The organism is Streptomyces sp. CB01881, from assembly GCF_002953255.1.
Classification (GTDB): Bacteria; Actinomycetota; Actinomycetes; order Streptomycetales; family Streptomycetaceae; genus Kitasatospora.
Map to the genome: position 1 here is coordinate 5,729,867 of NZ_CP026498.1, position 81,948 is coordinate 5,811,814.

General features: G+C 72.1%; 65 protein-coding genes and 1 pseudogene. 24 read left to right on the top strand and 42 right to left on the bottom strand.

Features of this window, described 5'->3' with window-relative positions:
• The 23 genes from C2142_RS39815 to C2142_RS14890 all read right to left on the bottom strand — a co-directional run.
• Nucleotides 1-250: ABC transporter ATP-binding protein (locus tag C2142_RS39815; protein WP_241002585.1), on the bottom strand; the 250-nt coding region annotated here is incomplete at its 3' end.
• Nucleotides 243-1,334 carry an ABC transporter ATP-binding protein gene (locus C2142_RS14785; protein WP_148643068.1) on the bottom strand — a complete coding sequence of 364 codons (1,092 nt, stop codon included), beginning with the start codon at nt 1,332-1,334 and terminating at the stop codon, nt 243-245. The genes C2142_RS39815 and C2142_RS14785, both read right to left, overlap by 8 nt.
• 15 nt (nt 1,335-1,349) lie before the next feature.
• The gene (locus C2142_RS14790; RefSeq protein WP_148643069.1) at nt 1,350-2,357 is read right to left on the bottom strand and encodes an ABC transporter permease; all 1,008 of its coding nucleotides are present in this window, start codon (nt 2,355-2,357) and stop codon (nt 1,350-1,352) included.
• Nucleotides 2,350-3,294: an ABC transporter permease gene (locus C2142_RS14795; protein ID WP_148643070.1), complete on the bottom strand. Its 945-nt coding sequence runs from the start codon at nt 3,292-3,294 to the stop codon at nt 2,350-2,352. Before C2142_RS14795 ends, C2142_RS14790 begins: the two co-directional genes overlap by 8 nt.
• A gap of 93 nt (nt 3,295-3,387) precedes the next feature.
• Nucleotides 3,388-5,031 (bottom strand): ABC transporter substrate-binding protein, encoded by a 1,644-nt coding sequence (locus C2142_RS14800; protein ID WP_148643071.1) that lies wholly within the window; start codon nt 5,029-5,031, stop codon nt 3,388-3,390.
• 410 nt (nt 5,032-5,441) lie between these two features.
• Nucleotides 5,442-6,692, bottom strand: a complete 1,251-nt coding sequence (locus C2142_RS14805; RefSeq protein WP_241002586.1) for a dipeptide ABC transporter ATP-binding protein — start codon at nt 6,690-6,692, stop codon at nt 5,442-5,444.
• On the bottom strand, nt 6,682-7,734 hold the full coding sequence (locus tag C2142_RS14810) for an ABC transporter ATP-binding protein (RefSeq protein ID WP_148643072.1): 1,053 nt from the start codon (nt 7,732-7,734) through the stop codon (nt 6,682-6,684). Before C2142_RS14810 ends, C2142_RS14805 begins: the two co-directional genes overlap by 11 nt.
• Nucleotides 7,735-7,749: 15 nt before the next feature.
• Complete coding sequence (locus C2142_RS14815; RefSeq protein ID WP_241003199.1) at nt 7,750-8,664, bottom strand: ABC transporter permease; 915 nt, start codon at nt 8,662-8,664, stop codon at nt 7,750-7,752.
• Nucleotides 8,665-8,740: 76 nt separating this feature from the next.
• On the bottom strand, nt 8,741-9,667 hold the full coding sequence (locus tag C2142_RS14820; RefSeq protein WP_148643074.1) for an ABC transporter permease: 927 nt from the start codon (nt 9,665-9,667) through the stop codon (nt 8,741-8,743).
• A 147-nt stretch (nt 9,668-9,814) separates the two neighbouring features.
• On the bottom strand, nt 9,815-11,434 hold the full coding sequence (locus C2142_RS14825; protein WP_148643075.1) for an ABC transporter substrate-binding protein: 1,620 nt from the start codon (nt 11,432-11,434) through the stop codon (nt 9,815-9,817).
• Nucleotides 11,435-11,622: 188 nt separating this feature from the next.
• Nucleotides 11,623-12,642, bottom strand: a complete 1,020-nt coding sequence (locus C2142_RS14830) for a dipeptide ABC transporter ATP-binding protein (protein ID WP_148643076.1) — start codon at nt 12,640-12,642, stop codon at nt 11,623-11,625.
• Nucleotides 12,635-13,684, bottom strand: a complete 1,050-nt coding sequence (locus C2142_RS14835) for an ABC transporter ATP-binding protein (protein ID WP_148643077.1) — start codon at nt 13,682-13,684, stop codon at nt 12,635-12,637. Before C2142_RS14835 ends, C2142_RS14830 begins: the two co-directional genes overlap by 8 nt.
• A gap of 19 nt (nt 13,685-13,703) precedes the next feature.
• Nucleotides 13,704-14,645, bottom strand: coding sequence for an ABC transporter permease (locus C2142_RS14840; RefSeq protein ID WP_148643078.1), 942 nt, complete (start codon nt 14,643-14,645; stop codon nt 13,704-13,706).
• On the bottom strand, nt 14,638-15,582 hold the full coding sequence (locus tag C2142_RS14845; protein ID WP_148643079.1) for an ABC transporter permease: 945 nt from the start codon (nt 15,580-15,582) through the stop codon (nt 14,638-14,640). The genes C2142_RS14840 and C2142_RS14845 overlap by 8 nt, the downstream gene beginning before the upstream one ends.
• Nucleotides 15,583-15,671: 89 nt before the next feature.
• Complete coding sequence (locus C2142_RS14850; RefSeq protein ID WP_148643080.1) at nt 15,672-17,306, bottom strand: ABC transporter substrate-binding protein; 1,635 nt, start codon at nt 17,304-17,306, stop codon at nt 15,672-15,674.
• 430 nt (nt 17,307-17,736) lie between these two features.
• Entirely contained in the window at nt 17,737-19,605 is a 1,869-nt protein-coding gene (gene typA, locus C2142_RS14855; protein WP_148643081.1) for a translational GTPase TypA, read from the bottom strand.
• Between the two features lie 284 nt (nt 19,606-19,889).
• Nucleotides 19,890-21,671 carry an ABC transporter family substrate-binding protein gene (locus C2142_RS14860; RefSeq protein WP_148643082.1) on the bottom strand — a complete coding sequence of 594 codons (1,782 nt, stop codon included), beginning with the start codon at nt 21,669-21,671 and terminating at the stop codon, nt 19,890-19,892.
• Between the two features lie 93 nt (nt 21,672-21,764).
• Nucleotides 21,765-24,197 (bottom strand): SpoIIE family protein phosphatase, encoded by a 2,433-nt coding sequence (locus C2142_RS14865; RefSeq protein ID WP_241003200.1) that lies wholly within the window; start codon nt 24,195-24,197, stop codon nt 21,765-21,767.
• Nucleotides 24,198-24,686: 489 nt separating this feature from the next.
• Nucleotides 24,687-27,428 (bottom strand): SpoIIE family protein phosphatase, encoded by a 2,742-nt coding sequence (locus C2142_RS14870; RefSeq protein ID WP_241002587.1) that lies wholly within the window; start codon nt 27,426-27,428, stop codon nt 24,687-24,689.
• 264 nt (nt 27,429-27,692) lie between these two features.
• Nucleotides 27,693-28,100: an NUDIX domain-containing protein gene (locus tag C2142_RS14875; RefSeq protein WP_148644795.1), complete on the bottom strand. Its 408-nt coding sequence runs from the start codon at nt 28,098-28,100 to the stop codon at nt 27,693-27,695.
• Between the two features lie 363 nt (nt 28,101-28,463).
• The gene (locus tag C2142_RS14880; RefSeq protein ID WP_148643083.1) at nt 28,464-30,014 is read right to left on the bottom strand and encodes a DUF4190 domain-containing protein; all 1,551 of its coding nucleotides are present in this window, start codon (nt 30,012-30,014) and stop codon (nt 28,464-28,466) included.
• A 156-nt stretch (nt 30,015-30,170) separates the two neighbouring features.
• On the bottom strand, nt 30,171-30,989 hold the full coding sequence (locus C2142_RS14885) for a methyltransferase domain-containing protein (protein WP_148643084.1): 819 nt from the start codon (nt 30,987-30,989) through the stop codon (nt 30,171-30,173).
• A 154-nt stretch (nt 30,990-31,143) separates the two neighbouring features.
• Nucleotides 31,144-32,496, bottom strand: a complete 1,353-nt coding sequence (locus C2142_RS14890; protein ID WP_174315703.1) for a hypothetical protein — start codon at nt 32,494-32,496, stop codon at nt 31,144-31,146.
• Between the two features lie 200 nt (nt 32,497-32,696).
• On the opposite strand from C2142_RS14890, the pseudogene C2142_RS39820 reads away from it, so the two are divergent.
• Together C2142_RS39820 and C2142_RS14905 are read left to right on the top strand one after the other, a co-directional pair.
• Nucleotides 32,697-33,835 (top strand): annotated as a pseudogene (locus tag C2142_RS39820) (dihydrofolate reductase family protein).
• Between the two features lie 143 nt (nt 33,836-33,978).
• Nucleotides 33,979-34,641, top strand: coding sequence for an HAD-IA family hydrolase (locus C2142_RS14905; RefSeq protein WP_148644796.1), 663 nt, complete (start codon nt 33,979-33,981; stop codon nt 34,639-34,641).
• Nucleotides 34,642-34,735: 94 nt separating this feature from the next.
• Here the strand turns inward: C2142_RS14905 and C2142_RS14910 are convergent, their stop codons facing one another.
• Entirely contained in the window at nt 34,736-36,085 is a 1,350-nt protein-coding gene (locus C2142_RS14910) for an amidohydrolase (protein ID WP_148643088.1), read from the bottom strand.
• A gap of 416 nt (nt 36,086-36,501) precedes the next feature.
• Here C2142_RS14910 and C2142_RS14915 point away from each other — a divergent pair, with 416 nt between their 5' ends.
• Nucleotides 36,502-37,668: a serine hydrolase domain-containing protein gene (locus C2142_RS14915; RefSeq protein WP_162002474.1), complete on the top strand. Its 1,167-nt coding sequence runs from the start codon at nt 36,502-36,504 to the stop codon at nt 37,666-37,668.
• Between the two features lie 100 nt (nt 37,669-37,768).
• Here the strand turns inward: C2142_RS14915 and C2142_RS14920 are convergent, their stop codons facing one another.
• Complete coding sequence (locus C2142_RS14920) at nt 37,769-40,618, bottom strand: hypothetical protein (RefSeq protein WP_148643090.1); 2,850 nt, start codon at nt 40,616-40,618, stop codon at nt 37,769-37,771.
• A gap of 189 nt (nt 40,619-40,807) precedes the next feature.
• Between C2142_RS14920 and C2142_RS14925 the strand changes: the two genes are divergently transcribed.
• Together C2142_RS14925 and C2142_RS14930 are read left to right on the top strand one after the other, a co-directional pair.
• On the top strand, nt 40,808-41,065 hold the full coding sequence (locus C2142_RS14925) for a type II toxin-antitoxin system prevent-host-death family antitoxin (protein ID WP_148643091.1): 258 nt from the start codon (nt 40,808-40,810) through the stop codon (nt 41,063-41,065).
• Nucleotides 41,062-41,322, top strand: coding sequence for a Txe/YoeB family addiction module toxin (locus C2142_RS14930; RefSeq protein ID WP_148643092.1), 261 nt, complete (start codon nt 41,062-41,064; stop codon nt 41,320-41,322). The genes C2142_RS14925 and C2142_RS14930 overlap by 4 nt, the downstream gene beginning before the upstream one ends.
• 183 nt (nt 41,323-41,505) lie before the next feature.
• Here C2142_RS14930 and ychF read toward each other — a convergent pair whose 3' ends face one another.
• Nucleotides 41,506-42,579: a redox-regulated ATPase YchF gene (gene ychF, locus C2142_RS14935; protein ID WP_148643093.1), complete on the bottom strand. Its 1,074-nt coding sequence runs from the start codon at nt 42,577-42,579 to the stop codon at nt 41,506-41,508.
• Nucleotides 42,580-42,654: 75 nt separating this feature from the next.
• Entirely contained in the window at nt 42,655-43,047 is a 393-nt protein-coding gene (locus C2142_RS14940) for a glyoxalase (protein WP_148643094.1), read from the bottom strand.
• 265 nt (nt 43,048-43,312) lie between these two features.
• Here C2142_RS14940 and C2142_RS14945 point away from each other — a divergent pair, with 265 nt between their 5' ends.
• Nucleotides 43,313-43,882: a DUF6542 domain-containing protein gene (locus C2142_RS14945; protein ID WP_148643095.1), complete on the top strand. Its 570-nt coding sequence runs from the start codon at nt 43,313-43,315 to the stop codon at nt 43,880-43,882.
• Nucleotides 43,883-43,937: 55 nt separating this feature from the next.
• Here C2142_RS14945 and ppgK read toward each other — a convergent pair whose 3' ends face one another.
• Complete coding sequence (gene ppgK, locus C2142_RS14950; RefSeq protein ID WP_148643096.1) at nt 43,938-44,684, bottom strand: polyphosphate--glucose phosphotransferase; 747 nt, start codon at nt 44,682-44,684, stop codon at nt 43,938-43,940.
• A gap of 158 nt (nt 44,685-44,842) precedes the next feature.
• The gene (locus tag C2142_RS14955) at nt 44,843-45,817 is read right to left on the bottom strand and encodes a 4-hydroxy-3-methylbut-2-enyl diphosphate reductase (protein ID WP_148643097.1); all 975 of its coding nucleotides are present in this window, start codon (nt 45,815-45,817) and stop codon (nt 44,843-44,845) included.
• A gap of 87 nt (nt 45,818-45,904) precedes the next feature.
• On the opposite strand from C2142_RS14955, the gene C2142_RS14960 reads away from it, so the two are divergent.
• The 4 genes from C2142_RS14960 to C2142_RS14975 all read left to right on the top strand — a co-directional run bounded on the left by C2142_RS14960 (nt 45,905) and on the right by C2142_RS14975 (nt 49,898).
• The gene (locus C2142_RS14960; RefSeq protein WP_148643098.1) at nt 45,905-47,248 is read left to right on the top strand and encodes an APC family permease; all 1,344 of its coding nucleotides are present in this window, start codon (nt 45,905-45,907) and stop codon (nt 47,246-47,248) included.
• Between the two features lie 67 nt (nt 47,249-47,315).
• Complete coding sequence (gene xseA, locus C2142_RS14965; RefSeq protein ID WP_148643099.1) at nt 47,316-48,560, top strand: exodeoxyribonuclease VII large subunit; 1,245 nt, start codon at nt 47,316-47,318, stop codon at nt 48,558-48,560.
• 315 nt (nt 48,561-48,875) lie between these two features.
• Nucleotides 48,876-49,127 (top strand): exodeoxyribonuclease VII small subunit, encoded by a 252-nt coding sequence (locus C2142_RS14970; RefSeq protein WP_148643100.1) that lies wholly within the window; start codon nt 48,876-48,878, stop codon nt 49,125-49,127.
• Between the two features lie 168 nt (nt 49,128-49,295).
• Nucleotides 49,296-49,898, top strand: a complete 603-nt coding sequence (locus C2142_RS14975; protein ID WP_148643101.1) for a malonic semialdehyde reductase — start codon at nt 49,296-49,298, stop codon at nt 49,896-49,898.
• Between the two features lie 80 nt (nt 49,899-49,978).
• Here C2142_RS14975 and C2142_RS14980 read toward each other — a convergent pair whose 3' ends face one another.
• Nucleotides 49,979-50,533, bottom strand: a complete 555-nt coding sequence (locus C2142_RS14980; RefSeq protein ID WP_346766379.1) for a DUF4245 domain-containing protein — start codon at nt 50,531-50,533, stop codon at nt 49,979-49,981.
• Between the two features lie 196 nt (nt 50,534-50,729).
• Here C2142_RS14980 and glpX point away from each other — a divergent pair, with 196 nt between their 5' ends.
• Nucleotides 50,730-51,770, top strand: a complete 1,041-nt coding sequence (gene glpX / locus C2142_RS14985) for a class II fructose-bisphosphatase (protein WP_148643103.1) — start codon at nt 50,730-50,732, stop codon at nt 51,768-51,770.
• Between the two features lie 344 nt (nt 51,771-52,114).
• Here the strand turns inward: glpX and C2142_RS14990 are convergent, their stop codons facing one another.
• Nucleotides 52,115-52,444 carry a WhiB family transcriptional regulator gene (locus C2142_RS14990; RefSeq protein WP_206671008.1) on the bottom strand — a complete coding sequence of 110 codons (330 nt, stop codon included), beginning with the start codon at nt 52,442-52,444 and terminating at the stop codon, nt 52,115-52,117.
• Nucleotides 52,445-52,765: 321 nt separating this feature from the next.
• Nucleotides 52,766-53,503 carry a DUF1707 domain-containing protein gene (locus tag C2142_RS14995; RefSeq protein WP_241002589.1) on the bottom strand — a complete coding sequence of 246 codons (738 nt, stop codon included), beginning with the start codon at nt 53,501-53,503 and terminating at the stop codon, nt 52,766-52,768.
• Between the two features lie 156 nt (nt 53,504-53,659).
• Between C2142_RS14995 and C2142_RS15000 the strand changes: the two genes are divergently transcribed.
• Nucleotides 53,660-55,327, top strand: coding sequence for a fumarate hydratase (locus C2142_RS15000; RefSeq protein ID WP_148643104.1), 1,668 nt, complete (start codon nt 53,660-53,662; stop codon nt 55,325-55,327).
• A 115-nt stretch (nt 55,328-55,442) separates the two neighbouring features.
• Here C2142_RS15000 and C2142_RS15005 read toward each other — a convergent pair whose 3' ends face one another.
• Nucleotides 55,443-56,201 carry a GntR family transcriptional regulator gene (locus C2142_RS15005; protein WP_148643105.1) on the bottom strand — a complete coding sequence of 253 codons (759 nt, stop codon included), beginning with the start codon at nt 56,199-56,201 and terminating at the stop codon, nt 55,443-55,445.
• A gap of 205 nt (nt 56,202-56,406) precedes the next feature.
• Here C2142_RS15005 and C2142_RS15010 point away from each other — a divergent pair, with 205 nt between their 5' ends.
• Together C2142_RS15010 and C2142_RS15015 are read left to right on the top strand one after the other, a co-directional pair.
• Nucleotides 56,407-56,694: a hypothetical protein gene (locus C2142_RS15010; RefSeq protein ID WP_148643106.1), complete on the top strand. Its 288-nt coding sequence runs from the start codon at nt 56,407-56,409 to the stop codon at nt 56,692-56,694.
• Between the two features lie 22 nt (nt 56,695-56,716).
• A complete protein-coding gene (locus C2142_RS15015; protein ID WP_148643107.1) occupies nt 56,717-56,959 on the top strand; it encodes a type II toxin-antitoxin system RelE/ParE family toxin in 243 nt (80 codons plus the stop codon).
• A 169-nt stretch (nt 56,960-57,128) separates the two neighbouring features.
• Here the strand turns inward: C2142_RS15015 and C2142_RS15020 are convergent, their stop codons facing one another.
• A complete protein-coding gene (locus C2142_RS15020; protein WP_148643108.1) occupies nt 57,129-57,392 on the bottom strand; it encodes a hypothetical protein in 264 nt (87 codons plus the stop codon).
• Between the two features lie 215 nt (nt 57,393-57,607).
• On the opposite strand from C2142_RS15020, the gene C2142_RS15025 reads away from it, so the two are divergent.
• The 3 genes from C2142_RS15025 (at nt 57,608) to C2142_RS15035 (ending at nt 63,888) form a co-directional block, all read left to right on the top strand.
• A complete protein-coding gene (locus C2142_RS15025; RefSeq protein WP_148643109.1) occupies nt 57,608-60,586 on the top strand; it encodes an AfsR/SARP family transcriptional regulator in 2,979 nt (992 codons plus the stop codon).
• A 701-nt stretch (nt 60,587-61,287) separates the two neighbouring features.
• Nucleotides 61,288-61,989, top strand: a complete 702-nt coding sequence (locus tag C2142_RS15030) for a class I SAM-dependent methyltransferase (RefSeq protein WP_148644799.1) — start codon at nt 61,288-61,290, stop codon at nt 61,987-61,989.
• Between the two features lie 54 nt (nt 61,990-62,043).
• Nucleotides 62,044-63,888 carry an ATP-binding SpoIIE family protein phosphatase gene (locus C2142_RS15035; protein WP_148643110.1) on the top strand — a complete coding sequence of 615 codons (1,845 nt, stop codon included), beginning with the start codon at nt 62,044-62,046 and terminating at the stop codon, nt 63,886-63,888.
• A 111-nt stretch (nt 63,889-63,999) separates the two neighbouring features.
• Here C2142_RS15035 and C2142_RS15040 read toward each other — a convergent pair whose 3' ends face one another.
• Nucleotides 64,000-66,189, bottom strand: coding sequence for an MMPL family transporter (locus C2142_RS15040; protein WP_148643111.1), 2,190 nt, complete (start codon nt 66,187-66,189; stop codon nt 64,000-64,002).
• Between the two features lie 156 nt (nt 66,190-66,345).
• On the opposite strand from C2142_RS15040, the gene C2142_RS15045 reads away from it, so the two are divergent.
• Complete coding sequence (locus C2142_RS15045; protein WP_148643112.1) at nt 66,346-66,972, top strand: TetR family transcriptional regulator; 627 nt, start codon at nt 66,346-66,348, stop codon at nt 66,970-66,972.
• Between the two features lie 130 nt (nt 66,973-67,102).
• On the opposite strand, the gene C2142_RS15050 is transcribed toward C2142_RS15045, so the two are convergent.
• Nucleotides 67,103-68,059, bottom strand: a complete 957-nt coding sequence (locus tag C2142_RS15050) for a LysR substrate-binding domain-containing protein (protein ID WP_241002590.1) — start codon at nt 68,057-68,059, stop codon at nt 67,103-67,105.
• Nucleotides 68,060-68,250: 191 nt separating this feature from the next.
• Here C2142_RS15050 and C2142_RS15055 point away from each other — a divergent pair, with 191 nt between their 5' ends.
• From C2142_RS15055 to C2142_RS15065, 3 genes are all read left to right on the top strand, one after another.
• Nucleotides 68,251-68,802: a peroxiredoxin gene (locus tag C2142_RS15055; RefSeq protein WP_148643114.1), complete on the top strand. Its 552-nt coding sequence runs from the start codon at nt 68,251-68,253 to the stop codon at nt 68,800-68,802.
• 5 nt (nt 68,803-68,807) lie between these two features.
• Nucleotides 68,808-69,350 carry an alkyl hydroperoxide reductase gene (locus C2142_RS15060; RefSeq protein WP_148643115.1) on the top strand — a complete coding sequence of 181 codons (543 nt, stop codon included), beginning with the start codon at nt 68,808-68,810 and terminating at the stop codon, nt 69,348-69,350.
• 137 nt (nt 69,351-69,487) lie between these two features.
• A complete protein-coding gene (locus C2142_RS15065) occupies nt 69,488-69,817 on the top strand; it encodes a hypothetical protein (RefSeq protein ID WP_148643116.1) in 330 nt (109 codons plus the stop codon).
• Here C2142_RS15065 and C2142_RS15070 read toward each other — a convergent pair whose 3' ends face one another.
• The 4 genes from C2142_RS15070 to C2142_RS15085 form a co-directional block, all read right to left on the bottom strand.
• Nucleotides 69,818-71,260: an AI-2E family transporter gene (locus tag C2142_RS15070; RefSeq protein ID WP_174315648.1), complete on the bottom strand. Its 1,443-nt coding sequence runs from the start codon at nt 71,258-71,260 to the stop codon at nt 69,818-69,820.
• Between the two features lie 484 nt (nt 71,261-71,744).
• Entirely contained in the window at nt 71,745-72,485 is a 741-nt protein-coding gene (locus tag C2142_RS15075; protein ID WP_148643118.1) for a transglycosylase SLT domain-containing protein, read from the bottom strand.
• Nucleotides 72,486-72,932: 447 nt separating this feature from the next.
• Nucleotides 72,933-74,267, bottom strand: a complete 1,335-nt coding sequence (locus C2142_RS15080) for a PhoH family protein (protein ID WP_148643119.1) — start codon at nt 74,265-74,267, stop codon at nt 72,933-72,935.
• Between the two features lie 375 nt (nt 74,268-74,642).
• Nucleotides 74,643-75,437, bottom strand: coding sequence for an isoprenyl transferase (locus tag C2142_RS15085; RefSeq protein ID WP_148643120.1), 795 nt, complete (start codon nt 75,435-75,437; stop codon nt 74,643-74,645).
• Between the two features lie 405 nt (nt 75,438-75,842).
• On the opposite strand from C2142_RS15085, the gene C2142_RS15090 reads away from it, so the two are divergent.
• The gene (locus C2142_RS15090) at nt 75,843-77,459 is read left to right on the top strand and encodes a glycosyl hydrolase family 18 protein (protein ID WP_148643121.1); all 1,617 of its coding nucleotides are present in this window, start codon (nt 75,843-75,845) and stop codon (nt 77,457-77,459) included.
• A gap of 185 nt (nt 77,460-77,644) precedes the next feature.
• Here C2142_RS15090 and C2142_RS15095 read toward each other — a convergent pair whose 3' ends face one another.
• Entirely contained in the window at nt 77,645-78,361 is a 717-nt protein-coding gene (locus C2142_RS15095; RefSeq protein WP_148643122.1) for a prepilin peptidase, read from the bottom strand.
• Nucleotides 78,362-78,495: 134 nt separating this feature from the next.
• Here C2142_RS15095 and C2142_RS15100 point away from each other — a divergent pair, with 134 nt between their 5' ends.
• Both C2142_RS15100 and C2142_RS15105 read left to right on the top strand, forming a co-directional pair.
• Complete coding sequence (locus tag C2142_RS15100) at nt 78,496-79,224, top strand: hypothetical protein (RefSeq protein ID WP_148643123.1); 729 nt, start codon at nt 78,496-78,498, stop codon at nt 79,222-79,224.
• 100 nt (nt 79,225-79,324) lie between these two features.
• A complete protein-coding gene (locus tag C2142_RS15105; RefSeq protein WP_148643124.1) occupies nt 79,325-80,539 on the top strand; it encodes a pyridoxal phosphate-dependent aminotransferase in 1,215 nt (404 codons plus the stop codon).
• A gap of 183 nt (nt 80,540-80,722) precedes the next feature.
• On the opposite strand, the gene C2142_RS15110 is transcribed toward C2142_RS15105, so the two are convergent.
• Nucleotides 80,723-81,948, bottom strand: a 1,226-nt coding sequence (locus tag C2142_RS15110) for a phosphoenolpyruvate carboxykinase (GTP) (RefSeq protein ID WP_241002591.1), incomplete at its 5' end; no start/stop codon positions are given.

An 81,948-nucleotide genomic window follows, 5' to 3' on the forward strand; every position in this document is an offset into this window, starting at 1 on the left:
GCCGGGTGATGTCCTCGCCCTTGAACCGGACCTCGCCGGCGGTCGCCCGCTCCAGGTTCATCAGCACCTTGGCCAGCGTGGACTTGCCACAGCCGGACTCGCCGACGACGCCGAGCGTCTCGCCCTTCTCCAGGCCGAAGGAGACGCCGTCCACCGCCTTCACCGCGCCGACCTGCCTCTTGAAGACGATCCCCTGGGTCAGCGGGTAGTACTTGACCAGGTCCCGGACCTCCAGGATGGGCTCAGCCATGGAGGGTCTCCTTCCAGAAGTGGCAGGCGCTGCGGCGGCCCGGCAGGTCGGCCCCGTCGGCGTCCAGCACCGGTACCAGCCGCGGGAGTTCGGTGCGGCAGCGGTCCGCCGCCCGGTCGCAGCGGGGGTTGAACGCGCAGCCGTCGGGGATCCGCAGCAGGCTCGGCGGCAGACCCTGGATGGCGTAGAGGTTCTGGCCCTTCTGGTCCAGCCGAGGGATCGAGTTGAGCAGGCCGCGGGTGTACGGGTGGGCGGGCCGCGCGTACAGCTCGTGCACCGGCGCCGTCTCGACGATCCGGCCCGCGTACATCACGGCGATCTTGTCCGCGACGTCGGCGACCACGCCGAGGTCGTGGGTGATCAGGATCAGGCCCATGTTGAACTCGGCCTGGAGCCCGGCCAGCAGGTCCATCACCTGGGCCTGCACGGTGACGTCCAGGGCGGTGGTGGGCTCGTCCGCGATGATCAGGTCCGGCTCCAGCGCCAGCGCCATCGCGATCATGATGCGCTGGCGCATGCCGCCCGAGAACTGGTGCGGGTAGTCGCCCACGCGCTGCTTGGCGGCCGGGATGCGCACCCTCTCCATCAGCTCGACGGCCTTCTCCTTCGCCTCCTTCCGCGAGGCGCCCTGGTGCACCCGGAACATCTCGCCGAGCTGGTAGCCCACGCTGAGCACCGGGTTGAGCGAGGAGAGCGCGTCCTGGAAGATCATCGCGATCTTCCGCCCGCGCACCGCCCGGCGCTCCTTGGGGCTCATGGTGAGCAGGTCCTCGCCGCGGAACCGGATCGAGCCGGCGGTGATCCTCCCGGGCGGCATGTCCAGAATGCCCATGATCGCCTGCGCGGTCACCGACTTGCCCGAACCGGACTCGCCGAGCACCGCGAGCGTCTCCCCGGCCGACACCGCGTAGCTCACGCCGTTGACGGCCCTGGCCACGCCGTCCCGGGTGTGGAACTCGATGTGCAGGTCGTCGACCTCCAGCAGCGGGGTGCCGGGCACCAGGCTCTCCCTGCCGCCGCCGGTCACCTCCACCGTGTTCCGGCGCGGTACCGCGTCCTTCGACAGCCTCGTCGTGTCACTCATCGTCCGTGGCCCTCCTCAGCGCAGCTTCGGGTCGAGGGCGTCGCGGACCGCGTCGCCGAGCATGATGAACGCCAGCACGGTGATGCTCAGCACGGCGGCCGGGAAGAGCAGCACATGGGGGGCGGTCAGGAAGCGGGACTGCGCGTCGCTGATCATCAGGCCCCAGGAGATCGCCGGGGACTGGATGCCGATGCCGAGGTACGAGAGCGCGGCCTCGGCACCGATGTAGACGCCCAGGTTGATCGTCGAGACCACGATGACCGGGGCGACCGCGTTCGGCAGGATGTGCCGGGTGACGATCCGTCCGGTGCCGGCGCCGAGCGCCTTGGCCGCGACCACGTAGTCGTTGTGCTTGTTGGAGATCACCGCCGAGCGCATCAGCCGGTAGATCTGCGGCCAGCCGAGCACGGCCATCACGGCGGACACCGTCCAGGCGTTGCCCTTGCCCCAGGTGGACATGATCAGCATGCCGCCGAGCAGCAGCGGGATGGCGAAGAAGATCTCGGTGAGCCGGGAGAGCGTGCTGTCCCAGAGCCCGCCGGTCCAGCCCGCCCAGAGACCGAGCGCACCGCCGACCGCGACCACCAGGGTCGTGGTCAGGATGCCGACGATGATCGAGTTGCGGGCGCCCCAGATCGTGCGGGTGTAGATGTCGCAGCCCTGGACGTCGAAGCCGAACCAGTGGTCCGCGCTGGGCCGCTTCAGCGAGTCGGCCAGGTTGCAGAAGCCCCCGGCCCTCGGGTCGGCGTCGGTGAACAGCTGCGGGGCGACGGCCAGCGCCACCATGAACAGCACCAGGAACCCGCCGATCAGGAACAGCGGGTTGCGCCGCAGGTCGTACCAGGCGTCGGTCCAGAGGCTGGCGACCCGTTCGCCGCCCTTGCCGTCCTTCCCGTCCTTCCCGTCCTTCCCGTCCTTGGTGACCGTGGCGGCCTCGGCGGCCGGCCCGCCCGCGGCCGACCCGGAGCCGGGCTGCCCCGGGATCGCCGCCCTCGTGTTCTCGCTCTTCGTCGGCTCACTCATAGCGGATCCTCGGGTCCAGGACGGCGTACATCAGGTCGACCACCAGGTTGGCGAGCAGGTACACCAGCACCAGGGCACTCACGATGCCCACCACGATGGTGCGTTCGCGCAGGTAGACGGACTGGAAGAGCTGGTGCCCGACCCCGGGGATGTTGAAGATGCCCTCGGTGATCACCGCCCCGCCCATCAGCCCGCCGAGGTCCATGCCGAGGAAGGTGACGATCGGGATCAGCGCGTTGCGCAGCCCGTGCCGGACCACCACCCGCAGCGGTGAGAGCCCCTTGGCGACCGCCGTCCGGACGTAGTCCGCCCGCATCACCTCGATCAGGCTGGTCCGGGTGAGCCGGGCGACGTACGCCAGCGAGGTGGAGGCGAGGACGTAGGCCGGCAGCAGATAGGACCGGAAGCCCGCGTCCTCGTTGAACGAGACCGGGAAGAAGTCGATGCCGTAGTCGGTGTTGAGCTTCACCCCGAGGATCAGCTGGAGCACGAAGCCGATCACGAAGACCGGGATCGAGATGACCATCAGGGTCGAGATCAGCACCACGTTGTCGATGAACCTGCCGCGCCGCAGGGCGGCGACCACACCCGCGGTGACGCCCACCGCCATCTCGATCACCAGGGCGGTGACCGCCAGGTTGATGGTGTAGGGGAAGGCGGTCTTCATGACGTCCACGACCTGGTTGCCGCGGTAGTCCTCACCGAAGTCGCCCTTGAACAGACCGACCAGGTAGTCCCAGTACTGGACGAAGAACGGGTCGTCCAGGTGGTAGCGGTCGCGCAGGACCGCCACGACGGCAGGGTCCTGCCGCTTCTCACCGGCCAGTGCCGTGATGGGATCGCCAGGCAGCAGGAAGACCAGTGCGTAGATCAGGAACGTCGCGCCGAGAATCACCGGTATGGCCTGGATGATCCGGCGGACCACATAGCGGCCCATGCGGCCTCCTCGTGGCTCGGGGCACGCCGCTGCCGGGCGGCGCGGGGATCACCCGCGCCACCCGTCAGGTCGTGCCGGTCGGCTGGGTCGCGGTCAGGCCAGTTCGACGTTGGCGAGGTCGATGCGGTTCTGGGCGTCGATGATCACGTTCTTCACGGCCTTGGTGTAGGCGCCGGAGGTCATGTACGTGTACACCGGGATGTACGGCAGTTCCTTGATCAGGATGTCGTCGGCCTGCTGGTAGAGCTTGATGCCCTCGGTGTCGCTCTTCGCGCTGTCGGCCTTGGCCAGCAGGGCCTCGAAGTCCTCGTTGACGTAGCCGCCGTAGTTGGAGCCGTTGTCGATCGCGATCTTGGAGAAGATCGGCCGCAGGTAGTTCTCGATCGACGGGTAGTCCATCTGCCAGGCCATCCGGAAGGCGCCGGAGTACTTGTGGTCGCCCAGCGCGGTGAGGATCGCGCCGAACTTCTCGAACGGCTTGAAGGTGACCTCGATGCCGAGGTTGTTCTTCAGCTGGTTGCCGACCGCCTCGATCCACTCCTTGTGGCCGCCGTCCGCGTTGTAGCCGATCTCCAGGGTGTTCCCGGGCAGACCGCCGGCCTGGGTGAAGAGCTCCTTCGCCTTCGCCGGGTTGTACTTGGCCGCGTCGCCGAGCGCGCCCTGCCGGTAGCCCGGAATGATCGGGCTGATGAAGTCGTCGGCGGGCTTGCGGGTGCCCGAGAAGATGGTCTTGGTGATCGCCTCGCGGTCGATCGCCATCGAGATCGCCTTCCGGAGCTCGGGCTTCCCGAACGCCGGATTGGTCGAGATCGGGAAGCCGATGTAGCCGACCCCGGATTCCGGCTTGTAGATGTAGCGGTCACCGAACTCCTGGGCGACCGTCGACATCGCCGAGATCGGGAGCTTGTTGGTGATCTGGATGTTGTCCGCGCGCAGGTCGTTGTACGCGGTATCCAGCTTGTCGTAAATCTTGAAGGTGACGGAATCCAGCTTGGCCTTTCCGTCGGCCGCCGGGAAGTTCTCGTACCGCTTCACCTTGATCTGCTTGTTGTGCTCCCACTTGCCGTCCATCTGGAACGGGCCGTTGCCGATCGGCGCGTCCTCGAAGGCCTTCGGGTCGGTGAAGAACGCCTTCGGCAGCGGGTAGAACGCGGTGTAGCCGAGCATGGTCTTGAACTGGGAGAACGGCGCCTTGAGGGTGACCGTGAAGGTCTTGTCGTCGACGACCTTGAGGCCCTTGAGCTTGTCGGTGGCGGGCTTCTTGTCCTTGCCCGGCGCCAGCTCGTCGGAGCCGAGGATCTTGTCGAAGAACGGCAGCCCCTCCTGCGCGTTGTCCTGGTTCGCCCCGTAGTTCCAGGCGTCGACGAAGTTCTGCGCGATGACCTTCTCGCCGTTGTGGAAGGTGTAGCCGTCCTTGAGCTTGATCGTCCAGGTCGTGGCGTCGCTGGTCTCGATGGACTCGGCGGCCCGCAGCTTCGGCGAGTTGTCCTTGTGGTCGTAGTCGACGAGGCCGGCGAAGAGCGCCGAGAGGACCTGGGCCCCCTCGGACTCCGCCGTGTTCTGCGGCACCAGGCCGTGCTGCGGCTCACCCGACTCGATGCTGATCGAGCCGCCCTTCTTGCCCCCGCCGTTCGCCTGGTCCGAGGACTTCTTGTCGCTGCCGGTGCTGCACGCGGAGATCGCAAGCGCGGTGCAGGCCGCCAGCGCGGTCCAACGCATCGTCTTGGTGAGCCTCATTCAACTGCTCCTCGATTTAGGGGCTTACGAACGAACGGCGCCCCGCCACTCGGTGTGCCGGACATGGCGAGGATCGACATCTCAGGGCCGATCCGCACAGTTGGCGAGGTGACCACTGATACGCGCAGAGCAACTATCGATCACCCGACCCCTCCGGCGGAATCCACGTCACATCTCTTTTCAATTACATGCTCAGACCAAGTCGTGACAATGCTCGCCAAATTCCTGCATATCGCGCACGGAGGCCGGTACTCCGGATTCCGGATAACGAACAATATTCTCCGGTATTCGATGCTTTACGGAGCGTAATGATCAAATTCGGTCGGGGAATTCCGCGTTTCCGCAGGACAACGCAAGGGCGCGCCCTCCGATGGGAGGACGCGCCCTGGTTCGGGATCCGGACGACCGTGTCAACCGGTTTCCGGCGGCGGCGGGGCGGACCCCTCACCGTTCTCGCGCTCGGCGGCGCCCGGCCCCTTCTCGCGCTCCGCCGCGCTCTGCCCGCTCTCGCGCTCCGCCGCGCTCTGTTCGTTCTCGCGCTCCGCCGCGCTCTGTTCGTTCTCGCGCTCCGCCGCGCTCTGTTCGTTCTCGCGCTCCGCCGCGAAGTGACACGCCGAGTCGTGCCGGGCGAGCCCGTCCAGCCACACGGGCCCGGCCAGCAGCGGCACCTCCACCGCGCAGCGCTCCTGCGCCTTCCAGCAGCGGGTGCGGAACCGGCAGCCGGACGGCGGGTTGGCCGGCGACGGCACGTCCCCGGTGAGCACGATCCGGTCGCGGCTCTCGCGCGCCGTCGGGTCCGGCACCGGCACCGCGGAGAGCAGCGCCTGGGTGTACGGGTGGGTCGCGTGGTCGTAGATCTCCAGGTCGGTGCCGATCTCGACCAGCTTGCCGAGGTACATCACGCCGACCCGGTCCGAGATGTGCCGGACGATCGAGAGGTCGTGCGCGATGAACATGTACGAGAGGTTGAAATCGCCCTGGAGCTGCTCCAGCAGGTTGATGACCTGCGCCTGGACGGAGACGTCCAGGGCGGAGACCGGCTCGTCACAGATGATGATCTCGGGCTTGAGCGCGAGGCCGCGGGCGATGCCGATGCGCTGGCGCTGGCCGCCGGAGAACTGGTGCGGGTACCGGTTGATGTACTCCGGGTTCAGGCCGACGACGTCCAGGAGGTCCTGGACGGCCTTGCGGCGGTCGCCCTTCGGAGCCACCTCGGGGTGGATCTCGAACGGCTCCCCGATGATGTCGCCGACCGTCATCCGCGGGTTCAGCGAGGTGTACGGGTCCTGGAACACCATCTGGATGTTCCGCCGCACCGCCTTCAGCCCCGCACCGGAGAGGTGGGAGATCTCCTCCCCCTTGTAGCGCACCGACCCGCCGGTGGCCGGCTCCAGGTTCATCAGCACCTTGGCCAGCGTGGACTTGCCGCAGCCGGACTCCCCCACGATGCCGAGCGTCTCGCCCTGGACGAGGTCGAAGGAGACGCCGTCCACCGCCTTCACCGCGCCGACCTGCTTCTTGAAGAGGATGCCCTTGGTGAGCGGGAAGTGCTTGACCAGGTCCCGGACTTCGAGGATCGGCTCGCCCGCCGGCACCTCCTGCGCGAACGTGACCTCCTCCGGCACCACCGGCCCCAGCGCGCTGGCCCCGTTAGCGGTCATGGAGGGTCTCCTTCCAGAAGAAGCAGGCGCTGCCCCGCCCGGCCATCTCCCTGCCGTCGTCCTCGGTGACCGGGAAGAGCTCCGGCACCTGGCCGCGGCAGATCTGCTGGGCCCGCGGGCAGCGCGGGTTGAAGGCACAACCCGGCGGGATCCGCAGCAGGTTGGGCGGCAGGCCCTTGATCGCGTACAGCTCCTGGCCCTTCTGGTCCAGGCGCGGAATGGAGTCCAGCAGGCCGCGGGTGTACGGGTGGGCGGGCCGCGCGTACAGCTCGTGCACGGGCGCCGTCTCGACGATCCGGCCGGCGTACATGACGGCGATCTTGTCGGCGACGTCGGCGACCACGCCGAGGTCGTGGGTGATCAGGATCAGGCCCATGTGGTACTCGGCCTGGAGCTCGGCCAGCAGGTCCATCACCTGGGCCTGGACGGTGACGTCCAGGGCGGTGGTGGGCTCGTCGGCGATGATCAGGTCCGGCTCCAGCGCCAGCGCCATCGCGATCATGATGCGCTGGCGCATGCCGCCCGAGAACTGGTGCGGGTAGTCGTTGACCCGCTGCTTGGCGGCAGGGATGCGGACCCGGTCCATCAGCTCGACGGCCTTGCCCTTGGCCTCCTTGCGCGAGGCGTTGTGGTGGGCGCGGAACATCTCGCCGAGCTGGAACCCCACGGTGAGCACGGGGTTGAGCGAGGAGAGCGCGTCCTGGAAGATCATCGCGATCTTCTGCCCGCGGACCTTCCGCCGCTCCTCCCTCCCCATCTTGAGCATGTCCTGGCCGCGGAACCGGATCTCGCCCCGGGGGATCCGGGCGGGCGGCATGTCCAGGATGCCCATGATCGCCTGCGCGGTCACCGACTTGCCCGAGCCGGACTCGCCGAGCACCGCGAGCGTCTCCCCCGCCCGGACGCTGTAGTTGACCCCGTTGACCGCCCTGGCCACCCCGTCCCGGGTGACGAACTCGACGTGCAGGTCGCGGACGTCCAGCAGCGGCCCCTCGTAGGGCGCCTCCCGGTTCGGCTTGCCGGTGTCGACAGCTGTGGTCACGATGAGTCCCCTCGCTCAGCGAAGCTTCGGGTCGAGGGCGTCGCGGACCGCGTCGCCCAGCATGATGAAGGCCAGCACGGTGATGGAGAGCGCCGCGGCCGGGAAGAAGAGCACGTACGGGGCGGTCCGGATCACCTTCTGCGCGGAGGCGATGTCGATGCCCCAGGAGATGGTCGGGTCCTGCAGCCCGATGCCGAGGAAGCTCAGGGTGGCCTCGGTCGCGATGTAGCCGCCCAGGGCGATGGTGGCGACGACGATCACCGGGGCGAGCGCGTTCGGCAGGATGTGCCGGAACATCAGTCGCCCGGTGCCCGCGCCGAGCGCCCGCCCGGCCACCACGTAGTCGGACTGTTTGACGGTCAGGACGGCACCGCGCATGACGCGCGCGATCTGCGTCCAGCCGAGGACCGCCAGGGCGATGACCACGCTCCACACCGTGCGGGCGGAGAAGGCTCCCAGCAGGACCAGCGCGCCGAGCAGCAGCGGAATGCCGAAGAAGATGTCGATGATGCGGGAGATCACGGCATCCACCGCGCCGCCGAAGTACCCGGCGATCATGCCGGTCAGCCCGCCGAGCACGGTGACCCCCAGGGTCACGAAGATGCCGACGGTGATCGACGCCCGGGCCCCGTAGATCACCCGGGCGTAGATGGACCGGCCCTGGCCGTCGTAGCCGAACCAGCCGGCGCCGAAGAAGTCCGTCCAGTCCGGACGCTTGAGGAAGTCGTGAATCAGGTCGGACTTCCGGGGGTTGGCGTCCGTGAACGCCCAGGGGAAGATCGACATCAGGACCAGGAGCACGATCAGCAGCGCCGAGATCAGGAAGATCGGGCGCCGCCTGAGGTCCCGCCAGGCGTCGCCCCAGAGGCTCCGGGCCTCCTCCCGCTTGGCCGGGTCTCCCTCCACCAGGGTCTCCAGCTCGACCGCCATGCCCTGCTCGCCGGCGAAGTCCAGGTGGTCGACGCCGGGCTTGGGGTGCCGCTCGTACGAGCTCTCGTCGTGCACGTCAGGCATAGCGGATCCTCGGGTCCAGGACCGCGTAGAGCAGGTCGACGATCAGGGAGGCGACCAGGTAGACGATCACCAGGACGGTCACGATGCCGACCACGGTGGGACCCTCCTTCTGGTTGATCGCCCGGTACAGGACGTTGCCGATGCCCTGCACGTTGAAGATCCCCTCGGTCACGATCGCGCCGCCCATGAGCGCGCCGAGGTCGGTGCCCAGGAAGGTGACCACCGGGATCAGCGAGTTGCGCAGCAGGTGCCGGGAGATGATGGTCCGCCGGGGCAGGCCCTTGGCGACCGCGGTGCGCATGTAGTCCGCCCGCAGGTTCTCCCCGATCGACGTCCGGGTGAGCCGGGCAACGAACGCGAGGGAGAGCGAGCCCAGCACGATCGCGGGCAGGATCAGCTGGGAGAGGTCCTTGGAGTTCTGGACGGTCGGAGTGACCCAGCCCAGGTTGGTCGCGAAGATCGTCTGGGCGATGTACGCGAGCACGAACACCGGGATCGAGATCACCACCAGGGTCAGGACCAGCACCAGGGTGTCCTGGATGCTGCCGCGCTTGAGGCCGGAGACCAGGCCCAGCGCCAGCCCCACGATCAGCTCGAAGGCGAAGGCCATCAGGGCCAGCCGGATGGTGACCGGGAAGGCGTCCGCCATGATGGAGGTGACCGACCGGCCGGTGAAGCTCGTCCCGAAGTCGCCCTGGAACAGGTTGCCCATGTAGTGCAGGTACTGCTTCCACAGCGGCTGGTCGAGGTAGTACCGGTGCTTCAGGTTGGCCACCACCGCCGGGTCGGCCGCCTTGTCCCCGAACAGCGCCGCGACCGGGTCGCCCGGCAGCGTGTAGACCATCAGGAAGATCAGGAATGTGGAGCCGAAGAACACCGGGATCATCTGCAGCACCCGCCGCAGCACGTAACTTCCCATCCGAGCCTCCTTCCTAGGTGACTAGGTGACTGGGTGACTGGGTGACTGGGTGACTGGTCGGCCCGTGACCGGGGGCGGCGGGCCGTCGGACCGAGTGCCCGGGCCCCGCCCCCCGTGCGGGGAGGGCGGGGCCGGCACGGGTGACTGTCAGCCCTTGACCTCGACCTGGGTCCAGGCCGGGTTGCCGAAGGAGTCGAACGCCACGTTCTGGACGTTGTTGGAGTAGCCCGAGTTGGTGCGGTAGTACCAGAGCGGGATCGCCGGCATGTCGGTCGCCAGCACGGTCTCGGCCTGCTGGTAGCCGGTCACCGAGGCCTGGACGCTGTCCGCCTGGTCCGCCTGGGTGGACAGCTTGTCGAACTGCGCGCTGCTGTAGCCGAAGTCGTTGGACGCGGCGCCGGTGCGGTAGACGTCGGCGAGGAAGTTGGCGTTCAACGGGTAGTCCTGCACCCAGCCGGTCCGGAACATGCCGTCGATCTGGTGGCCGGTGATCGCCGCACGGGCGGTCTTGAAGTCGGGCTTCGGGTCACCGACGCAGTCCACGCCGGTGCTCTGCCGGATCGAGTTGCAGACCGCGTCGACCCACTCCTTGTGGCCGCCGTCCGCGTTGTAGGTGATGGCCAGCTTGTTGCCCGGGACGCCGCCGCCCTGGGCGATCAGCTGCTTGGCCTTGTCCGGGTTGAACGTGCAGAACTCGCCGCACTGGCCCGCCTTGTACCCCTCGACTCCTTCGGCGACCCAGGCACTGGCGGGCGCGCGCGACCCCTGGAGCACCGTCTTGGTGATGGTGTCGCGGTCGATCGCCATCGAGATGCCCTGACGGACCTGGGCCTTCTCCGGCGCGGCCCAGTCCGCCTGGTACAGCGTGAAGCCGACGTTCTGGATGGCACCCTGCGGGGAGTCGATCGCCCGGTCGCCGAGGTCGTTCTTGTACGTCGCCAGCGCGGACGGCGGCACCTGGTCCATCACGTCCAGGTTGTTGGACTGCAGGTCCGCGTAGGCGGCCTCGGCGGTGCTGTACATCTTGAAGACGACGCCGCCGTTCTTCGGCTTGTCGACGCCCTGGTAGTTCGGGAAGGTCTTGGTGACCACCTGCTGGTTGTGGTCCCAGCTGACGAACTGGTACGGGCCGTTGCCCACCGGCTTCTGCCCGTACCCGGTCGGGTCGCTGAAGAAGGCCTCCGGCAGCGGGGAGAAGGCGATGTACCCGAGCTTGTACTCGAAGTACGAGACCTTGTTCCTCAGCTTGATGGTGAAGTGCGTGTCGTCGGCGACGGTCAGGCCGGACATCTTGGTCGTGGTCGGCTGGCCACTGGCGGGGTGGACGTCCTGGTAGCCCTCGATGTCGGAGAACCAGGAGCTGTTGATCTGGTTGTTGGTGGTGGTCGCGGCCCAGTTCCAGGCGTCCACGAAGTTGTTCGACTTGACCGGCGTGCCGTCGTGGAAGGTCCAGCCGCTCTTCAGCGTGACGTTGAACGTCTGCGAGTCGCTGGTGTTGATGCTGTCCGCGACCTGCATCCGGATCGTGGCGTTGCTGGGGTCGTAGTCCACCAGCCCCTTGAAGAGGTTCTGGATGATGCGACCGCCACCGGTCTCGTTCGCGTTCGCCGGCTGCAACGGGTTCTGCGGCTCACTGCTCTGGTAGCTGAAGGTCTTGCTGCTGTCCGACGAGCTGCCGCCGCCTCCGCTGCTGCTGCACCCACTGGCCACCAGGGCCACGGATGTCGCGCCGGCGAGGACCCATCGAGCACGAGTGGCTGCGGGCATGGAGGTCCCTCCTCAAGGTGTGTGTCGCATCACACCCCATGAGAAGCTCGCCCCGGCGGCGGCGCGAGTCGGGTACCCCCGGACGGGTGCAGCGGACCCCACCAGGAGTTGACGGGACGAGGAGTTGACGGAACGCCGGAAGGGCCCGCGGCGCGACGGCCGCGGGCCCTTCCGGGGAACGCTCGGGATCAGACGGCGGCGGCCGTCTCCCGCACCTCGGCGAAGTGGCACGCCGACTGGTGCTTGGCCGGGCCGCTCAGCACCTCCGGCACCGCCAGCAGCGGGACCTCGGTGGAGCAGCGGTCCTCCGCCTTCCAGCAGCGGGTGCGGAAGCGGCAGCCGGACGGCGGGTTGGCCGGCGAGGGGATGTCGCCGGTCAGGATGATCCGGTCACGGCTCTCGCGCGCCGTCGGGTCCGGCACCGGCACCGCGGAGAGCAGCGCCTGGGTGTACGGGTGCGTGGCGTTGTCGTAGATCTCCTCGTCGGTACCGATCTCGACCATCTTGCCGAGGTACATCACGCCGACGCGGTCGGAGATGTGCCGGACGATGGAGAGGTCGTGCGCGATGAACATGTACGACAGCTCGAACTCGCTCTGCAGCTGGTCGAGCAGGTTGATGACCTGCGCCTGGACGGAGACGTCCAGGGCGGAGACCGGCTCGTCGCAGATGATGATCTCGGGCTTGAGCGCGAGGCCGCGGGCGATGCCGATGCGCTGGCGCTGGCCGCCGGAGAACTGGTGCGGGTACCGGTTGATGTACTCCGGGTTCAGGCCGACGACGTCCAGGAGGTCCTGGACGGCCTTGCGGCGGTCGCCCTTCGGAGCCACCTCGGGGTGGATCTCGAACGGCTCGCCGATGATGTCGCCGACCGTCATGCGCGGGTTCAGCGAGGTGTACGGGTCCTGGAACACCATCTGGATGTTCCGGCGGACGGCCTTGAGGGCCGCGCCGGACAGCTTGGAGATGTCCTCGCCCTTGAACAGGACCTGGCCGGAGGTGGCCCGCTCCAGGTTCATCAGCACCTTGGCCAGCGTGGACTTGCCACAGCCGGACTCGCCGACGATGCCGAGCGTCTCGCCCTTCATCAGGTCGAACGAGATGCCGTCGACCGCCTTGACCGCGCCGACCTGCTTCTTGAAGAGGATGCCCTGGGTCAGCGGGTAGTGCTTGACCAGGTCCTTGACCTCCAGGATGGGCTCAGCCATGGAGGGTCTCCTTCCAGAGGTGGCACGCGCTGCGGCGGCCGGTGAGCTCCTTGCCGTCCTTGTCGGACACCTGGTGCAGCTTCGGGATCTCCGTGCGGCACAGGTCGGTGGCGACGTCACAGCGGGGGTTGAACGCGCAGCCGGCCGGAACCTTCAGCAGGTTCGGGGGCAGGCCCTTGATCGCGTACAGCTCCTGGCCCTTCTGGTCCAGGCGCGGGATGGAGCGGAGCAGGCCCTTGGTGTAGGGGTGCGCCGGGTTGGCGTACAGGTCGCGCACCGGGGCGGTCTCGACGATCCGGCCCGCGTACATGACGGCGATCTTGTCCGCGACGTCGGCGACCACGCCGAGGTCGTGGGTGATCAGGATCAGGCCCATGTTGTACTCGGCCTGGAGCTCGGCGAGCAGGTCCATCACCTGGGCCTGGACGGTGACGTCCAGGGCGGTGGTGGGCTCGTCTGCGATGATCAGGTCGGGCTCCATGGAGAGCGCCATGGCGATCATGATGCGCTGACGCATGCCGCCGGAGAACTGGTGCGGGTAGTCACCCACGCGCTGCTTGGCGGCGGGGATGCGCACCCGCTCCATCAGCTCGATGGCCTTCTCCCGCGCCTCCTTCTTGGAGGCGCCGCGGTGCACCCGGAACATCTCGCCGAGCTGGGCACCGACGGTCATCACCGGGTTCAGCGAGGAGAGCGCGTCCTGGAAGATCATCGCGATCTTCTGGCCGCGGATCTGCCGGCGCTCCTCCTCCTTCATCGCGAGCATGTCCTGCCCGCGGAAGAGGATCTGGCCCTGGCTGATCTTGCCGGGGGGCATGTCGAGGATGCCCATGATGGTCTGGGCGGTCACCGACTTGCCGGAGCCGGACTCGCCGAGCACCGCCAGGGTCTCACCGGCGGACACGGAGTAGTTGACGCCGTTCACGGCCTTGGCGACGCCGTCCCGGGTGTGGAACTCCACGTGGAGGTCCTTGACCTCCAGCAGCGGGGTGCCAACCTCAAGGCGGCCGCTCTTCTGGTTCTTCTCGATCACGGTGGTCATCGGGTCGTCACCTCTTCTCTCAGCGGAGCTTCGGGTCGAGGGCGTCGCGGACCGCGTCGCCGAGCATGATGAAGGCCAGCACGGTGACGCTCAGCGCGGCCGACGGGAAGAGCAGGACGTGCGGGGCCGCCAGGAAGCGGACCGACGCGTCGCTGATCATCAGGCCCCAGGAGATCTCCGGGGACTGCACGCCGATGCCGAGGTAGGACAGCGCCGCCTCGGCGCCGATGTAGACGCCCAGGCTGATCGCGGAGATCACGATGACCGGGGCGATGGCGTTCGGCACGATGTGCCGGAAGGTGATCCGGCTGCTGCTGGCACCCAGCGCACGGGCCGCCATCACGTAGTCGTTGTGCTTGTTGGACAGCACCGAGGCCCGCATGATGCGGAAGATCTGCGGCCAGCCGAGGATGGCCATCACCAGCGAGACGGTGTAGGCGTTGCCCTTGCCGAGCATCGACATGATCAGCATGCCGCCGAGGAGCAGCGGGATGGAGAAGAAGATCTCGGTGAAGCGCGACAGGATGCTGTCGACGATGCCGCCCTTCCAGCCGGCCAGCAGGCCGAGGAGGGAGCCGGCGACGGTGACCAGCAGCGTGGTCAGGACACCGACGATGATCGAGTTGCGCGCACCCCACACCGTGCGGGTGTAGACGTCGCAGCCCTGCACGTCGTAGCCGAACCAGTGCTCGGCGCTCGGCCGCTTCAGGGAGTTCGCGAGGTCGCAGGCGCCGCCGTCGAACGGGCTGCCGTCGGTGAACCACCCGGGCACCGCGGAGATGACCAGGAGGAAGAACACCAGCACGGCGCCGATGATGAAGACCGGGTTGCGGCGCAGGTCGCCCAGCGCGTCCGACCAGAGACTGGCGACGCGCTCCGGCTTCTGCGTCTTCGCCGGGTCGGCCTTCGGGCTGTTGTCCTCGGGCTGGGCCTCGGGGCCCTTGGTGATCGTCTCACTCATAGCGGATCCTCGGGTCGAGCACGGCGTACAGCAGGTCCACGAGCAGGGTGGTGATGAGGTAGATCATCACCAGCAGGGTGACCATGCCGACGATCACCGTGCCCTGCTTCTGGTACACGGACTGGGCGAGCAGGCCACCGATGCCGTGCATGTTGAAGATCTTCTCGGTGATGACCGCACCACCCATCAGACCGCCCAGGTCGGCACCGAGGAAGGTGACGATCGGGATCAGCGCGTTGCGCAGCGCGTGACGGCCGATCACCCGACGGCGCTTCAGGCCCTTGGCGACCGCGGTGCGGACGTAGTCCGCGCGCATGGTCTCCATCAGGCTGGTGCGGGTCAGACGGGCGACGTACGCCAGCGAGGTGGACGCCAGGACGAAGGCCGGCAGCAGGTACGCCCGCAGTCCGTCCTCCTCGTTGAAGGAGACCGGGAAGAAGTCGATGCCGTAGTCGTTCTTCAGCTTCACGCCCAGCACCAGCTGGAGGATGAAGCCGGTGACGAAGACCGGGATCGAGATCACGAACAGCGTGCTGATGAGCACCAGCTGGTCGATGAACTTGCCCTTGCGCAGGGCCGCCATGACACCCGCCAGCACGCCCATGACCGCTTCCATGATGAAGGCGACCAGGGCGAGGTTGACGGTGTACGGGAACGCCTCACTGATCATGTCGGTCACAGCGCGACCGGTCAGGCTTTCACCGAGATCCCCCTGGAAGACCCCCGAGATGTAGTTCCAGTACTGGACCAGGAAGGGGTCGTTCAGGTGGTACTTCTGGCGGATCATGTCCGCCACGATCGGGTCGGCTCGCTTCTCGCCGGCCAACGCCTGCACCGGGTCACCGGGCAGGTAGTGGACCAACGCATAGATCAGCAGCGTCGCACCGAGCAGGACAGGGATCGCCTGTATCAGTCGGCGGATGACATAGCGGCCCATCAGACCTCCACACTTTCGGACAAGGAAGGGAGGCGGGAGGACTCGGACTGTGGTCCGGTCCTCCCGCCCCCGTTCGTCTGACTACCGGATCAGCCGGCGAGCTCGACGTCGGCCAGGTTCATGCGACCCTGAGCGTCGGTGTCGAAGTTCTTGATCTTCTTGCTGTACGCCGCGGAGGACATGTAGGTGTACACCGGGATGTACGGCAGGTCCTGGACCAGGATGTCGTCGGCCTGCTGGTACAGCTTCAGGGCCTCGTCATCGGTCTTGGCCTGGTCGGCCTGGTCCAGCAGCGCCTCGAACTTGTCGTTGACGTAACCGCCGTAGTTCGAGCCGTTCTCGATCGCGACCTTGGAGAAGATCGGGCGCAGGTAGTCCTCGATCGACGGGTAGTCCATCGACCAAGCCATGCGGAAGGCACCCTGGTACTGCTTCGCGCCCAGCGCGTCCAGGATCTTGCCGAACTTCTCGAACGGCTTGAAGGTGACCTCGACGCCGAGGTTCTTCTTCAGCTGGTTGCCGACGGCCTCGACCCACTCCTTGTGGCCGCCGTCGGCGTTGTAGCCCAGCTCGATGGTGTTGTTCGGGACACCGCCGGCGGTGGTCCACAGCTCCTTGGCCTTGGCCGGGTCGTACTTCGCCGCGTCGCCCATGGCGCCCTTGCGGTAGCCCGGGATCAGCGGGTTGACGAAGTCGTCGGCCGGGACGCGGGTGCCCGAGAAGATGGTCTTGGTGATCGCCTCGCGGTCGATCGCCATCGAGATCGCCTTGCGGATCTCCGGCTTGCCGTAGGCGGCCGGGTTGCTGGCGATCGGGAAGCCGATGTAGCCGACGCCGGACTCCGGCTTGTAGATGTAGCGGTCGCCGAACTCGCTCTTGACGGTCGCCAGGGCCGAGATCGGGAGCTTGTCGGTGGCCTGGATGTTGTCGGCGCGCAGGTCGTTGTACGCGGTGTCCAGGTTGTCGTAGATCTTGAAGGTGACGCCCTGGAGCTTCGCCTTGCCGTCCGAGGCCGGGAAGTTCTCGTAGCGCTTGACCTTGATCTGCTTGTTGTGCTCCCAGCTGCCGTCCATCTCGAACGGGCCGTTGCCGATCGGCTTGTCGCCGAAGGCCTTCGGGTCGGCGTAGAACGCCTCCGGCAGCGGGTAGAACGGGTTGTACCCGAGCATGGTCTTGAACTGCGAGAACGGCGCCGACAGGGTGACGGTGAAGGTCTTGTCGTCGACGACCTTCAGGCCCTTGAGCTCGGTGGCGGTGGGCTTCTTGTCCTTGCCCGGGGCCAGCTCGTCGGAGCCCTCGATCTTCGCGAAGAAGGGCAGGCCCTCGGCGGCGTTGTCCTGGTTGGCGCCCCAGTTCCACGCCTTGACGAAGGACTTGGCGGTGACCTTCTCGCCGTTGTGGAAGGTGTAGCCGTCCTTCAGCTTGATCGTCCAGACCTTGCTGTCGGCGGTCTCGATCGACTCGGCCACGCGCAGGGTCGGGGCGTTGGTCTTGAAGTCGTAGTCGACCAGGCCGGCGAAGAGGGCGTTCTCGACCTCGGTACCCTCCGACTCCGCGGTGTTCTGCGGAACCAGACCGTGCTGCGGCTCACCGAGCTGGACGGCGATGCTGCCACCGCCAGAAGAAGCCTTGTCTTCGCTCTTCGAGCTGGTGCTGCAAGCGGTAGCCGCGAGGGCGATAGCGGTCGCCGCGACGATCCACTTGGTCTGGGTTGCACCGCGCATGGGGGATGCCTCCTGAAATCGACTTTCCAACGAGGAGAGCACCGCGGGCGGCTGACGCCGCTTCCGTTGTGCCGTCCGCGCTCGTGGTTTCGGCGCGCACCCCTGCGCGTTAACCCTTGACCCGAGCCTGACTGCACCCACTATGTGTCACGCACGGACACGAAAGTGACCACTGCCGATCTCAATTAGGTCACATGAACGGTCGGTAAGTTTCGAAAATCGGACATATGAGGCATACCCAGACAGGCATTAAACGGACAGTCGTCATGAATGACGGACTGTCACGTTCGCTCAGCGGACACCCTGCCGTGGTAAGCGCTATTCCGTTTATACGCGCGTCGACAACTTGGAGTAGTTGAAAAAGTTCGCCCCCCTCTCCACTGGAAAGGGGGGCGAACGATTCAAGCCAAAGGCTGTTTAAACCCGGGCGTCAGGCCTTCTTCGCGCGCGAAGCCGAACGCCCGCGCTCCTTCTGGTCCAGGACGACCTTGCGGATACGCACGGTCTCCGGGGTCACCTCGATGCACTCGTCCTCGCGGCAGAACTCCAGCGACTGCTCCAGCGAGAGCTTGCGCGGCGGCACCAGGTTCTCGGTGGTGTCGGAGGAAGCGGCACGCATGTTGGTGAGCTTCTTCTCCTTGGTGATGTTGATGTCCATGTCGTCCTGGCGCGAGTTCTCGCCGACGATCATGCCCTCGTACACCTCGGTGGTGGGCTCGACGAAGAGCGTGCCGCGCTCCTGGATGCCCATCATCGCGAACGGCGTCACGACGCCCGCGCGGTCCGCCACCAGCGAACCGTTGTTGCGCATCCGCAGCTCGCCGAACCACGGCTCGTGGCCCTCGAAGATGCTGTGCGCGATGCCGGTGCCACGGGTGTCGGTCAGGAACTGGGTCCGGAAGCCGATCAGGCCGCGCGACGGGACGATGAACTCCATGCGGACCCAGCCGGAGCCGTGGTTCGTCATGGTCTCCATGCGGCCCTTGCGGGTCGCCATCAGCTGGGTGATCGCGCCGAGGTACTCCTCGGGGCTGTCGATCGTCATCCGCTCGACCGGCTCGTGGGTCTTGCCGTTGATGACCTTGGTGACGACCTGCGGCTTGCCGACGGTCAGCTCGAACAGCTCCCGGCGCATGGTCTCGACCAGGATGGCCAGCGCCAGCTCGCCACGGCCCTGGACCTCCCAGGCGTCCGGACGCTCGGTCGGCAGCACGCGGAGCGAGACGTTACCGATCAGCTCGCGGTCCAGGCGGTCCTTCACCATGCGGGCGGTGACCTTGTGGCCCTTGCCGCCCTTGCCGACCAGCGGCGAGGTGTTGGTGCCGATGACCATCGAGATGGCCGGCTCGTCCACCGTGATGAGCGGCAGCGCGACCGGGTTCTCCAGGTCGGCCAGGGTCTCGCCGATCATGATCTCCGGGATGCCCGCGACGGCGCAGATGTCGCCGGGGCCGGCCACCTCGGCCGGCTTGCGGGTGAGCGCCTCGGTCATCAGCAGCTCGGTGATCTTGACCTGCTGGACCGAGCCGTCCCGCTTCATCCACGCGACCTGCTGGCCCTTGCGCAGCTCGCCCTGCTCGACCCGGCAGAGCGCGATACGGCCGAGGAAGTTGTCGGCGTCCAGGTTGGTGACGTGGGCCTGGAGCGGCGCGTCCTCGTCGTAGGTCGGTGCCGGGACGTGCTCCAGGATGGTGGAGAAGAACGGCTCCAGCGAGTCGCTGTCGGCCGGCACGGTCCCGTTCTCCGGCTTGGTCATCGAGGCGACGCCGTCACGCGCACAGGCGTAGACGATCGGGAACTCGATCTGGTCCTCGGTGGCGTCGAGGTCCAGGAACAGGTCGTAGGTCTCGTTGATGACCTCGTCGATCCGGGAGTCCGGGCGGTCGGTCTTGTTGATGCAGAGGATGACCGGCAGCTTGGCCGTCAGCGCCTTGCGGAGCACGAACCGGGTCTGCGGCAGCGGGCCCTCGGAGGCGTCGACCAGCAGCACGACCGCGTCGACCATCGACAGGCCGCGCTCGACCTCGCCACCGAAGTCGGCGTGGCCGGGGGTGTCGATGATGTTGATCGTGATCGGTGCGCCACCCTCCTTGGGGTGGTACTTGACGGCGGTGTTCTTCGCGAGAATGGTGATGCCCTTCTCGCGCTCCAGGTCGTTGGAGTCCATCATGCGGTCGTCGAGGTGCTGGTGGGCGGCGAAGGCGCCGGCCTGCTTCAGCATGGCGTCGACCAGCGTGGTCTTGCCGTGGTCGACGTGGGCGACGATGGCAACGTTGCGGATGTCATTGCGCGTGGGCATGCGGAGCGGATTCTCCCGGAATCGTGGGTTGCGGCGCCCGGCCGCGAGACGCCGACCGGCGATCCCTGTCGATCGCCGCCGCCCGTTCCGCCTGCTACTACCGGTCCACCCGCCGGGCAGGACATGCCACGGCTTCCTCCTATCGTACGGGGAACCGCCCAGGTGGGCCGAAACGAGCAGGTCGCGCGGGATCAAGATCACAGCTGGATCACGTCCCGTTCACCCGGCGGACGCCTCCCGAACCCCGTCCGGGCGGGCCTCCGCGGGCGCCGGGGCGGCCCCGGTCAGCCGGTGAGCAGGCCGACGTCCTGGAAGCGGGGCCAGCCGTAGCCCCAGGCGCCCGCGCCGGCGATGCCGGTCCGGACGGCGACCAGCTCCGGGCGCTGGAACAGCGGCACCGAGTGGCCGAGCTGCCAGATCCGGGTGTCCGCCTCCTGGAGGAGGGCGAGGTGGGCGGCCGGGTCGAGTTCGGCGGCGGCGCGGTCGAAGAGGCGGTCGATCTCCTCCGTCCCCGTGCGGCCGTAGTTGCTGCCGGTCTCCAGGGCGCCGTCCGGGCCGGGGCGGGGCTTGGCGTAGACGGGGCGCTGGTCGACGGCGGGGGTGGGGCCGGCCGGCCAGGAGAAGAGGGCGAGGTCGTAGCCGCCGGTGGCGAGGCCGGTCCGGACGAAGGTCTCGGCGGGCACCGCCTGCGGGCGGACGGCGATGCCCGCCCCGGCGAGGCCGGCCGCCAGCGCGTCGGCGGTGCGGCGGGCGGTCGCGGAGTCGGAGGGGATCAGCAGGGTGAGCGAGAGCTGCCGGCCGTCCTTGGTCCGGGTGCCACCGCCCTTCGGCCGCCTCCAGCCGGCCGCGTCCAGCAGTCTGCCCGCGTCCGCCGGGCCGAGGGCGTCCGCGTTGTCCCGGTAGCCGTCCTGGTCGCCGGCGAAGAGGTGGCTGCCGAGCGGGGCGGGGGCGAGGCCGAGCGGGGTGAGGGCGGCGTCGGCGATCCGCCGGCGGTCGACGGCCCGGGCGAGGGCCTGCCGGACGGCCGGGTCGGTGAGCGGTGCGCGGGCGGCGTTGAGGGTGAGCTGGGTGAGCGAGGCCGCGGCGGCCCGGTGCACGGTGACGCCGGGCAGCGTCTCGGCCCGGCGCAGCGCCTGGGTGGCGGCCTCGGCGCGGTCGGCCGAGGTGCCGGGCGCCGCCTGGGCCCGGTCGACGGCCGCGGTGATCGGGGCGATGTCCAGCCGGTCCTGGTCGAGCGCGTCGAGCCGCCGTTCGGGCGGGGTGGCGAGGAAGTCGATCCGGTCGGCCCTGGGCTCGTCTCCCCACCAGAGCGGGTTGCGGACCAGGGTGACCCGCCCGCCCGCCGGGTCGTACCCGTCCGGCCCGGAGAGCGCGAACGGCCCGGCCGTCGGCTGCGGACCGCCGGCCAGTGGCCGGTTGAAGGCCGCCGGGGAGGCGGTCACGGCGGCGGGGTAGAGCGGCCCGAAGAGCGCCCGCCACTCGGCGTAGGGCTGCCGGAAGGTGACCTCGACCTCGGCGGGGTCCGCGCCCTGGGTGATCGAGTCGATCGCGTCGTAGCCGGCCGGGCGGGTGCCGGTGTAGGCGGGGTCGAGGCCGGAGAGGGCGGCCCGCTGGGCGGTGAAGTCGGCGGCCGAGAGCGGGGTGCCGTCGCTCCAGACGGCGTGCGGGTTGAGCCGGTAGGTGACGACCTGCGGCAGCCGCCCGGGCGGGGTGGACTCGGCGCCGAGCAGGTAGTCCGGGTCGGGGACGGCCCGGCCGTGCTCGTCCGGCCGGAACAGCGCGGGGTAGAGGGCGTGCGCGAGCAGCGCCGAGTCGGCGGTCGCCGCGGACTGGTAGAGGTTCAGCGTCGCGGGGACGGCGTCCAGCGCCCAGCGCAGCGTGCCGCCGTCCCGGACCCCGGCCCGGTCGTACGGGCGGACGTCACCGGTGACGGCGGTGGGGGCGGCGGAGGACGGGACGGGCGCCGGGGTGCGGACCGGGGCCGGGGCTCCGGAGCAGCCGGCCAGAGTCCCGGTGGCGAGCAGCAGCGCGGCGACGGCGGCTGCGGTGGGCTGGCGGACGCGCATGGCGGCCATGGAACGCCGCCGGGCAGCGGCCCGGCCCGCCGACACGGCGGGCCGGCGGGCGACTGCACCCGGACGGCCGACAGCCCGTCCGGGTCAGAGCGACAGCTCGAACCAGACGATCTTGCCCTTGGGCGTACGCCTGCTGCCCCAGCGCTCGGCCAGCAGGCTGACCAGCTGGAGCCCGCGTCCGCCCTCGTCGGTCTCCTGGGCACGCCGCTGGCGCGGCTGGGCGTAGCCGTCGTCCCAGACCTCGCAGACCATGGAGCTGTCGCGCAGCAGCCGGAGCCGGATCTCGCCCCTGCCGTGCCGCAGCGCGTTGGTGACCAGCTCGCTGACCAGCAGCTCGGTGGTGTCCACCAGCTCGTCCAGGCCGCGCGCCAGCAGCCAGCTGCAGGCCTTCTCGCGGGCCTTGGCGACGGAGGTGGGCTCGGGCGGCAGGAACCACTGGCCGACGGCGTCCTCGGGGAAGGCGTGCACCTTGGCCATCAGCAGGGCGATGTCGTCCTCGCCGTGGTGCGGGTTGAGCTCGCCGAGGACGTGGTCGCAGAGGTCCTCCAGGCCCTTGCCGTCGGCCGACAGCGCGGTGCGGAAGGCGCGCAGGCCCTCGTCGAGCTGGTGCTTGCGGCTCTCCACCAGGCCGTCGGTGTAGAGGCCGAGCACGGCGCCGTCCGGCAGGGTCAGCTCGACCTCCTCGAACGGCTCGCCGCCCACACCGAGCGGCAGGCCGGGCGGCACGTCGAGCATCCGGGCGGGTTCGCCGGGGCTGAGCAGGACGGGCGGCAGGTGGCCGGCGTTGGCGAAGGTGCAGCGGCGGGTGACGGCGTCGTACACCGCGTAGACGCAGGTCGCGAGGTAGACCTCGCGGGCCTCCTCGTCGGCGGTCGAGGTGAGCCGCCCGTACGGGGCGGGCGGCGCCGCGGGCGCGGTGTCGTCGCCGAGGCCGCGGGCGATCTCGTCGAGGGCGGTGAGCACCTCGGCGGGGTCGAGGTCGAGCATGGCCAGGGTGCGGACGGCGGTGCGCAGCTGGCCCATGGCGACGGCGGCGCGCAGGCCGCGGCCCATCACGTCGCCGATGACCAGGGCGGTGCGGTTGCCGGGCAGCGGGATGACGTCGAACCAGTCGCCGCCGACCTCGGTGTTGTTGTTGCTGGGGAGGTAGCGGCAGGCGATCTCCAGGCCGCTGGCGGCCGGGTTGCCCGGGGGCAGCAGGCTGCGCTGGAGGATCAGGGCGCGCTCGTGCTCGCGGCGGTAGAGCCGGGCGTTGTCGATGCAGACGGCGGCCCGGGCGACCAGCTCCTCGGCGATGGCGACGTCGCGGGCGTCGAAGGGCTCGCTGCCGATCGCCCGGGAGAGCTGGACCAGACCGAGCACCTGGTCGCGGGCGACCAGCGGGACGATCAGCGTGGAGCGCAGCAGCGGGTCGGGCCCGGGCTCGGGGACGACGCTGCGGCCGGTGCGCAGCGCCCGCGCGTGCGGGGAGCGGCGCGGGTAGCAGAGGGTGCCGCCGGCCTCGGCGATCGGCAGGCCGGTGACCGAGCCGAGCACCGAGGAGGCGCCGCCGACCACGCTGGAGACGGCGACCCGGCGCAGTTCGCCGCTGCCGTCGGTGAGCACGCCGTCGCCGTAGCGGCCGGCGCTGGGGACGGTCTCGCCGGAGAGCAGCGCGGTGTAGAGGTCGACGGTGGCGAGGTCGCAGAACGGCGGGACGACGACGTCCAGCAGCTCCTTGGCGGTGGTCTCCAGGTCGAGCGTGGAGCCGATGTGGGCGCTGGCCTCGTTGAGCAGCGCCAGGTTGCGGCGCACGCCGTCGGCCTCGCGCTCGGCCACGTGCCGGCTGGTGACGTCGGAGACCTGCCCGGCGACGCCCATCGGCCGGCCGGCCGAGCCGTCGAGCCGGTAGAGCGAGACGGCCCAGAGCCGGTTGCCCTCGCGGGTGGGGACGGCCGAGTGGAAGCGCAGGTCGAAGACGGGCTGGCCGGTGGCGAGCACCTTGCGCAGCGCGGCGGTGAGCCGGTCGGCCTCGGAGTTGGGGAAGAGGTCGTGCGCGGTGAGGCCTTCGAGGTCGGTGGGGGCGAGGCCCATCCCGGAGGCGAAGGCGTCGTTGACGCGCTGGAGCCGGAGCCGGTCGTCGAAGAGGATGAAGCCGGTGGGCGTCTGGCCGAAGACGGCCTCGGAGGCCGCGAGGTCGGTCTCGATCCGGCGCAGCCGGCCGAGGTCGACGGCGAGACAGGTGGCGCCCGCGGTGGGCAGCGCGGTGTCGGGCATCAGGTAGAGCTCGGCGAGGCCCTCGCCGCCGGTGGCGTCACGGTAGGGCACGGTGCCGACCCACTCCTCGCCGGCCAGGGTGCGTTCCAGCCGGGCGCGGCCGCGCTGCCAGAGCTCGCGCGGCACGAAGGTGGTGATCGGGTCCGAGCCGACCGCCTCGATGGCGGGCAGGCCGAAGAACTCGGCGGCGCGGTCGCTCCACTGGCTGATCCGGCCGTCCGGGCCGATCGCGAAGGTGGCGACCCGGATGTAGTCGTAGATCGAGCCCGGGTCCCCGGCGCCCCACTGGCCGGTGCCGGCCGCCGGGCGGGCGGCCTGGCCCTGCCCGGGGGGTGCGGCCTGGGGGGCCGCCGGGGCGGGCAGGTGTGGGGAACCGGCCTGCCCGGGCACAGCGGCATGACCGCTGCTGCTCGGCGCACTACGCGCCGGGGTGCTGTTCAACGGACCGACCCCTCCAAACCCGCGACCGTCCGGATGCCGAGAAGACCGAGTATTCATCATCGAGGGGTACGTTCACACGCCCTCAACATCACAACATCAGATCGGGCGAAGGTTTTTGTCCTACCGCCCGCGCAACCACAATGCCACGCTCGCGCCCCCTGCCGGAGCGCGCGCTCCCCCTGGCCTCCCGTTGGCATATGCGGCTCCGTTCTACTCGCGTCCTGCTCGGCCCCGGCCACCCGCCCCGCTGCGCCCGGCGCAGGGCGTCCGCCCGCGCGCGCCTCTTGACGGTTGGCTCGCCGTGTTCGCTCACGGCTCGTCGGGCTCATTACCCGGCAGCGGCTGCTCGAACCAGACGACCTTGCCCATGCCCTCCGCCCGGGCGCCCCAGCGCAGCGCGAGCCGGCGGACGAGTTCCAGGCCCCGGCCGCCCTCGTCGGCCTCGGCCGCGTGGCGTTCGCGGGGCGGGTCGGGCAGCGGGTCCGAGATCTCGACCACCAGCGTCTCGCCCAGCGTCAACCGTACGCCGATGGGTGCGCTCGCATAGCGGACCGAGTTGGTGACCAGCTCGCTGACCAGCAGCTCCGCGGTGTCGGTCAGCGCCTCGACGCCCCACTCGGCGAGCGTCGCGCGGACCAGCCGGCGGGCCCGGGAAACGGCTGTCGGCTCCGCGGGCAGCGTCCAGCCGGCCGTCGGGGTGCCGGCCTGGCCGTGGCCGAGCCTGGCCAGCAGCAGCGCGACGTCGTCCGGCTCGCGGCCCTGCTCCATGGTGTCCAGCACCGCCTCGCAGGCGGCCTGGATCGAGGCGTGGGGCTGCTGGAGGACGGTGACCAGGCGGCCGAGGCCGACGTCGAGGTCCTTGTCCCGGGACTCCACCAGGCCGTCCGTGCAGAGGGCGAGCAGGCTGCCCTCGGGGATCTTCAGTTCGACCGCCTCGAACGGGACGCCGCCGACGCCGAGCGGGGCGCCGGAGGGCAGGTCGAGGATCCGCCCGGCACCACCGGGCAGCGGGCCGCCGTTGCGGGTCGGCTCCTCGGCCCCCTCGCCCGGCACGATCAGCACGGGTGGGATGTGGCCGGCCTTGGCGACCGTCAGCCGGGCCGTGGCCGGGTCGAACACCGCGTAGACGCAGGTCGCCAGCAGGGCCTCGTCCGGCCCCTGGGCGAGGTCGTCGGCCAGCTCGTGGACGTGCCGCAGCAGCACGTCCGGCGGCAGGTCCAGGGCGGCCAGGACGCGCACGGCGGTCCGCAGCCGGCCCATCGTGGCGGCGGCCCGCAGGCCGTGCCCCATCACGTCGCCGACCACCAGCGCGGTGCGGTCCCCGGGCAGCGGGATGACGTCGAACCAGTCGCCGCCGACCTCGGTGCCACTGCTGCCGGGCACGTACCGGTAGGCGACCTCCACGCCGGTCGGCTGCGGGACCTGCTGCGGGAGCAGGGTGCGCTGCAGGGTCAGTGCGGCGGTCCGCTCGCGGGCGTAGAGCCGGGCGTTGTCCAGCGAGCTGCCGGCCCGGTCGGCCAGCTCGACGGTGAAGGCGAGGTCGTCGCGGTCGAAGCCCTCGCGGTAGCCGGCCCGGCTGACCAGCAGCAGGCCGATCACGATGCCGCGGGCGCGCAGCGGCACCACCAGCATCGAGTGGACGCCCAGGTCGTGGGCGGCCTGCATCTTGGGGTCGCCCGGGTAGGTGACGTCGTCCAGCTGGTCGGCGCCGGAGAGCAGCTCCGGGACGCCCGTGCGCAGCACCCGGCCGCAGGCGGAGTCCTCGGCGAAGGTGATCCGGGCGCCGCGGCGCAGCATGACCTCGACCTCGGGGCCGTCCTGGACGGAGGCGGTGCCCAGCTGGAGCAGCGAGGTGCGCCGGTCGTGGCCGTGCCGGGGCAGGTCGTCGCCGTGCGCGACGGCCTGGAGCAGGATCACCGCGGAGTGGTCGGTGAGCCGGGGGACGACGGCGCCGGCCAGCTCCTGGGCGATCCGGGAGGCGTCCAGGAGGTCGCCTACCCGGGAGCCGAACTCGTTCAGCAGCGAGAGCCTGCGCCGGGCGTGCTCGACCTTGGCCACCGCCCGGTAGCGCTCGGTCACGTCCATCACGGTGCCCGAGATCCCGAGCACCCGGCCGGCCCGGTCGGTCATCCGGCTGTAGGAGATCGAGCGGTAGCCGGAGCGGGCGGTGACCGGCGAGGCGAGGGTGACGTCGATGACCGGCTCGCCGGTGGCCAGCACCTGGCGCTGGATCGCGGTGATCTCGTCGGCGGCCCGCTCGGGAAGGGTCTCGCCGGTGGTGAGGCCCACGTGGTCCTCGGTGGCCATGCCGTTCATCTCGGCCAGGGTCTGGTTCACAGCGGTGTAGCGCAGGTCGGTGTCGAGGATGGCGATGCCCAGCGGGGACTGCTCGAACAGCGCGTCGCGGACGGCGAGGTCCCGCTCGACGGCCCGGACGGCGCCCGCCTCGGCCAGGTTGACCTGGAGGAACGGGGTGCCGTCGCCGTCCACCAGCAGGGAGATCCGGGCGTCGAGGGCGACGGGTGCGCCGTCGCGGTCCCGCAGTTCGGCGGGACCGGCCCAGCGGCCGTGCCGCAGGGTGTCCTGGATCGCCGCGCGGATCCGGCCGACCTGCTCCTCGTCCGGGATCAGCTCGTCGATCCGGCGGCCGACCAGCAGCTCGCTCGGCCAGCCGAGCAGCTCCTCGGCGGCCGGGCTCCAGAGGACCACCCGGCCCGCGGTGTCGAGGATCGCGATGGCGACCTTGACCACGTCGAGCAGGTTGCCCTCGTTGTGGTCGCCGGGGCCGCCCGGCTCCGGGCCGGGGCCGCCGGGGAAGGGCCGGCCGGGGCGGCTGCGGATGCCCACCGGCGGGACCGCGTCGACGACCACCAGGGGCGGCGCGGCCTGGTCCGGCGGCGGGGCATCGGGGGCCTCCCCGCGGCGACGGCCGGCCGGCGGCTGCGGCGGCTGGGCCGGGCGCGGGCCGCGGCGCAGCCGGGCGCGGGCGGCTGCGCTCCCCCCGCTGCCCGCGCGTCGCGCTCCCCCGCCGCCGTTACCGGTACTCGACACCGACGGGGCCTCCGGCTCTGGTCGGGATCGGCGGCGCCGGCTGGGGGCGGCTCACCGATGGTGACGAATAGTGCCGAAAAGTGACATACCCAGCAGAACCCAGGCTATCCCGGCTTCTGGATCGGCTTTTCCGATTGACCTACCTGGCGTATTGCGCGTCGCGGCCGCGACTGTTCCGCCTCCCGGGTCCGCGGGTGCGGACGGGTGGCACAAGGGCGCGGGCCAGGGGGCGGTACGACGGTCAGGGGGCGGGCGGTGTGACGGTCAGGGGGTGGTGTGCGCCGCGTCGAGCAGCCGGGCGACGTCCGGGAGGACGGCCCGGTCGTGGTCCAGCCAGTCGACGTCGTCCAGCTCCTGCGGGCCGAGCCAGCGCAGCTCGTCGTGGTCCTCCAGCGGCCGGGGGTCGCCCGAGAGCAGCTCGGCCCCCCAGATGTGCAGCTCCAGGCCCGGTCGCACCAGCCACGCACCGGGCAGCCGCTCCACCGCCCGTGCCCGGACGCCCAGTTCCTCCAGCAGCTCCCGCTCCAGCGCCTGCTCCTCGGTCTCGCCGGGCTCGGCCTTGCCGCCCGGGAACTCCCAGCGCCCCGCCACCTCGGCCGGTGCACTGCGACGGGCGGCCAGCACCCGGCCACGGTGGACGAGCGCGCCGCCGACGACGATCCGATTTTCCATGGCCCCGACCATAGAACCCCCGGGCGCCCCGCCCTCCACCCAGTACAGCTGCTTGTGGCCGCGCGCCTCGAACTCGGCGGCCAGCCGCTCGGCCCCGGCCCGGTCCAGCCCCCCGGCGACCAGGAAGCGGTTGCCGTTGTCGTCCTGCCGCATCACCCGAAAGGTGTCCATGCCTGCGAGCGTAGGGGGTATCCGGCGGGTGGCCGCGAACGCCCCCGGCCCGCGTGGGGGTCGGGCCGGGGGCGGCGTCCACCGGACGCTACGCCCGGCCCGCTACCGGCAGGTACGGTCCCTGTTAACGGCCGGTAAGACGTGACCGCGGGCACCGGCCCCGCACCGGGCCCGGTCGGGCCGGACAGGTGGTCAGGTCTGGATCTCGCCGACCTGCTCGCCGGTCGAGAGGCCGAGGCTGCGGCGGATCTCGACGGTCAGCTTGGCCGACTTGGTCACCAGCGTCTTCGCCCGCCGCACCTCGCGTTCGAGCGCGGTGTCGTCGGCCGACCTGGCCGCGGTGTCCCAGGCTGTGGCGGCCTCCCGCTGGGCGGCCGCCAGCTCGGCCACCTTGGCCTTGGCGCCCTCCGGCCAGACCGTCGACCCCTTGGAGAGGTCCTCGGCCTCCTTGCGGGAGGCGTCCGCCATCTGCCGGGCCCACGCCGCGTACTCGGCGTGCGACTCGGCGATCTCGGTCTGCGGCTCGTTCCAGTACGCGCTGTTGAAGGCCCGGGCGGCCTCCAGGTAGGCGAGCTGGGCCGGGTTCAGGACGGCGCGGTCGGTCCGGACGCTGCCGCGGTGCTGGGCGTCGCGGTCCTCGTAGGTGCAGGTGACGTAGCGCTCGCCGGACTTCCAGTTGGCGCGGCTCGGGTAGAGGTAGACCTCGTCCATGCCGTCCGGCACGGCCCAGTAGTCGAGGGCGTACTCGTCGAGCACCGGGCCGCAGAGCGTGGCGGCCCGGTCGCGGACGTGGGTCTCGCCCGGGTAGGCCGGACCGTCGCTCTCCGGGATCCGGGTGGTGCCGGCCACCTCGCCGTGGTGCGGGAGCATGCACGGCACCTTCATCACCCAGAAGACCGTCTGGTCGGCCTCCCCGGGGTCGGAGCCGGCCTGGTCCCCCGGCGGGTTGTAGCAGTCGCCGGACTTGAGCGAGGACCAGAGCACGGAACCCGCCGGCGCCTTCGGGGTGCGGGCCGGCCGGCCGGCGTCGTCGCTCGCCTCGACGCCGGTGACGAGCACGGCGATGACGCCGAACAGGACGGCGAGCGCCCCGAGGGAGCCGAAGACCAAGCCGGTCACGGCCATGCCGCGGCCGCGCTCGTTGCGCTTGTGGATCTGGACCAACGCGACGATGCCGAAGGCGATGGCCAGCGGCCACATGCAGAGCAGGCCGGTGATCAGCGAGGCGACGGCGAAGCCGTTGGTGGCCTCGGAGGTCGGCGGGTAGGGGTGGCCGGGCTGGAAACCGGACATCGAGCCGGGCGGGACGGCGGCCCAGCCCGTACCCGCGGGCGGAGGCCCGGCGGGCGGCCCGAAGGCCGGGGGTCCCGGGGGCACCGGGGCGCCGGCGGGCGCACCGGCCGCGGTGGGGCCGGGGACGGCCCACGGGTCCACGGGCGCGGCGGGCGGGGCGTCCTCGGCGGGCGCGCCGCCGGTCGGGGCGGCGGCCGGGGCCGGGACGGCGTCCGGGGCCGGCGGCTTGGTCAGCTCCACTCGGTCGGCCGGCACGGCTTCCGGTGCGGGGGCCTCCGATGCGGGGGCGTCCGGCGCGGGGGCGTCCGCGGCCGCGGTCCCCTCGGCAGGGACCCCCGCCACCGGAACGTCCGTCACCGGGCCGCGGGCCTCGGGGACATCCGTCACGGGAACGTCCGACGCGGGAACGTCCGGCGCGGGGACGGGCGCGTCGGGCTCGGGCTTGGACACGTGGACTCCCCCGCCCGCCGGTCACGGGCATCAGCTCGGCAGTTCGACTCGAACGTTCCGCAGGCGGAGCACACCGCTGCGATGGGAACGGACGCGCGACTTTACCCGATCTTGCCGAACACCCTCCCGTTCTTTTCCCTGGCCGCCGACCCCGGACTACCCGCGCGCCAGCACCTCCCCGTGCAGCATCGCGAACCAGCCGTCCTCCGCCTTCACCCACTCCCGCCAGCCGCCCGCGATCCGCTCCAGCTCTGCCCGGTCCGCCAGCCCCTCGGCCACCGCCGTCCCGGCCGTGCTGGAGTCCACCGTCCGGTCGGCCCACAGGCCGCCCCACCACTCCCGGCGTTCGGGCGTCGCGAACGTCCAGTTGCTGGACGAGGCGGTGACCTCGGCGAAGCCCGCCTCCCTGGCCCAGGACAGCAGCCGCCGCCCGGCGTCCGGCTCGCCGCCGTTGGCCCGGGCGATCCGCCGGTACAGGTCCAGCCAGCGGTCCAGTTCGGGCACCTCCGGGTACCACGTCATGCTCGCGTAGTCGACGTCCCGGGCGGCGACCACGCCGCCCGGCGCCGTCACCCGGCGCATCTCCCGCAGCACGGCCACCGGATCGCCCACGTGCTGCAGCACCTGGTGGGCGTGGACCACGTCGAACTCCCCGTCCGCGTAGGGCAGTCCGTGCGCGTCGGCGACCTCGAAGACCACGTTGGACAGGCCTCGCCCGGCGGCGTGGCGGGCCGCCGCCTCCAGCACCTCGGCCGAGGTGTCCACGGCCACCACCCGCCCGGTGGGGCCGACCAGTTCGGCCAGGTCGGCGGTGATGGTGCCGGGGCCGCAGCCGACGTCCAGCAGGGCCTGCCCGGGTCGCAGGCGGGGCACCAGGTAGGCGGCCGAGTCGGCGGCGGTGCGGGAGCGGTGCGAGCGCAGCACCGACTCCTGGTGGCCGTGCGTGTAGGCGGTGGCGGGCTGCGGTCCGGTCATGGCGTCCCCCTGGGGCGGTCTCGGTTCTCCGACGCCTCCGACGCTACTCCTCGTCCCGTATGGCGAGAAGATTCGTCTCATATTTCGATCACCCCGGAGCGCGCGGAAGCCCCCGGCCGGCCTGCGGTCGGGGGCTTCCGTCCTGCTCCTGCGCCTAGTTGACGGTGAACCAGGTGGTGCGGGACTTCTTCCACTCCGGGTGGGTGAGGTCCTTGGCCGCGGTGCCGTCGCCGTACAGGTCGGCCGAGCCGTCGTCGGTGATCAGCTGCACCCGGGCGCCGGGGGCGGTGAGGTCCGGGACGTCCACCACGGCCTCCCACCCGCCCGCGTCGTCGGTCGGCAGGTCCAGCACCTTGACCGGCTGCGAGCCGGGCCGCCCGTCCCAGCGGTAGAGCGCGTACGGGTCGGAGTTGTCGTCCGCCGCCCAGGAGCCGGCCACGATCAGGTACTGGCCGAGCGCGTTGCGGCGCAGGTCGCGGACGGAGAGCCCGCCGAGGTCCAGCTCGATCGGGGTACCGAACGCGGCGTGCGCCGAACCGCCCGGCAGCGACGAGAAGTTGGTGACCGGCACGATCAGCGCCCGGCCGCCGGTGACCGCCGGGGTGAGCGGCGCGCGGAAGCCCACGTACGCGGTGGTGGAGCTGCCCGGCGCGAACTCCAGGCCCTCGACGTTGAACCCGTCGATCTGCTTGGGCACCTGGCCGTCCGCCGCGCCGGCCGCGAAGCCGTAGCGGTTGCCGTTGGCGCGGTCCCAGGCGATCAGGTCGTCACGCAGGCCGGTGTACGCGCCGGCCGGCGCGAGCTGCGTGTCCGCGCCCGAGCCGCTGACGGTGGTGGCGAAGACGGTGTGCCGGTCGGGCTTGACCACGCCGTCCTTGTTGTTGCCCAGCGAGCCGGTCCAGTAGACGGTGTTCCCGACCCGGGTGGCGCCCTCGATGTCGATCTCCTTGGAGACGCCGAGCGCCGAGCCGAAGTCCCAGGTGCGGACGGGCGCGCCCGAGGCGTTCCGGTCGTACAACCGCAGCACGTTGGACTCGTCGTCGGCCACCAGGATGTGGCCGCCGCCCGCGTCCACCGCCGCCGAGGCGTCGCTGGAGCCGGTCAGGTAGCGGCTCTCGGCCGCGAACCGGACGGCGGGCGAGGCCGCGTAGTGCAGCGTCTTCGTCGCGCTCCTGCCACCGAGACCGGTGACCTTGACGGTGAGGTCGGTGTAGCCGACGCCCCGCGCGGCCACCGCGAGGGTGCGGGTGCCCGTGGTGCCCGTGACGGTGACGTCGCCGGTCCGGGCGACCGAGCTGCGGGTGGTCGCCGAGGCGGCCACCGTCAGCGCGGAGGCCGCCGCGCCGCTCTGCGAGACGGTGACGGTGACGGTCGGGTCACCGGTGGCGCCGACCGCGCCGGAGAGGTACCCGGCCGAGAGGGTGATCACGGGGGTTCCGTACGTCACGGCGGCGGCGGAGCCGGCGGGCAGCGCGAGGACCGGCAGTGCGGCGACGGCGACGGCCAGCGGCAGCAGACCGCGGGAGAGACGGGACACGGGGACGGCCCTTCGACGTGGGGGCGGTGCGAGGTCCGGACCAGGGTGGAGCCCCCCGGCGAACGCCGCCCCTCCAGGACCGGGCCACCGGACGAACAGCAGCCCTCGCGCGTCCGGCGCACACGGCCGGGCCGTACGGTGGACGGGCACCCGAGAGAACGGTTTCCACCATGCCCGGCCGCCGCCCCTTCGTCCTGTTGAGTGCCGCGATGTCACTCGACGGGCACCTCGACGACGCCTCCCCCGAGCGGCTGCTGCTCTCCAACCCGGCCGACTTCGACCGGGTGGACGAGGAGCGCGCCGCCAGCGACGCGATCCTGGTGGGCGGCAACACGCTGCGCGCGGACAACCCCCGGCTGCTGGTCAACGACCCCGCCCGGCGGGCCGCCCGGCTCGCCGCCGGCCGGCCCGAGTACCCGCTGAAGGTCACGCTGAGCACGAGCGGCGCCCTCGACCGGTCGCTGCGCTTCTGGCACACCGGCGGCGAGCGGCTCGCCTACTCCACGGACGCGGGCGCCGCCGTGCTGCGGCCCGCCCTGGACGGGCTGGCCGAGGTGGTGGCGCTGGGCGCGGCGGTCGGGCTGGGGGCGGTGCTGGACGACCTCGGCGCCCGCGGGGTGCGCCGGCTGATGGTCGAGGGCGGTGGCAGCGTGCACACCCAGTTCCTCGCCCAGGGGCTGGCCGACGAACTCCAGCTGGCCGTCGCCCCGCTGCTGGTCGGTCAGGCGGACGCGCCCCGCTTCGTCCACCCGGCGGCCTTCCCCGGCGGCCCGGCCCGCCGGATGCGGCTGCTGGAGGCACGTACGGTGGGCGACGTCGTCCTGCTCAGGTACGCCCCGAAGGAGCCCGCCCCGTGACCACCGACCCGTCCGACCTCCGCTTCCTGCGGCGGGCCGTCGAGCTCTCCCGCCGCTGCCCGCCGTCCACGACCGCGTTCTCGGTCGGCGCGGTGATCGTCGGCGCGGACGGCGAGGTGCTCGCCGAGGGCTGGAGCCGGGAGACCGACCCGCATGACCACGCCGAGGAGGCGGCCCTGGCCAAGCTCCCGGCCGGCGACCCCCGGCTGCGCGGCGCGACCGTCTACAGCTCGCTGGAGCCCTGCGGGCAGCGCGCCTCGCGGCCGCACCCCTGCGCCCGGCTGCTGGTCGCCGCGGGCGTCCCGCGCGTGGTGGTCGCCTGGAGCGAGCCGGACACCTTCGTCGCCGAGACCCAGGGGACGGCGCTGCTGGAGGCGGCCGGGGTCGAGGTGGTGGAGCTGCCGGAGCTGGCCGCGGAGGCCCGCGCGGTCAACGCCCACCTGCTGGGCTGATCTTTTGTATCCTTGTTGAACAATAGACTCGCACTCTCTGGGCCCCGCCCGCGAGGAGCCGCCCCATGCCCGCCGCCACCCCCGCGCTCGCCACCACCTCCGGCCCCGCCGCCACCCCCGCGCTCGCCACCCCCGCCGTGCCGATGACCACCCCCGCCGTAGCGATGACCACCCGTGCCCTCCTGCTGGACATGGACGGCACCCTGGTCAACTCCGACGCCGTCGTCGAACGCTGCTGGCGCCGCTGGGCCCGGGAGCACGGCCTCGACCCGGCCGAGGTGCTCCGCATCGCCCACGGCCGCCAGGGCCACACCACCATGGCCGTCCTGCTGCCCGGGCGCCCGGCCGACGTCAACCTCGCCGAGAACCGCCGCATGCTCGCCGAGGAGCGGGCCGACACCGAGGGCGTCGTCCCCGTCCCCGGCGCCGCCGCCTTCCTCGCCGCGCTGGCCGGCCTCCCGCACGCCCTGGTCACCTCCGCCGACGAGCCGCTCGCCGAGGTCCGGATGGCCGCCGCCGGCCTCCTGCTCCCGCCGGTCCTGGTCACCGCCGAATCGGTCGGCGCGGGCAAGCCCGACCCCGAGGGCTTCCTGAAGGGCGCGGCCGCCCTCGGCCTCTCCCCCGCCGACTGCCTCGCCTTCGAGGACTCCGAGGCCGGCATCGCCGCCGCCAAGGCCGCCGGCATCCCCGTCGTCGGCATCGGCCCCCGCGCCGCCGCCCACCACCCGACCGCACACGCCGCCACCCTGGAGGGCGTGACCGTCGCGGCCGCCGGCGACGGCACCCTGACCGTCCACATCGCCTGACGCCCGCCCGCGGGGCCGGCAGCCGGGCGCCGGCCCCGCGGTTCCCGGGGCCCGGCCTCAAGCGCCGGGCGGGCGGGAGCCCGGAGACGGGCCCCTAGCGACGGGTGCGGGTGGCGAGCCAGCCGGCCATCGCCCGGACGCCGACGCCGATGGCCCGCTCGTCCGGGGTGAACGTCTCGTAGTGCGGGTAGCTCGTCTCGATCCCGCTGCCCGGCGTACGGACCCCGAGGAAGGTGTAGGTCCCCGGGATGCGCTCCATGAACAGCGCGTAGTCCTCCCCGTTGAACGGGAAGGCGGCGTGGTTCACCGTCACCCCGCCGGTGCCGAGCACCCGGCGCAGGTGCCGGGCCAGGGCGTTGGCGTCGTCCTCGGGGCAGACCAGGGCCGGGAACGGATCCCGCGGATACGTGACCACCGCCCCCGCGTACGACTGCGCCAGCTGGCGGATCCGCTCCCGGATCTCGACGTTGCGCTCCTGCGGCCAGCAGCGGAACTTCACGTCGAGCCTGACCCGGCCCTCGGCATCCGGGTCGTTGACCTTGCCACCGGTCACCACGAACCGGGCCAGCGGCCCGTCCGGCGTCTGCACGTCCGCGACCATCTTCTCCAGGTCCGCGGGCCCCTGCGGCATGGCGACCGTGCCGAGCCGGCCGATCTCGGCCTTCAGCCGGCCCGCCGCCGCGGTCGCGTCCGGCCCGGCCAGCGTGACGGCGGCCCAGTCCTGGCCCGGCAGCCCGCTGCCCGGCGTCACGGCGAACCGCCCCACCGGGTACGGCCCGCAGTGCAGGGCGTGGATCTCCTCGGCGCCGGTGGTCTCCAGCACCCCGTCGTCGATCATCGCCCGGGCGCCCACCAGGCCTTCCTCGCCCGGCTGGAAGAAGAACACGACCGTGCCGCTCAACCGGTGCCGCAGCTGCGCCAGCGTCTGGGCGACGCCGACGCCCACCGTGGTGTGGAGGTCGTGCCCGCAGGCGTGCGCCGGCGGCTGGTTCGGCGCCGAAGGGCCCGGCACCCGGGGCACGATCCCGTCGCCGGGCACCGCGTCCATGTCGGCCCGGTACGCCACCGTCCGCCCGGGGCGCGCGCCCCTCAGCACGGCGACCACCCCGGTGCCGGGCACCTCCTTGCCGTCCTTCACCGTGCGGCCCACCCCGGTGGTCACGTCGAGGCCCGCGGCGCGCAGCCGCGCGGCCACCGCGGCCGCGGTGTACGTTTCCTTCCCCGTCGTCTCCGGGTGCTGGTGGAGGTCGCGCCGCAGCGCGATCAGGTCGCCGTCGAGCCGGGCGGCGACGGCGTCGACCGCGGCCTGGTCGATCGGGTTGCGCCGACGCTCCGAGTCCGCCGCCGCAGCGGTGCCGGACGCCAGAACGGCGCCGACCCCGGCCACCGCGGTGCCGCCCAGAAGTGTGCGGCGGCTCAGGGCAGGCCTGTTCGGACGAGTCATGAATTCCCCCTGTGATCGTGCGGAGTGCGCGCCCGCGCATCGCTGCGACGGGCGGTGGAGATGCGGACGGCCACCGGCCGGGGTGACGACGCCGGCGTGGTCACGGCCGTACGCCCGCCCCCGCGTTGATGATCGGCAGCCAGCCACATGGTCACACGGATTGATCAACTCGCCTACGGCGCAAGGGAAGTAAGAGATGACATTCCGATTTCCGCCCGCCACCGAACCTCCGGTGGCGGGCGGCATCCGCGCCACGGCCACCCGTTCCGGCCTGGAACATCAGGGCCGCCCCTGACGGAACCATGACCCCGCATCAGGGAGAAACCAGGCCCGCGGCTCCCCCTTTCATGATCCTCGGGCGGCCCCCGGTGCCCTACGTTGGTGCCGTACCGACAACGACCACGGGGGGTCCCCAGATGAACCGCAAGTCCGCGGCAATCGCAGCGCTCATAGCCGCCGCCGTCCTCGTCCCCGCCGCCGCACCGGCCGTCGCCGCGCCGCTCGGCGGCTCCGCCGTCGCGCAGGGCCGGCCTGCCGACCGGGCCGCCGACCGCGCCGCGCTCCAGCAGGCACTCGACGCGGCGGTGGCCGGCGGGGCTCCCGGCGCGATCGCCGAGGTCCGGGACGAGCACGGCACCTGGCGGGGCGTCAGCGGCTACGCCGACCTGGCCGACCGGCAGCGCCCGCAGGCCTCGGACAGGTTCCGCGCCGGCAGCGTGACCAAGAGCTTCACCTCCACCGTGGTGCTCCAGCTGGTGGCCGAGGGCCGGATCGGGCTGGACGACCCGATCGAGCGCCACCTGCCCGGCCTGCTGCCGAACGGCGACCACATCACCGTCCGCCGACTGCTCAACCACACCGCCGGGCTCACCGACTTCATCGAGCTGCTGCTGGCCGATCCCGGCGCCGTGCAGGCCGCCCAGCACACCACCTACACCCCGGAGCAGCTGATCGGCCTGGCCGTGCAGCACGGCCCGAAGTTCGCGCCCGGCACCTCCTGGGGCTACTCCAACACCAACTACTTCGTCCTCGGCCTGCTGGTCGAGCACACCACCGGCCGCCCCTTGAGCCAGGAGATCACCCGGCGGATCCTGCACCCGCTGCACCTGAGGAACACCTCGCTGCCCGGCTCCGACCAGCTCCCCGGCCCGCAGCTGCACGGCTACGAGTGGCTCGCCGGACCGGGCGCCGCACCGGTCGACCTCACCACCTTCAACCCCTCCGTCTACTGGGCGGCCGGCGGGATCGTCTCCACCACCTCCGACCTGAACCGGTTCTACCGGGCCCTGTTCGGCGGCGAGCTGCTGCCGCCGGAGCAGCTGCGCGCGATGCAGGAGATGCAGCAGACCGACCGGGACGACCACCGCACGTACGGGCTCGGCCTGGAGGCCCGCCCCGCCTGCGCCGACGGCAGCCGCGTGGTCGGCCACACCGGCAGCGTCGCCGGCTACACGACCTTCAGCTTCACCTCGAAGGGCGGAGGCCGGCAGCTCACCCTGGCCGTCAACACCAGCGTCACCCTGCCCGCGGCGGCCGGCGACGCGATGAACCGCCTCGTCACCACCGCCCTCTGCGACCGCTGAACCGGCCGCACCCTCCGCACCGAGACCCGCGGGCCGGGACGGCAGCACCTGCTCCGTCCCGGCCCGCCGGCCGTTCGTCCCGCGGGCGGGGAGTTCCCCGTCAGCCCAGCCGGCCGAGCACCGCCCGCAGGCGGCGGGCGTCCCGCAGCCGCTGCTCGTACGTCGCCCCCAGGGCGAGCAGCAGGAGTCCGACGGCGGCCAGCGGCACCCAGCGCGGCACCAGGCCGAGCACCTGGACGACGGTGGGCGCCAACTCGTGCACGCCGACGAGCAGCAACACCGCACCGCCCAGCAGCAGCGGGCCCTGCAACCGGCGCCTGACCCCCAGCACGGTCACCACGGCGGCCGCACCGCCCAGCAGCAGCGGACGCAGCCAGTGCCCGTCGGCCCAGACCGCGACCAGGCTGGGCGCCAGCCCGAGCACCAGCCCCGGACCGTACGCCGCCCAGGAGTTGGCACCGGCATCACGCCGACGCCGGAGCACGCCGAGCACCAGAGCCGCTGCCGACACCGTCAGGCTGTAGGCCTCGGGCGTCCGCACGTCCCAGAGCGCCAGCCGCAGCCAGGAGGCGGCGATCAGCAGGACGACCGCCGTGACGGTGGCCGCCCGGCGGCGGTCGGCGCGCAGCGCGATCCCGAGCCCGGCCACCCCGGCCACCGTCAGGACGAGGGCGAGCCGCTCGGGGTGGCCGGCCGTCAGCGTGCAGGCGACGGCGGCCAGGAGGTAGCCGGTGCCCTCGACCGCCCGGGAGACCTGTCGCGGTGAGATCCGGGCCGCGACCGGGGCCGAGCCGACGGCGACCGCGAGCAGGGCGAGCACGATGTCGGGGAGCGCGAGCCCCGCCGTCGCCCCGGCGGCCGCCGCCTCGCCGCCCAGCGCCAGCACGGCGCAGACCGCCGTGACGTCGGGGCGCAGCCCGCCTGCCGTGGTGGCGCCCGCCGCCCCGGCCGGGATGCGGGCCGGGATGCGGGCCGGGATGCGGGCCGAGATCCTGGTCGATGCCAGAGTCACCGTCAGGGCCGTGGCGAGGACGGCGCCGAGGGCGAGCACGAGGATCGTGGCCGGGCGGTCGGCGAGTGCCCAGAGCAGGGCGAGGGCGGCGGCCACCACCAGCGCGGCCGGTCCGGCCGGCCTGGCCGGGCGGAGCACCGCGTACCCGGCGGCGACGACGGCGAGCGCGGCAGCGGCGCCGACCGCCACGCCGTACGGCAGCCCGAACGCCACCGGCAGCAGGGCCGGCCCGGGGACGGCGGCCACCGCGAGGACCGGGTCCGTCCAGGCCGGCGGCCCCTCCGGCCGGGCCGTGACCCCGGGTGCCCCGGGCCGCTCGGCCTGCTCGGACTGCGCGGGCCGCTCGGCCTGCTCGGACTGCTCGGGCTTCACGGGCCGGAGGACCTCGGCGTCGAGCACCCGGAGGGCGGCGAGGGTCCCGGTCAGCAGCCAGTAGCCGGTCAGCCCGGCCGCCGGGGCCTTCCAGGCCCAGGCGGGCGCGGCCGGGGCCGGGACCGTCCAGGCCGTGGCGAGGTGCGCGAGCGGCTCGAAGAGGGCGGGCACCAACTGGGTGAGCGGCAGGAACGAGCCGGCCAGCAGGACCAGCCCCGCCGCCCGGAACAGTCCGGTCGGGACGACGCCCGCGGTACCCGCTCCCGGCCCACCGGACGCCCGCCCGCCCCACGGGGAGACGGCCGCGCCCGCGCCGACGGCGAGCAGCGCGGCCGGCACCGCGTAGCCGACCCCGCACCAGCCGACCGGCAGGAGCGCGCCGAGCGGTCCCCCCGCGGCCGCCAGGACGGCCGCCCCGGCCACAGCGGCCGCCAGTTGCCGGGCGCCGACCGTCAGCCCGGCGATCCCGGACCCCGGGTACGGCCGCGCCACGGCCAGCGCCACCAGCGCCAGTACACCGAGCGGAAGCCAGGCCCAGACCGGCGCCATCGTCCCGCCGTCCACCGCGGCCGCCGTCCGGCGCACCGCGGCCACCAGCGACGCGTCCACGGCGAGCGCGCCGCCCGCCAGGCCCCACACCGCGGCGATCAGGCCGGCCGACGGCAGCAGCCCGTCGAGACGGAGCCGGCCGCGCAGCCCGTCGCGGGCGGACGCCCACCGGAGCACCCCGTAGTCCGCGGCCGTCGTGGCGACCAGCGCGGTGGCGTTGCCGAGGAGGCCGCCCAGCCCGACCGCGTGGACGGCGAGCAGTGCGGGCAGCCGGCCGAGCAGGAAGCCCGCCACCAGCGGCGCCCGCATCCGCGTAGCACCGCCGTACACCGCCGAACCGGCGGCGACCAGGGCGGTGCACGCCGCCCAGTAGCCGGGCGCCCCGATGGCGCCCGCGCCGGCCAGGCCCCCGGCGCGCAGGGCGTAGCAGTCCAGCAGCACCAGGACGAGTCCGATGGTGGCGAAGGTCTCCGCGGTGGCCGCGAGTCCCCTGCGACGCAGCGGGAGCGGCACGGCGAGGGCGCATCCGGTCAGCACGGACAGGACGGCGGCGCGGCCGCCGATCCCCAGGTGGCCCCAGCTGACGACGGTGAACACCAGCGCGGCGACCACCACGAGGGCGCCGCCGAGCACCAGCAGCGCGGTCTGCGCGGACCGCCCGGAGACCTCGGCCTGCCGCCCGCCCTGCGGGCCGGCCCACACCGCCCCGGGCCCCGGCACGGGCGCCGGCGCCGGGTCCGGGGCGTACCTGAGCGCGCGGAGTGCGACGAGCAGTTCCTCCCGCTGGGCCAGCAACTGCCCCCGGCGCTCCTCGACCGCCTCCAGGCCCTGCTCGACCCGCCAGAGCCGCGCCGCGAGGTCACCGCGCAGCGGCAGTCGGCACGAGAGGCACCGCGCAGGCGGCCGCTCGCCGAGCTCGGCCCCGCAGTCGGGGCAGCGGGACGCCCCGCCGGGCCCCCAGGGGCGTGACGACCCGTCACCGGGCGGTGCGGGGCGGTCCGAAGGCTGGCTCTCCATGCCACGGAGTCTGCCGAGCGGCACCCCGGCGCACATGAGTACGCGTACTCAACTGCCCCGCCGCCCGGCCCAGGGGGCGTTCCGGGTCCGGGCCGGCACAGAAAAGAGGCCGGGGCAGCGGCGCCAGCACCCTTGTCGCCGCGGAAGCCCGGACGTACAATTTCCTGTACCTATCGGAGGAGCCGCGCCATGAAGACGATGACCTACTCGGAGTCCCGCGCACGCTACGCCGAGGTACTGAACGCGGTCACGGACGACCGCGAGGAGATCGTGATCACTCGCGCCGGGCACGAACCGGTGGTCATAGTCTCGCTGGAGGACTACCAGTCCCTCAAGGAGACCGCCTACCTGCTGCGCAGCCCTGCAAACGCCCGCCGCCTCCTGGCCTCCATCGAGGAGCTGGAGAACGGCGGAGGGGTCGTACGGGAGCTGGCGGACCCGGAGTGAAGATCACCTTCGCCTCCCGGGCCTGGGAGGACTACCTGTGGTGGCAGGTCCAGGACCGCAAGATCCTCAAACGGATCAACACGCTCGTTGCCGACGTCGCGCGCAATGGCAACGAGGGAATCGGCAAACCGGAGCCGCTCAAGCACGGGTTCCAGGGGTACTGGTCACGTCGGATCAATGACGAGCACCGCTTGATCTACAAGGTCACCGACGACTCGATCCTGATCGCCCAGTGCCGCTACCACTACGGGAGCTGAGCCGGCGACGCGAGTCGTCGACCGCGACACGACGGGAGGCACCCCGGGCCGATCCCCGGGGAGCCTCCCGCCTGTCACTCCACGACGGTGCGCCGCCACGGCCGCCGCAGCGATCCGCCCGCACGGACCGAAAGGCCGCCCAACCCACTCCGTCACAGGTCAGGCGGCCTTTCCGCAGTTCGACTAGACGTTGAAGCGGAACTCCACCACGTCGCCGTCCTGCATGACGTACTCCTTGCCCTCGATGCGGGCCTTGCCCTTGGAGCGGGCCTCGGCGATGGAGCCGGTCTCGACCAGGTCGGCGAAGGAGATGACCTCGGCCTTGATGAAGCCCTTCTGGAAGTCGGTGTGGATCACACCGGCCGCCTCGGGGGCGGTGGCGCCCTTCTTGATGGTCCAGGCGCGGGTTTCCTTCGGACCGGCCGTGAGGTAGGTCTGCAGGCCGAGGGTGTTGAAGCCGACGCGGGCGAGGGTGGCGAGGCCGGGCTCCTCCTGGCCCATCGACTGGAGCAGCTCCAGGGCCTCGGCGTCGTCCAGCTCGATCAGCTCGGACTCGATCTTGGCGTTGAGGAAGATCGCCTCGGCCGGGGCGACCAGCTCGCGCTGGGCGTTCTTGAAGTCCTCGTCGCCCAGCTCGTCCTCGTCCACGTTGAAGACGTAGAGGAAGGGCTTGGCGGTCAGCAGGTGCAGCTCGCGGATCGGGGCGGTGTCGAAGCCGGCCTCGAAGAGGGTCTTGCCGGTCTCCAGGACCGCCTGCGCGGCCTCGGCGGCGGCCAGGACGGGGGCGGTGTCCTTCTTCAGGCGCGCCTCCTTCTGGAGCCGGGGCAGCACCTTCTCGATGGTCTGGAGGTCGGCCAGGATCAGCTCGGTGTGGATGGTCTCGATGTCGTCCTTGGGCGACACCTTGCCGTCCACGTGCACCACGTCCGGGTCGGTGAAGGCGCGCACGACCTGGCAGATCGCGTCCGACTCGCGGATGTTGGCGAGGAACTTGTTGCCCAGGCCCTCGCCCTCGCTGGCGCCGCGCACGATGCCCGCGATGTCGACGAAGTCGACGGTGGCCGGGAGGATGCGCTGCGAGCCGAAGATCTCGGCCAGCTTGGCCAGCCGCTCGTCCGGGACGCCGACGACGCCGACGTTCGGCTCGATGGTGGCGAACGGGTAGTTGGCCGCCAGCACGTCGTTCTTGGTCAGGGCGTTGAACAGGGTCGACTTGCCGACGTTCGGCAGGCCGACGATTCCGATCGTGAGCGACATGAAGCGCAGTCCCGTGGGCTTGGAGGAGTTGGGTCGGCACCGTGCGGGCCGATCGCCCAGTCTACGGGCAGGCGGTCAGACGTCGGCGTCCGCCGGTAGCGGCTCCAGGAACTCCAGGCGGTTGCCGAGGCCGTCACTGGAGTGGAAGCGGCGGTGGCCGGGCAGATTGTCGTCCCAGACGACCTCGTGACCATGGGCGGCCAGCCGCTCGGCGAGCGCGTCCAGCGCCTGCACCTGGATGCCCGGGTGCCCCTTGCGGGAGGGCCGGAACTCCGGCACCACGCCCAGGTGCACCTCGACCCCGCCGCCCCGGAACCAGCAGCCGCCGCGGGCGGCCAGCACCGGGGGCTTGGCCAGCTCCGTCATGTCGAGCACACCGTGCCAGAACGCGCGGCAGTCGTCCTCCGCGCCGGCCGGGATGTCGAGCTGGACGTGGTGCAGCCGTTCGAAGGTGAATTCCCTGGTCACGCGTCCCCCTGAAGCAGTTGGGCAATGATCACACCAGTACTCCGTTCGAAGACACGGATCAAGGCCCGGGGGGCCATTACACAGTGTGGCGATGGTCGGACCGTACGTTGGGCGGGTGGAGCAGAGCATCCGAACCCAGCCGCCAGGGCCCAGACGCCGTCCGCCGAACGGCGCGGCCGGGACCGCCGTCCCCGGGCCCGGGCGGGCCCCCGAGACCGCCGGGGCGGCCGGAGACCCCGCGGCCCCCGCCTCCCGGCTACGCCCCGTGGCCGGCACGCCCGCCCGCGCCCGCCCCGGCGGGGCCCGGCCCCGGCTGCGCCTGTCGTTCGGTCCGCGCCCCGGCGACCGGACCGGGGAACGGGCGGGCGGGCGCACCGACGGACAGGGGGCCGAGCGCACCGGCGCCCGCGGTGACGGCCGCCCGAACGGCCGCCTCTACGGGCGCCGGCGCACCGGACGGCCGACCCGGCTGACCGCGGTCGGCACCGGCGTGGCCGCCCTGGTCGCGACCGTCGCGGTGGCCGGCCTCGACCGGCTGGCCTTCGGCGGGCTCGGGGTGCTGTTCGGCATCGGCTACCTGATGGTCTGCTTCCAGCTGGCCGTCCGGGTCCGCTTCGCCGACCTGCTGGCCGCGCCGATCAGCGGGCCGATCGCCTTCGCCGTCTCGCTGCTGCTGCTCGGCCCGGTCACCTCCTCCGGGGTGACCGCGCAGGCGGTGGCGCTGGCGACGGGCCTGGCCCTGCGGGCCGGCTGGCTGTTCTCCGGCACCGGACTGGCGGCCGTGATCGTCCTCGCCAGGTTCGTGGCCCAGCACCGGATCCACCGGGCCCGCTGACGGGGGCGGCCGACCGCCACCCCCGTCGGCACGACCGGCCGGGCGGCACGAAGGGTCAGGCGCAGGCGCGCGCCGCCGCCATGGCCGCCCCGACGATCCCCGCGTCGTTGCGCAGCTCCGCGGGAACGACCCGGGCCCCGCGCTCGCGCAGCAGCGGCAGGAACTTCTCGTGCTTGCGGCTCACCCCTCCGCCGATCACGATCAGCTGCGGCGAGAACAGCATCTCCACCAGGTCGAGGTACTCGTCGACCCGGACCGCCCACTGCTCCCAGTTCAGCCCGTGCCGCTCCTTGGCCGCCGAGGAGGCGCGCCGCTCGGCGTCCTTGCCGCGCAGTTCCAGGTGGCCCAGCTCGGTGTTGGGCACCAGCACGCCGTCCACGAAGAGGGCACTGCCGATCCCGGTGCCGAAGGTGAGGACCAGCACCACGCCCGCCTGGTCGCGCCCGGCGCCGTGGGTGAGCTCGGCGTACCCGGCCGCGTCGGCGTCGTTGAGGACGGTGGCCGGCAGGTCGAGCGCCTCGCGGAACAGGCCGGCGGCGTCCAGGCCGATCCAGCCCTTGTCGACGTTGGCCGCGGTTCTGGTCCGGCCGTTCACCACCACACCGGGGAAGGTCAGCCCGACCGGGCCCCGGTGGTCGAACTGCCTGACCACCTCCCGGACGGCGGCGACCACGGCCTCCGGTGCGGAGGGCCGCGGGGTGAGGACCTTGTGCCGCTCCTGGGCGAGCACGCCCCGGCCGAGGTCGACGGGGGCGCCCTTGATGCCCGAACCGCCGATGTCCACACCGAATACCGCCGTCATGACGACCGCCCTCCGCCGTAACCCGAAGCCGTTCGCGCACGGGCCGGGGTTGTCCACAGCCTGTGCACACCTGGGCACAAAACTACGAGAGCCCACCCGGCCGCGCACAGCGGAGAGCCCGGCGCCCACAAGGCGCCGGGCTCTCCGGAGGGTCGGGTCTACAGCTTGCCGGCGGCCTCGGACCGCAGGTCGCGGCGGAGCTCCTTGGGCAGCGAGAAGGTCAGGTGCTCCTCGGCGGTCTTGACGGTCGACACGTCGCCGTAGCCGCGGGCGGCCAGCCAGTCCAGGACGCCCTCGACCAGGATCTCCGGCACCGAGGCGCCGCTGGTCAGGCCGACCGTGGTGACGCCCTCCAGCCAGGACTCCTGGATCTCCTCGGCGAAGTCCACCAGGTGGGCGGCCTTGGCGCCGTACTCCAGGCCGACCTCGACCAGGCGGACGGAGTTGGAGGAGTTCTTCGAGCCGACCACGATCAGCAGGTCCGTCTCGGGCGCCATCTGCTTGACGGCGACCTGGCGGTTCTGGGTGGCGTAGCAGATGTCGTCGCTGGGCGGGCTGACCAGCAGCGGGAAGCGCTTCTTCAGCTCGCCGACGGTGGCCATGGTCTCGTCCACCGAGAGCGTGGTCTGGGAGAGCCAGACGACCTTGGACTCGTCGCGGACCTCCACGTTGGCGACGTCCTCGGCGCCGTCCACCAGGTGGATCCGGTCCGGGGCCTCGCCCATGGTGCCGACGACCTCCTCGTGGCCCTCGTGGCCCACCAGCAGGATGTCGAAGCCCTCGTCGGCGAAGCGGACGGCCTCCTTGTGCACCTTGGTGACCAGCGGGCAGGTGGCGTCGATGGTGGCGAGCTTGCCGGCCTTGGCCTCGTCGTGGACGGACGGCGCGACGCCGTGCGCGGAGAAGACCACGATCGAACCCTCGGGCACCTCCTCCGTCTCGTCGACGAAGATCGCGCCCTGCTTCTCCAGGGTCTGCACCACGTACTTGTTGTGGACGATCTGCTTCCGGACGTAGATCGGCGCCCCGTACTGCTCCAGGGCCTTCTCCACGGCGATCACGGCGCGGTCGACGCCCGCGCAGTAGCCCCGGGGGGCGGCGAGCAGGACACGGCGCTGCGCGGTGTTGGACATGGCTCCATCGTACGGGCGGAGGCAAGCCGCGCCGACGGGCGCCGCGTTCGGACCGGAAACGGCCGCCGATGCTCAAATGTGGAAGTTATGAGCGAGCGAGTCGAAGCCGGCGGCCTGCGGCGCAGCCTGGGTGTCCGCGACCTGATGGTGTACGGGCTGCTGTTCATCGCCCCGATGGCACCGGTCGGCGTGTTCGGCGTGCTGGACGCCAAGAGCCACGGCGCGGTGGCCGCGGTCTACCTGGTGGCGACCGTCGCGATGGGCTTCACCGCCTTCTCGTACGCCCAGATGGTGCGGGCGGTGCCACAGACCGGCTCGGTGTTCGCGTACGCGCGGGCCGGCCTGGGCGAGGCGCCCGGGTTCGTCGCCGGCTGGATGGTGATGCTCGACTACCTGCTGATCCCGGCGGTGGCGTACCTGTTCTCCGGCATCGCGCTGCACTCGCTGGTGCCGGACGTGTCCCGCTGGGTGTGGACGGCGCTGGCCGTCGTGGTGACCACCGCGCTCAACCTGGCCGGGGTGCGGACGGCGGCGGTGGCCGGCCTCGCCGTGCTGGTGATGGAGGTCGCGGTGCTCGCGGTGTTCCTGGTGGCGGCCGCGGTGGTGCTGGGCCGGGACGGCGCGCAGCGCGGCTGGGAGACGCCGCTCACCGCGGTCGGCGGCTTCTCGCTGACCGCGGTGATCTCCGCGGTCTCGGTGGCGGTGCTCTCCTACCTGGGCTTCGACGCGATCGCGACCTTCGTGGAGGAGGCGGTCGGTGCCTCGGCGGCGGTGGCCCGGGCCCTGCTCTGGTGCCTGGTGCTGGCCGGCGTCCTGTTCGTGGCGCAGACCTACCTGGCGGCGCTGCTGGAGCCGGCCACCCCGCAGCAGCTGGCCGCCGACCCGGCCGCCCAGGGCTCGGCCTTCTACGACACGGTGGAGAGCGGCGTCGGGCACTGGCTGCACGTCCTGGTCGCCGCCAGCAAGGCGGTCGGCGCGGCGTTCGCGGCCCTGGCCGGGCAGGCGGCGGCCGGGCGGCTGGTCTACGCGATGAGCCGGGACGGACGGCTGCCGCGGGCCCTCGCCACGGTGGCCCCGGCCACCGCGGTGCCGCGCCGGGCGCTGCTGGTGGCGGCGGTGATCACGATGGGGGCGGCGGTCTGGGCGGCCGACCGGGACGACGGCCTGGACCAGCTGACCTCGGTGGTGAACGTCGGCGCGCTGACCGGCTTCGCCCTGCTGCACGCCTCGGTCATCGGCTGGTACGCGGTGAAGCACGGCTCGCGGGACTGGCTGCGGCACGTGGTGGTGCCGGTGCTGGGCATCGCGGTGATCGGGGCGGTGGTCTACGAGGCCTCCCGGACGGCGCAGATCACGGGCGCCGTCTGGCTGGGCGTGGGGCTTCTCGTCCTCGTCGTGCAGGGCACCTCCGCCGTGGGAATCCGCCGGTAGGGCGACGGCACCGGGGAGCGCGGCCGCGGGTCTGGCGGTGTCGGCGCGCGCCGCTAGCCTCGTACGCATGGCCAACACCAGCTCCCCCGAAGCCCCGCTCCCGGTCGGCAAGGTCTCCGCACTGATCGGCGGCTGGATCGACCGGCTCGGCGCGGTCTGGGTGGAGGGGCAGATCACCCAGCTGAGCCGGCGGCCGGGCGCGGGCGTGGTGTTCCTGACGCTGCGCGACCCGCAGGCCGACGTGTCGCTGACGGTCACGTGCTTCCGCTCGGTCTTCGACCAGGTCGCGGACGTGGTGCAGGAGGGCTCGCGGGTCGTCGTGCACGCCAAGCCGGAGTGGTACGCGGCACGCGGCCAGCTCTCGCTGCGGGCGGCGGAGATCCGGCTGGTCGGGCTGGGCGAGCTGCTGGCCCGGCTGGAGCAGCTGAAGCGGCGGCTCGCCGGGGAGGGCCTGTTCGCGGCCGACCGGAAGCGGCCGCTGCCGTTCCTGCCGCAGTGCGTCGGGCTGGTCACCGGGCGCGGCTCGGCGGCCGAGCGGGACGTCCTGGAGAACGCCCGGCGGCGCTGGCCCGCCGTCCGCTTCGAGGTGCGCAACGTCCCCGTGCAGGGCGTCAGCGCGGTCGAACGGGTGAGCGCGGCGGTGCGGGAGCTGGACGAGCACCCCGAGGTCGACGTGATCATCGTGGCCCGCGGCGGCGGCAGCGTCGAGGACCTGCTGCCGTTCTCGGACGAGGGGCTGGTGCGGCTGGTCGCGGCGGCCCGGACGCCGGTGGTCAGCGCGATCGGCCACGAGCCCGACCAGCCGCTGCTGGACTTCGTCGCCGACCTGCGCGCCTCCACCCCGACCGACGCCGCCAAACGGGTGGTCCCGGACGTCGGCGAGGAGCTGGCCAAGATCCGGAACCTGCGCGACCGGGCCCGGCGGCACGTCCTCGGCCGGGTCGACCGGGAGCAGCACGGGCTGGACGGCGTCCGCAGCCGCCCGGCGCTCGCCGTGCCGCACCGGATGCTGGACGGGCGCGGCCAGGAGGTGGCGGCCCTGCTGGAGCGGGCCCGCCGCACCCTCGGGCACCGGCTGGACCACGCGCAGAGCGACCTCGGGCACACCCTGGCCCGGGTGGTCGCACTCTCCCCCTCGGCCACCCTGGAGCGCGGCTACGCGGTGCTCCAGCGGGCCGACGGCACCGTGGTGACCGACCCGGCACAGGTGGCGGCCGGCGACGCGCTGCACGCCCGGGTGGCGGGCGGCGGCTTCGGCGTGACGGTGGCCGGGGCTCAGGACCCGGCCCGGGCGCAGGACCCGGCCCGGTAGGAGCGTCGGCACGCGGTGGGAGCGCCGGCGGGCGGGCTCCTCGCCGCCGTTGCCGACGTGCGGGGCGCTCCGACCGCCCGGCGGGCGGTCGGCTGTTGGTGCCAGCCCCTACGCTGGCTCCCGTGGCTCCTCCGCCCCGTGGACGGGGCGGCCTCTCACCCGGCTCCGGAGAACCTTGACGGCCAGGCCCTGATCCACTGCCCGAGGGCCACCGCCCGAGGGCAGGGCCGCAGCCTGACGCGCCGTTCGACGACCCCGGGGGCGAACGATGCTTTTCCTCGCGACCTGAAGGCGCGGCCTACCGTAAGGAGAGACATGGCAGATCAGCAGGAGGAACAGGCCGTTCCCGCAACACCGGACGACGCGCTGGGGTACGAGCACGCCCGGGACGCGCTGCTGGAGGTGGTCCGGCAGCTGGAGAACGGCGGCACGTCGCTGGAGGAGTCGCTGGCGCTCTGGGAGCGCGGTGAGCAGCTGGCGAAGGTCTGCCAGCGCTGGCTGGACGGCGCCCGGGCCCGGCTGGACGCCGCGCTGGCGGCCGAGGAGGACGGGCCCGCCGGCGAGTAGGACGGGCAGGCCGGGCGCCGGACGGGCAGACCGGGCATCGGACGGGTGATGCACATCACATGGACACAGGGAACAGTTGAATGTTCACACATGTTGGGAACCTGTGATCGGCCCGGCCGGTCGTCCAGACGAACCCCGTCCCGAATGACGCATGAGGTGCAGACAAGCATGACCACCGACGCCCTGGTACTCGACGCCGCCGCTCAGGACCTGCTCTTCCGCGAGGCCCGCACCGCCAACACCTTCACCGACGAGCCGGTCTCCGACGAGCAGATCCAGGCCATCTACAACCTGGTCAAGTTCGGCCCGACCGCCTTCAACCAGCAGCCGCTGCGCGTCGTCCTGGTCCGCTCCGCCGAGGGCCGCGAGCGTCTCGTGCAGCACATGGCGGACGGCAACAAGGCCAAGACCACCGCCGCCCCGCTGGTCGCCATCCTGGCCGTGGACAACGAGTTCCACGAGGAGCTGCCGACCCAGCTGCCGCACTTCCCGCAGGCCAAGGACATGTTCTTCACCGAGCGCCCGGTCCGCGAGGCCTCCGCCTCGATGAACGGCGCCCTCCAGGCCGGCTACTTCATCATCGGCGTGCGCGCCGCCGGTCTGGCCGCCGGCCCGATGACCGGCTACGACGCCGCCGCCATCAACAAGGAGTTCTTCGGCAACGGCGATCACTCGGTGCTGGCCGTGGTCAACATCGGCAAGCCGGGCGAGGACGCCTGGTTCCCGCGTTCGCCGCGCCTGGCCTACGACGAGGTCGTCACCACCGTCTGATGCGGTGACGCGTGCAGACGCGTACAGAAGGGCCCCGCGCCGGTTCCGTCCGGCGCGGGGCCCTTCTCGTACGTCCGGGGCTACTTGAGGGCCTGCGCCAGCTCGGCCAGCTCCTCGTAGGAGGCGGTGCCGGTGAGCACCGTGGTGGCGCCGCCGGTCTGGATCGTGAGGGCGCGCGCCTTGGGGCCCTGGAGGCGCTCCCAGGACTGCCCGGCCACCTCGGAGGTGCCGTCCGGCTTGCCGCCGGCCACCGTCGCGTCGAGCAGGATGTCGCGGGCGACGTCGCTCTGCTCGATCGCCGCGTACTGGCCGGCCGGGGTCACGAAGCCCAGGTGCCAGGCATTGCCCTTGCCCTTGCCGAGCGTCGCCGGGTCGTAGGTCACCGAGGTGGCCCGCCACTTGTCGGAGAGGCCCTCCGGGACGAGCAGGGCGTACGGCGCGGCACGCTTCGCCGAGGCCGCGGCCACCCGGTACTCCTTCGTGTGGACCCCGTCACCGTTCGCGTCGTGCGGCAGGAACAGGTACCCGATCCAGACCACGGCGCCGACCGCCAGCATCGACAGGACCATGTCCCGTACCGTCTGCCGGCCCCTCATGCCTCTGCTCTCTCCAGCCACCCCCACATGGTGACTCATCCGGCCCCGGCCACCGACACCCGGGGTGCCGCGTACGGGTGAACGGGGGCAAACCCGATGTTTCCGGCAGGGGGCGGCGACCCGCGCCACAGACAGTCATCTCGTGGGCAGATACGATCGCAGGACCCTCACCACGGCGTTCGACCTGGCAGTAGTCGGGCGCTCACTGGCCGTCGCGTACAGAGAGGTAACGACGATGACCACGCAGTACCCGCACAACCTCCCCAGCGCCCTGGAGGTCGCGCCCGAGGCTCCCGACCGGAACCTCGCGCTCGAACTCGTCCGGGTCACCGAGGCGGCCGCCATGGCGGCCGGCCGCTGGGTCGGCCGTGGCGACAAGAACGGCGCCGACGGCGCCGCCGTCAAGGCCATGCGCACGCTCGTCTCCACCGTCTCGATGAACGGTGTCGTCGTCATCGGCGAGGGCGAGAAGGACGAAGCCCCGATGCTCTACAACGGCGAGCGGGTCGGCGACGGCACGGGCGCCGAGTGCGACGTCGCGGTGGACCCGGTCGACGGGACCACCCTGACCGCCAAGGGCATGAACAACGCCGTCGCGGTGCTCGCCGTGGCCGACCGCGGCACGATGTTCGACCCCAGCGCGGTCTTCTACATGGACAAGCTCGTCGCCGGCCCGGAGGCCGCCGAGTTCGTCGACATCACCGCCCCGGCCGCCGTGAACATCCGCCGCGTCGCCAAGGCCAAGGGCAGCGCCGTGGAGGACGTCACCGTCGTCATCCTGGACCGCCCGCGCCACGAGGGCCTGGTCAAGGAGATCCGCGAGGCCGGCGCCCGGATCAAGTTCATCTCCGACGGCGACGTCGCCGGCGCCATCATGGCCGCCCGCGAGGGCACCGGCGTCGACCTGCTGATGGGCGTCGGCGGCACCCCCGAGGGCATCATCGCCGCCTGCGCGATGAAGTGCATGGGCGGCGTCATCCAGGGCCGCCTCTGGCCCAAGGACGAGGCCGAGCGCCAGAAGGCCCTCGACGCCGGCCACGACCTGGACCGCGTCCTCACCACCGACGACCTGGTCAGCGGCGAGAACGTGTTCTTCGTCGCCACCGGCATCACCGACGGCGAGCTGCTGCGCGGCGTCCACTACCGCCAGGAGACCGCCACCACCAGCTCGCTGGTCATGCGTTCCAAGAGCGGCACCATCCGGGAGATCCACTCCACCCACAAGCTGTCCAAGCTGCGGGCCTACAGCGCGATCGACTTCGACCGCGCCAACTGACCCCGGACGCACCCGCGACGGCCACGCCCGCGGCCTCGGCGAAATCCCCCTTCGCCGAGGCCGCGGGCGTTCGTGCACGTGGGCGTTGGTGCACCGTGGGTGTTGCTGCGAGCGGGTGCCGGTGCGGACGTTGAGGTGCGGCGGGGGCCGACCCGTACGGGGGCAGAGCTGCGCGGGCGTCGGCGTGTGCGGGCGTCGGCGTACGCGGGCGCCGAGGTGGCTGCGGGTGCCGAGGTGGCTGTGGGCCCTCGCTCAGCGGCCAGTGCCCAGCGCCCCGCGCCCGTCCCGCCCGGGCCTGTCCGACCCGTCCGGCCTGCTCAGCCCGTTCGGCCCGCTCAGCCCGCTCAGCCCGCTATCCGGCGCGGGCGGGACGCCTCCCGCAGCTCCGTCTCCCGGCGCCGCCTGCGGGCCAGCACCACCCGGCGCTCGGCCGCCGTCAGTCCGCCCCACACGCCGTACGGCTCCGGCTGCGCGAGCGCGTGCTCCCGGCACTCCAGCAGCACCGGGCAGCGCGCACAGACCTGCTTCGCCTGTTCCTCGCGCGAAAGCCGGGCCGCAGTGGGCTCCTTGGAGGGCGCGAAGAACAGCCCCACCTCGTCCCTGCGGCAGGCCGCGCCGGTGTGCCAGGGATCGTCGTCGCCCTGCGGCTGGGCGCCGGGCCGGCGCTCCAGCACCTGCGCGGCGGCAAGGGGCGATGTGGGGCGGGACTCGATCGGATGCAGCACGGCCGTACTCCTGACGAGGCTCTCGGACACGGGGAATTTCGCACCCCTGCCCGGCTGCGAGCCCCCGCTCTTCACCCCCCGAGCCGGCCTCAGGCCGCCTCCGGTGCACAGCCGTACAAGAAGCGATGTGCGAGAGGAACTACCCCGCCGGACCGCGATTCATGCACACTGCACGCAATCGACTACAGAGTGCACCCGGCGCAACGGCGAGTGCCCGGGCGGGAGTTGCTCCCACCCGGGCACACTTCCGGCCTCCGGGGCCGGCCCGGCCTACTCGGTGCCGAGCTGCTTGCGCACCCATTCCTTGAGCTTCTTGCCCTTGCGCGGCCGCGCCTCGCAACCACCGAACACCGCCATGCCCTTGACCCGGACGACCGGCGCGTACGGGTCGGCGGCGATCCGCTCCTTGACGTCGAAACCACCGAAGATGCCGACGCCGCCGCCGATCAGGCTGACGTTCTCCGGCACCCTGATCTCGACCCCGCCGAAGATCGACACCACGTCGATGACCACCTCCGGCGACTCGAAGACGGCATCGGTCAGGTCGATCTCGATCCCGCCGAACACCGCCACCGCCCGCAGCTGCGAGCCGACCCGCCAGCGGCCCTTGCGGGCGGCGGCCCCGAAGACCGCGACCATGGTCGGCGCCTCGTGCCGCGCCGGCAGCCGCACCGGACCGTCCGGGCGCCCGCCCGGCTCGCCCAGCGGGGGCTTCTCGAAGGAGATCGACCGGTGCGCCGGCAGGTCCCTGGTCAGCGGCGCGAGGTCGCCCAGCGTCTTGGCCCCGTACGCGGCCCCGATCCGCTCGGAGTGCTCCTCCGCGTCCAGCCGGCCCTCGGCGTAGGCGTCGCGCAGCAGCTCCGCCACCCGCTCGCGGTCGGCGTCCGAGGCCCTCATCTCGGCCTCCGGCACCGGGGCGTGGTCGGCACGGGCGGGCCGCTTCGCCTCCGGCTTGGTCATCGGTACGGGCGGCTGCCCCTGGTCGTCGCTCGACGGCGTGTTGTCCACGGGCCAAGCCTAGCCACCGGGGCGAGCCCGCACACGCGTCCGAGTGACGCCGGTCACGCAGGCCGACCTGTCCGCGTGCGACGTTTCGCCGGGTCCTACCCTTGAGGGTGCTTCGCCGACGCAGCCGGACACACTGGAAACCTAAGGACCGCCCCCATGGCTCCCACGCCAGACTTCGAGTACAGCGACCTCCTCCCCCTGGGCGCTGACCCGACCCCGTACCGCAAGCTGACCTCCGAGGGTGTCTCCACCGTCGAGGCCGGCGGTCGCACCTTCCTCCAGGTCGAGCCCGAGGCCCTGCGGCTGCTCACCGCCGAGGCGATGCACGACATCTCGCACTACCTCCGGCCCGCCCACCTCGCCCAGCTGCGCCGCATCCTGGACGACCCGGAGGCCAGCCCCAACGACCGCTTCGTCGCGCTGGACCTGCTGAAGAACGTCAACATCTCGGCCGGCGGCATCCTGCCGATGTGCCAGGACACCGGCACCGCGATCGTCATGGGCAAGCGCGGCCAGAACGTGCTGACGCAGGGCGGCGACGAGACCTCCATCGCGCGCGGCGTGTACGACGCGTACACCAAGCTGAACCTGCGCTACTCGCAGATGGCCCCGGTCACCATGTGGGACGAGAAGAACACCGGCAACAACCTGCCGGCCCAGATCGAGCTGTACGCGACCGACGGCGACGCCTACAAGTTCCTGTTCATGGCCAAGGGCGGCGGCTCCGCCAACAAGTCGTACCTGTACCAGGAGACCAAGGCCATCCTGAACGAGGCGAGCATGCTCTCGTTCCTGGAGCAGAAGATCCGCTCGCTCGGCACCGCCGCCTGCCCGCCGTACCACCTGGCGATCGTGATCGGCGGCACCAGCGCCGAGTTCGCGCTGAAGACCGCCAAGTACGCCTCCGCGCACTACCTGGACCACCTGCCGACCGAGGGCAACGCCAAGACCGGGCACGGGTTCCGCGACCTGGAGCTGGAGGCCAAGGTCACCGAGCTGACCCAGAAGATCGGCATCGGCGCGCAGTTCGGCGGCAAGTACTTCTGCCACGACGTGCGCGTCGTCCGCCTGCCGCGCCACGGCGCCTCGCTGCCGGTCGCGATGGCCGTCTCCTGCTCCGCCGACCGCCAGGCACTGGGCAAGATCACCGCCGAGGGCGTCTTCCTGGAGCAGTTGGAGACCGACCCGGCGAAGTACCTGCCGGACACCACCGACGAACACCTCGACGACGACGTGGTGCGCGTCGACCTCAACCAGCCGATGTCCTCGATCCGCGCCGAGCTGTCCAAGTACCCGGTCAAGACCCGGCTTTCGCTCACCGGCACCCTGGTCGTCGCCCGCGACATCGCGCACGCCAAGATCAAGGAGCGCCTGGACGCCGGCGAGGGCATGCCCAAGTACCTCCAGGACCACCCGGTCTACTACGCCGGCCCGGCCAAGACCCCCGAGGGCTACGCCTCCGGCTCCTTCGGCCCCACCACGGCCGGCCGGATGGACTCCTACGTCGACCAGTTCCAGGCGGCCGGGGGCTCGATGGTCATGCTGGCCAAGGGCAACCGCTCCAAGCAGGTGACCGACGCCTGTGCCGCGCACGGCGGCTTCTACCTCGGCTCCATCGGCGGCCCGGCGGCCCGGCTCGCCCAGGACTGCATCAAGAAGGTCGAGGTCCTGGAGTACGCCGAGCTGGGCATGGAGGCCGTCTGGCGCATCGAGGTCGAGGACTTCCCCGCGTTCATCGTGGTGGACGACAAGGGCAACGACTTCTTCCGCGAGACCACCGAGGGCCCGCTGATCACCAACCTGCGGGTGCGCTCGAAGGAGTAGTCACTCCCGCCCCCTCGGACCGCCCCGGCCGCACCCCTGCGACCGGGGCGGTCCGGGTTCGGCCGACCGGCGGCCCGTCCGACGGGGCCGGGAGGCCCGGGACCGGGAGGCTCGTTCACGCGTCGAAGTCGTACTCCAGGACGTAGGAGGCCGCGTCGAGCGTCATCTCGTTCAGCTCGACGACCTGGCCCTCGTCGGCGAAGGCCGTGCGGCAGATCAGGATCACCGGCGTGCCCGCCGAGAGCTCCAGCCGGGCGCTCTCCTCGGCGCTGGGCATGCGGGAGCGGACCTCCTCGCGGAAGTGCACCGGCTTCGCACCGATCTCCGCCAGGCGCGCGTACGTCCCGCCCGGGCCGGTGTCCTCGCGGGTGATCGCCGTCCCCGCGACCAGGCCGGCCGGCAGGTAGGACGTCGACAGCAGCACCGGCTTGCCGTCCAGCACGAAGCGTCTGTGGCGCACGCACATCGGCGCACCCGGATCGGCCCCGAGCACCCGCGCCACGTGCTCCGGCGCCCCCTGCTCGGTGACCGAGACCTGGTCCACGACCAGCGTCCGCCTGTCGATGTCCGCCGACCATATCGACCGGCCCGACCCCCACTGCCCCTGGGCGAGCCGCTGGATCCCGCGCCGGCGCAGCGGCCGGAAGTCGCGCACGAAGACCCCCGCGCCCCTGCGCGCCTCGGCGATACCCTCGCTCTGCAGCACCCCGAGCGCCTGACGCGCGGTCATCCGGGCGACGCCGTACTCGTCCATGAGGTCGTTCTCGCCGGGGAGGCGGTCGCCGGCACGGTACTCGCCGGCGTCGATGGCCGCCTTGAGCGTGTCGGCGATCCGCTGGTACTTGGGCTGTTTCTCGCCACTGCTGCCGACCATCGCACTCTCCCTCTTCCTCGCTGGAAATCGTAGGCGCGACCACACCCACCGGTAAGCCGATAGGACTGGTACGACCGTTGACATCTCTAGAGATATTAGCTTCTCTAGAGATGCTGGGTAGTCGCCGAGCAGAAACCGAGCCACGACAGCGACCAGGGCCGGCGCAGCCACCGCCACGCCCGTACCAGAGCAAGGGAGCACTGCGGTGAGCACCCGTAAGCGCGACTCCGCCCCGGCCTACCGGCCGCGCGTGGGCGAACTCGTCCTCGACACCAGGACCGGCCGCACCGGCGTCTACATGGACACCCTCGGCGGCGAGCACTACCTGCGCCCGACCGCCGGCGGCCGCGAGTGGACGACCCGGCCCGACCAGGTCGGCCCGGCCCCGGACGACCCCGACCCCGACCCGGCCGACGACCCCCACGCCCGCCTGCACGCCCGGCTCGCCGCCCGCAACAGGAACTCCCGCCTCAACGAGAGCCAGGTGGCGTGAGGGGCGCGCGAACGGATGGAGCATGTGTACACACGGGACACCCGTTACGCACAAGCTCCTGCGCGCCACGGCGATCACCGTCCTGCGCAGGCTCGCCGAACTGGAGTCGGACCCGTTCGGCGTCAACACGACCGCCCTGGTGGGCAGCCCCGAGTACCGTCGGCTCCGGGTCGGCGACCACCGGGCCGTCTCCACGGTCAACAACGGGGCGCCGCTGATCCTCGTGATCCGGGTCGGACACCGCTCGACCGTCTATCGCGACTGAGCGCGAACAAAATCCCGACGCGCGGGTGAGCCACTGCGAACCGTCGGACAGTTCGCCATATGCAGCGATTTCTCCGGTGATTCGACCAATCAGCGCCGTTTCACATCAATGACGACGAATGCCCTGCACCCCACGACTCGTGGGGTGCAGGGCACTGGTCCGCACACGATTACGGGTGGCTGGCGATAATGCCCTGCGGCTCGTAGACCTCGCCCGGCTTGCCGGTGGCCGGGGTGACGGGCTCCACCACGCGCTCGGACTCGCCACCGAACAGGTCGTCCTCAAGGTCCGCCTTCTGGCCGGCGGTCGGCTCGGTGTACTCGGCCGGGTTCGAGGAGGCGGCCACCGCACCCTCGACAGCCTTGCCCGCCTCCACAGCGGTCTCCTGGGCCGGCGTGGTCGGCGCGGGGGTCTCGCTCTGGTTGTTGGCCATGGGCGGCCGCCTTTCGGTCATCAAATGTCTTCAGCCCCACCGGCTTGGCGCGGGCGCGTCGCCAGTATCGTAGGGTTGATTAAATGTCCGATAAACATCGTGCGGCTTGCCGTGCCGTCCGGCAGAGTCGGCCCTCCGCCTAAGCTGAAGCCGCTACACGGCGGACCGCCGAGCGCCCTTCGCGGAATCGACACCACAGGCCATCGGGGGACTTCATGGAGTTTCGGGAGACGCCGCCCGCACCGGCGCTGCGCTTCCAGGTACTCGGTCCTGTCCAGGCATGGCTCGACGGCAAGCCCCTCGCACTCGGCTCGCCCCAGCAACAGGCGGTCCTCACCACTCTCCTGCTGCGCGCGGGACACCCCGTCACCGCACAGGACCTCGTCGACGGTCTCTGGGGTGACCGGCCACCCACCCAGGCCGTCGCCGCCCTGCGTACCTACGTCTCCCGCCTGCGGTCCGTCATCGAACCGAAGCGCGAGGTCCGCAGGCCGGCCGAACTGCTCGTCTCGGTGGCCGACGGCTACGCCCTCCACATCCCCGGCGAAGCCCTGGATGTCGCGGTGTTCGAGAAGCTCGCCGCCGAGGCCGCGGCAGCCCGGGCATCCGGCGACCTGCACGAGGCACACCGTCTGCTCCTCCAGGCCCTCGGCCTCTTCAGCGGCCGCCCGCTGACCGGCGTCCCCGGACCGTACGCCGAGGCCCAGCGCCTGCGGCTGGCCGAACGCCAGATCGCGGTGGCCGAGGAGAGGTGCGCCGTCGCACTCGACATCGGCCAGCACGCCGAAGTGGTCGGTGAGCTGAACTCACTCACCGCCGAGCACCCACTGCGTGAGCGGCTGCGCGAACTGCTGATGCTCGCGCTCTACCGCTGCGGGCGGCAGGCCGAGTCGCTGGGTGTCTACACCGACACCCGCAAACTCCTGATCGACGAACTCGGCGTCGAGCCGGGTGTCGGGCTGTCCGCCATGCACTCGCGCATCCTCGCGGCCGACCCCGCGCTGACGGCTCCGGTCGCGGCCGCTCCCGCCCCCACTACGCGTGAGGACAGCGTCGCCGGGCCGCCGGCTCCGGCCCAGCTTCCCGCCGATGTGTCGGACTTCAGCGGGCGGACCGCCCTGGTGGCCGACCTCTCCGCCGTGCTGATGAACGCCACCGGACAGGCGGTCGTCGTCACCTCACTCGCCGGCATCGGCGGCGTGGGGAAGACCACCCTCGCCGTGCACGTGGCACACCGGGTCCGCGCCGAGTTCCCGGACGGGCAGCTGTACGTCGATCTCCGGGGCGCGGGCGCCTCACCGGCCGACCCCGCCGTGGTCCTCGGTGACTTCCTGCATGTGCTCGGCGTCACCGAAAGCCCCGACTCCCTCGACCAGCGCGCCGCTCTCTACCGGTCGCTGCTCGCCAGCCGACGCATGCTGATCCTGCTCGACAACGCCCAGGACGCCGAGCAGATCCGGCCTCTCATCCCGGGTGTGTCCGGGTGTGCCGTACTCGCCACCAGCCGATCCCGACTCGCCGGGATGCCCGGCGCACACCTGGTGGACGTCGAGGAGCTGACGCCGGAGGAGGCGTTGGCGCTCTTCTCGGCCATCGTCGGCGAGCTGCGCGTCGCGGCCGAACCCGAGGCCGCGATGGCAGTCGTCACGGCCTGCGGCTTCCTCCCCCTGGCCGTCCGCATCGCGGCGGCCCGGCTGGCCAGCCGGCCCCGGTGGAGTGTCTCGGACCTGGCCCGTCGGTTAGCCGATCAACGGCGCCGTCTGGACGAGCTCCAACTCGGCAACCTGGCAGTGGAAACCACCATCGGACTGGGCTACGGGCAGCTCTCCCCTTCCGAGGCCCGCGCCTTTCGGCTGCTCTCCCTCGTCGACTCGCCCGATCTCCCGCTCGCAGCCGTGACGGAGGTTCTGGGCGTCGACGTCTCCGAGGCGGAGGACCTCGCCGAAGCGCTGGTCGAAGCCAACATGCTGGAGTGCTTCACGCCGGGCCGCTACCGCTACCACGACCTGCTCCGGCTCTACGCCCAGCGGCAGAACGAACGGACCGGGGACCTCGCCGAACAGCAGGCCGCCGTCCGACGCCTTCTCGACCTGCTCCTGGCGACCGTTCGCAACGCGGCGCAGGCGATCGAGCCCGATGACCAGCTACCCGAGCCGCTGAACGATCCCGACTCGACCGGCCTCGTCCTGCTCACGAGCGAATCTGCCCAGGAGTGGCTGCGCACCGAGATCGCGCTGCTGCTCAGCTCGGTCGAGGCGGCCGTCCAGGGGCCTAGCGAGTTGCTGCGGCCCGCTGTCGACCTGCTGATCGTCCTGGACAGCCTGGTGGAGGACCCGACCCATGGGTCCCGCGTGCGTCGGATGCTGGAAACCGCGGCCCGGAACGCCGAGGTCTACGGGGACTCGGCAGCCCTGGCCCGCGTTCACTTCGCCTTCGGCACGCTGCAGTCGATCACCAACGACTTCCAGAGTGCCGAGCAGTCGCTGCGCAAGAGCCTCAGCCTCCAGGACGCCGACGACATGACGGTGCTCCAGTCGGCTGCCGCCAACACCCTGGGCATCATCCTCAGCCTGGCCAGCCGCTCCGCCGAGGCACTGCCCTTCTTCGAGCAGGCACTCGCGATCAGTCGTGTGGTGGGTACGCCGATCGGCGAGGCCCGGCTGCTCGGCAACATCGCCCGCGCCCAGCTGGGGCTCGGGCAGACCGAGACCGCCGTCCGCTCGGTCACCGACGCCGTCGCCACCGCGCGCGCGTCCAAGAACGGCCCGTGCCTGGCCGACACCCTGTACCAGCTCGGGGTCGTTCTCTCCTCCACCGACGAGCCCGGTACCGCCGTCGGGCATCTGCGCGAGGCTCACCGGCTCTACCAGTCGCAGCAGAACCGCCTCCGCGAGGGCTACACGCTCGCGCGCCTCTCCTCAGCCCTGCTCGCCGCCGGCCAGCACGCCGAGGCAGCCGAGGCGGCCGAGGAGTCCCTCGCCATCGGGCTGGAGATGGACTCCGCCTACTGCCAGGGCCTGGCCAATGCCGCGCTCGGCGAGGCGCTGCTCGGGCTCGCGCAGCCGGCGCGCGGGCTGGCGTGTCTCCAGGAGGCGCACGTCGTCTTCACGCGGCTCGGTGTGCCGGAGGCCTCCCCCGTGGCGGACCTCATCTCCCAGCAGCACACCGAGCCCCTCTCTCCCCCCGCGCCCTGAGCCTCCGTCCCCCGACGGGAGGCTCCCCCCATGAGCGTTCGGTGCTCCCGCAGCCCCCCGGCTGCGGGAGCACCCTCAACGCTTCCCCGGCGCTGGACTCCACTGTGCACCGGACCGATTGACGTTCAATAAACGTCGGATTGTCAGCCTGGCGCAGCGGAAAATCGCAGGTCAGGCCCACAGTGACAGCGCACCGTGCGGCGCGCGGCGCCCAGACGCACCACCCCGGCCCGCAACCCCGTGCTTCCGCAACCCGGGTCCCAGCGCCCAACTGTCACGAGTTGGCCGGAAACGGACCCCATGACGGAGTGATCACGCATATTCTCAGATGCCAGTACACACATGAGTGCACTTATCCGGCAGAGCATCCGGAAACGGCGGCGCGGCGGCGTCCCCACGGTGCAGAGTGTCCCTGTGCGCGGAGCCGTATCCGCGCACGGAACGTCTCTGCGCAGAGTGTCTGAGTGCAGTCGGGTGTCAGAGTGCAGTCAGTGTGACGCGGGGAGCGTGACGTACCGCCACCGGCAGCGGGCCGGCGAGGCAGCACGGGCGCCGGGACGAACGGCGGCCCGGCCTCGTACGCCGAGTACAGCCGACCGGAGGCCCGGGTGGAAAGGTGCCTCTCAATCGTGACGACCGGACAGATATCCGACCCGTTCCCCCTCGACGAGGACGCGGACGGCGGTGACGAGCCCGACGTACTGCACCGGCGTGCCGAGCGCGCCCTGCAGGCGGTCGCCTTCGACACCATCGGCGCCGGCTACGCCGAGGCCTTCCCCGCCAAGGACGGCCAGCTCGCCTGCGGGCGCCGGCTGCTGGCACAACTCGAACCGGGCGCCACCGTGCTGGACATCGGCTGCGGCACCGGCGACCCGACCGTCCGCCAGTTCGCCGCCGCAGGAATGCGCGTCACCGGCGTGGACCTCTCGGACGTGATGCTCACGCTGGCACGCGGCACCGGGCAGCACGGCCCGTACCCGTACCCGCCCGAGTTCCACCGCATCGACATGTACGACCTGGCCACCGACCGGGCCGGCCACGCCTGGAACGTCCCGTCGCTCGGCCCGGCCGGGCACGGCGGGTTCGCCGCCGTCACCGCGTTCTTCTCCCTCATCCTGCTCCCCCAGGACGAGATCCCCGTCGTGCTCGCCCGGCTGCGCGAGCTCCTGCGGCCCGGCGGGCTGCTGGCGCTCGGTATGGTCGAGGCGGACCTGGATCACGTTCCACTCCCGTTCCTCGGACGGGAGCTGCGGATCAGCGGGTATCTGCGCGAGGATCTGGAACGGGTTCTGGTGGAGGCCGGGTTCGCCGTCGAGGATCGGTCGGGGTATTCGTACGCGCCGGCCAGCACCTCGCTGCCGCCGGAGGAGCAACTGTTCCTGCGCTGTCGACGCGTCGGCTGAGACCAGCGCACCCGGAAACACCAGCACCCGACACCACTCCCAGGACAGGCAGCCGTGCGCGACCAGCTCAAACCCGAGGCCGGACAGCCGCCTGCCCTTCCGGGCCAACGCCGCCCGCCACCTCGCGAAACCGGTTCCGGTGAGGTCGCCGAGCGCCTCGCCCTCCTCGACCACGCCACCCGGCGGGTCAACAGCGCCCTCGACCTGGCGGCGACGCTGCGCAACATCTGCCGGGTGCTGGTGCCGACCCTCGCCGACGCCGCCATCGTCCACCTGCGCGACCCGCTGCCCAACGTCGAGCGCGAGCCCGGGTTCCCCGACGAGCTGCGGATCCACCACAGCCTGGGCACCCGGCTGGGCCGCCGCGGCCGGCCCACCGCCGGGGGCGACCACCGCGGGTCCCGGCACGGCAGCCGGTACGGCTCGCGCTCGACCGCCGACACCGGACCCGCCACGCCGGTCACCCGGGGCGGCGCGCTCGCCCACACCCTGCTCAGCCGCCGCCCCGCCGAGGCCGCCGTCCTCGGCACGGCGGGCCGGGACGACGGGACGACCGACCGCGCCACCGAGCGGACCACCGAGCTGCTGCGCGAGCTGTACGGCGCCCGCGGGCTGGCCCGGCTCGGTGCCGGCAGCTCCGTGCTCGCCCTGCCGCTGCGCGGGCGCAAGGCCGTCCTGGGCCTGCTGGTGCTGATCCGCCGGCCGCCCGAGAGGACCGGCCGCCCCGGCTTCGACGCCGCCGACACCGCGACCGCCGCCCACCTCACCACCCAGGCCGGCCTGGCCGTCGACACCGCGCTGCGGTACGCCCGCGAGTGGGAGATAGCCAACGAACTCCAGCGCAGCATGCTGCCGTTGCGCCTCCCCCAGCCGCACGGCGTCCGGCTCTCCCAGCGCTACCTGCCCGGCGAGCGCGGCGCCCAGGTCGGCGGCGACTGGTACGACGCCGTTCCGCTGCCCGGCAACCGGGTGGCGCTGATCGTCGGCGACGTGATGGGCCACTCGCTCACCTCTGCCGCCATCATGGGCCAACTCCGCACCAGCGCACAGACCTTGGCCGCGCTCGACCTGCCGCCGCACGAGGTGCTGTACCACCTCGACGAGCAGGCCCAACGGCTCGGCCGCGAACAGCACCTGGCCACCTGCGTGTACGCGGTCTACGACCCGATCGCCAACCGGGTGGTGCTCGCCAACGCCGGACACGTGCCGCCGGTACTGGTCCGGCCGGACGGCACGGCCGAGCTGCTGGAGCTGGACTCGGGCGCACCGATCGGCGTCGGCGGTGTCGACTTCTCCTCCGTCGAACTGCCCGCCCCGCCCGGCTCCGCACTGCTGCTCTTCACCGACGGCCTGGTCGAGACCCGCAACCGCCCGATCAGCGACGGGCTGGAGCTGCTCCGCGCCCGCCTCGCCACCGTGCAGCCGCAGGCCCCCGAGCAGCTCTGCCAGGAGGCCCTGCGGATCCTGCCGCCGGGCGACCGCGGCGACGACATCGCGCTGCTCGCCGCCTGCTTCGACGGCATCCCGGCCGGCGACGTCGCGCACTGGTACCTCCAGCCGCGCAACGAGACCCCGGGGCGGGCACGCCGGCTGGCCGCCCACACGCTGCGCCGCTGGGGGCTCGAAGGGCTCAGCGAGGCGACCGAGTTGATGGTCAGCGAGCTGGTCACCAACGCCGTCCAGCACGCCACCCGGCCGGTCACCCTGAGCCTGGTCCGCACCACCCGGCTGCGGTGCGAGGTCGGGGACGACAGCCCGCTGCTGCCGCGTCCGCGGCGCACCGGGCCGGAGGACGAACGCGGGCGCGGGCTGCAGATAGTGGCCCGCTGCGCCGAGCGCTGGGGTGCCACCCGGCTGGGCACCGGCAAGGTGGTCTGGTTCGAGCAACGGCTGCCGTGACGGGACGCGGCCCCCGGCGAGACCGCCGGGAGCCGCGCGAGTGCCGCGAGTGCCGCGAGATGGTGCGGTGGTGATGCAGTGGTGCGGTGGTGATGCGGTGATGCGGTGGGCTCAGACCCGCTCGGGGGTCTTCACGGGCTCGCCGGAGGGCCGCTCCAGCCCGGCCATCAGCTGCTCGCCCTCCATGTCCACCCGCGGCACCACCTTCTCCAGGCTCTTCGGGAACCACCAGGCCGCCCGGCCGAACAGCGCCATCGCGGCCGGCACCAGCGCCATCCGCACCACGAAGGCGTCCACCAGCACGCCCACCGCCAGCGCGAAGCCGATCGGCTGGACGATCGGGTCGTGGCCGAAGACGAAGCTGCCGAACACCGACACCATGATCAGCGCCGCCGCCGTGACCACCCGCGCGCCGTTCTTCACCCCCGCGACCACCGCGTCCCGCGGCGCCATGCCGTGCACGTGGTGCTCCTTCATCCCGGAGACCAGGAACAGCTCGTAGTCCATCGCCAGCCCGAAGAGCACCCCGATCAGCAGGATCGGCACGAAGCTCACCACCGGGCCGACCTTGGGCACGTCGATCACCCCGTCCAGCCAGCCCCACTGGTAGACGGCGACGACGGCGCCGAGCGAGGCGGTGATGCTGAGCAGGAAGCCGGCCACCGCCTTCAGCGGCACCAGGACCGAGCGGAAGGCCAGGGCCAGCAGCACCACCGCGATGCCGACGATCACCGCGACGAACGGCGGCAGCGCGTCGCCGAGCTTGGCGGAGACGTCGATGTTGGCGGCGGTGGTGCCGGTGACGTCGATCCGCGCGCCCGTCGCGGCCTGGAGCCCGTCGCGCTGGTCCCTGATCTCGTTGACCAGTTGCCTGGTGTCGGCGTGGTCCGGGCCGGTGCGCGGGATGACGGTCAGCAGCGTCGTCCGGCTGGGTCCGTCGACGGCCGGCGGCAGCAGCGTCTGCACGCCCTTCAGCGAGCCCAGCTTCGCCGCCACGCCCTGCACCGCCTGCTCCGGCTGCGCCGCGCCCTTGGCGTCGACGACCACCACCAGCGGCGCGTTGAAACCGGGGCCGAAGCCGTCGCTGATCAGGTCGTACGCCTTGCGGGCATCGGTGCCGGCGGCCTGCGAGCCACCGCCGGGCAGGCCCAGGCTGAGGCTGGCCGCGGGCACCGCGAGGGCGGTCAGCGCGGTCAGCCCGGCGAGCAGGACGGCCAGCGGCCGGCGCACCACGAACGTCGCCCAGCGCTCGCCGAGGGTCGTCCTCCCCGACGGCCGCACCGCGCGCTGCCAGACCGGCAGCCGGTCGATGCCACGGCCGGCGAAGCCGAGCAGCGCGGGCAGCAGGGTGATCGCGACGAGTACCGCCACCACCACGGCGCCGGAGGCGGCCAGGCCCATGACGGTCAGGAACGGCACGCCCGCGACGGCCAGCCCGGCGAGGGCGACGACCACGGTCAGGCCGGCGAAGACCACCGCGCTGCCGGCCGTCGCGTTGGCGCGGGCGGCGGCCTCGTCCGGCTCCAGGCCCTCGGCGAGGTGGCGGCGGTGCCGGGAGAGGATGAACAGCGCGTAGTCGATGCCGACGGCCAGGCCGACCATCAGCGCGAGCACCGGCGCGGTGCTGATGATCTCGAACGAGCCGGAGAGTGCGAGCAGCCCGGCCATCGCCACGCCGATGCCGACCAGGGCGGTCAGCAGCGGCAGCCCGGCGGCGACCAGTGACCCGAGGGTGATCACCAGCACCACCCCGGCCACCGCGAGCCCGACCGCCTCGCCCCCATCGACCTGCGCCATCTTGTTGTACGCGTCGCCGCCGAAGGCCACGGTCAGCCCGGCCGCGCGGGCCGGCTCGGCGGCCGCCTTCACCGCGTCGCGCTGCTGCTCGGTGATGTCGCCGAGCTTGTGGTCGAAGGAGACCAGGGCGATCGCGACCCGGCCGTCCGGCGAGACCGCGCCGGCGGCGTACGGATCGGGCGCGGCGGAGACGCCGGGAGCGGTGGCGATCCGGCCGACCGCCTCGGTGACGGCCTTGGCGGCCTCCGGTGCGGTGATCCCGCCGGGGCCGCCGGCGGCGAAGACCACCTGCGCCGAGCCGTGGCCCTGCTCGGGGAAGGTGCCCTTGATCCGGTCCAGGGTGCTCTGCGCCTCGGTGCCGGGGACCTTGAACTCCTCGCTGGTCTTGCCGGCGAACGCCCCGGCGGCGCCGCCGACCGCGATCAGCACCGCGATCCAGACGGCCAGCACGGCCCGCCTTCGCCGGAAGCAGTAGCGGCCCAGTCGGTAGAGGTACGTGGCCATGGGTGACCCCTCGGTCTGATCGGTCGGGCAGGCAGGTGCCTGAACAGGTCCCGGCCCACGGTACGCGCAAGTTGTTCAAGTGACAAAGTCGAGCGACAGGAGTGGATGACCAATTCACTCGACCACGTTGCTTGACCATGGCGATACCCTGAGTCAATGGCCCACGTCCCCGCCTCCGAACGACGCCCGCAGCTGATCCGGGCCGCGATCGACCTCATGAGCCGCGAGGGCGTCGCCGCCGGCAGCACCCGTGCGATCGCGGCCGAGCTGGGCGTGGCACAGGCGACGGTGCACTACACCTTCGGCACCAAGAAGGACCTCTACCGGGCCGTCACCGAGCAGCTGATGGCCGACTTCATCGAGCAGGTGCACGCCGCCTCCCCCGGCGACGGGCCGTTCGGGGAGCAGGTGCGGACGCTGGTGCACGCGCTCTGGACCAGCACCGTCGCCGAGCCGGGCCGGTGCATCCTGCTGGCCGAGGTCGAGACGCTGGCGATGCGCGACCCCGAGCTGCAGGAGATCATCCGCGGACTCCAGGGCGAGACCGAGCGGATCGCGGCAGCCATGCTCACCGCCCTCGCCGACGCGCACGGCCTGACGCTGGCCCTGCCCGCGCGCGAGGTCGCCATCCAGTTCCTGGCGGGCTTCGACGGCCTGTGCGGCCGCCACCTGGTGCTCCGGGCCGACCACGCGGAACCCGACGAGGAGGCACTGCGGGCACTGGACCTGCTGGTCGCCACCACCGTCGGACTCTGCCTGGGCACGCCGGCACGGGCGGCCTGAGCCCGCGACGGGCGGCACGCGGGTGGCCCGAGCCGGGGCGGCACGCGCGCCCCGCCCCTGAACGGCCGCCGACGACCAGCCCTCGGCCGCCCGTGACCCGCCCTCGGCCGCCCGCCCCGGGCCGGCGCCGCTACGACCCGACGATCCGGACCGGCAGCTCCGCCAGCACCTCGCGCAGCGACCCGGCAAAGCGGTCGTACTCGGCGCTGCGGGCCGAACCCGGCCGGGTGGCGAGCCCGATCCGGCGGCCCGGCGCGGGGGCGGCGAAGCGGACGGCGGCCAGCCGGTCGGTGCGGCCCGCCTCGACGTCCAGCGCGGTGGCGGGCAGCAGGGTGACGCCGAGGCCCCCGGCGACCAGCTGGACCAGGGTGGAGAGGCCGGCCGCCCGGGTGGTGGAGCCGCCGGCCTGATCGGCGCCGACCTCGCGGCAGATGTCGAGGGCCTGGTCGCGCAGGCAGTGACCCTCCTCCAGCAGCAGCACGTCCAGGTCGAGCAGCACGTCCCGGGGGACGTCGACCCGCCCGGCGAGCGGGTGGTCGGGCGGGGTGACCAGGACGAAGTCCTCGTCGAACAGCGGGACGTCCCGGGTCGGCGAGCCGCCGCCGGCCGGCAGCGCGAGCAGCAGGACGTCGAGCCGTCCGCCGGCCAGCCCCTCCAGCAGCGAGGGCGTGCGCTCCTCGTGGACGTGCAGCTCCAACTCGGGGTAGCGGTCGCGGACCAGGCGCAGCACGTCCGGCAGCAGGTACGGGGCCACGGTCGGGATGACGCCGAGGTGCAGCGGGCCGGTGAACGGCCGGCGGGCGGCCTCGACCTCCTCGGTGAGCCCCTGCAGGGAGGCCAGCACCCGGCGCGCGTGGTCGAGCACACGCTCCCCCAGCGGAGTGACGATCACCTTCCGCGTCGTACGCTCGACCAGCTGCGCGCCGAGCGACTCCTCCAGCGCCGCGACCGCCCCCGACAGCGCCGGCTGGCTGGTCCCGGTGGCCGCCGCCGCCTCCCGGAAGTGCCGGTGCTCGGCCACCGCGACGAAGGCCCTGAGCTGGGCGACCGTCGGCGTACGCGGTCCGCGGACTGTGGCGCTTGCCACAGGGGTCTCGGGTTTGGGCGCGACGGCCCTGCGGGGCCTGGGGCGGGAGGGGGGCGTGGGGGTATTGATAACTCTCTCCGATCAGACACATCGAGTCTAGCTATTTCCCTGATCAGTCCACGATGTGGAATCGTAGGACGTGTCCGCAATCCGGACAAACTCCCCTCAGTCTCACTTCAGGAGAAGCGAACGTGCTCACGATCGGTGACAAGTTCCCCGAGTTCGAACTCAACGCCTGCGTCGACCTGGACGCCGCGAACGCCTTCGCCGAGATCAACCACAAGTCCTACGAGGGCAAGTGGAAGATCGTCTTCTTCTGGCCGATGGACTTCACCTTCGTCTGCCCGACCGAGATCGCCGCGTTCGGCAAGCTGAACGAGGAGTTCGCCGACCGTGACGCCCAGATCCTCGGCGTCTCCGGCGACTCCGAGTTCGTGCACCACGCCTGGCGCAAGGACCACAAGGACCTGCGCGACCTGCCGTTCCCGATGCTGGCCGACGTCAAGCACGACCTGATGCGCGCCTGCGGCGTCGAGGCCGCCGACGGCACCGCCCAGCGCGCGGTGTTCATCGTCGACCCGAACAACGAGATCCAGTTCGTCATGGTGACCGCCGGCTCCGTCGGCCGTAACCCCAAGGAGGTCCTGCGGGTGCTCGACGCCCTGCAGACCGACGAGCTGTGCCCGTGCAACTGGACCAAGGGCGAGGACACCCTCGACGCCCAGGCCCTGCTGGCGGGCTGACCACCATGGCCCTCGACGACCTGAAGTCCGCCCTCCCGGACTACGCCAAGGACCTCAAGCTCAACCTGAGCGCGGTCATCGGCAACTCCGACCTCCCCGCCCAGCAGCTCTGGGGCACCGTGCTCTCCTGCGCGATGGCCACCCGCAGCGCCGCGGTGCTGCGCGAGCTGGAGCCCGAGGCCAAGGCCAACCTCTCCCCGGAGGCGTACAACGCCGCCAAGGGCGCGGCCGCGATCATGGGGATGAACAACGTCTACTACCGGACCACGCACCTGCTCTCCGACAAGGAGTACAGCAGCATGCGGGCCGGCCTGCGGATGAACATCATCGGCACTCCGGGCGTCGAGAAGATCGACTTCGAGCTCTGGTGCTTCGCGGTCTCCGCCATCAACGGCTGCGGCCAGTGCCTCGACTCGCACGAGGCCGTGCTCCGCAAGGCCGGCGTCGAGCGCGAGGTCATCCAGACCTCGATCAAGATCGCCGCCGTCCTCCAGGCCGTCGCCGGCGTCCTCGACTCCGAGGCCGCCCTGGCCACCGTCACCGTCTGACGGCCCGAGCCACACCCAGCGGGCCCCGGCCCGGACCCCAAAGGTCCGGCCCGGGGCCCGTCGGCGTTGCGCGCCGGAACCGTGCCGGCCCGGTGCGGCGTCCTGGGGGAGGAAGATCCACTCTGGGGGGACGACGCATGGCCGATCTCAGGCAGCCACCACCGCACTCGGTCTGGCCGACCGTTTCGCTGATCACCTGGGGCCTGGTCGCGATCACGGTCGCCGGGTGGCTGGCAATCACCATCGCGGTGGCCGGCTTCGGCGACGACGGTTACGCCGTCGCGTTCGCGCTGTCCCCGCTGGCCGGCCCGCTGCTCGGCGGGCTCTCCGCGTGGGCGCTGATGACCCTCACCCCCGCCCGCGACTGGGCCCGGGTGGTGAGGATCGCCCTGACCGGTCAGGCGGCGCTGTTGGGCGCCGTGGCCGCGCCGGTGATCCCCTACCTGGGCTTCGCCTCCTTCGCCTAGCTAGTCGGCGGCCGCAGCCGGGGCCGGGGCCTCGGTGTGGCCCGCCCGCGCCGCGGCGGCCTCGCGGGCGGCTTCGAGGGCGGTGAAGACGGCCTGGCCGGCCTCGTTGCGGCGGCGCAGGTGGGTGACCACGGTATTGGTGACCGCGATCAGCGGGACGGCGACGATGGCGCCGCCGATGCCGCCGATGATGGAGCCGGCGGCCACGCCGAGGACCACGCCCAGCGGGTGGACGCGGACGGCCCGGCCGAGGATCAACGGCTGGAGGATGTGACCCTCCAGCTGCTGGACGGCGACCAGCACCACCAGCACCATCAGCGCGGTCCACGGGGTCGTGGTGACCAGCGCGATCAGCACCGCGACCGTCCCGGTGACCAGCGCGCCGACCAGCGGGACGAAGGCGCCCAGGAAGATGATCACCGCGAGCGGCAGCGCCATCGGCACGCCGAGCAGCTGGATGCCCGTGCCGATGCAGACCGCGTCGATGAAGGCCACGCAGACGGTGCCGCGGACGTACGCGGTGAGGGTCGCCCAGGCCTTGGGCCCGGCCCCGGCCATCGCGTAGCGGGAGTGCCGGGGCAGGCCGCGCAGCGCCCAGTTCCAGATCCGCTCGCCGTCGTAGAGGAAGAAGAAGGTGGTGAAGAAGGCGAGCAGCACGGCGGTGAGCACCTCGACGGCGATCTGCGCGCCGGTGAGGCTGGCCGAGGTGATCTGCTCGGTGTTGGTGCTGATCGCCTTGGTGATCTGGTTGGCGAAGTCGGTGATCTGCTGCTGGGTCAGGTGCAGCGGGCCGGTGATCAGCCAGTCCCGGAGCTGGTCGACACCCGCCTGGACCTTGGTGGTGACGGTGGACAGGTTGGTGGTCACCTGCCAGACGACGAACCAGCCGACCAGTCCGATCCCGGCCAGGCCGCTCATGAACACCCCGCCGGCGGCCAGCGAGCGCGGCACGCCGTGCCGGCGCAGCCAGGAGACGCTGGGCTCCAGCAGCGCGGAGATCAGGAGCGAGGCCAGGACGGCGAAGGCCACCAGCCGCAGCATGTCGACGACCGTGAAGACGACGTAGAGCGCAGCGCCGAGCAGCAGCAGCCGCCAGGTCGACTCGGCGGCCACCCGCAGGCCCCACGGCACGGCCTCGGCCGGGGTGGCGGGCCGTCCGGGGTGGAGCTCGCGGCCGAACGCCCCGTGGGTGGGCAGCGCCGCCGGGGCCGGCGCGGCGTGCGCCGCGGACGCGGTCCGTGCCGGGGCGGCGGCCTCCTCGCGGGGCGACGGCAGTGCGGCCGGGACGGCCACCGGTGCGGGCAGCGGCGGCACCTCGACCGGCGGCTCGTGGTAGTCGGCCGCCATCGCGGCGCGCCGGCGCCGTTCGATCACGGCGACCGCGCTCGCCACCACGGCCGCCCCCTTGGCCATGGCCTTGAAGGCCTTCCCGCCCCGTGCCATCGTCACTACCACCGCTCACCGCTGGGCCGCCGTGCCCGGCGGTACGCCGTGTCCCGCCACGGCCGTCAGGAATGAAACTACCCGCCCGGTGCGCGGCGAGTCCGGCGGGCGGCCGGGTTGGCGGCGACCGGTACCGGTGCGAACGACCGAAGCGGCCCCGCGCCGGGGCCCCGTACCGGGACAAAGCAGCCCGATCCGGTGGGTTTCAGGCGTCGGACAGCGGGGAGGAGTCCGGACGAGAACCGGAGCCATCTGTCGGCGGACCGGCCGGTGCAGGAAGCAACCAGGACCCCTTCCCGCGCCCCGCGTCCGCACCCAGGACCGCACCGCCCGCGAGCGCACTGGTCAGCGCAGCCCGGGCGGCGCGGCCCGCCTGCGTCCGAGCACGGGAACGCGACACAGCCCCCGGCCGCGGATCGAGCGGTCGGGGGCTGCGTCGGACAGCGGTCGCGGTAGCGGATCTCCGGTACCGGCTACCGGCGTTCTAGTACCACTGGTGCGACTGCCAGAACGACCAGGCGCCACAGGGGCTGCCGTAGCGGCTGTTCATGTAGTTCAGACCCCACTGGATCTGCGTCGCCGGGTTGGTGCGCCAGTCGGCACCCACCGAGGACATCTTGGAGCCGGGCAGCGCCTGGACCAGGCCGTAGGCGCCGGAGCTCTTGTTGGTGGCGGTGTAGTCCCAACCGCTCTCGCGCTTCACGATCTGACTGAAGCACTGGAACTGGGCGTCGCTGCCGACGATCTGCTGGGCGAGCGCCTGGACCGAGCCGGGGCTGACCGAGACCGGCGGGGCCGACGTGTCGGTGGCGGCCATCGCCGAGCGGGCCTTGGAGCGGTTGGCGGCGGCCTCGTCGGCCTTGCGCTTCTCGTCGGCGGCCTTGGCGGCCTTCTCCGCATCGGCCTTCGCCTGCGCGTCGGCCTTGGCCTGTGCGTCGGCGGCGGCCTTCTGGCGCGCGGCCTCCTCGGCAGCCTTCTGCTCTGCCGCGGCCTTGGCGGCGGCGTCGGCGGCGGCCTGCTGGGCGGAGGCCTGGGTGCCGATGTTGTCGCTGATGGTCTGCGCCTGGGCGCCAGAGGGGACTTCGGCAAGCAGGGTCGCGCCGGCGACATCGACCGTCTGCGTCGTCTTGCCCTCGCTGCCCGAGGCCATACCAACGACGGCACCGACAGCGGTGACGGCGGTGGCGGAGGCCACAGCAACTCCCCGGACCGAGATCCGAGTCACATGGATTCCTTCCAGCATCGCCCACGCGTGACCGTGCGGACGCAACATGCCCCTTGGCGCTGCCCTCCGTACGGTGCTGGTCACGGGAGGTACTGACCCGGCGCCGGCCGAGGTGAGGCGACCAGGCGTTGAGATCGGGCGGCGTACGGCTCATCGGTGTTCAATTGTGCGTCCACCTACCGGAGTTGGCGGACCATCCGGACCTGACCGCCGGTTGCCCGGAAGCCCTGTCGCGCCGTACGCGGGGCCTGACAGAACCCTCACCATGCCGCACCGGGCACTGTCGACGCAATTCCCCGTTGCGTGGCGCATCTCACATTTACCGCACCGGAGTTCTCCGGACAGAAAGCACTCGATGTGATGAAAGGGACGGGGGGCCGCCCCGTCAGGAGCGGGCCCCACGCCCGGAATTGACCGTATTGTCCGACTATGTCCCGACCGGGCGGATCACGGCTGGATGTCCTCCAGCATCTCCGTGACCAGCGCCGCGATCGGCGAACGCTCGGACCGGGTGAGCGTGATGTGCGCGAACAGCGGATGCCCCTTCAGCTTCTCCACCACCGCCACCACGCCGTCGTACCGGCCGACCCGGAGGTTGTCCCGCTGTGCCACGTCGTGGGTGAGCACCACCCGCGAGCCCTGGCCGATCCGGGACAGCACCGTCAGCAGGACGTTGCGCTCCAGCGACTGCGCCTCGTCCACGATCACGAAGGCGTCGTGCAGCGAGCGCCCGCGGATGTGGGTCAGCGGCAGGACCTCCAGCATCCCCCGCGAGATGACCTCCTCGATCACGTCCGGCGTGGTGACGGCGGAGAGGGTGTCGAAGACCGCCTGCGCCCAGGGGCTCATCTTCTCCGTCTCGGAGCCCGGCAGGTAGCCGAGCTCCTGGCCGCCGACCGCGTACAGCGGCCGGAAGACCATCACCTTGCGGTGCTGCCCCCGCTCCAGCACCGCCTCCAGCCCGGCACAGAGGGCCAGCGCGGACTTTCCGGTACCGGCCCGCCCGCCCATCGAGACGATGCCCACCTCCGGGTCGAGCAGCAGGTCCAGCGCGACCCGCTGCTCGGCGCTGCGCCCGCGCAGGCCGAACGCCTCGCGCTCGCCGCGCACCAGCCGGACCCTGCCGTCGCCGGTGACCCGGCCGAGCGCACGGCCCCGCTCGGAGCTGAGCACCAGTCCGGTGTGGACGGGCAGCTCGGCGACTCCCTCGATGTCCACCGCGGCGTCGTGGCCGGCCGCGAACAGCGCGTCCACGTCGTCGGCCGGGACGTGCAGTTCGGACATGCCCGTCCAGCCCGAGGTGACCGCCAGCTCGGCCCGGTACTCCTCGGCGAGCAGGCCGACCGAGCTGGCCTTGATCCGCAGCGGGAGGTCCTTGGAGACGACGGTGACGTCGTACCCCTCGGCCTGAAGGTTGCGGGCGACCGCCAGGATCCGGGTGTCCGCCTCGCCGCCGCCGGCCCGGTAGCCGACCGGCAGTATCGACAGGTCGGAGTGGTTGAGCTCGACCCGGATGGTGCCGCCGAGTTCGCCGACCGGGATCGGCTCGTCGAGCCGGCCGAACCGGATGCGGTAGTCGTCGAGCAGTCGCAGCGCCTGCCGGGCGAAGTAGCCCAGCTCCGGATGGTGCCGCTTGGCCTCCAGCTCGGTGACCACGACCACCGGCAGGACGACCTCGTGCTCCTCGAAGCGGGTCATGGCGAGCGGGTCCGCCAGGAGCACGCTGGTGTCGAGAACGTACGTGCGCCGGTCTGGTGTCCGGCGGCTCTTGGAACTGACCACTAGGCCTCCAGGGCGGATGACCCTGCGTCATCCGCGGCAAGCCGGCCCCCGCTGCCCCGGTGGCCTCGGGGCCGGTCTGACCGGAGTATTCCCAGGCGAGGGGCGGTGCATTCGCGTCCCCGGCGAACTGACGGATCATTGCCGGTGAACGTTTGGCCTCGCCCCGGGCCCGGGTAGGCCAGCTCCTACGGGGCAGTCGCGCGGCGGCCCGGCGAATCGGCGTCCGGCCCGATCGCACGGTGCCCCGGGCCGGCACCGCGGCGACCGGCCCGGCGGCTCCCACGAAGGCCCGGAGGACCGGGCACGTTCAGACCGCGGTCGGGCCAGGGGTCACGCCGGGTCCGGGCCGGGGTCACACCGGAGCCGGGCCAGGGCTCAGAGCCCCATCCGCCGGTGCCGCTCCTCGTACGCGCGCAGCGCCCGCAGGAAGTCGACCTTGCGGAAGGCCGGCCAGTACGCCTCGCAGAAGTAGAACTCGCTGTGCGCGCTCTGCCAGAGCAGGAAACCGGAGAGCCGCTGCTCGCCCGAGGTGCGGATGACCAGGTCCGGGTCGGGCTGGCCCTTGGTGTAGAGGTGCTCTGCGATGTGCTCGACGTCGAGGATCTCGGCCAGCTTCTCGATCGACGTGCCACGCCCGGCGTGCTCCTGGAGCAGCGAGCGGACGGCGTCGGCGATCTCGTGCCGACCGCCGTAGCCGACCGCCACGTTGACGGTGATGCCCTCGATCCCGGCGGTCTCCTCGGCGGCCCGCTTGAGCACGTCCGCGGTGTGCTGCGGCAGCAGGTCCAGCGCGCCGACCGGGTTGACCTTCCAGCGGCGGGCGGCGGCCAGGCCGGTGACGGCGTCCTCGATGATGCCGAGCAGCGGGACCAGCTCGTCGGCCGGCCGGGAGAGGTTGTCGGTGGAGAGCATCCAGAGCGTGACGACCTTGACGTGCGTCTCGTCGCACCAGCCCAGGAACTCGCTGATCTTGTCGGCGCCGCGCTGGTGACCGTAGGCGGTGGAGCCGCCGGTCGCCTTGGCCCAACGGCGGTTGCCGTCGAGGATCACGCCGATGTGGTGCGGGGTGCGGGCGAGGTGGACCTCGACCCGGCGCCCGTAGAGGCCGTACATGCCGTCCAGCAGGGTGCGCAGACCCGGCGTGCGTTCGACGACATCGCGCAGACCCATGGTTTTCGGCCCCTCCGTAACTCTTCACCGGGGTGCGTCACAACCCCCGGCGCAGCCTACTCCCGCGCGGACGCGCTGGGTAAAGCCGCAGGTAGCGGTCCGGTCACGGTCCTGTGCGGAGTCTGTTGCGACCGGCGCGGCGAGGGTGGCCGGAAGGCGCCCGCCGGAACGCCGGGCGACCGCCGGGTCGACGGCTACGGAACGGTATCCGATTCCTTAAGGAATCCGTAAGCCGACGATCGATGCTTGACGACCACCAATGGTCTAGTCCAGCTTTTGACCCAGGGCGGAACAAGCACCGAACCGCCGCCCCGCCCGAGGCAGTACTGCGGACCTCCCCTCCCCCACACGCGGCCGCCGCGCCCCCCACCGCGGCGGCCGCTCCTCCCCCAGGAGCGCACCTCCATGGCCCGTACGCTGAACCAGCCCGCGCACAAGCGCCGGCGCAGCACCCTTCCGGCCCTCGCCGCCGGCGCCACCGCCCTCGCCCTCGCCGGCAGCGGTCTGGCCCTCTTCGCCGGCGGCGCCAGCGCGGCCGCCGGGAACCTGGTCACCAACGGCGGCTTCGACTCCGGCTCACTGGCCGGCTGGTCGTGCACCGGCGCCGCCACCACCGTCTCCACCCCGGTCCACTCCGGCAGCGGCGCGCTCCAGGCCGCCCCGGGCGCCGGGGACACCGCCGAGTGCACCCAGACCGTCAGCGTGCTGCCCAACACCGGCTACAGCCTGAGCGCCTGGGTCCAGGGCCCGTACGTCTACCTCGGCGCGCGCGGCACCGGCGGCACCGACCCGAGCTCGTGGTCCAACCAGAACAGCTGGAACCAGCTCTCCTCCACCTTCACCACCGGCGCCAACGTCAGCAGCATCACGCTGTACCTGCACGGCTGGTACGGCCAGAGCGCCTACCTCGCGGACGACGTCGTGCTGAGCGGCCCGGGCGGCACCTCCACCCCGAGCCCGACCACGACGCCCACCCCCACCGCGACCGCCACGGCCACCGCCTCGCCGACCGCGACGCCGACCCCCACGGCCACCGCGACCCCGACGGCGACCGCCACCCCGACCCAGACCGCGACGCCGACCCCCACGGCCACCGCGACCAGCACCCAGCCGCCCGTCACCGGCCTGCCCAAGCACGTGGTCACCGGCTACTGGCACAACTTCGACAACGGCGCGACCGTCCAGAAGCTCGGCGACGTCCAGAGCGCGTACGACATCATCGCGGTCTCCTTCGCCGACGCCGTGCCGACCAGGACCGGCGCGATCAGCTTCACGCTCGACCCGGCGCTCTCCAAGGCCCTCGGCGGCTACACCGACGCGCAGTTCCGCGCCGACGTGAACGCCAAGCGCGCGGCCGGCAAGAAGGTCATCCTCTCCATCGGCGGCCAGAACGGCGCGATCAGCGTCAACGACGCCACCGCCGCGCAGGCCTTCGTCGACACGGCCTACGCGATCATCAAGGACTACGGCTTCGACGGCATCGACGTCGACCTGGAGAACGGCGTCAACGCGACGTACCTCGGCAACGCGCTGCACAGCCTCCAGGCCAAGATCGGCCCGAACTTCATCCTGACGATGGCCCCGGAGACCATCGGGATGTACAGCACCGCCGGTGCCTACTTCCAGCTGGCGCTGAACACCAAGGACATCCTGACCGTCGTCAACACCCAGTTCTACAACTCGGGCGGCATGAACGGCTGCGACGGCAAGGTCTACAACCAGGGCACCATCGACTTCATCACCTCGCAGGTCTGCACCCACATCCAGGGCGGCCTGCGGCCCGACCAGGTCGGCATCGGCGTCCCGGCGTCCAGCAAGGCGGCCGGCGGCGGCTACGTCTCGCCGACCGTGGTGAACAACGCGCTCGACTGCCTGGCGACCGGCAAGAACTGCGGCAGCTTCGTCCCGCCGGCCAAGTGGCCCACCATCCGCGGCGCGATGACCTGGTCCACCAACTGGGACGCCAACAACGGGAACGCGTTCTCCAACGCGGTCGGCCCGTTCGTCCACCAGATGCCGTAACTCCCCCGGCCCGTCGCCGGACTCCCGCCGTCCGCCCCGGGGGCGGGCCGGAGTCCGGTGCCGGGCCACGGCGCGGCGCCCCTTGAGGGTGGGGCCTGCGCGCCGTCGTGCGGGCCCGTCGTACCTGACCGGTACGGCGGGCCCGTTCGCGTTTCTCCATGCCCGCGCCCGCGCCCATGCCCGGCCTACTGCAACAGCACCGCGGCCAGCGCGCCGAGCAGCAGGAACGGGCCCATCGGCAGTTCCAGCCCGCGCACCGGGCGCCGCCGGACCAGGGCCGCGACGGCCCTGGTCACCCCCCAGAGCCCGGCGAGCGTCATGGCCGCGAACAGCCCGGTGAAGGCGGCGGCCCAGCCGTACCGGCCGAGCAACGCGCCGAGGCCGAGCGCCAGAACGGTGTCCCCATCGCCCATCAGGCCGAACCAGGAAGGCAGTTCGAAGAGCGCGGCGGCGGCCAGCGCCACCAGCAGGCAGCGCAGCAGCACGCCCGGGCGGCCGTCCGCCAGCTCCAGCACCACCAGCAGCAGTGCCAGACCGGCCGTCAGCGTCCAACTCAGCGGGTACGGAAGCCGGTGCACCCGGGCGTCGATGAAGCCGAGCACCACGCCGGGCCCGGCCGCCCAGAGCAGCAGCAGGGCGTCGCCCGGGTGGGCCGCACTCAGCGCCGCCGCGGCCGCGGCGGCGGTGACCGCCTCCACCAGCCAGGCCCGCGGGCCGCCCAGCCGCTCCCGGCAGCCCGGGCAGCGCCCGGTCGGCGGCAGTCCGCGCAACTCCCGTGCGCAGGACGGACATGCGGTGCACCACGGCTCTCCCTCGGGCACCGCGTACCGCAGCACCAGCCCGCGCAGCGCCGGCGCCACCAGCAGGCCGGCCAGCACCGCTCCGAGTACGGCGACGACCACAGCAACCCCTCCCGCCCCACCCGGCTTTTCCCGCCCCGGGAACCAACCCGCTATTGTCCTCGTCCGAGCCAGAGGCGGCGCCCGACCTGATCCGGGGCGCCGCATCGACGACATCATCCAACGGGGAACACATCTTGACGAACACCCAGAAGGTCCTGCGCGCCGGTCTCCCGGTCGCGGCGCTCGCGATGCTGCTGACGGCCTGTGGGCCGGACAACGCGGACCCGGCCGACCCGGCCGCGGCGGGCGCCGGCGGCGCGGGCACCACCGCCACGGCAGCGGCCAGCTCCGCGGCGGCGGCGACCGGCGGCACGGCCGGCACCGGCGGCGCGGCCACCGGCGGGACCGGCGCCAACCCGGCCCCCACGGCCACCACCAGCGGCAACCCGATCGGCGGCGCGAGCGGCGGCAGCGGCAAGGTCGGCTTCGCCAACCCGCTGGCGCTCACCGCGACCGGCAGCTACCAGGGCAAGACCAAGGCCGACGTGACCCCGGTCTCGGTGGTCAAGGGCACCGCGGCCGAGATCGCGCCGTTCAACTTCAAGCCGGCCGAGGTGGAGGGCAAGACCCCGTACTACGTCACCGTCTCGTTCACCAACCGCACCGGCGCCCCGCTGACCGACGAGTACTTCATGATGCGGTTCAAGGTGAACACGGACGCCAAGGCGTCCGGCATCCTGCCGGCCCCGGTCGTCATGAAGTCGATCCCGCAGTGCGACGCCGGCAAGAAGCCCGGCACCCTGCCGGACGGCCAGGCCCAGCAGCAGTGTGCGGTCTATCTCGTTCCGAACGGCACTCCGCCGCAGTTCCTCACCTTCGGCAGCGTTCTGGACACCGAGCCGCTGGTCTGGAAGGTCGGCTAAGCCCCCCGCCTGCCGATCGAAGGCAGGCGCTGAGGGCGGTCCGGCGCGTGTCCCAGCACGCGTGCCGGACCGCCCCGCCGTACCCCTAAAGTAGGCAGGCATGCAGGTCATCCAGTCCAGCAAGCTCGCCAACGTCTGCTACGACATCCGCGGCCCGGTGCTCGACGAGGCGATGCGGCTGGAGGAGCAGGGCCACCGCATCCTGAAGCTCAACACCGGCAATCCCGCCGTGTTCGGCTTCGACGCGCCCCCCGAGATCCTCCAGGACATCCTGCGCAACCTCTCCTCCGCGCACGGGTACGGGGACTCCAAGGGCCTGCTCTCGGCCCGCCGCGCCGTGGTGATGCACTACGAGGACCGCAGCCTGCACGGTCTCACCGTCGAGGACGTCTTCCTCGGCAACGGCGTCTCCGAGCTGATCCAGCTGGCCATGACGGCCCTGCTGGACGACGGCGACGAGGTGCTCGTCCCCGCGCCGGACTACCCGCTCTGGACCGCCTCGGTCTCGCTGGCCGGCGGCACCGCCGTGCACTACCGCTGCGACGAGCAGTCCGAGTGGTACCCGGACCTCGCCGACATCGAGTCCAAGGTCACCGACCGGACCACGGCGATCGTGGTGATCAACCCGAACAACCCGACCGGCGCGGTCTACCCGCGCGAGGTCCTGGAGGGCCTGGTCGACATCGCCCGCCGGCACAAGCTCGTGGTCTACGCCGACGAGATCTACGACAAGATCCTCTACGACGACGCCGAGCACATCCCGCTGGCCACCCTGGCCCCGGACCTCTTCTGCGTCACGTTCAACGGCCTCTCCAAGGCCTACCGGGTCGCGGGCTTCCGCTCCGGCTGGATGGTGCTCTCCGGCGACCGGCAGCGCGCCCGCAGCTACATCGAGGGCCTGACCGTGCTCGCCTCGATGCGGCTCTGCGCCAACATGCCGGCCCAGCACGCCGTCGCCGCGGCGCTCGGCGGGCGGCAGTCGATCAAGGACCTCGTCCTCCCGGGCGGCCGGCTGCTGGAGTCCCGGGACACCGCGTGGCGGCTGCTCAACGACATCCCCGGGGTCAGCTGCGTCAAGCCGAAGGGCGCGCTCTACGCCTTCCCCCGGCTCGACCCGAAGGTCTACAAGATCAAGGACGACGCCCAGATGGTGCTGGACCTGCTGCGCGCCGAGCGGATCCTGCTGGTCCAGGGGACGGGCTTCAACTGGCCCGAACCGGACCACTTCCGCGTGGTCACCCTCCCCCGCGCGGAGGAGATCGCGGACGCCGTCACCCGCATCGGCGACTTCCTCGGCGGATACACCCAGCCCTGACGGCGTTCCTCCGCGAGGGCGGCGCCGGGGCGGCCGCTCCCGGAAAAGCTACGGCCGGAGTCCCGGTCCGGACGATCTCCTTGGTCGGGGAAAGATCGTCCGGCGGGGCTCCGGCCGTCCTGTCGCTCGGTCGGTGCGCGATTCGTGCCACGCACCTCCGATGCACTCCGCTGAGGCTCAGGCTCAGCCGAGGCGCGCGACCAGGTCTCGGTACTCGTCCCACAGCTCGGTGGGCGTGTGGTCGCCGAACAGCTCCAGGTGGGCCGGGACGAGCGCGGCCTCCTGGCGCCAGATGTCGGCGTCGACGGTGAAGAGCAGGTCGAGGTCCTCCTTCGACAGCTCCAGGCCGTCCAGGTCGAAGCCCTCGACGGTCGGCAGCACGCCGATCGGGGTCTCGACGCCCTCGCCGGTGCCCTGCAGGCGCTCGACGATCCACTTCAGCACGCGGCTGTTCTCGCCGTAGCCGGGCCAGACGAACTTGCCCTCGCCGTTCTTGCGGAACCAGTTCACGTAGTAGATCTTCGGCAGCTTGGCCGCGTCCGCCTGGGCACCGACCTTCAGCCAGTGGGCGAAGTAGTCACCCATGTTGTAGCCGCAGAACGGCAGCATCGCGAACGGGTCGCGGCGCAGCTCGCCGACGGTGCCCTCGGCGGCGGCGGTCTTCTCGGAGGCGATGTTGGCGCCCAGGAAGACGCCGTGCTTCCAGTCGAAGGACTCGGTCACCAGCGGGACGGCGGTGGCCCGGCGGCCGCCGAAGAGGATGGCCGAGATCGGCACACCCGCCTGGTCCTCCCACTCGGGGGCGATGGTCGGGCACTGCGCGGCCGGCACGGCGAAGCGGGCGTTCGGGTGGGCGGCCGGGGTGCCGGACTCCGGCGTCCAGCTGTTGCCGCGCCAGTCGGTCAGGTGGGCCGGCGGCTCGTCGGTCAGGCCCTCCCACCACACGTCGCCGTCGTCGGTCAGCGCGACGTTGGTGAAGACGGTGTTGCCCCAGAGCGTCTCGATGGCGTTGGCGTTGGTGTCCACGCCGGTGCCGGGGGCGACGCCGAAGAAGCCGGCCTCGGGGTTGATGGCGTACAGGCGGCCGTCGGCGCCGAAGCGCATCCAGGCGATGTCGTCGCCGATCGTCTCGACCTTCCAGCCCGGGATGGTCGGCTGGAGCATCGCCAGGTTGGTCTTGCCGCACGCGGACGGGAAGGCGGCCGCGACGTACTTGGGCTCTGCCTGGCCCGTGGCGTCGGCCGGCGGGGTGAGCTTGAGGATGAGCATGTGCTCGGCCAGCCAGCCCTCGTCGCGGGCCATGGTCGAGGCGATGCGCAGCGCGTAGCACTTCTTGCCGAGCAGGGCGTTGCCGCCGTAGCCGGAGCCGAAGGACCAGATCTCCCGGGTCTCCGGGAAGTGCGAGATGT

Coding starts and splice junctions, on each gene's coding strand:
- C2142_RS14785 (WP_148643068.1), bottom strand. CDS start 1,334: ATGAGTGACACGACGAGGCTGTCGAAGGACGCGGTACCGCGCCGGAAC.
- C2142_RS14790 (WP_148643069.1), bottom strand. CDS start 2,357: ATGAGTGAGCCGACGAAGAGCGAGAACACGAGGGCGGCGATCCCGGGG.
- C2142_RS14795 (WP_148643070.1), bottom strand. CDS start 3,294: ATGGGCCGCTATGTGGTCCGCCGGATCATCCAGGCCATACCGGTGATT.
- C2142_RS14800 (WP_148643071.1), bottom strand. CDS start 5,031: ATGAGGCTCACCAAGACGATGCGTTGGACCGCGCTGGCGGCCTGCACC.
- C2142_RS14805 (WP_241002586.1), bottom strand. CDS start 6,692: ATGACCGCTAACGGGGCCAGCGCGCTGGGGCCGGTGGTGCCGGAGGAG.
- C2142_RS14815 (WP_241003199.1), bottom strand. CDS start 8,664: ATGGCGGTCGAGCTGGAGACCCTGGTGGAGGGAGACCCGGCCAAGCGG.
- C2142_RS14820 (WP_148643074.1), bottom strand. CDS start 9,667: ATGGGAAGTTACGTGCTGCGGCGGGTGCTGCAGATGATCCCGGTGTTC.
- C2142_RS14825 (WP_148643075.1), bottom strand. CDS start 11,434: ATGCCCGCAGCCACTCGTGCTCGATGGGTCCTCGCCGGCGCGACATCC.
- C2142_RS14830 (WP_148643076.1), bottom strand. CDS start 12,642: ATGGCTGAGCCCATCCTGGAGGTCAAGGACCTGGTCAAGCACTACCCG.
- C2142_RS14835 (WP_148643077.1), bottom strand. CDS start 13,684: ATGACCACCGTGATCGAGAAGAACCAGAAGAGCGGCCGCCTTGAGGTT.
- C2142_RS14840 (WP_148643078.1), bottom strand. CDS start 14,645: ATGAGTGAGACGATCACCAAGGGCCCCGAGGCCCAGCCCGAGGACAAC.
- C2142_RS14845 (WP_148643079.1), bottom strand. CDS start 15,582: ATGGGCCGCTATGTCATCCGCCGACTGATACAGGCGATCCCTGTCCTG.
- C2142_RS14850 (WP_148643080.1), bottom strand. CDS start 17,306: ATGCGCGGTGCAACCCAGACCAAGTGGATCGTCGCGGCGACCGCTATC.
- typA (WP_148643081.1), bottom strand. CDS start 19,605: ATGCCCACGCGCAATGACATCCGCAACGTTGCCATCGTCGCCCACGTC.
- C2142_RS14860 (WP_148643082.1), bottom strand. CDS start 21,671: ATGCGCGTCCGCCAGCCCACCGCAGCCGCCGTCGCCGCGCTGCTGCTC.
- C2142_RS14875 (WP_148644795.1), bottom strand. CDS start 28,100: ATGGAAAATCGGATCGTCGTCGGCGGCGCGCTCGTCCACCGTGGCCGG.
- C2142_RS14885 (WP_148643084.1), bottom strand. CDS start 30,989: ATGACCGGACCGCAGCCCGCCACCGCCTACACGCACGGCCACCAGGAG.
- C2142_RS14905 (WP_148644796.1), top strand. CDS start 33,979: ATGACCACCCCCGCCGTAGCGATGACCACCCGTGCCCTCCTGCTGGAC.
- C2142_RS14910 (WP_148643088.1), bottom strand. CDS start 36,085: ATGACTCGTCCGAACAGGCCTGCCCTGAGCCGCCGCACACTTCTGGGC.
- C2142_RS14915 (WP_162002474.1), top strand. CDS start 36,502: ATGAACCGCAAGTCCGCGGCAATCGCAGCGCTCATAGCCGCCGCCGTC.
- C2142_RS14920 (WP_148643090.1), bottom strand. CDS start 40,618: ATGGAGAGCCAGCCTTCGGACCGCCCCGCACCGCCCGGTGACGGGTCG.
- C2142_RS14925 (WP_148643091.1), top strand. CDS start 40,808: ATGAAGACGATGACCTACTCGGAGTCCCGCGCACGCTACGCCGAGGTA.
- ychF (WP_148643093.1), bottom strand. CDS start 42,579: ATGTCGCTCACGATCGGAATCGTCGGCCTGCCGAACGTCGGCAAGTCG.
- ppgK (WP_148643096.1), bottom strand. CDS start 44,684: ATGACGGCGGTATTCGGTGTGGACATCGGCGGTTCGGGCATCAAGGGC.
- C2142_RS14955 (WP_148643097.1), bottom strand. CDS start 45,817: ATGTCCAACACCGCGCAGCGCCGTGTCCTGCTCGCCGCCCCCCGGGGC.
- C2142_RS14960 (WP_148643098.1), top strand. CDS start 45,905: ATGAGCGAGCGAGTCGAAGCCGGCGGCCTGCGGCGCAGCCTGGGTGTC.
- xseA (WP_148643099.1), top strand. CDS start 47,316: ATGGCCAACACCAGCTCCCCCGAAGCCCCGCTCCCGGTCGGCAAGGTC.
- C2142_RS14970 (WP_148643100.1), top strand. CDS start 48,876: ATGGCAGATCAGCAGGAGGAACAGGCCGTTCCCGCAACACCGGACGAC.
- C2142_RS14975 (WP_148643101.1), top strand. CDS start 49,296: ATGACCACCGACGCCCTGGTACTCGACGCCGCCGCTCAGGACCTGCTC.
- C2142_RS14980 (WP_346766379.1), bottom strand. CDS start 50,533: ATGAGTCACCATGTGGGGGTGGCTGGAGAGAGCAGAGGCATGAGGGGC.
- glpX (WP_148643103.1), top strand. CDS start 50,730: ATGACCACGCAGTACCCGCACAACCTCCCCAGCGCCCTGGAGGTCGCG.
- C2142_RS15000 (WP_148643104.1), top strand. CDS start 53,660: ATGGCTCCCACGCCAGACTTCGAGTACAGCGACCTCCTCCCCCTGGGC.
- C2142_RS15005 (WP_148643105.1), bottom strand. CDS start 56,201: ATGGTCGGCAGCAGTGGCGAGAAACAGCCCAAGTACCAGCGGATCGCC.
- C2142_RS15015 (WP_148643107.1), top strand. CDS start 56,717: ATGTGTACACACGGGACACCCGTTACGCACAAGCTCCTGCGCGCCACG.
- C2142_RS15020 (WP_148643108.1), bottom strand. CDS start 57,392: ATGGCCAACAACCAGAGCGAGACCCCCGCGCCGACCACGCCGGCCCAG.
- C2142_RS15025 (WP_148643109.1), top strand. CDS start 57,608: ATGGAGTTTCGGGAGACGCCGCCCGCACCGGCGCTGCGCTTCCAGGTA.
- C2142_RS15040 (WP_148643111.1), bottom strand. CDS start 66,189: ATGGCCACGTACCTCTACCGACTGGGCCGCTACTGCTTCCGGCGAAGG.
- C2142_RS15045 (WP_148643112.1), top strand. CDS start 66,346: ATGGCCCACGTCCCCGCCTCCGAACGACGCCCGCAGCTGATCCGGGCC.
- C2142_RS15060 (WP_148643115.1), top strand. CDS start 68,808: ATGGCCCTCGACGACCTGAAGTCCGCCCTCCCGGACTACGCCAAGGAC.
- C2142_RS15065 (WP_148643116.1), top strand. CDS start 69,488: ATGGCCGATCTCAGGCAGCCACCACCGCACTCGGTCTGGCCGACCGTT.
- C2142_RS15070 (WP_174315648.1), bottom strand. CDS start 71,260: ATGGCACGGGGCGGGAAGGCCTTCAAGGCCATGGCCAAGGGGGCGGCC.
- C2142_RS15085 (WP_148643120.1), bottom strand. CDS start 75,437: ATGGGTCTGCGCGATGTCGTCGAACGCACGCCGGGTCTGCGCACCCTG.
- C2142_RS15090 (WP_148643121.1), top strand. CDS start 75,843: ATGGCCCGTACGCTGAACCAGCCCGCGCACAAGCGCCGGCGCAGCACC.
- C2142_RS15105 (WP_148643124.1), top strand. CDS start 79,325: ATGCAGGTCATCCAGTCCAGCAAGCTCGCCAACGTCTGCTACGACATC.